This is a genomic window from Ralstonia sp. VS2407, from assembly GCF_052950655.1.
In genome coordinates, this window is the sequence record NZ_JBRFVG010000009.1 from 1 (window position 1) to 115,343 (window position 115,343).

Below are 115,343 nucleotides of genomic sequence, written 5' to 3' on the forward strand. Positions count from 1 at the left end.
CACTTGCAGCACTTCCCACCGGTACAGGTCAACTGTCACGCCATCGAGCGTGGTCAGCATGTAGGCCCCAATCGCGTCCATGAACCCGGCCTGGTAATCGAGGGCCTTGTCCTTGACGTGGAACTGAAGCTCAAAGCGCAGCGTATGCGGCTCGAACTGGCGGTGCATCTTCATGTGCATCTGCGTGCGCCGCAGATAATCCCGCGCGCTCAGGGCGCCTTGTGCATACAGGATGTTGGTCTCAAGGCTCATCGGGCACCTCCGGACGGAGGACGTTGCGTGATGCAGGTGGAGCAGCAATTTGCGGGGCGATGCCCGCGTGGGATGGGTACGGCTTGGGTCGGTTGATCCATTGTCTTGCCTCCGGTTGAGTGAGGAGCCACCCACCTGGGAGGGTGGGCGGGCACACGACAAGGTCTGCAATACCGACGAGATAACAAGACGGCAGGGCCGGAGCCCTCCCTGCCGAGGCCCGCCCGAAGGGCGAACGACAGCAGCGGAGGAAACTTGAGAAGTTTCTCCGGTTATCTCGATCGGGATTGCAGTCCCGGCTGCGGTTGTTTTCGCAGCGTCGTATAGTCTAACGGCGCCACCCCAATGGATCAAGCTGCATAACTCACGGAACTAAATTTTGATCGCCTTGAGCTTCTTCAGCTTCTTCCTGAGCCAAGAAAAATGCATACCATCGACTCAGTCTAAAAATCCTCAATGCCGCTCGAAGAGCCAACACAATGCTGTAAATGAATACAAAATACCCAAAACCTGATCCAACAACATCAATTACCCTAATGAACGGTTTGTAGCCGATGAGGATTTTCGGAGTTTCGAAGTGCATTGCATTCGCAACAAACGCAATGAGCAGAGCGGCTACTTGGAGCAGCGTAAAGTAGAGAAACGACGCACTCACACTTATATATGGAGAAGCATCAACATCGCTCCCTGCCGCTAGCATTCGCTTAAATGCCTCACTCCCAAAACCCAAGAAAATAGCGAAGCCACCAAGCGTAAACCCAAGAACGTTCGGCACAACACCAATGACCTGCTCCCACCATTTTCCATACAACCAAAAATGAAAGGAAAGTGAGCAGACCGTTATCGCAACATAAAAATCAAAAGATTTGAATACCCCCCTCCATCTCTCTGCGATTTTCCAGGAGAGAATAATCAACTCAACATTAGTTTTTATCTCTGATGATTCAGGCTGCCTAGCCATTTCTCAACCTCTTAAATCCCTCTCGCACAAATGCCTTGAAAGAATCCATTAGAGTCGTAGTGTTTTGATCATACTGAGTGCGCTCAAGACGAGGAATATCCTTTGAAGATATTTCAACAGGCTTTCCAGACGCCTCAATGCCTTTTGCTTGTACGGCACCGTTGTCTGCACCAACAGTAACAATTGCCTTCATTTGCTCATCGGGAACAATAGTATCCGCGTCAGGCGCCTTCTTGAATCCGAATTTCTCCTCCGACACACCGCGGGCCTTCATCCGCCTAAATACCTCCTGTTCGTCGTCGTAATCCGTCGGATTCGGCCGCTCGATCGAAACCTCAATTGTTTTTATAACCTGCCATTCATATAACTCCTCGAGCTTACTTTGATCCGTTAGAATTGTCGCATCCACCCTACCAAATCTATCGATCACGATTTGCGCCGCCCCCAAACGCTGAATTAGCTTTAACACCATCCAGGGCGAAACACCAGTCTCCATCTCCTTACGGATAAAGTATAGCTTATGCTTCTTTACATCAAAAAAATACGGAATCTCTTTTAGCGAAGCCTTAAGTTTTTCTGGAATTATTATTTGATTTACATCCCTCGGATCCGCCTGCTTATGCCTCTCAATATCAAACCACGGCTCGTCTTTTCCAATATCTAAAAATCTATAAAGGTAGCCATAGATTGGCGACTCCGGATCATCTTCGTTCTCGAACCTTATATCTCCGATCATTAGCGCCGTATTTGCGTGAGTAATTGACTGACGCTGATTCCAGAACGCGCGCCAGAGCTCAACATAGTTCTTTACGTCGTGTCCCGCCTTATGAACACGGATGTTGATGCCCGACACCGAATACATTCTTTTTCTGGCCATTTTTTCCCCTTTCCTATTTTGGACAATTATTCAATTTTTATAAACCGCGGCAGAAATGCGGACTTACAGCACACCTTGCTTAAGGACACTGTGGACAAGTTGAGGCGTCCGCCTCGGTTGAGATGAGGACTAGGAAGACCGCCCCATCTGCAACGTATACCGACACCCCGTCCGGTAATTGCTGCACCCCCAAAACGCCCCACTCCTCCCATTCCGCGCCACCAGCTTCACCCCACACGCCGGGCACGAAGGCGTCCGGTAATCCCCCTCAAACACCTTCGCCAGCAGCGCGGCCTGCTTGTCTTCCGCCAGCGCGCGGATGCGCTCAAGCACCGCCGGCCCGTCCAATAGCTGGATACCGGCAAGCTCGGAAAACTCCTGCACCGGGTTGCCGACATAACCGGACAAAGACCAGAACACGCCGCGCTTGACCTTGTGCGCCAGCATGGAGCCGCCCAGCGCCCGCACCTGTTCCACCTTCACGGGCTTGGACCACGCCTTGCACTGGACCACCGCCACGGGCGCATCCAGGCCGGCTTTGTACAGCGTGGCGTCAATGCCGCCGTCCGGGCCGTGCGGCACCGTCTTCACGGCAAACCCCATCTGCTCGTAGTACTGCACGCACAGCAGCTCGAACCGCTTCCACTCAAGCGACTGGATGGCCTCCAGCGTCCAGCTCTGGGGCGTGGCGGGTTCTGCCCGCGTGGGGGCTTGCGTGGGTGCAGTGGTGTTGCGTGTGGTGTTAGGCGGATTAGGCGGGTTGGGTGTGTTGCTGCCCGCGGCGTTCCGGGCGGGCTGGGGCGGTGCCTTCGGCGGGCGGGCTCGCCCAGTCGGTTCCGTGCGCGGGGGCCCGAGCCGGGCATCGGCCTGCCGGCTGCGCTCCCGCAGGTATGACAGCACGGCAAAGAAGCCGAGCAGCAGCGCGGGCATCCAGGCCAGCCCGCGCGCCAGCATGCCGATGGCGCTCAACAGCGGGTTGGCGCCAAACGCCGCTGGGAGGATGTTGTGAAGAATCAGGTAACTGGCCGCCGAGCCAATGGCCAGCATCCACCACGGCAGGGCCAACAGCATGTCGCTGGTGGATGCTTGTTTTCTCCTCCGCCCCATCTACCGCCCCCGGCCTAATGCTTTTTAGATATTTAGGACTAGGCGCTTTCTCTGATAATCCGATTCAAACCAGGGCGCCGGTTTTTAATTGGGAAATAGCATAGGCGATGCGTTGGGATTGCGCTGCCCCCGTTGGTGGGGTTCTGGGTGGTTTTTTGGGCGGGGGTTGATAAAGATCGAAACGGCGGGGCTGATTTATATCTGACGAAAATCTGAATTAAGAATTGGGCATGTCACAGGCCGCGCTGACAGGCGCCGCTTCGCTGCGTTAGCATCTCCGCCCAGCACCTTGCTTGACATACAAAGCGCCATGGAGCACTTGGCTCTGGCGACTTCGCAGACCACCGTTATGAGAACGCTCGCAGAGATTGAGGCCGAAGTCGCGCGCCTGGCTGAACGAGTCGCCGCGCCGGGTAACGCCCATCCGACGTTCGGATACACCGCCGATTTTGCCCATCCACATATCGAGGTTGGGGCCGGGCAATATCACTACGTTGCTGTTGAGCGGGGCACCGAGGTATTCCGCAAATCGACGTCCGATCTGGACGAACTGCTGTACTGGATATTCGAAGGTGTGACGTTTTCCATGGCGTGCGCCTATGAATTGGCGCACCGCATTCCCGGACAGGACTTCCGGCGATTGATGTTCAGCAAGCAAACAGAGTTGCTGACCAGCATCGATCCGGAAATGGGGCGGCGGCGCCAGGATGAAATCGCCAAGACATTGCGCAACGCGCCGTTCAATGACAACCGGCCATAGGCTCGACGCAGCAAGGAGCCACCGCAACTTCCTGCACACGCCACCCCAATCTCCAACGCCATGCCCGAGCACATGAACGTCGCGATCATGCTGGAGCGGCCAACATCGCCACCAGATCGGCTCATGACCATTTCCGCACTGGCAACTGCGTTTGCTCGGTTCTATGGCGAGCCCAAGGAGGTTTTCCGCATCAACTACGTGACCGGCGCGTCGGAATGCGAAGCGTGGTCCGCAGTCCCGCGCCTGCTTGAAGAACAGCCCGGCGAGCATGAACTGCTCTTCGTCTATGGCAACCGGGTGGCGCTGCTCGATGGCTCGCGCAGCAGCATCCATACGGAAAGCAATGGCATGCGGGCGAGATTTGTGGTGTCTTTGCCTGTGCCGCTGAGTGTGGCGCTCTCCAAACTGGAGCCCTACCTTCTAGATGCGGCACAAGCCGTCAGCCGTGTGGCCGATACGTTTGCGATTGCTGGAGGCTGGGAGCTTGAACTGGGCGCGGACTTGCAGTTGCAAGACGTGTTGCAAGGCAACTTCACAGACTTCCCGTTGTGCCGGTGGTTGGCAGGCCCCACGCCGTTGTTCTCAAGAGAGCCAACGGGTTTTGCAACGGTGAACAGCTCTGGCGACATCACGCTGCTCAGACGCGTCTGAGTTCGCAGCCACAGCATTGCGACCAGCGCAGACGAAAAAAAACCCGAAAGCCGGCAACCAGCTTTCGGGTGACGTAATGACTGATCGACGGATCGTTGATCGACCAGCCGCCCCACGCGCTTCGATAGCACCCAACTGCTCGTGGGATTCAGGGGTATGCCGGCAATACCCGTAACTCTGGAACCGGAAATCTGTCGGAGTACGCCTGGATGATGTTGCGCAAGCCATCCTTGAGTTCGGCGTGGCGAAGACGGTATTCACCGTGATTGGGGTCGAATACGTGAACATGGTTGCCCGATTGATGCGTGGCAATCGCATGGTTATCGCCGTTGATTCGCATGATGACGACCACGTGGGATGCGTTGGCTTGGGCGAACATGTTTGCCAAGGTCTGCATTGCCTGTTCTTCGTGACTGATCACATCGACAACGACATCCGCCCCAAGCCGCACCCCGTAGTGCTGGAACGCAGGCGCAAACCACTCGCGGTACGGCCGGCGTTGGCCCCGAATCGCCAATTCATGCTGACGGTAGCCTTGTTGTTGCGCGCTAATACCCTCAAGCGTTTGGACCTGACTGAAATGCTCCATTCTTCCGGTGCTTGTCAGCGAGTCATTGGCAATCGAATGAAGCCAAGCGGCGGAAAATACAACGCAAGCGGCTCTCGACTCCCCGACTTGCGCAAGTGCAGAGGCTTGTTCAAACGGGGCATGCCTTACGCGCTGGCTCCTGTCCGATGGGCAGAAGCGCAAGCACCGCCTACTGGAAGCTTCGCCCGCAAGCGAAGTCCTGGGCTGCTCACGTGGTGAACAGCCCTGCTGTCGCGAAATGGCGCCTTGGGTAGCGCACCACGCTGCAAATTCGGGGCGTGTGCAATCCGAGCGGACACCTCTGACGGCATGTTCGATTGCGGCTGGGGCTGTGGTGAATCTAGCGACGGCATCGGAGTGCCGTTGGCGGTGGACTGAATTTTCATTGCTTTGATGTCGTGCGTTACGCCAAACAAAGAATTTTCGCCACACGGCGGCCTGTTGCCCGGCCAGGTGTGAAGCGGCAAACCCCGATACGAATCAACGCATTGGGCGATTCAGGTTTAGCGCCGCTAACAAGACCGACCGACGAATTGACCGCAGACGTCGCCCCGATACGCCTCTGGCCTCTGAACACGATCCCTAGGCGTCAGTTCAGGATTCCGAACTGTTGCTTCTGGAATCATGCACGATGGCCTCCTGAATCTTGTGCATGCGGGAAGCTTCGATAGACATGCTGTACGCGAGCGCATCGCGTTGGATGCGAAACGCGTTGACTCGCTCTCTCAGTGTCTCGGTAGGACCGTTGTTGCTCGTGCTGACATTTTTATGCGCCAGGCCCGGCTGCGCCTTAACTACCGTGTCGACGGTGCCGCGTGATTCAGCGTGCTTGTAGAAGACCGCTGGCAGGATCTTTGTTCCGTCGATATATTCCGTGCCATTCACATGCGCAGATTTATTGCCGCTCTGGAAACATGCCCCTTGGTCATGCAAGCGTTGATGCAGATCATCGAAGAATTGAGAGTGATGAAATGCATGTAATGCGAAGTTGAAGCAAAAAGGTTGGCAACCAATTTTGGATTTTTGCGCTTTAACATCAATCACCGCCATCCTGGCGTTGGCGCCGAATTCATGATCTAGAGCGTCGATGAATTCGTGGTAGCCGTTTTGAAGCATTGGCTGCCCATGCGGGTCATGCTTGAGTGCTTGGGTCGTTTCCATGACAAGCAAGGATCGACGGCCATCGTCATGTGTGCGGACGTCAATTGCGATTCGGTGCGAGCCTCGCGGGTCCAGAATAGCAATGGAGCGCCAACTCGCTGCATGGGTGGTAGCCAGAGCAGCCCGGAATTCCGTCGGCGTTCTCGCACACTGCAGGTTCAGCCCCGGATACTTATCGTTATAGGTATCTGCCAGGATCGCTAGGTTCCGTGCGTCGAGGTTGCTGATTTCTCGGGTAGTTTGGCTAGTGGTAACCGTGTCCAATACCCGTTGTGCATAGTGCGCTAGCTGGGGGTTGACGTTGTTAGCAAGTCTGAGCGTGTTGGCCAAGCTCTCGGCTTTTCTGCGAGCTCGGCGCGGCAATTGCGAGAAGGGGGACGCATGCGTATTGACCTCCGCGCTAGTGGAAGGGCTGACGGCTGCATTCTCGCGTTGCGTGTTGTTGATCGAGTCGTGCCGGTCTACGTAGGTGGTGCTTTGTTTGGATATGCAGAGTCCCAAGGTTCGTTCTCTTTTGCGAGGGAGGGTAAGTCCCTAGCATAGTGCGGCTCGCGCGTGGCTCAGAAAGCGAGGCGAAGTCATTGTGCGTCTTGCGAAGTGACCCTATGCCCCTGGAGAGCCGAGTGAATCTCAACAATGGCGTTGGCTTTGCGGGCAGGGTGAAGCGCCTTCTTGATGCGCGGGACGGACACACCTGGCGGGGGTGACGTGTCACCGGACAAACTTATAATGTCGCCCGGCCACCCGCCTAAGCCCCCACCGCGTGCCGCGCACAAAACTTGCGCCGCACCTGCGGTGGCCACCGGGCCGCAACGTCACCCGGCCAAGCCCTTTTACCCAACGCCATGCCCTACCGCTTCCGTCCGTTGTCTGTTTTGTGCGCTGCTGCCAGCATGGCTGCCGCTCTGGCTGCGTGCAGCTCTGCGCCCACGCCGCTCTATCAGCAGGAGCAGTTCGATGCGGCGGCAAGCCCGTATGCGCGCACCTTCCACGCCAAGTCCGACGCGACGTGCGAGGCGGCACGCCGGGCGCTGTTGAGCCAGGGGTATGTGTCGAGTTCGCCGCGCGCTGACACGATCGACGGCAGCAAGAATTTCCAGCCGAGCAACGATTCGCACGTGGTGATCTCCTTCCACGTGGTGTGCGCGGAGGCCAATACCGAGGGCACGTCGAGCACGGCCTATGTGAACGCGGTGCAAGACCGCTACACGCTCAAGAAGACGAGCACGTCGGCAAGCGTGGGGTTGAGCATCCTGGGCTCGGTGTCGCTGCCCATTGGCTCGGGTGACGATTCGATGGTGAAGGTGGCAAGCGAGACGATTCCGGCCGGGGTGTTCTACGAGCGCTACTTCAACCTGGTCGACCACTTCCTGAAGATCGACCCGGCCCGCCATGACCGCAAGGTGGCCAAGGCGGCAGAGAAGGAACACGTGGCCCCGCTGCCCGAGCCCGCCCCCACGCCGCAGGGCGAGCCGATGAAGATGACGACGCCGGTGGTGCCCACGCCGGCCGCGCCGCCTGTGCCGGTGGCGGCGCCGGCTTCGGCTCCGGCTGCTGCGCCGGCGTCTGTGCCCGCTTCAACGCCAGCGGCGGCGCCTGTGGTTGCGCCGGCTTCTGCACCGGCATCGAAGGCGCCAGTTGATGCTGCACCGGCATCGGCTCCTGCGGTGACCACGCCGCCTGCACCCACGCCGGGCCCGGCCCCCGCATCCGCACCGGCTGGTGCAACAACGGGCGGCGCTAACTGAGCGCGACCGACCCGCCGCCCCTCCCTATATATAAAAGGGCCATCGAGGAATTCCGCAGAGCGCAGCGCGGTAGCCGGCCAACGGCGCTGCTGCAGAGCGCGTGGCGGCATCGGGCAGGCGTTTGCCTTCAGGCGGCCAGCTGTAGTGCAGACGCAATAGTCGTCGCCTGCCTCTCTTCCTCATGTACCGCCAGTTGGTAGCCACGCGCATAGACCGTCTTGAGCTCGACCCCCGTGGCCTTTCCGAAGCACAGCTTCTTGCGCAGCTTGTAGACGTGCTGTTCGATGGAGCGCTCTGCAACGCTGGCGTCCGTCCCCCACACTGCGGAAGCGATCTGCTGACGTGACAGGAACGCCCCCGAAGACGAAAACAACAGCCAGGCCGTGGCAAATTCGCGGGCGGTCAAACGGATGGGGGTGCCGTGCAACGTCACCGTCCGGGTAAGCCGGCACAAACGGTACGGCCCGACCACCGCACGCGTGGCGGACTCGGTTTGCTGCGTGCCGTGCTCGGCGCTGCGCAGGATGCGGCGTACACGCGCCTTCAACTCCTCGGCGGTGAAGTGGCCGGTGATGAAGTCATCGACAGCGCTGTCAAAAACGGCCCGCATTTCGGCGCGTTCGACAAAATTGCCGAACACCAGCGTTGGCCAGCACATATCGGCGTTGCACTCGCGCCAGGACAGCACGAGTTTGCCGGCCGTGCTGAATAGCTGTGCATCGATCATCAGCAGATCGAAGACCTCACTGCGCCGGGCGCGCAGCAACGCCAATGCATCGTCGAATCGCTCGCACGTCACGTCTTGCGCTGAGAGGCAAGCCGTCACGAACGCAAAGCTGGAGGGATTGCTGGTAAGGATGGCGAATTTCATGACGTACCCCGACTGATGCGGTGCCAATCAATGTGTCGGCCCCGCCTGTTTTCTTTTACCCCAGCATAACTTTCACAATTCCTTCACACATCCCTCCGAAGAGTGATATTCCGGTGTGGCAGCAATTCCTCTGCGATTCGACGCATTTGTCATCAAATTGACACCTATTTGAAATATTTAGGCGCGGATTGCGGTCACGGCCACCCCAGGCCCCGGATGCCGCGCGTGCCGTCGGACAGGACCCGGCCAGCGCCAGATCGGCGGCCTGGCTGCGTACTACGGCATCCTCCCGAAACTTCATCCGCAGCGCGTCGAAGAACACGACCGGATACGAAGTTTCGCCATACCGGATCGGAGAGTTTCGTCACGTTCCCCTGCCCTTCGCGTTATCCGTGACCTTTATCGACGCTCCAACGTACTGTGGAACGTTCACTTGCCATATGGCGCATACCTCGACGCCGTAGGCAGCGCTTGCCGCAGTCACGGTGTACGGAATTGGAGTCTCGAAACGATGAAAATCAATCCAACCGGTAACGTCGCCATGCCGACGGTTGCTGAGCAGAGTCACACTCCCGGGAATGAAGTTCACGTTGCATCAGCGGGTGCATCACGGTCTTCCGTGGCGGAAGGTAGCCCGTTGCATGGGCTTCGCCGCACGCGCAGCCTTCCGGCGCGGCTCGGTGCCGCTTTGTCCGACGACTCAACAGAGACGAAAACACGCCGAGCGTCCGGCCGAAGGCTGGCAACAGCCAGTCAACGTTCCGTCGCGACGGGACAGCACGCTCGTAGCCCCGGCGTAAGCGAAATCAGGACACCCACCTCTAGCGCCAGGAGCGAACACAGCGTCGACATCGGTGATGCGCACGGGCCAGTCCCGCCGGGCGGCACGCAAGACGCGTCGATGCCATTGGCGACATCTTCGCAAGCCGGCGTCATGCAACGGCTATGGAACATGGCCGACATACGCACACTGTTGAGCCAAGCCAACGATCATGAATTCATCGGGGCATTGCGGGCCCCCACGGACGAGGCCAATGCCGATGGCGATGGCGCCCGGCTGGATCGCTTGGTCAGCCACGTTTCGGCGTTGAAGACGCATCTGGATAGCGCTGGGCTCGATGGCGCGCTGGCAACGCGATTCAAAGCGCGCCTTGATGAGGTGGGGGTCACGCTTAAAGCTCTGCAAACGGATAAACCGCTCGGCGAACGTGCCGCAAAGGTTATTGGCCTGAACGCCCTGCTCGCGCCGTTGCCGTTGATGATCCCGCTCATGACGAAGCCACGGCAACAGAAGACTGAAGCGGAAATTGTGGCGCTGATGGCCAAAGCAATGGTCGAAGCCATCGGCATGATTCGCACGCCGACGACAGACAACAATCTCCTGAAAGACCGTGCGATGGCGCGCTACTACGCGAACACGGTGCAAGCGGTGGAGTTTGCCCTGCCTACGTTTGTCAGCGGCCTGCGATTCCTGAACGACAGCCCGGCGTTCAACATTGCGGCCGGCGCCGTATCGACCGGTGCCCTGTTTGGCGGCTTTCTGTCGAAAGAAATTCGGGACAAGTACAACGTCTGGCGCACCGGGTCGAAACATCCAGACTTGCGCAAGGCAGGCGTGGCGCTCTCTTCCGAAACGAAAGCCGCGCTGGACGCAGTCAGAAACGCGGTCGAGATGGACCAGCAGATGCTCAATGGCGCCAAGGATAGGTTCATTACGGAGCACGGCCGTGAGCTGAGCCCCCACTTGAGTAAGCAGGTGGCGATTGCGGTCAACGCCTATCAACGCATTGCAGACGAACTCGCCGAGTGCATCGGTCTTCCGGCCGCCGAGGGGCACGCACAGAATAGCGACCGCTCCGCAAAACTCGCGCTCGCTCTATTCTCGACCGCGGTTTGCACAGCAACGACGGTTTTGATGCTGCCTGACAAGATCGGAACTGTGGACCTCGCGTCCGACGCTGCCTTTACCTCCGCATTGATGTTCAGCTTGATGGCGGACAAGAACGTAAGCCGCAAAGACGCCTTGGAAGAGTTCAAGACGTTTGTTGGACTGAGCCTGGTCATGCTCGCGGTACTCGCGGCCAACAAAGCAGCGAATGACTTCATGGAGCGCGGGGTAAGTGGACTGCTGGTCGGCTCGATCGCGATGAGCGCACTGAACTTGACGATGCCGGGGCCAGTGGGGCATGCCGCTGCGCGTGGCATCGAGGCACTCATGAGCATGAGCCCGTCGGACATGTTGAACGGACTGAAAAGCATTGGCGATCGCGTGTTCCAGATGTTTGCTGGCGAGCAAGCCCGCCCCCTTCCTCGAAGCACTGTGAGGTTAGAGGAACTGGACCCCGACCTTGAGGGGGCGCTATCAGCCCGATAAAGGGCTCGTCGTTCCGTCCAGCGCGATGATCTCGTTGGAGCACCTCGCGCTGGAGCAAGTGGGCGAGGCGCCCTACCCCACGCTCACAGGCATTGGCATGACGTGGCTTTATGGTTTCCAGTTCGAGATCCAGGTGATCGCCAAGCTGCCCGAGCCGGCATGACGGATGCGTCAGTCCTACGAGAATCCGTACCCGCCTCTGCCGTAGGAATGTGCGAGAGTGCAAGCCACGGCAATGGCATCCACTTCACCTCACGGGCACGCGCACTCTGTGGAATGCCTCGACCGCACACGCCGATGCCCGCTCTTCAGGAGACACGCATGGTCAGCAAGAACACGATCTGTCTGTGGTACGACCGCGATGCGCTGGACGCAGCCAACTTCTACGCCAAGACCTTCCCTGACAGCAAAGTCACCGCTGTGCACCGCGCACCGGGCGAGTACCCGGCCGGCCAGGAGGGCGATGTGCTGACGGTGGAATTTACCGTGGCGGGCATTCCTTGCCTGGGGCTGAATGGCGGCCCGCAGTTCAAGCACAGCGAGGCGTTCTCGTTCCAGATTGCGACCGACGATCAGGCCGAGACGGATCGGCTGTGGGACGCCATCGTCAGCAACGGCGGTCAGGAAAGCGCGTGCGGCTGGTGCAAAGACAAGTGGGGGCTGTCGTGGCAGATCACGCCGCGCGCGCTCACGGCGGCCTTTACCGACCCGGACCGCGCAGCGGCCAAGCGCGCCTTCGACGCGATGATGACGATGCGCAAGATCGACATTGCGACGATTGAGGCGGCACGGCGGGGCTAGTTGATCGTTCATCGGTTGCCGCATCTGCATTGCCGGGCGCCAGCGGCTCGGCAAAGCAGACCGATGCCTGGATCAGACAGACCGCACTGGTTTGTGGCGCCACGCGGTCACTTCTTTGCCTGCGTCTCGGCCTCCTGGTTCTGACGCGGGTCATAGCCGGTGAAGTACCAATGCCCGTCTGCTCCCAGCTGGAAGCTCACCTTCTCGTAGATGACGCGGCCATCCGTCAGCCGCGTTGCGTAGTCGACGTTCGCATACAGGCCATCGGGAACATCCTTGACCTTCGTATAGGTGAGCCGCGTAACGGATGCCCAGCCGCGTTGGCTGACCGCCCCGACCGACTTGCGCGCTTGCGTGAGCCCACTGGCAAAGCGGTCTGGCGTGTAGAACCCCCGCACGAAAGGCGCGGTCTGCTGCCAGAGCCCGGTGTAGTCGCCCGCGTCGATGCGCTTGAGCGCGAGCGTGGCGTTGCCGAGCAACTCATCTGCGGAGTCGCCCGCTTCCGCACCGTGTGCCAACACAGAAGCGGCGGCAAGCGCGCACGCCGCAACCGTCTTGAATGGGCCGTTAAGACGTTTCATCAACCACTCTCCGTCTGATCTCGATCTGTCTGGTTACTTTGCGGGCTTTGCCGGTGCAAAGGTCTCGCACTGCGGGTCGGCCCATCGCGTCTTGGTCACGCGGTTGTCGTCGTCAAACTGGATCTGGTACTGACACGTGACAGGCTTGTCTGCGCTGCGGAAGTGGAACAGGTAGTTCCACACGCGCACGCGAAACACGCTCTCATGAAAGTGCGGCACGCCGATCAGCTCATAGACCTGGCCCTTGGTCATGCCGGGCTCGACCATGCGCAGATGGTCAACGTTGGGGAACGAACCCTCGGGCGTCATCGCCGTGTCCGGTTTGGGGAACGCGGTATCGGTGGGGCCGGGGCCCGCGCATGCCGCAAGGGCGAAGATGCACGAGAGCGTTGCGATGCAGGCTGGGAATGAGCGCTTGTTCATATCAGGAATCCGAAAGAGTCACGTTGCGGTTGTGCGGGGCGCCTTACCACTGATACCCGGCACCGACCACGGCGCCATAGGTGCCGCGCGTGTTGGTGGATACGGCGGCCTTGTAGATCCAGCGGTTGTTTTCCGACACCGTCGAGATACCGAGCGCCTGCCCCGATTGGCCGTTGTACACACTGCCTGCTACGGCCACCATGCTCTTGCCGGGGCCGGTCGGCTGCGGCAGGCCGGCCATTGCCATGGCCATGGCGGTGCCGCCTTCCGCATCGCGCCGGTACGAATCGATGCTGTTGCGCAGGCCCGCGACCTGGTTGTCGGTGTAGTTATTGGCTTGCGTCACCGCGTTGTTCAGCTGTGACACGTTGACGGCATCGGTGGGGGCCGTGCCGGCGGCCACGTTGATGACCTGACGCGACAAGGTGGACGAGCCCACCGACACGACATCCGTGCGGCCGCCGTCGTTGCTGCCGGCACCAATGGCCGTTGACCCGCTGCCCGTGGCGACTGCGCCGGTGCCGACGGCGGTGGTGTTGTTGCCGGTGGCTTGCGAGCTGTTGCCCAGCGCCGTGCTGTTGCTGCCCGACGCTACCGAACCCGTGCCGCCTGCCGAAGAGTTCGGACCCGGCGTGGCCGGTGGCGTGTTGTTGGTGGTGCCGTTGGGCGAGGTAGAGGTGAACGGGCCACCGTTGTTGCTGATGAGCGTTGAGAGCTGCTGCTGAACGGCCTGCAACTGCGACACGTTGACCGCATCCGAACCCAGGCGGCCGGCAGCCACGCCCGTGATCTGGCGGTTGCCGACGTTCAGCTCACCCGACGAGGTTTGCGGCGCCGTCAGCCCAAAGGCCATGTAGTTGGTCAACGCGCCCACCGAAGTGAGCGAGCCCGCGCCCAGCGCAACGCTGTTGGCAAACGTGGCGGTGGCGCCGGAGCCCAGGGCCATGGCATCCACCGCGTTGCTCTTCGCGCCCGAACCGATGGCGATGCCGCCCGCCAATGCCGCGTTTGCGTTGGCGCCTTGCGCGATGGACTGCGCGCCGTTTGCAGTCGACCCGCTGCCCAATGCAATTGCATCGGCCTGGCCGGAGGTCGATGCCTGGCCGATGGCAATGCCGCCCGGCGCGGTTTGCTGGACGATGGCGCCGTTGCCGACGCCGACGCCGTTGTCACCGTTCACCACCGTCGTTGGCCCAACGGCCACCGACTGCGAACCGACCGCGAGCGAATCGGCCGCCGTCGAGTTGGCGTGGAAGTACAGCGTGGGCGTGACCGCGAACGATTGCAGCGCGCCGGTCAACTGGCGGATCGTTGCCGCATCGTGCTGGCCCGTGCCATCAGCCACGTTGGTCAACTGGCGATACGTATTGCCCGCAGCACTGCCGAACGACACGGCGCCCAGCAGCGTCCCGTCAGACGTGTTGAACGGAACGGCCTGGCTGCCTGCGGGAATCGACCCGACACCGGAGGCAATGGCCCGATCGGAAATGGCACCCGAGCCGATCGCCACACCGCCTGCCACCGACACCGTCGACAGCGAACCGAGCGCAAGCGCGTTGGCCGTTTGCGCCTGCGCACCATTGCCGGCTGCAAGGCTGGTGGCGCCGGCAGCAACCGCAAGTGGCCCGATGGCCACGCTGTCCGTGCCAGTGGCCTGGCTGTCCGCCGCCGTGGAATTGGCGTGGAAATACTTGATGCCACCGCCGTTCTGGATGCTGGTGATCGTGTTGCCGAGGTTCGTGACGTTCTGGTTGGTCGCGAAGAGCTGCGAGCCATTCACCGCGTCTGTGCTCGTCGCATTCAACGCGCCCGGCGCAACGTTGGTGATGATGTTCGGCCCCGTGCCGCCGTGGTTCGCGCTGAAGGCGCCCGTGCCACCATTGGCGGTCGGATCCCACAGCAGCGCGTCGTTCTTGGTTTGCGTCAGCTCGGTTTGCACCGACTGCAACTGGCTCACGTTCACGGCATCGGTTGCGGCCGAGCCGGCTGCAACGTTGGTGACGCGGCGCTCGTTACCGGCGGAGCCCACCGAGACCTCGCCCACCGGCGAGGTGCCCGCAAGCGGTGCCGTGCCAGGGTTGTAGGCGGCGGCGCCCAGGTTGGCGGTGGTGGAGGAATTGGCGCCGAGTGCGACGGAGTTGGCTGCCGTGGCCTGCGCGCCATTACCCATGGCCACGCTGTTTGCGCCGCTTGCCACTGCCAGCGGCCCGACGGCCACGCTGTCCGTGCCGGTGGCCTGGCTATCCGCCGCCGTGGAGTTGGCATGGAAGTACTTGATGCCCGCGCCGCTCTGGATGTTGTTGACCGTGGTCGAGACACCATCAATGGCTTGGTTGGTCGCGAAGAGCTGCGAGCCGTTGACCGCATCGGTGCTCGAATTGCTCAAGCGCCCCGCGGCGACGTTCGTGATCTGGCGTTCGGTGCCGAGCGCGCCAACGCTGACGACACTGGTCGGGTTGGTGCCCGCGAAGGTGCGCGTGGTGCCGGCAATGACCGCATTCGCGGTCGGGTTGGCCGTGCCCGTTACCGAGCCCGAGCCCAGTGCGACGTCATTGGCATTGGTCGCGGAGGCGGAAGCCCCCAGCGCGACTGCGCCTGCGGCCGCCGCAGACGAAGTATTGCCAATCGCCAGCGAGCCCGTGCCCTGCGCGTTGTTGCTGTTGCCGATGGCAACTGCGCCATCGCCGTTTGCCGTGTTGTTGGCGCCCATGGCCACGGCGCCATTGCCGGTGGCGGTGTTCGGATCGCCGATGGCGACGGCACCGTTGCCGCTGGCGGTCTGGCCTTCACCCAGCGCGACGGCGCCGGTGCCGCTGCTGACGCGCGAGTTGTGGCCGCCGGCAATCGAGCCGGTGCCGGCGGCGGCGGCCACGACGTTGGTGTCACCCAGAGCAACCGTTGATGCGGCCAGCGCTTGCGAAGCGTTTCCGATGGAGGTGGCGTTTGCGGCCGACGCAGTAGCCGTCGCTCCGATCGCAATGGATTGTGTGCCGCTGGCGTTGGCGCCATTCATCATGGCCAGTGCAGTCGTGCCGCTTGCAGCGGCCCCGGCGCCCAATGCCACACCGTTCAGTGCCGTGGCAGACGCCAGGGTGCCGGCCGCCAGCGAAGACGGGCCGGAGGCTGTTACATCCGTACCAAGCGCGACAGCGCCATCAGCGGTCGCGCCCGTGCCGGCAACGGACCGCGCACCGAGGTATACGGCATTGAGGCCGGTGGCAACAGACTGGAAACCAACCGCAACCCCATGCGTTCCGGAGGAGGTAGCGCGATAGCCCATCGAAACGGCTGCATTTCCACTTCCCACCGCCTGGAAACCAATGGCAGCAGCGTAATCAGCGTTGGAGGTGACGTCGGTGCCAAGCGCAATCGACCCAGTGCCGCTGGAGCCGGTGCCCGCACCGGTGCGCGCACCCAAATACATGGCATTGACGCCGGTGGCCGACGCTCCCGAACCCACCGCTACAGCATTGGTTTGCGAGCCGACCGCCCCGCCGCCTACGGCCACCGCACCCGACGCAGATGCGTTGGAGGTTGTGCCCATTGCAACGGTGTTGTCTCCCGTTGCCCTGGCCTGCGAGCCGACGGCGGTCGACAAGTTGCCGCTGGCGACGCTTTGAAGGCCGACACCAACGCCCGCCGAGCCGCTGGCAGTGACGTCCGTGCCGATACCGATCGACGACTCGCCAGTCGCACCAGTACCGGGAGCGGTGCGCGCGCCCACATTGATGGAGTTGGTCCCGGAGGCAATGGACTGGAAGCCGACAGCCACTGCGTTAAGGCCCGTACTGCTTGCGCCGTAACCGACGGCCGTGGACCCGCCTTGCGTGGCAGTGGACATGAAACCGACGCACATCGTGGTGCCGCTGTAGAAGTTGTACGGCGCCGTAGAGCAGTTCACCTGCGCATATGCCTGCCCAGGGAGAACGGAACCGAGGAGCGCAACAGCGGCTGCAATCAAGGTCATTGCACCGCCGGCGGTGTTCCGGCAACCGCACCGCACGACCGTACCGCCCTTGCCTTTTGCCCGGTCCACCTCCGATGCGGCCACCCAAGCGCCCAGCGCCTCGTTCCAGATCGTTTTATATGATTTGTTCATATTGATTCCATCATGCTCGCCGTGAGCTCAAGAAAAGAAACAGAAAAACCGGGTGAGCCATCGCGCAGCGCAAACCATAAAGACGAACGCGCCCTTGGCACCCGCAAAGACAACGGGTTCCCGATTGATTGGAACTGCCAGCATTCAATGGCCGATGACTACACGGCTTTAAAAGGACGCAGAAACTCACCGCTCCGATAGGAGCGTCTTCAATACAGCGCGAGTTGGGTGCTGGTCCGCCGAGCCTAATGTTCAGTGGTCAACGGCTTGGCCCGTGAAGGCGCGGGGAATCAGGGCGGATCAAAGGGCCACTTGATAGCGACATGAATGGCGTGGGTTGGGCTTGGATCGACACTTGGTCGATGTCTTACGTTTATTACCCAAACGTTTGCCCTGACCGTGTAGCTCGTCGTATTCATTGCTACCGTACCCCCGGCAGTGCGGCTTTCTTATTGACGAAGGAGCGCTATCTCATGCACAGACGCGTCTTGGTGTGCAGGGGCTGAGATAGGCGCAGAGGGAAAATCTTCAAAGACTGAAGAAAAATAGTCGAGTTTGAATATTGTGTCTAGATATTTAGTACTAAGAAGAGCGGGGTTTTTACAATCGGAACAACCGATCATGCGTATTTCGGTGAATTCATTGGTTTAGACATACCCAGCCACGATCCATTGTTAACGTATTGAAATATTTTCCGGATATTGATTAATAAATCCATGCTCACGCAGTGGTTAATATCGCTAATTCTATTTCAAAGAAATTTTGCGCAAAGAACAAAAAAAGAGCGGCGCGCCTCATATTGGGGCGTGCCGCTCTTTAATCGCGCACACATTCGGGGATTTGGCCTGTCGCTGCGCCGAAAGCGTGCGTTCTGTGCATTTGCTCCGTTAAACGAGCGCGCTCACTGCGCGACAGGGTGTCGCGCCAACGCCCGGAACCGGTGCGCAAGCGTGTGATAGAACGACGGCGACAGCGCCTTGGAGACCTGGCTCGACAACAACGCCACGGCCATGAGCGGCAAGACCATCTCGTGGCCGTCGATCATCTCCATCACGATCACGAACGATGTGATGGGCGACTGCGTGACTGCTGCCAGGTAGCCGACCATGCAAAGCGCGGCAAGACTCGGCAACGGGATCGCCGATGTCACCAGCGACATGACGTTGCCCAGCCCCGCCCCAATAGCCAGAGACGGCGCAAAAATACCGCCCGGAATGCCGGACAGGTACGACGCGATCAGCGCACCGAACTTGAGCACCGCATAGAACGGCGAGAGCGCCTGATGGGTCTCCAGCAGGCCCCGCGCTTCTGCATAACCGCTGCCGAACGTGGTGCCGCCCGAAACGAGGCCGATCAGCGCGATGGCGATGCCGCACAAAAAGGCAAACCACACCGGTTGCCCTTGTTTGATATCAACCAGCCGTGCAGGCATCCAGCGCGGTATGTTGAGCAGCAGCCAGCAGAACGCGCCGCCCGCCACGCCCGAAATGATGCTCGCGGCAATCACCACGGGCACCAGCGCCAGATGAAACTGCCCAATGGCCTGGATGCGCCCGAAATACAGGTAGTTGCCTTGCAAGCCCAGCGCGACCACGCCAGAAAAAATGATGGCGGTAATGAGCGTGCCGCTGTTGCGGGCCACGAAACTGCGCGTGAGTTCTTCAATGGCAAACACGACGCCCGCCAGCGGCGTGTTGAACGCGGCCGCAAGCCCGGCCGCTGCGCCTGCAAGGGCAAGCTGTCGCTCGATGTGCTTGCTGCTTCGACGATAGCCCCGCCGCATGGCGTACATGAGCGATGCGCCAATCTGCACCGTGGGGCCCTCGCGGCCGATCGTAAAGCCACAGAGGATGCCCAGGAACGAAACCACAATCTTGCCGAACATGATGCGCAGGGAGAGCAGCGCACTGGACAGCCGCCCGTCCTCCAGCGTCGCAATGACCTGCGGAATGCCGCTGCCCTCGGCACCGCGAAAAAACTGGCGCGTCAGCCAGATGGCAAGCGCCGCGCCAAGCGGTGTAATGACGATCGGTAGCCAGAACGCGTGCGACACCATGCCGCGAAAAAGCTCGAAGCCCAAATCGATGAGCTTGGCGTAGGCGACGGATACCAGACCCACGAGAACGGCACCGAGCCAGAAGATGCCGTAGTTTGCCCAGAGTCTCCTGGCCCGACGCACTGATCGATCTGCGATGTGGAGAGGAGAAAACATGGGGCTGGGGTGTCGGGTCTGGGAAGCGGAGATTATAAGACCCGACATGAGTCGGCCTAGTCTTGCGGCCTAGTCGTGCGGCCTTGATCGCACGCGGCAGTCCAGGCAGCGATGCCGCGTGATAGAGTCGTCCGCCCCTCCCCGGATCGTGTAGCCTTATGTCGACATTCGCGCTTGTTCCCAAGCAAACGGCGTTGTTGGTCATGCACTACCAGACCGACATCATGGCGTTGTTTCCGGCCGTCGCACCCACGTTGCTCTCCAACACCCGCAAGCTATGCGACGCCGCGCGGGCCAAGGGTGTGAGCGTCTATTTTGCGAAGTTCCACTTCAGCCCCGGCTATCCGGAAGTCAGCCCGTTGAACAAGAACGGGCAAGGCGTGAAGCAACTGGGGCTGTTCGTTGAAGATCGCATCTCGCCGGAGCTCGGTCGGCAGCCTGATGAGCCGATCATCATCGCGCACCGCGCCAGCGTGTTCTATGGCACCGATCTGCAGGTGCGGTTATCCGCCAAGGGCATCGATACCTTGATCATGGTGGGGGTGGCGTCGACGGGCGTGATGCTGTCGACCATTGCCCACGCGAGCGATGCGGACTACCGGCTGTTCACCGTGAAGGACTGCTGCTACGACCCCGACCCGATCGTGCACGACCATCTTTTTGCGACGGCGTTCGAATCGCGCACGACGGTGCTGTCGCTGGCGGATGCGCTAACGATGCTGGAGTAAATGGCGAGAAGTTGTCGGCACGCTTCAGACGCTGACGACCTTGTTCTTGCCGGCGCGCTTGGCCTGATACATGCCGCGATCGGCGCGATGGATGGCCGCCATGGGCGGTTCGTCCTTGCCGACTTCGGCCACGCCGGCAGAGAAGGTGATGAACAGGCGGGTGTCGCCCGCTGCAAAGAAGCGCTGCGTGAGCGCCCGCTGCAGGCGGACGATGGTCTGCACACCTTCTTCCAACGGCGTATCCGGCATCAGGATCACGAATTCCTCGCCGCCAAAACGCGCGAGCGTGTCTTGCGGGCGCATCGATTCGCGGGCCACCTGGGCCAGGTGCGACAGCGCATCGTCGCCAAAGCTGTGGCCGTGCGTGTCGTTGATCGACTTGAAGTCGTCGATGTCCAGGAACGCGATGGAGAGCACGGTGTTCTGGCGCGCCGCACGGGCAACTTCGCGCTCCAGCGCTTCTTCCAAACCCTTGCGGTTGAGCGCGCCGGTCAGCAGATCGTGGCGCGCCGACGCCGATGCCATGTCGAGCGCCTTGCGCAGTTGCGCCACCTCGGCGGCGGCCTCTTCGGCCTTGACCTTCATCGCCGACAGCACGTCGCGATTGCGGGCCGACTCCAGCGACATCCAGCGGGTGGCCGACAACGCATCCTGAATGGCCGGCGCGATCTCTGCGATGCTGTTGGCCGATTCGATCTTCTTGGCACAGGCTTCCATCTGGCGATGATGCTCGCCGGAGGTTTCAGCAGCAACGGACAGGCGCTCCATGAAGGCAGCCAGCAGCCGCTTCATCTCTTCCTGGGCCTCGATCGACTTCGACTTCAACGAGCTTTGCTTCTGGATCACCTCCATGAGGCGACGCCGCAGGTCATCCAGCCGGCGCAGGCTCACGGGGGCTTCGCTGGCTTTCATCAGGGCGTCGATCTGGCCGCGCAGCCAGTGATCGTCCAACGACAGCTCGCCGATGTTCTCGAACACCAGCTGCAGCAGGCCCAGCAGCGCACGGCGGATCTCGTTCTGGTCTTCGGCCGCAAGCGACAACCGGTGGTTGAACGTCGAGAGCTTGGCGTTCAGATTGGCAAGGCTTTCAAATTCGGAGCGGCAGGCCCGGATCAGCGCCCAGGCGGCGGGGCCGATGCTGGCATCGTCTTCACCAAGCACCGGCAGGCAGCATTCCACCGTGCGCGCGAGTTGTTCGCACAACTCGCGTACCAAGGCCATCCGTTCGGCGTCCTGGGCGTCTCCGTTTGGCTTGCTGCCGGCGATTTCGTAATAGATCGAGGCGAAGTTGTCTGGCGTGGGCGCCAACCTGCGTGAGGCCAGCAGCTTGAGGGCGTGCCGGGCGGTCTCCGAGGGATTGTTTTCTGTCATTCCGAACTACAGGTTGGCGAGCAGGGTTGGAGCGCGATTCTCCACGGTTCCGGCCCCACCGAAAAGCCGTCCAAAGGGTTGTGTGGGCATCGCGCTGCATGGCTGCAGCTCGCCAAATTTGGTGTCGAGGCAAACATCTGCGCCAAGAGCGTGATCCCGTTTGGCATGACGGGCGCGCCCGGCGTTTCATCGCCCCGGCATGTGCCGCCAGCAATGACGTGCTGCGCCGCGCGCCGGTTATCCAAGCGTCTGGATATACCTCAAGAATGAAGGGGATTCGCCTCGCGCTCCGTAGAACCGGATGACGCCCGACACGTCGCCGTACTGCTGCACCAGGCTTTCTGCAGCAGCACGAGCGCGCCGAACCCCTGCCACGTTCTTCAGGAAGCATTCCGCCAGCGTCGGGTCAAAATATCGGCCGCTCTGGTGGGCCACCACATCGAGCGCGTCGTCTTCCGGCATCCCCTGGCGGTAGACGCGTGGCTCCAGCATGGCGTCGAACGCATCTGCGATGGCCACGACGCGCGCGGCAAGCGGAACATCGTCACCCGCAAGGCCGCCCGGATAGCCGCTGCCGTCAAAATGCTCGTGATGATGGCGCGCGACGCTGGCTGCCAACTGCAGGATCGGGTCGGGCGTTCCGGCCAGCAGGTCGGCACCGATATCCGAGTGCCGCTGCATGACCTCTTGCTCTGAGTCGCTCAGGGAGGCGGGCTTGAGCAGCACGTCATCCGGAATGCCCAGCTTGCCGATGTCGTGCACGGGCGCCACAAGGTAGATGTGCTGTTGTTCGGTATCGTCCAGCTCCAAAACGTTTGCCAGGTATGCCGCAACAGCAGCGGTCCGGATGAGGTGGCCCAGAGCCGACGGATAGCGCGACCCGCCAGCAAGCGTCAGGCTGGCGAGAATGATGTGGGGGCGGCTTTGTTGTGCCATGGTGTTGACCTTCTTGGTAGCGCGCCTGCCAGCACGCATTGAGGCTCGATGGAGGATTGCACGATAGTCATCGCGGCAGTCGACCGCAACCACCTACGCGGGGCATTTTTGATCTAACCCGCCTGCAACCGCCGCCACAACGTCGTCTTGCTGATGCCCAATGCCGCGCACACGGCATCCCGGTCGCCGTCGTGGGCTGCCAGCGCTGCGCGTATCTCTTCGGCTTCCACGCCCCGGCTGCGCTCGCGCAGCGTCAATACCGCCGCTTTGCCGGGCGTGGCGTGGGCAAACACTTCCGGTGCAATCAGCCGCAGCACATCTTGCGTGACGGCGCTGGCGTCTTCGGTGTAAGCCAGCTCCACGGCAATCCGTTCGATCACGCTCTGCAGTTCTCGCACGTTGCCGGCCCAAGCGTAGCGCCGCAGCGGCTCGGCAATGCCGGCCAGCACACGGGCGGCCTCTTCGGTATCGGCAATGCGCAGCAGCAGGCGCGGTTCGCGGCGCGCGGCTTGCACGAGCAGTTCAGCGGCCAGGGGCATCACGTCGTCGGGCCGTTCTCGCAGCGGGGGCAGCGCAATGCTCAGGATGTTGAGCCGGTAGTAAAGGTCGGCGCGGAAGGTGCCGGCTTCTACCGCGTCTGTGAGCGCGCGGTGTGTGGCGGCCACCACGCGGATGTCAACGCGTGTGGGCTCGGTGGAACCCAGCCGCACCACTTCGCGCTCCTGCAACACGCGCAGCAGGCGGCTTTGCAGCGGCAGCGGCATCTCGCCGATTTCATCGAGAAACAGCGTGCCGCGGTGCGCGGCTTCAATCAGCCCGGTCTTGCCGCCCTTGCGCGCGCCGGTGAAAGCGCCCTCTTCGTAGCCGAACAGTTCGCTTTCCAGCAGTGCCTCGGGAAATGCGCCGCAGTTGATGGCGACAAATGGAAAATCGCGCCGCGCGCTGAGCTGATGCATGCCCTGCGCGACCATCTCCTTGCCCGTGCCGGATTCGCCCAGCACGAGCACGGTGGCGTCGGATTTGGCATAGCGACGCACCAGCGTGCGCACGCGCTCCATCGGCATCGATTCGCCCACGAGGTCTTCGAGCCTGTAGCGCGCGCTGAACTGCTGCGGGCGCTGGCGTGAGCGCAATGTACGGTCCAGCCGCTCGACCGCACGGGATTCCTGGAAGGTGAAGACCGTGCCTTCAGAGGCACCGGCGCCGGTGCTCGTCAGCGGGCCACGGTGGATGACGTAATTCACGCCCCGCACGGTGCCCAGCGTGTCGCCGTCGGCATCGGGCAGCAAGCCGAACAGGCTGGGCGCAATACTCAGCAGCGGTTGCCCGATTGCCTGCTTGGCCTCGATGCCCAATGCAGTGGCCAGCCGCTGGTTGATGGCCTCCACGCGGCCCTGCGCATCCAGCGCGACCACACCGTCACGCAGATGCTGCAGGAGGTTGTCCAGCCGCTGGCGGCGCAAGGTTTCGCGGCGTGTGGCCTGTACGACTTCCAGCGCGGTATCGAAGGCCGCACGCACGGAGTCACGCGAATACAGGAACACGGCGTTCATGCCCGCCTGCGTTGCCAGGTCCGTCACCAAACCGGGGCCGACCACCACGCCCACGCCGCGGTCGCGCAGGTCCAGCACGCAGCTCTCTGCGCCCTGGCGCGAGGTGTACGAGGCAAACACCACGTCCATGCCATAGGCGGCGACAAAGCGGCGCACCTCTTCGGGCGTGTCGCCGTGGGTGACGAGCGCTACCGATTCCGCATCCCGCCGTGCGCGCGCCAGCGCGTGCATCACGTCAAAACCTGTCGGATTGATGACGACCACGGGCAGCGACAGACGCGGCTTCAAGTAGGCGCCATTGGAACCGCCCGCCACCACCACGTCGGGCCGCTCTGTGCCGGCGGCCTCGATCTCGCGCACGATGTCTTCAAAGCCGCGCGTGATGACGCGCAGCTCGGCGCGGTCGTTGTACTCGGCGGCAATGTCGAGAAAGAGATCGCTCAGTCGGCTGATACCGCAGGCCCAGATGCGGGGGCGGTCGGTCAGGTCGGTTCCAGTGGGGCTCATGGTGCGATGCGGCCGGAAAAACAGGGTTCACACATTATGCGCCGGGCTTTTCCATATTGAAATTGCGAATTTCATTTTTGAAATGGTGTGCGCCCGGGCGTCAACATCACATTCATACAAATCAAGGAGTTACAGCGGCTTGCGTGGGTGGCCCGCTTCCTGCTCTCTTAGGCCGATCTTTCTGGAGCCAGACATGAGCACAACGCAACGACACCCCACCAGCGCCGGCGCCAAATTCCGTGCCGCCGTGGCTGAATCCCAACCGCTGCAAGTGGTGGGCGCCATCACTGCCTACGCTGCCAAGATGGCCGAGCAGACCGGCTTCAAGGCCGTGTACCTGTCGGGCGGCGGCGTGGCTGCCAACTCGCTGGGCATTCCGGACCTGGGCATCAGCACGATGGAAGACGTGCTGATCGACGCCCGCCGCATCACCGACGCCGTGCAGATCCCGCTGATGGTCGATATCGACACGGGCTGGGGCGGCGCCTTCAACATCGCACGCACCATCCGTTCGTTCATCAAGGCCGGTGTGGCCGCCGTGCACCTGGAAGACCAGGTCGGCCAGAAGCGCTGCGGCCATCGCCCGGGCAAGGAAGTGGTTTCCACCGACGAGATGGTCGACCGCGTGAAGGCGGCCGTGGATGCCCGCACCGATGACGATTTCGTCATCATGGCCCGCACCGACGCAGCCGCCTCCGAAGGCATCGACGCGGCCATCGAGCGCGCCGTTGCCTACGTGGAAGCAGGCGCCGACATGATCTTTCCGGAAGCCATGAAGACGCTGGACGATTACCGCCGCTTCAAGGCTGCCGTGAAGGTGCCCATCCTCGCCAACCTGACCGAATTCGGCAGCACGCCGCTCTTTACCACCGACGAACTGCGCAGCGCCAACGTGGATATCGCGCTGTACTGCTGCGGCGCTTACCGTGCAATGAACGCAGCGGCACTCAACTTCTATCAAACGGTGATGCGCGACGGCACCCAGAAGGCCGCCGTGGAAACCATGCAGTCGCGCGCCGATCTGTACCAATATCTCGGCTACCACGCGTACGAAGACAAGCTCGACGCGCTGTTTGCCGCACAGAAATAACGCTACAAATCCAACGCATCCAAGGAGACCACACCATGAGCGAAGCCGATAACAGCACGCCGAACACCGGCGCCTTCAAGCCGAAGAAGTCCGTGGCCCTGTCGGGCGTGACGGCCGGCAACACCGCGCTGTGTACCGTTGGCCGTACCGGCAATGACCTGCACTACCGCGGCTACGACATCCTCGACCTGGCCGGCGCGTGCGAGTTTGAAGAAGTCGCCCACCTGCTGGTGCACGGCAAGCTGCCCAACAAGGCCGAACTGGCGGCCTACAAGGCCAAGCTGAAGGCGCTGCGCGGCCTGCCCGCCAACGTGAAGGCCACCCTGGAATGGGTGCCCGCCTCCGCCCACCCGATGGACGTGATGCGCACCGGCGTGTCGGTGCTCGGCACGGTGCTGCCCGAGAAGGACGACCACAACACCCCCGGCGCACGTGACATTGCCGACCGCCTGATGGCATCGCTCGGTTCGATGCTGCTGTACTGGTACCACTACAGCCACAACGGCAAGCGCATCGAAGTCGAAACGGACGACGACTCCATCGGCGGCCACTTCCTGCACCTGCTGCACGGCGTGGAGCCGCCGAAGTCGTGGGTTGACGCCATGCACGTGTCGCTCAACCTGTATGCCGAGCACGAGTTCAACGCATCGACGTTTACCGGCCGCGTGATTGCCGGCACGGGCTCGGACATCTACTCGGCCATCACCGGCGCCATCGGTGCACTGCGCGGCCCGAAGCACGGCGGCGCCAACGAAGTCGCCTTCGAGATCCAGAAGCGCTACGACTCCCCGGACGAGGCCGAAGCCGACATCCGCCGCCGCGTCGAAGCCAAGGAAGTCGTGATCGGTTTCGGCCACCCGGTGTACACCGTGTCCGACCCGCGCAACAAGGTCATCAAGGAAGTCGCGCGCAAGCTGTCGAAGGAAGCCAGCAACACCAAGATGTTCGACATTGCCGAGCGCCTGGAAACCGTGATGTGGGACATCAAGAAGATGTTCCCGAACCTGGACTGGTTCAGCGCCGTGTCGTACCACATGATGGGCGTGCCGACCGCGATGTTCACCCCGCTGTTCGTGATCGCGCGTACGTCGGGCTGGGCAGCGCACATCATCGAGCAACGCATCGACAACAAGATCATCCGCCCGAGCGCCAACTACACCGGCCCGGATGACCTGAAGTTCGTACCGATCGGCAAGCGCCCGTAAGAAGTAGGAAAGAAGAAAGGAACGTCAACGCAAACCCACCGCCGGTGTGGCCGTTGACGTTCCTGCCCTGGATGGCGCCTTGAATTTATGTTGCAGGGAGGAAAAAGAAGGGAGGCTTGTCTGAGCGCAGCGAGTTTGCCTCCCTTCCCTCCCTGCGACAGAAATTCAAGGGGTAGTCGCCATCCCGGGCGCGCCTTTCTTTTGCTTACTTTTCTTTGGCAAGACAAAGAAAAGTGAGTCGGCCCCGGCAGGGGACGATACCCGGGATGGACCACAACCGCCCGCCCCCGACAGGGGATGAAACAAGGGATGCACCCACACCATGAACACAGCACACCGCAAACCCCTCCCCGGCACAAACCTCGACTACTTCGACGCCAGAGAAGCCGTCGAAGCCATCCAAGCCGGCGCCTACGACAAGCTTCCCTACACCTCCCGCGTCCTCGCCGAGAATTTGGTACGCCGCTGCGACCCGACCACCCTCACCGACTCGCTCAAGCAACTCATCGAACGCAAGCGCGATCTGGATTTCCCCTGGTTCCCGGCGCGCGTGGTCTGCCACGACATCCTGGGCCAGACCGCGCTGGTGGATCTGGCCGGCCTGCGCGACGCCATTGCCGACCAGGGCGGCGACCCCGCCAAGGTCAATCCGGTAGTGCCGGTGCAGTTGATCGTCGACCACTCGCTGGCCGTGGAGTGCGGCGGCTTCGACCCCGATGCCTTCGCCAAGAACCGCGCCATTGAAGACCGCCGCAACGAAGACCGCTTCCACTTCATCGACTGGACCAAGCTCGCGTTCAAGAACGTCGACGTGATCCCGGCGGGCAACGGCATCATGCACCAGATCAACCTGGAGAAGATGTCGCCTGTCATCCAGGCGCATGACGGCGTGGCTTACCCCGACACCTGCGTCGGCACCGACAGCCACACGCCGCACGTGGATGCACTCGGCGTGATCGCCATCGGCGTGGGCGGCCTGGAAGCCGAGAACGTGATGCTCGGCCGTGCATCATGGATGCGCCTCCCGGACATCGTCGGCGTGGAGCTGACCGGCCAGCGCCAACCCGGCATCACCGCCACCGATATCGTGCTGGCGCTGACCGAATTCCTGCGCAAGCAGAAGGTGGTGGGCGCGTATCTTGAGTTCTACGGCGAAGGTGCATCCAAGCTGACGCTGGGCGACCGCGCCACCATCTCCAACATGGCCCCCGAGTATGGCGCCACCGCCGCGATGTTCTCGATTGACGACAACACGCTCGACTACCTGCGCCTGACCGGCCGCACCGACGAGCAGGTCAAGTTGGTCGAAACGTATGCCAAGACCGCGGGCCTGTGGTCCGACACGCTCAAGCATGCTGAATACGAACGCGTGCTGCGCTTCGACCTGTCGAGCGTGGTGCGCAACATGGCCGGCCCGTCCAACCCGCACGCGCGTGTGGCAACGACCGACCTGGCCGCCAAGGGCATCGCCGGCAAGTGGGAAGAAACGCCGGGCCAGATGCCCGATGGCGCAGTCATCATCGCGGCCATCACGAGCTGCACGAACACCAGCAACCCGCGCAACGTGATTGCCGCCGCGCTGCTGGCGCGCAACGCCAATCGCCTGGGCTTGACGCGTAAGCCGTGGGTGAAAAGTTCGCTGGCGCCGGGCTCCAAGGCCGTTGAGCTGTATCTGGAAGAAGCCGGCCTCAAGCACGAACTCGAAAAGCTCGGCTTCGGCATCGTCGCGTTTGCCTGCACCACCTGCAACGGCATGAGCGGCGCGCTGGACCCGAAGATCCAGCAAGAGATCATCGACCGCGACCTGTACGCCACGGCCGTGCTGTCGGGCAACCGCAACTTCGACGGCCGCATCCACCCGTATGCCAAGCAGGCGTTCCTCGCATCCCCGCCGCTGGTGGTGGCCTATGCGATTGCGGGCACGGTGCGTTTCGATATCGAGCGTGACAGCTTCGGCACCGATGCCAACGGCAAGCCGATCCTGCTGAAGGACCTGTGGCCGACCGACGAAGAGATCGACGCCATCGTGCGTGCGTCGGTCAAGCCGGAGCAGTTCCGCAAGGTGTACATCCCGATGTTCGAGCAGCGCAGCGAAAGCACCGCCAAGGTGAGCCCGCTGTACGACTGGCGCCCGCAGAGCACCTACATCCGCCGCCCGCCCTATTGGGAAGGTGCGCTGGCTGGTGAACGCACGCTCAAGGGCCTGCGCCCGCTGGCCGTGCTGGGCGACAACATCACGACCGACCACCTCTCGCCGTCCAACGCCATCCTGGCCAGCAGCGCCGCCGGTGAATACCTCGCCAAGATGGGCCTGCCGGAAGAGGACTTCAACTCGTACGCCACGCACCGCGGTGATCACCTGACCGCGCAACGCGCGACGTTTGCCAACCCGACCCTCATCAACGAGATGGCCGTGGTGGATGGCGCGGTGAAGAAGGGATCGCTGGCGCGCATCGAGCCGGAAGGCAAGGTCACGCGCATGTGGGAAGCCATCGAGACCTACATGGACCGCAAGCAGCCGCTGATCGTGATTGCCGGTGCCGACTACGGCCAGGGCAGCTCGCGTGACTGGGCCGCCAAGGGCGTGCGCCTGGCTGGCGTGGAAGCCATCGTGGCCGAGGGCTTCGAGCGCATCCACCGCACGAACCTGATCGGCATGGGCGTGCTGCCGCTGGAGTTCAAGCCGGGCACCACGCGCCTGACGCTCGGCATTGACGGCACCGAAACGTATGACGTGATCGGCGAACGCAAGCCGCGTGCAGACCTCACGCTCGTCATCCACCGCAAGAACGGCGAACGCGTGGAAGTGCCCGTCACGTGCCGCCTGGACAGCGACGAGGAAGTCTCGATCTACGAAGCGGGCGGTGTGCTGCAGCGTTTCGCACAGGACTTCCTTGAGTCTTCGAAGGAGGCAGCATGAGCCACCCCGCGCAAGTGAAGATTCCCGCCACGTACATGCGTGGCGGCACCAGCAAGGGCGTGTTCTTCCGGTTGCAGGACTTGCCGGCGGCCGCACAGCAGCCCGGCGCGGCGCGTGATGCGCTGCTCATGCGCGTGATCGGCAGCCCCGACCCATACGGCAAGCAGATCGACGGCATGGGCGGCGCCACGTCGAGCACCAGCAAGACGGTGATCCTCAGCAAGAGCACGCGTGCAGACCATGACGTGGACTATCTGTTCGGCCAGGTCTCCATCGACAAGCCGTTCGTGGACTGGTCGGGCAACTGCGGCAACCTCTCCGCAGCGGTCGGCCCCTTTGCCATCAGCAACGGCCTTGTCGATGCGAGCCGTGTACCGCAAAACGGCGTCGCCATCATCCGCATCTGGCAGGCCAACATCGGCAAGACCATCATTGCGCATGTGCCGATTACCAACGGCGCGGTGCAGGAAACGGGCGACTTTGAGCTGGACGGCGTGACCTTCCCGGCGGCGGAAGTGCAGCTCGAATTCCTCGACCCCGCAGCCGAGGAAGACGGCGACGGCGGCGGCGCGATGTTCCCCACCGGCAACCTCGTCGACGACCTGGACGTGCCCGGCGTGGGCACGCTCAAGGCGACGATGATCAACGCGGGCATCCCGACGATCTTCATCAACGCAGAGGCCATCGGCTACACCGGCACCGAGCTGCAGGACGCCATCAACGGCGATGCGAAGGCGCTGGCAATGTTCGAGACCATCCGCGCGTACGGCGCGGTGCGCATGGGGCTGATCAAGAGCATCGATGAAGCCGCCACGCGGCAGCACACGCCGAAGGTGGCGTTTGTCGCACCGCCAAAGGACTACGTGGCGTCGAGCGGCAAGCAGGTCGGCGCGGGCGATGTGGACTTGCTGGTGCGCGCGCTGTCGATGGGCAAGCTGCACCACGCGATGATGGGCACGGCGGCGGTGGCCATTGGTACGGCAGCGGCCATTCCTGGCACGCTGGTCAACCTGGCGGCCGGCGGCGGAGAACGTGGTGCGGTCCGCTTCGGGCATCCGTCGGGCACGCTGCGCGTGGGCGCGGAGGCCAAGCTGGTGGACGGCGAATGGACGGTCACCAAGGCCATCATGAGCCGCAGCGCACGTGTGCTGATGGAAGGCTGGGTGCGCGTGCCGGGCTGAACCCGCGAGCGGCGCACGTAAACAAGACCGCCGCATCCGGCTGATGGCTGGGTGCGGCGGTTTCTTTTTTTCTCTCGGAACTCAGCTTGCGCCGGTGTTCTTCATGCCGAGCACCTCGATGGGCGCGATCTCGGGCGGTGAGGCCAGCAGCTCGGCCGCATTCGCCATGAGCGCCTTGGCAATCGGGCCGTCGAGATGTGCCTGGCGATCCTGCTCGCTTGCAAACGCATCGAAGATGCCGAAGACGTTGGGCGCAATGCGCAGTGCAAACCAGATGGGTGTGGTTGCTTCCTGGTTGGCCATTTGCAGACCCGCCGACAGAAAATCGGCGACGGCCTGTTCGTTGCCCGGTTTGGCAGTCAGCCGGGCAAACAATGCGTACTGAATCATTGAAGTCTCCTGATACGCGCGCAGAGGGGGGGCGCGGTCAGGCCTACTCTATGCCGAAAACCGGCAGGCCGCGTCATACGAACACGCGTACGAGCCGTTCCGCACACGGCGGTAACGGCTCGATGACGGGCCAGACGCACAGACCGGCCCGCCGTGGCTGCATGCGCTCAGTGGAGCAGCGCGCCGCCCACGGTGGTCAGCGCGCCGCCGACGGCACCCGTGACGGGCGCAAGCGGCGTGGTCGCCCCGGTGGATGTGAGCGAAGTGCCGACGCTGGTGACCAGCGAGCCAACCGGCGCCGTCGTGCCGCCGCCGGCTGGACCGCCCAATGCGCCCGTCACACTCCCCAGCGGATTGCTGCCGCCTAGTGCGCCGGTAATCGGTGCCAGCGGGTTGGCCGACGTAGCACCCCCCGGTGTGGAGGTCACCCCGCCCAACGCGGCCACCGTGCTGCCCGTGGCCGTCACCACGCCACCAAGGCCCGACACGACCGGCGTGTTCGTCGCCGTGAGCGACGTGCCCACATTCGCCACCCCGTCGCCCACGGTCTGCAGCAGATTGGTTGCCGGCGCGCCCAAGCCTGTCGTGTTACCCAGCGTCTGCGTGGCCGTCGTCACCTGCGAGGTGAGCGGCACCACCGCGGAACTGACCTGTTGCGTGACCTGCTCCACCGGCCCGGTCGACAGGGCCGTGCCGAGCGTGCCACCCGCGCCGGCCACCGCCTGCCCCACCTGCGAAACCGCACCGCCCACCGGTGACGTGACCGGCGACAGCGGTTGCAGCGGTCCGGTGCCGAGACTGCTCACAAGAGCGCCCGTTGCATCGACGGTGTTCCCGGCCTGTGTCACCACATTGCCGGTGCTCGATACCGTGGTGCCGACCGGGTTCGGGTTGGTGCCGATGCTGCCCAGGCCGGACTGCACCCCCGTGCCGAGTGCCGACACCGTATTGCCCACGTTGTCGACCACGTTGCCCAGCGCCGACGCACCCGGCAGATTGCTGCCGCCGACAGTCGACCCCAGGCTGCTGATTGCGTCCCCCGTGGCCGTCACCACCCCGCCGCTCTTGTAGGCGATGTCGCCGGTGGGCGTGGTGGACGCCGTGGTCGTCGTGCCGCCAGATCCGTTGGAACCGGAGCCGCCGCCGTTGCTGGCGGAGCTGCCGTCGCTGCCGGAGGTACCGCTCATGTCGCCCGAGCCGGAGCTGGCGCAACCGCCCAGCACAAGCAGGCCCACCAAGGCCGCCGAAACCAGTGTCCCTCGTTGCAATGTCTTCATGTCTGCCTCCTGTTTTAAAAATGCGCTTGATAATGCGCACTTTTGCCTGATTCGATCTTTATCGGCGCGCTATCCGAATCACTGGATAGCGCTTTCAAATGCAGTCTATTAACCGAGTCGATGGCAATTGCAAACATTGTCAAACGCCGGCGATCCCTGCTCTGAAGCCATTTGCGGGCAGGAAATCGCCGCCAAGCGCAGTGCCACCGTGGCGCAAACGTTCGCTTGGCGGCAAGCGTTTCCGATTATGTTTGGAGGCAATGCTCCAAATTACTCAAATTGAGTTAAATCCAGGCCCACGTTATCGGGCAGCCGTTCGCACAAATGGCAGGCGCGGCATGCGAAGCCCAGGAGCACGCTGTGGCACGGTCGCATCAAAGTGATGGCGTTCGATCACGATGCCGCGCGCCGGTGCCGCCTCGATGAAGTGCTCGACCATCTCGCGCACGTCGGGGTCGATGTAATCCGCTCGGGCACCGTCGACGATGAGCGTGGCGTGATCCGGCACTTGCGCCAGATAGCGCTTGAGCGGCACCTTGCCCATGAAGGACACATCCTTGCGGAACGAGAGCAGGAAGTGGTCGTGATGGCGCGCCATGACAATCGTGCGGCGCAGGTTGGCGCGAATCGCCAGCGCGATGCTCAGCGCAATGCCGATCACGATGCCGATCAGCAAGTCCGTCAGCAGCACGCCGACGATGGTTGCAATGAACGGTGCAAAGCGGTCCCACCCCTGCCGCGCCACCGCCACGAACAGTGACGGCTTGGCCAGCTTGTAGCCGGTGAAGATCAGGATGGAGGCCAGGCACGCCAGCGGAATCAGATTGACGATGGCGGTGAGCGCAAACACGCTTGCCAGCAGCAGCGCGCCATGCACGACCGCCGACCAGCGGCTCTGCGCGCCGGCGTGCACGTTGGCCGAACTGCGCACGATGACGGACGTGATGGGCAGCCCGCCCAGCAGGCCTGCCACCATGTTGCCCACGCCTTGCGCCTTCAGCTCGCGATCCGGCGATGCGGCACGTTTCTTCGGGTCGATCTGCTCAACGGCCTCCAGGCATAGCAGCGTCTCGAGGCTGGCCACGATGGCCAATGCCATGGCTACGCGCCAGACATCGGGATTGCCCAGTGCACCGAGCGTGGGCGACTCAAGCGCATCGAGAAACGCTCCAAACGACGCCAGCGACGGTAGATCGACACGATGCTCGGCCGGTACTGCAATGCCCGGCGCCACCACCTCCAGGAGCAACGTCACGCCAATGCCGAGTGCCACCACAACCAGCGGTGAAGGCAGTGCGCGGACCAACGTGAAACGGCGCAGCATCGGCGTGTCCCAACCGATGAGCACGGCGGCTGACAACAGCGACACCAGCAACGCCGGCAACGAGACCGAGCCCCACGGCGTGGCGATCATGCCCGCGCCCACGACGCCTGCAGCGCCGTCCTCGCCTGCCAGCCCGAACGCCAGCGGCATCTGCTTGATGATCAGCAGCAGCCCGATCGCCGCGAGCATGCCCTTGATGACGGACGACGGCACATACGCCGCAAAGCGCCCGGCGCGCAGCATGCCGAACACAAACTGCAGCGCGCCCGCCAGCGCCACGGCCACCAGAAATGCCGAGAAACCGCCCAGCTTGGCAATGCCGTCCACGACAATCACGACGAGGCCCGCAGCCGGGCCGCTCACGCTCAGTTGCGAGCCGCTGAGCAGCGCGACCACCAGGCCACCGATCATGCCGGAGAGCAGCCCCGCAAGCGGGTCAACGCCCGATGCGTTGGCAATACCCAGGCACAGCGGCAGGGCGACAAAGAACACGATGACCCCGGCGAGCATGTCGCGCGGGAAGAAAGCCGGAGAGGTTGGTGTCTGCATGGTTGTTGGAGTTGTATGAACTGCGCACGCGCGAACGCCTGCCTGCGGGCGGGGGCACCGCCGGCATGCGTGAGGAGAGAAAGCGTCAGGAAACAACGGCAGCCACAAACGCCGCCGCCGATCGGGTTAAGCGATGGCCTCGGCGGGCATCAGGATGTCGCCGCGCGTGGCGTGTTCCGCATCGGGATCGCCCGACGCCAGCACGCGGATATGCCCATCGGCCAGGCCGAAGATCCAGCCATGTATGCGCGGCGGGCGTTCCGCCTCGCGCACGATGGGGCTCTCGCGCAGGCAGCGCACCTGTTCGAGTACGTTGAGTTCAGCCAAGCGATTGACGCGCGCGTCCAGATCGGGCACGCCATCGAGTTCTGCACGGTGGTGACCCGCCAGCGCACACAGCGGCGCAATGCGGCGCGCCACGTGCGGCAAACCGTCAGGCGGCGGCAGCAGCGATGCACGGACGCCGCCGCAGCCGTCATGCCCGCACACGATCACGTGCGCGACCTTGAGCACGCGCACCGCATATTCCAGCACGCTCATTGTGTTGTCGTCCGCCGGGCAAACAAGATTGGCGATATTGCGGTGGACGAATAAATCGCCCGGGTTGGAATGGGTAATGGTTTCAGCCGGCACACGGCTATCTGCACACCCAATCCATAACACCTGGGGTTGTTGGCCTTGGGCCAAACGCGAAAAGAATCCGGGGTCGCGCGCGGCTGTTTCGTGCGCCCACGCGACATTCTCGACAAGCATGCGTTTCGGTCGATGCATTGGTATGGCTCCTGCGGAATCTGCGAAACCGCTGCTGCCCGGAAACCCACCTGGGCGGGTGTTCTCTGCAAACGTTGCAGTGCAGCGGAAACGTTACGAAAACTATCGTATGAGAAAGGTTCCCGCTGTGCCAGTGAGGGTATCGACGTCTAATTCAATCGAATATGCACCGATAATGCGCATGCCCTGCGCGACTGTGTCGCACCGATTATCTGCAATCGGGAAACTGCGTGCAGTTATTGCACTGCCCGAGTTATCTATCCGAAATATTTAATCCCTGGATCGGAAAATATTCCATCACAGGTGAATGACCAGCGTGCTGGATCCACCGCGCGGGTGCCCGCATTTGGGGCACATCTTCTAAGCCGATCAACAGCTTGCGCGTTAGCCCAGGCGAACTTGCGCAACGGCTTCGCGCCATTGCGTGAACCGCCGGGCACGCGCTTGCGCATCGCCATCGTCACGCCCATAGCGTAGGGCGACATAGCCGGCGGCGGCATCGCGCAACGCCTGTGCCGCTTGTGGAAACTGCGTGGCAGCGCGCTCGGCATAGGCCATCGGGCCTTCGGCAACGCCACGCGTGCAACCATGCCGCGCCAGCCTGTCACACAAGCGCTGCCACTGGGCTTGCACCGGGTCAGGCTTGGGCTTGCGTTGCTGCCACAAAAGCGGCAGCGCCGCGAGCAGGAAGAGGCCCGACACGCCCCACAGCACCGCGCGGGGGTCCGCCGCATCGAGCCCCAGCCACGCAAACAGGCGCGCCTGGCGATTGCGGTCGTAGCCGAGCACCCAGCTGTTCCAGCCGCTGATGAGGCCATCGAGCCCCCAGCGCACGCTGCGCAGCCAGCCCGGTTCTTCCGCACGGCGCGAGCGGAATTCACTCGCCGGCACAGCGGCGGCCAAGCCGCGTTCAACGCGTTGCGGCGCGACGGCGGCGGTCGGGTCCACACGCACCCAGCCGCGTCCGTCGAGCCACACCTCAGCCCAAGCATGTGCATCGGACTGGCGCACGATGATGTCACCGCTCATGGCGTTCACCTCGCCTCCGAGGTAACCGACCACCACACGTGCTGGCACGCCCGCCGCGCGCATCAGAAAGACGAAGCTGCCCGCGTAGTGCTCGCAGAAACCACGGTGCGTGCGGAAGAGGAAATCGTCAATCTGCTGATCCTGCAGCGGCTCCGGTTCAAGCGTGTAGGCAAACGGTGCGCGGCCGAATAGCTTGAGGGCTGCCGATACGCGCTCGGCCGGCGGCAGCGGTGCCCATTGCGCTGCCAGTGCGCGCGCCTGCGGGTTGCCCGGCGGCAACGCAAGCGCCATCTGCTGCGTGAGCGGGTCGAGGGCACCCGCGTCATCCGTGCGATTGCGCCCGGGCAACCGAGACCGCGCGTGATAGCGCACGCGCTGGTCGAGCGGCTGTGTGCTGATGAATTCGCCGTCGATGCTGCGGCCGGTGCCGTCGCGCGCCTCGATCGACTGGCCACGATCGAGCGCAAACAGCCAGCGCTGGCGCGTCGGTTCCAGCGTGATGTTGTAGTCGAACACACCCGGCGCGCCGCTGATTGCGTCCGCAGAATTGGGTACGCTTTCCGGTGCGGGACGTTGCCGCATCGATGCAGCCGTCCATGTCTGGCCATCGAAACGCCACAGCACCATGCCGCGCCAGTAGAGCGTGTCGAGCGGTGGCGGCGCGCCGACAAAGTCAACGCGGAAGGCAAGATCGTCGGACAGGATCAACTGGCCGACAGAGCCGGGCGCCATGCGATCAGACAGGCCACTGACTGCGGTGTCGGCTGTTTGCGGCAGGCGCCACAGCGGATGATCCAGCCGCGGAAACAACAGGAACAGCACTGCCGCGCACGGCAAACCCATGAGCACCAGGCGCGCAAGCACACGCGCAGGCGACACGCGCGCGCGCGCCTGCGGATGCAGCAGCAACAGCCAGTTGCGCAACAGCAGCGCCACGGTCGCCAGCATGGTGGCGGCCAGCCAGGGCGGCTGGTCAAACAGCACCTGCGAGAGCAACAGGAAGCAGCACAGCTGCGTGACGAGCACGCCGTTGCGCACGGTGTGCGATTCCATCAGCTTGAGCACGAGAAACGCGCCAAGCAGCGCCACCGACAAGTCCCGGCCGATGTTTCCGCCGGTGCGCATGGCGAGTGCCAGCGTTACGACAAGCGTGGCCACGCCCGTCAGCCCCAGCACCCACTTGCCCGGCAATGGCGCGCCCCGCACCCACAGCAGCGCGCGCCAGAGCAGCAGCACGCCGAACACCGCACACGTGACGAGCGGCAGCGCACGCAGCAGCGGCGCGAGCACGACGGCAAGCTGCGCAATCAGCCAGCCATGTTCGCGATGGGTCAGCGCGCGGGCGGAGCCGAAGGCGGCCGCTTCGGTGCCGATGGTGGCGGTCGTCGTCATGCGGTTTCGCCTTCCGGCATCGCAGGCTTGCCCCACAACGCCAACGCACGCAGACACGCATCCCGATGCGCGGCACCTCTCGCCGGACCAATGACAACGCCCGGCAGGCTCAGCGTGTATTCGGGCTCATCACCGGCGGGCGCGTGCTCGGCGGCCAGCACCCAGGCGCACAGCCGCGACAGGCGTTGCTCCACGTTCATCGAGGGCGGCAATGCTTCCCACGCAAGCACGCATTGCGCGTGACGGACTTGCTGGCCGGTGCGGCTCATCCATGTGTCGAGCCGCGCGCTGTGTTTCCAGGCAATGCTGCGCAGTGCGTCGCCGGGGCGGTATGTGCGCAGTTGGTCTGCGGCTTCTTCGACATGGGTGCGGGCGGCGCGCGTGTCGTCTTCGTCGCCGGGATCGGGCGCAAAGCTGGCGGGCAGCGGCGGCGCGGAGGGTTCCGGTGCCGGATAGACGAGCACGGTCAGCGGCGCGTCGGCGTAGCTCCATGCGCGAAAGAGGCCGAGCGGAAAACGCGTCGACACCGTCAGGCGCGGCAACTTGAACCAGCCGCGCGGCTGATCGGCGAAAGACAACGCGGCCACCACGGCGTCCTGCGCGTCGAGCGACGTTTCCACCGCGGCGGCTTGCGCGGCGCTCACGTCCACCCCCACACGCGCCCATGGCGTGACATTGGCCAATGCCACGCCCACATTCAACGCATGCCCGGCAAACACGGCATCGCCCGCCGCGCCGCGCACTTCCAGATCAACGAGGTTGCGATGGGTCTGCCACATGGCCGACGCCGCCACGCCAGCCAGCACGAACGTCAGTAGGAAGCCCAGGCTCACGTTGTAGTTGAGCGAGGTGAGCAGCATCACGCCCAGCAGCAGCGCAAAGCCGCCGCCGGCCGCGGTGGGCAGGATGTAGACGTGATTGCGGTCCAGCCGGATGCGGCCTTCGCGCGGCTTGCGCGGTCGCTGCAGAAAGCGTTGCACGCGTGCCCGCACAAACCGTATGCCGGGCAGCATCGCCAGGCCCGTACCGAGCAGACGCAACGGCGCGAGCAGCAGGGATCGCAATCGCGCCATGGCGCTGCCTACTTAGGGAATGGCAACCGTATCGAGCAGCCGCTGCGCCAGTGCGGTTGCCGACAGCGTGCCGCCCGTGGGCAACAACCGGTGCGCCGCCACAGCCTTGAATACGGCTTGCACGTCTTCGGGCAGCACGGCATCGCGGTCATCAATGAGCGCCCAGGCACGCGCAGCCGCCAGCAACGCCAGCCCGGCGCGCGGCGACAGGCCCATCTGCACCTGTGCATCGGTGCGCGTGGCATTCACCAGTGCGAGCACGTAGTCGACCAGCGCCGGTGCCACGTGCACGGCATCGGCAGCCGTCTGCAAGGCGATGACCTGCGCGGCGCTCAACACCGGCTCGATGTCTTGCGGCGCACCGCCGCCGAGGTACAGCGCACGTTCGGAACTTTGATCGGGATAACCCAGCGACAGCCGCATCGTGAAGCGATCCAGTTGGGATTCCGGCAGCGGATGCGTACCGATCTGGTTCAGCGGGTTTTGCGTAGCAATCACGAAGAACGGCTCGGGCAACGGATACGTCGCCCCGTCATGCGTGACCTGCCCTTCGGCCATCGCTTCGAGTAGCGCGCTTTGCGCCTTGGGCGTGGCGCGGTTGATTTCATCGGCCAGCACCACCTGCGCGAACAGTGGCCCCGGGTGGAATTCGAATGCGCCCTTCTCTTTCACGTAGATCGACACGCCGATCAGGTCGGTGGGCAGCAGATCGCTCGTGAACTGCACGCGCTGATATTGCAGGCCAAGCGTGCGGGCCAGCGCATGCGCCAGCGTGGTCTTGCCCACACCGGGTAGGTCTTCCAGCAGCAGATGCCCGCGTGCGAGCAGACACGCCAGCGCCAGACGGATCTGCAGCGGCTTGCCGAGCACGATGCGATCGAGCGCACGTTGCGCCTGCGACAGCGCAGCCGGCAACGTGAGCGGCGTGGCGGGTGTCGTACGAACGGGAGACAGCGGGGCTTGGTTGGGCGTCATCAAGGTGCAGCCGAAGCAACAATGCCAGCGAGTGTAGCGGCATCCCACGACACCCGCGCGCCCATGTCTTGTCTGCGTGAGCGCGCTACAACATCAGTCCGGTTTGCGCGCGGGGATAGCCGCATCGAGCAACACGCGTGCCGTGCGCGGCAGGCTCTTGATCAGGCGCGGCGCATCGGTGCCGAAGGTCTGGCTGGCGGTATAGGCGCCTTCGATGAGGAAAGCCAGGTCATCGGCCAGCGCATCGGGATCGGCCGCCCCGGCGGCCTGGGCGCGATCACGCAGGCGAGCGAGCAGCAGCGCCTTGTTGCGCTGGACAAACTGCCGCGCCGGATGCGTCAGGTCCGGAAACTCTGCCGCCACATTCACGAACGGGCAGCCCCGGTAGCCGGGGCGTGAGGCGCGTTCGGAGACATCGATGAAGAACTGCAGCAGTTGCGCGCGGGCGTCGGCCGGGTGCTTGGCCATGCTGGCGTTGAAGTAGCCCCAGAAGCTCTCGTCGCTGCGCTCCAGGTAGGCGATGACGAGATCGTCCTTCGACTTGAACTGGCGGTACAGGCTCATCTTGTTGACGCCGGCCTTCTCCACCACGGCTTCGACACCAACGGCCCGCACACCTTCGTAGTAAAACAGTTGACGAGCCGCTTCAAGCAGGCTGGCGTGCGCGTCTTCGCCGCTGATGCGACGCGGCGTCGGCTTGGGCTGATCAACGGTGGTGGAAAGTGCGCGAGGTCCGCGACGATTGAGCGTGGCCATGGTGATGCTCCTGCAAGCGCGGTGGGAGGCAAACCCCCAGCCACGCCGGTGTCATTCGAATGCAGCTTGACATGTTACCGATCGGTACCTACTATCGCAACCACGTTGTTACCGACCGGTAACGAATGCGATATTGTCGCCCCAACAAGAATCGAAAAAGCATCGAACAATCGGACGCCCCATGCAGCGACTTGCCCGCCTCATCGCCCCCCGTTTCCACTACAGCTGGCTTGCGCTCGCGGTGGTGTTCCTGATCCTGCTGTGCGCGGCCGGCACACGCGCCACGCCCAGCGTGATGATGCTGCCGCTCGAACACGAATTCGGCTGGAGCCGCAGCACGATCTCACTGGCCATCTCGATCGGCATTGCGCTGTACGGCCTGACGGGGCCCTTTGCGGCGGCATCGATGCAGTATTTCGGCATCCGCCCGACGGTGCTGGGTGCGCTGGCGGTGCTGGTGTCGGGCACGGCACTCTCGGCGATGATGCATGAGCCGTGGCAGATGGTGCTGCTATGGGGCGTGATGGTGGGCGGCGGCACGGGCGTGGCGGCCATCACACTGGGCGCGACGGTGGTCAACCGCTGGTTCACTTCGCATCGCGGGCTGGCCATGGGCATCCTGACGGCCAGTTCGGCCACGGGCCAGCTCGTGTTCCTGCCGATGATGGCCGCAGTGGTCGAGAGCTACGGCTGGCGCCCGGTGGTGCTGATCGTGGCCGGCGCGCTGGCGCTGCTGTTGCCGGTCGTGTGGCTGCTGCTGCCGGAATCGCCCAAGAGCGTCGGGCTGCGCACCTATGGCGAACCCGCCGATGCGCCGGAAGCCGCGCAAGGCCCGCGCGCCAACCCGATCACCCTGGCCATGCAGACGCTCGTGCAGGCGGCACGCAAGCGCGATTTCTGGCTGCTGTTTGCCAGCTTCTTCATTTGCGGTGCGAGCACCAACGGCTACATCGGCACGCACTTTATCGCCATGTGCGCAGACCACGGTTTCTCTGAGGTGAAAGGGGCGAGCCTGCTCGCCGCAATGGGGATTTTCGACTTGGTGGGCACCACGCTGTCGGGCTGGCTGTCCGATCGCTACAACAGCCGCGTGCTGCTGTTCTGGTACTACGGCCTGCGCGGGCTGTCGCTGATCTATCTGCCGTATGCGTTCGGCTTCGAGTTCTTCGGCCTGCCGGTGTTCGCCGTCTTCTACGGCCTGGATTGGATTGCCACCGTGCCGCCCACCGTGCGCCTGACCAACGATGTGTTCGGCAAGGCCGCCGCGCCCATCGTGTTCGGCTGGATCGTCGCGGGGCATCAGTTGGGCGCGGCGTTTGCCACGCTGGGCGCGGGCATGATGCGCGCTTCGCTGGGCAACTACACGCTCGCTTCCATGATTTCGGGCGGGCTGTGCGTGGCGGGCGCCTTCCTGGTGCTGCGCATTCACCGCACGCCCAAGCAGGATGCCGAGCGCGCGGGTCAACCGGCTACCGCGTAATCAAGGTTTCAGAAAACCGTACCGGGCCAGCACCGACTGGCCCGCCGGCGACAGCACATACGCCACAAAGTCGGCCGCCGGCTGCGGCTGCTTCGTGCCGGATGTCACGGCGATCGGGTACGTGAGCGGCACATTCAGCGGCACGGGGCTCGCCACCTTCACCTTGTCGGCGGCGATGGCGGCATCGGTGGAGAACACCAGGCCGGCCTCGACCTCGCCGCGGGACACATAGTCCAGCGCCTGCCGCACGTTCTGCGCCAGCACCGCCTTGGCCTCCACCGGCTCCCACAGTTTGGCCGCTTCCAGCGCACGCTTGGCGTAGCGGCCCACCGGCACCGACGCCGGATTGCCGATCGCCACACGCTTCACGTCGGGCCTCGTGAGATCGGTCAGGGCATGCACGGGCACCGTGCCTGCGGCCGGCACGATCAGCACCAGCTGGTTGGCGACAAAGTCGTGGCGCGTCTCAGCCTTGATGACTTTCTCGGCCACGGCCTTGTTCATCGCTTCCTGATCGGCAGAGGCAAACACGTCAGCGGGGGCACCCTTCACGATCTGCTGCATCAGCACGTCAGACGCGCCAAAGTTGAGCACGACCTTGGTGTCCGGATGCAGCACTTCGTACTGCTGCGCAATCGTCTTGAAGGCGTTGGTCAGGCTGGCGGCTGCTGAAACAACGAGGTCCGCCGCATGCGCGGGCGCTGCCAAGCCCAGCGACAACGCAGCGACCAGACCAATGGTGCGCACGTGCGCGCGCGGCAAGAAACGTTGCATGACTGACCCGGGAGAGTGGATGGATGACCGGCCGTAATATACGAGCCGATATAACGCCCGGTCAATGAGCCGCGGCGTATGTCCGGTATCACCGATGCCGGGCCTGTGTCTCGTCACTTCGTTCCCCTCCCGGACTGCTCAGCGATTCACAAGCAAAACTCAAGATTCCTCAGGCCCGCCCAAAGGCGCCGATGACGATGCTAGCCTCTCGCTCACCGATTGACGGGCGCCAGAACGGCGCCGGAATCGAGACACAAACAACAGCAGGCAGCGCACCAGTGGCTTGATCAAGCCCCGGCATGCATGCCGCATCTCCACGCAGAAGTACCGCGCAATGCGCCGGCCGTTCTCGTGGTTCGGGATATCTGAATTGGGGGGAACAGGCATGGAGCCGCTCGCACCGAGCCACGCGCGCGTGGATCACCGACGTGGCCGCATCTCATTGCAGCATCTTGATGAAGGTCTGCAGCGCCGGCTGCGCTCAGGCATCGGCGCGCTTGTCGGCCGCTCGCTCTATCAATGGGATGAAGTCCTGCCCGGCCAGGCCGATGTGGTGGTACTCGCTCCCGGGTCGGCCGATGCGGTCGCTGTAGCTCCCATCAAGATCTGGCTCGACGAAACACCACAATCCAGCCACGGCGACGACGCGTTCCACTTGCCACTCGGGTTCAGCCTGCCGGACCTCTGGGTGACGCTGGATCGCATCGCGCTGCGTCTCATGGACAAACCCGCGCGTCCGAGCACCGCACCCGTCGAATCCCTCCCCACGCAAACAACTGAGGCCAGCCCCGAGCCGACCTACCGCCTGCTGCGCTGGGTCACGCTCGAGATGCATCTGCAGGCGCTGCGTTTCCGGCGGGCGATGGCAACCATGACCAATCGCGCGGTCAGCCTGCGTTGGCTGACGACGGACGGCGGACTTGAACAGGAAGAGGCCCGCCTGCTGCTGCGCACGCTCAATCGGCTTGGCGCCCTGCAGATCGACGTGCACCGCGATGCTCCCGTGGCGACCACGCCCGCCAACGCAAGTGTTTCGCACAACCGCTTCTTCGACGTCGTCGGGCGCTGGCTGCGGACGTCTCGCCATCAGCTACAAGGCCGACACTGAATGCATCGCATTGGTATTTTCGGCCCGATGGGCATCGGCAAGACAACAGCCATTCGCACGCTATGCGGTGAGGTGACCATCGATTGCGATGTGCCCAATCTTGATCGCCACGCGTCCGCCAAGGCCACCACAACCGTTGGCGTCGACTTCGGCGAGGTGGACCTGGGCAACGGCGAACTGCTGCAGGTCTACGGCAGCCCCGGGCAGGACCGTTTCGATTTCCTGCGGGATTGGCTCATCTCCGTCATCGCCGGCGCGATCGTCATGGTTGACGTCAACGCTCCCGACGTCGGCGAGCGTTGCATCCCGCTGCTGCGTCGCATCGCCTCGGAACCCACGCAGCCATCCACGCTGGTGCTCGTGGCGCGGCCGGCCACGCCCGCCCAGGTCGATGCGTTTTCCGCCCGGCTCAGCCAGGTGCTCGGGCGGGCCATTCCGGTGGTCATGGCCGATGTCCGAGAGCCGGCACAGATGCTCGATATCGTCGAAATCATGCTCTACACCCTGCAAACATGAACGCAGCAGCATCCCCCGTTCCAACCGAACTCACGCACGCCGCCACGGCGGTGCTGACGAGGTACGCCGATGCGCTACCCGACCTGTCCGCCGCGACGCTCTGTACGCTCGACGGCTTCACGATTGCCTCTGCGCTGGACCCAACGCGCTATAGCGCGGCACGCCTCTCGGCCATGACCAGCACGGTCATGTCGGTGGTGCGTGCGCTGGGGCGCGAGATGCAATTCAACACCTGCCACCGCATGGTGCTCGAAACCGACATGGGGACCATGGTGTTCCAGCCCGTGCGCCAGTCCGCGATCGTGCAGGTGTGCATGGCGAACCGGCACGATGCCGTGCTCGGACGCGCCCTGTGGGAGGCCAAGCGCATCGCAGAAGAACTCGCTGCGCTGCCCGCCATGTCTTTGCTGCACCGACCCGCCTAGCCGCATTGGCCGTGGTCGCACTGATTTCATCGCCACAACCTACTCACACCATCGGGGGGAGTCCAATCATGAGCAATCTCAACAGTTCCATTACCCATCTCGCAACCTTCGACGGTGCGATGTGCGCCATGCTGGTCGACAGCGCCAGCGGCATGATCCTCGCATCGGCAGGCGATGGGATCGACCTCGAACTCGCCGCAGCGGGCAATACCGAGGTGGTACGCGCCAAGCTCAAGACCATGCAGGCGCTCAAGCTCGACGACGTCATTGACGACATCCTGATTACGCTCAGCAAGCAGTACCACATCATTCGCCCCGTCGCGAGCAAGCCCGGGTTGTTCCTCTACGTCGTGCTCGACAAGAACAAATCGAACCTGGCGCTGGCGCGGCGCAAGGTTCAGGAAATCGAACAGAGCCTGAGCTTTTGATCGGTTGAGTGCCCGCGGCACACCGCATCACTGATGCGGACGCGCGGCTTCGTCAATGCAATCGGCAAGCCGCCCCGCAATGGGCTGGCGACTGTGGCGGGGGCGCTCGATCAGGCCGATCTCGCGGTAGAAGGTGGCGTCGCCCAGGCTGATGGCACGTGTGCCGGACGGCCACCCGTCTTGCGCGGCGGTCTGCGGGGCGAGTGCGACGCCCTGCCCGCGCGCCACGAGCTGCGTCATGCCTTGCAGCTCGTCGAGTTCGATCACGTCGTGCGTGGTGATGCGCTGGTCGCGCAGGAACTGGTCGACGCGGCGGCCGCCGAACGAGCGGCGGTCGTAGCGGATGAACGGTTCACGCGTGAGCAGCGCGCGCCAGTCATCGCCGGGCACGCTGGCCGGCACCAGCAGCACAAACGGTTCGGCCACCAGCGTGCGCCATTCCAGATCGGCCGGCACCGCAAACGGGGGCCGGATCAGCACGGCGAGGTCGATCTCGCCGGCATCCACCAAGCCAAGCAGATCAAGCGAGACGCCCGGCACGATGCGCGCACGGCAATGCGGAAACTCGCCGCGGAACTGCACCAGCGCATCCACCAGGAACGACGTCTGCACCGAGGCAATCGCGCCGATGCGCACCAGGCCGCGCTGCTCGTTGCCGCCGGCCTGGTCGCCCAGACGGTCGTACAGCGTGACGATGTGCTCGGCCAGCGCCAGCGCATCGCGCCCGGCGGCATTGAGCGTGGCCGAGCGCCCCGTGCGATCGAACAATTGAAAGCCGAGCGATTCTTCCAGCCGCTGGATCTGCGCGCTCACTGCCGACTGGGTCAGGCCGATGCGCTCGCCCGCGCCCGCAAAGGTGCCGTGCCGAGCGACGGCGATGAAGGTCTTGAGTTCTCGAAGCATGAGGCGCGCGGATCAGAAGAGAAGCGCAAGGATACGCGCGCGCCGCGCCGCCTTACTTGGCAAACAGCGATGCCATGTTGGCAAACGCCTTCATCTCCATCGCATTGCCCGACGGGTCGAGGAAGAACATCGTGGCCTGCTCGCCCACTTCGCCCTTGAAGCGGATGTGCGGCTCGATGATGAACGCGATGCCGGCGGCGCGCAGCTTATCGGCGGCGGCTTCCCACTCGGACATGGAAAGCACCACGCCGAAGTGGCGCACGGGCACGTTGTCGCCATCGACGGCGCTGGTCTTGCGGTGGCCGATTTCGTCGGGCGCGAGATGGGCGACGATCTGGTGGCCGTAGAAATTGAAATCCACCCAGTCCGGCGAGCTGCGGCCCTCCGGGCAACCGAGGATGCCGCCATAAAAGGCGCGCGCCGCGGCAATGTCGTGGACAGGAAAAGCCAGGTGAAACGGTGCAAGCACGGGGGTGACGTCGCTCATGGTCGGGGCAAAGGCGGCAGGGATTGAACAAGGCGGCACCGGCACGCAGGTGGGGGGCACCCACGCACCGGGCCACGCGGGATGAGTCTATGCGCATCCATTCATCCGCAAAAGCGATGATTTTTTGCTGTGAGCACCATCAATATCGATGAATCAGCCAAAAAAGAAGCCGCCCAACGGCGGCGAAAGAGACACACGGTCAGCGCGCCTGCATGGGCGCAGGCACGCGAAACTGGGACGGTTCAGGCGAAAACGAATGGCGTCATGACGGCTTCGGCCGCCGCCAGCGGCAGGCGCACGGTGCAGACGGTGGCGTCGCCCGGCACATTGGCCACGCGGAAACCCGCATCGCGTGCGAGGCTGATCATGCGGCGGTTGATGGACAGCACTTCACCGAAGACCTCACGCGCACCGGACACCCGCGCAGCGCGGACCAGCGTGGCAAACAGGCGCCGGCCGACGCCCTTGCCCTGCCACGCATCGGCCACCAGCATGGCGAACTCGGCCACGCCGTCTTCCACCACGAAGCGGCCGTCGGCGATGAGGTCTTCGCCGGTGCCGTCGGGGCGCGCCACGCTCACGACCAGCGCCATGTGGTTCACGTAGTCGATTTGTGTATAGGCGGCGAGCATCTCGTCGGTCAGGCGGCCACCGCCCACTAGAAAGCGCGCGTAGCGGGACTCGGACGACAGGCCCTCGACCAGAGCGGCCTCAAGCGGGGCGTCTTGCGGCAGAATCGGGCGCACGGTGGCGATGGAGCCGTCGTGCATGGTCCAGCGGTCGATCCATTCGGCGGGGTAACGGTGGATGGTGTAAAGCATGGGGATCTCCTCACGCGATGGATCGTTGTTATTGACCGCCAGCACGGGATCACCGCCTGACTTTCTAATTTGAAGCCAGATTAGCAGAAACCCTGGCTTTTGCAAGTAAAGTCAGAATTGACTATGCTTTTGCCATGAGAATTCCGGAACCCTTCCCCGTCCCAGCGGCGTCCGAGCTTGTGACGTCGATGGAAGAGCCTTGCTCCATCGCGGCCGCCGTGTCGATCGTCGGCGAGAAATGGACGCTGCTTGTGCTGCGCGAGGCTTTTTCGGGCGTGACGCGGTTTGATGAATTTTTGCGCCGCACCGGGTGCTCGTCGGCGATCCTGTCGTCGCGGCTCAAGGCACTGGTGACGTACGGCATCCTGCGGCGCGTGCCATACCAGGAGCCGGGTGACCGCGTGCGCGACGCCTATCGGCTCACGCGGGCGGGCGTGGACCTGCTGCCCGCCATCGTCGCGCTGATGCAATGGGGCGACCGCTACCTCACGCCCGACGGCGAAGGCCCGATCCTGTTGCGTGACCGCGAAAGCGGCACACCGATCCACGTGGCGCTGGTCAATGCGCTGGGCGAGCCGGTTGCGCCCAAGAACTCGATACGCGAGCGCAATCCCCGTTATGGGCAGGGGGAAAATCCCGCTGCAACGGCTGCGGATACGCCGCCGGCCAACGGGTAACACACAACTTTACAGGCCCGGAAAAACGCCCTATCGTCGCGAATGAAAGGGCAAACGGCCGCGTTCAACCCGGCTTTCCAACGCATCCCGCGCCTTCCCACCATCGGCTGATGGTTGCCCCTCCTGACTTCGCCCTCGACCTCGCTGCTCACGCCCGGAACCACGACTGCCATGCCTGATGCCGTGGTACCGCTCTACCACCAGATCTACGTCGTCCTGCGCCAACAGATTCTTGAGGGCCGGTTCAGTGACGGCCCGATGCCGGGCGAAATCGAGCTGGCCCGCCAGTTCGGGGCCTCGCGCGTCACGATGCGGCGCGTGTTCGACTACCTCGTCAAGGAAGGCCTGGTGCGCCGCCATCGCGGCATGGGCACGTTTGTCGTCAAACCCGACGACCCGGTGACGATGGCCGGCGGCGCCCAGACGCTGCTGCAGAACATCATCGACGTGGGTGAGCGCACCTCCGCCGTCGTCGTCGAATTTGAAGACGTGCTGGCCCCGCCCGACGAGGCCAAGTGCCTGGAAATCCCGCCCGGCACGCCGATCAAGAAACTCGTGCGCGTGCGCCATTTGGAAGACACGCCCATGGCGCTCATCACCACGTGGCTGCCGCTGGACGTGACGAGCAAGCTCACGCTGGACCGCCTGGCGAACCAGTCGCTGCTGCGGCTGATTGAGGGCTCGGGCGTGCGGATCGACCGGGCGTCGCAGGTGGTTTCCGCGCGATTGGCCGATGTGGCGACGGCGCAGTATCTGGATGTGTCGGTGGGCGCGCCGCTGCTTTCCGTCCAGCGCATCGTGCGCGAAATGAGCGGGCGACCCGTGCAACTGCTGCAGGGCCTGTACCGACCCGACCGCTACGAATACCGCATGGAGCTGTCGCGCGTGGGCGAAGACCGCGCTCGTCTGTGGATCGACAACGCTGGCCACGACGTGCAAGGCGGCCATAGCGAAGACGTGGAAGAGACCCCCGCCTCAGCGCCCGCCCCCGCCGGACAGCGCGCCTGACACCACCATCAGCAAGGTTATTGGCCGTCAGCAGGCCCAGAGGAAAGTTGTTAGGATCGCCGCTTCGCTGCGATGCAGCAATCTCCTCCATGAGGTTCCCATGTCGACCTCGCCTGCGTCCACAACGCCTGCCAATACCACCACCGCACCTGCCGCACCTGACACCCAAGGGCTGATCCGCCTGCTCACCGCCGGCGCGGGGATCAGCGTGGCGTGCATTTACCTGAACCACCCACTACTGGGCCTGATCGGCCGCGACCTCGCCATCGCGCCGCAGGCCTTGGGCGTGCTGCCAACGCTTACGGCGGCGGGCTACGCCAGCGGCATCTTTTTCTTCGGCCCGCTGGGCGACCGCTACGATCGCCGCATCGTCATCCTGTGGAAGGCGGTGCTGCTCACGCTGGCGCTCATCGCCAGTTGCCTTGCGCCCAACCTGCCCCTGCTGGCAGCGGCAGGCTTTGCGGTGGGGCTGTCAGCCACCATGGCGCAGGACTTCGTGCCCAGCGCCGCCGCCATCAGCACAGACCACAACCGCAATCGCAACATCGGCACGGTGATGACGGGGCTGTTGATCGGCATCGTCAGCTCACGCGTGTTCAGCGGCATCGTGGCGGACCATTTCGGCTGGCGCGCGGCATTCGGCGTCTCAGCGGTGGCGATTGTCGGACTGGCGATTGCCGTACGCGCCGCGCACTTTGGTGTGGCGCCGCCCTCCGCCACCACGAGGCAGCCTTACCTCGTGTTGCTGCGCTCGCTCGGTACGCTGTTCGCGCAGCATCCGCGGCTGCGCGCGTCGGCCATCACGCAAGCGTTCATCGGCATTGCGTTCTCGGGCTTCTGGTCGACTGTGGCGTTACACCTGACGGGTACGCTCGGGCTCTCGACCGGGCAAGCGGGGCTGCTTGGCTTTGCCGGTGCCGCGGGCGCGCTGGGCGCGAGCATTGCCGGGCGATTGTCGGGCCGCGTTGCGCCCGGCCACATCGCAGCGGGTGGCGCGTTGCTCATGGCAGTGACGTTTGCCGCGATGGCGCTGTTCCCGCAATCGCTGATCGCCATCGTGATCGGCACGCTCATCTTTGACGTGGGCGTGCAGGCGGCACTGGTCTCGCACCAGACCATCATTTATGCATTGGCACCCGAAGCGCGCAGCCGCATCAACGCGGTGTTCATGACGGCGCTGTTCATCGGCATGTCGGTGGGCGCGTATGGCGCGAGCCTGGCGTGGACGAGCGCGCGCTGGACGGGACTGATGACGTTCTGCACGGCGGCGGCCCTGGTGGCGCTCGGGCTGCGTGCAGTGTTCAACGTGCGGCAGGGGGCCCGTTGACAAGCCCGCTCGGCATTGTGGTTGTGACCATTTGTGAACTATAGTTTACAGGTTGAAGTGCGATCCTTAGCATCCCCGCATGCTGACGATCCGCACCACCACCGCTTTCGACACCTGGTTTTCGAGGCTGCGTGACAAGACTGCGCAGCGCCGTATCCAGGTGCGCATCGACCGCTTACAACTGGGTCATCCAGGTGATGTGAAGCCTGTCCGAGCTGGTGTCAGTGAACTACGCATCAATCACGGCCCCGGCTACCGGGTGTATTTCGTCCAGCGTGGCGCAGTACTGATCATCCTGTTATGTGGCGGTGACAAGTCGACACAGGAAGCCGACATCCGACGCGCGATTGAGTTGTCGCGCCATCTCGACGTGGAGTGACCATGCCTAACGACAAACCCGTCAAAACCCGCCCGTGGGACTCCGCCGAGCATCTCAAGACCGAGGCCGACATGGCCGCATATCTGGACGCGTGCCTGGAGGAAGCGGCCGACGACCCCGCATTCATCACCCACGCGCTGGGCGTGGTGGCCCGAGCGCGCGGCATGACGCAGCTCGCACGTGACACCGGCATGACGCGCGAAGGGCTGTACAAGGCCTTGTCCGAAGAAGGCAACCCGAGCTTTGCCACTGTGCTCAAAGTCATGCGGGCGTTGGGTATTCGCCTGCATGCGGTCGCGGTGTAAGAGGCCGAGCGTACCCGTTTCTGCGTAACCTCCGCAGGCCTCCCGCAACACACCATCTCATCCATCGGGGCAATTCCGGGGCGCGACAATCTGCGACATGTCGCTACAATTCTGAGGGTCAGCTTAGGCTGCCCACAGAACAACCACACCGAGACGCCCTCATGGATAGCACTGCCACCCCGCATGCGGTTGACCCGCACGACACACGCCGCCGCATCTTTGCCATCGTCGGCGCGTCGTCGGGCAACCTCGTCGAATGGTTCGACTTTTACGTCTACGCATTTAGCGCGCTGTACTTTGCGCCGGCGTTCTTCCCCAGCGGTGACCGCACGACGCAACTGCTGAACACGGCGGGTGTGTTCGCGGCGGGCTTCCTGATGCGGCCGATTGGCGGCTGGCTGTTCGGCCGCATTGCCGACAGGCACGGCCGGCGCACGGCAATGATGATCTCCGTGCTGATGATGTGCGGCGGCTCGCTGCTCATTGCTGTACTGCCGACCTACGCGCAGATCGGTGCTCTGGCCCCGTTCCTGCTACTCGTCGCGCGGCTGTTCCAGGGCCTGTCAGTGGGTGGCGAATATGGCACCAGCGCGACCTACATGAGCGAGGTGGCGCTGCAGGGGCGGCGCGGCTTCTTTGCCTCGTTCCAGTATGTGACGCTGATCGGCGGCCAGCTGTGCGCGGTGCTCGTGCTGGTGATCCTGCAGCAGCTGCTCACGACGGCCGAGCTGAAAGCGTGGGGCTGGCGCATTCCGTTTGTGGTGGGTGCGCTGACGGCGCTGATCGCCCTGTATCTGCGCAAGTCACTGCACGAAACCCAGACCGCCTCTGCGCGCAAGGCAGAGCACGCCGGCACGATCCGCGGCGCGTGGCAGCACAAGGGCGCGTTCCTGCGCGTGATCGGCTTTACCGCCGGCGGCTCGCTGATCTTCTACACGTTCACGACGTACATGCAGAAGTACCTCGTCAACACGGCGCACATGGAGACCAAGACCGCCTCCAACGTGATGACAGGCGCCTTGTTCGTCTACATGGTGTTGCAGCCGGTGTTTGGCGCGCTGTCCGACCGCATCGGCCGCCGCAATTCGATGCTGCTGTTCGGCGCGCTTTCGGTGCTGGGCACAGTGCCGCTCATGAAGGCGCTGGCCACGGTGTCGAGCCCGCTCGCGGCCTTCGGCCTCATCACGCTGGCGCTGGCTATCGTCAGCTTCTATACGTCGATCAGCGGTCTGATCAAGGCCGAGATGTTCCCGCCCGAGGTGCGCGCGATGGGCGTTGGCCTGTCGTATGCGATCGCCAACGCAGTGTTCGGGGGCTCGGCGGAATACGTGGCGCTGTGGTTCAAGCAGGCCGGCACCGAATCGACGTTCTACTGGTATGTGACAGCGCTGTGCGCGGTGTCTCTCGTTGTGACGTACTTCATGCCCGACCCGAGCAAGGAAGGGTATCTGCGCCACGAGCCGTGATGGCTCGTCACTGATCGATGCACGCTGGGGCGCTCTGATTTGGTAGAGCGCCCTTTTTCATGTCCATTTCAATGAGCGGTCTTGCCATTCGCCTGGGGTGATTTGGCACGCAGCGCCTGGACAGGATGTCGGCAAGCGCATTGGTGAAACCGACGCCGCTGACGCTGCGATGGATTCGGCGTCCTACCCTTAGACTGCAGCGTACGCGCCAAACCGCTGGCGAATCAGCTCCGGCGAATAGCGATAGTTCCAGCGCAACTCAACACCGGCGGCCACGCGCTGTGTGGCAAAGAAGGCGCGGATGGCAAAGCGTCGTCCGCAACGTGAAGTCGCCTCAAACACCGCAGCCTCCATGTTGTAGCCCGACTCCGCCTGCCGATCCGCCTTGCCGCGTTCGTAGGTAAAGATGGTGTTGGCCATCGCCAGGATGTTTTCCCCGTCGACCCAGGAATCGACGCCGCCAGCGGTGGTGCTCAGCACGAAGGAATCGTCGAGACAGGTGTAATAAGTGGCGGGCGTCAGGAGCCTGCCGCCGTAGACGCCGAGGCATTCGCCAACGTCGATGTCCCGCACCGCAAATACACCAAGCTCGCCGGTGAGTGCCTCCTCGCGCGCGTCGCGTAGGTCAGCGCGCTGCATCCGCCGGCACACAAGCGTGCGTTGGTACAGCGCGCCACGCAGGCGGGGCGCCACATCGGCCTGCAGATACGGCCATACGGCGTCTGCCGGGTAACGCTCGAAGCGGTCTCTGGATCGACCGGTCGGCTCCAGCGTGGCGATAAGAATGGGCTGCTCCATTTCGTCGCGAAACGGATAGCCCTGGTCCACCTCGGGCGAATACGCGAGTCGCGCAATGGCGTGCGACTGCTTGAATGCTTGCGTCTCTTCTCGAAAGGCCTGAACGCACTTCAGCACGGCGAGGTCGTCCGGCTCTTCGGACACCAATTCCAGAATTTCGGAGCGCAGCGCCTGAGCGGTGGCATAGAAGCGCTCGTGCCGCGCGGCAAGTCCACGCGTTTCAGCAGCCCTTCGAAGCGACGAACGAATGCGCTCGGCCAGCGCATCGGCAAGGCAAGACGTTGATGACAGCATAAACACCACGGCAGCAGGACGAGTCACGGACGGCCACAACCATAGCGGCCGCCCGGCGCACGGCAGCGCCACAGCGCGAAAGGAACTGTTGCGGCGCGAAACAAGATCGCGCCCATCATCCAATGACGTGTGTCCAAAGGAAGCGCTCAACAGATCAGAGACTGCGTTACGGTGCGCCGAGAGACTGCGTCAAGCGGCTCGAGAAAAACCGCCCCCCTCTTCGGAGGGGAAACGTGGCATGGATCGTGCGTTATTGGCGCCCGTTTCACGCCAATAAAAATACGGGTGGGGTATGAACAAGAAGCGGATCCCGGCGATCGCGCTGGCGAAAGGCAGGCGCCAGTTCGGCATGTGTGGACTGGACCATCGCGCCAGTCTGGACCGGGGGTGCCCCTAGCAGGCAGATCCGCCTGTTTCTTCGACGCGGCAGAGCGCCTCGGAAGTTTCAGGCGCAAGGGGGCGCGAACGTCCTGCGTTCTCCGTCCTTTCCAGACCTTCACCGCACGGTGACAGCGCTGCCCCTCATGACGCCCTTGCCTCTTACCTGGTTCCGCCTCCCTGGCCTGGCTGCCGTGCTGATCGGACTGTCGATGGCACAGCAGGCGCATGCCACGGCGGCTGACGAGCCGCTGCAACTGCATATCGAGCACTCGACGCTCGAGCATGTCCTGATGGAAATCACGCGGTTGAGCGGTCAACCGGTGTCGTTCGCATCCAGCCTTGTGAAGGAGCGCTGGGCAGGCCCGATCGACGGCAAGATGACGGCCGCAGACGCGGCCCGGTTGGCACTGCAAAACAGCGGGCTGGCGCTCTCCGTGCTGCCTGACGGCACGCTCACCGTTGTGGCGGCCGACAACGCCGGCGCGCCCGACTCACCGCGTGACATCGGCTCACTACCGCCGTCGGAAGTCCATGGCGCGGGCGACATAGGATTCGCGGTAGGCTCCAGCAGCGCCATCACCCGCGTTGAAATGCCGATGACGAGCATGCCGCACGCCGTCAATACGGTCACACGCGGTCTCTTGGCCAGCCAACAGCCGACCTCATTGAATGCCGCATTGGCGCAGGCCGGCGTGGCATCGGTATTGGCTGACCCCACAGCACCGCCCCTCTATGCCATCCGCGGCTACCTGACCAACACAATTTCGGTGGATGGCTTGCCCGACAAGCTCGGCTCCTTGCGGCCCGTGGATGCACTTGAAGAGATCGACGTCATCAAAGGACCGAACGCCGACGTGGCGAGCGTCACCATGGCTGGCGGCGCCATCAATGCCAGCCTGAAAGCGCCGACCGCCGTCGCGCAGCGCAGCATCGCCATGGAGATCAGCTCGCACACCGGGCGTAAGGTGGTAGCCGACCTGGCCGGCGGCTTCGGGGGCAACGGGTTGTCGTACCGCTTCGTTGGGCTCAATGACACGACGACCGACAGCGACGCCGGATACGCGGGCCACCGCGTCAGCTACGTCCACGCCGCGCTGGGCTGGAACGACAGCACAACAAGCATTACCGCCGGAATCGAATCGCTCACCAGCCGGCAGCCCGTGCCGCCCGCCACCTTCGCACTGGGCGGCGCACCTGCCCGCGTGCCCGTGCAGCTTCCCTTCGGCAACGTAGACGACCGCGTGGAAGGCAGCGGCACGCGCGTCTACTACACGGCCTCGCGCAACCTGACCGATGACTGGGCCATCCACTCGCGGGCGAGCTATGAATCCGTGAGAGAGGAATCGGCCCAGTGGGACCTCGGTTCGGCCTCGTCGTATCGCGTCATGCCCAACAACACGATCTGCGGCCTGCGCCACACAGAAAGCCACTTGTGGGCCATGTCGAACGAGTTGACGGGCACCTTGTCGCACAACGCCGTGCGCCATGCATTCACGCTCGGCTGGGAAGAGATCCAGGAACGGCAGAACCTGATCAAACCGGGGTCCATCGCCCAGGTCACGCAAGACCCGTTTGCACCCGTACCGCTGCCGGAGGCAACGTTCGTTCCGGGCAACGGGTTGTCGCAAACGTTGCGGCAATCGATCTTTCGGCTGCGCGACCACGTCTCCATTGGCGACAGATGGGAGATGTCCGGTTCCATCCGCGCGAACAACTACGTCGCCCTGCTGCCCCATACGCAATTGCGGGGCGTGGCCTGGACGCCCGCAGTCGGCGTGCTCTACAAGCTCACCCCCAGCACGGCGTGGTTTGCCGACTACATGCGCGGCTTCCAGATCAACACCGGCTACTTCTATGACGGCACCGGCACGCAACCCGAGCGCAGCCGCCAGGTGGAAACCGGCCTGCGATGGGAAAACGCCCACCACACGCTGACGGCACAAGCAGCGCTCTACCGCATCGATGCCAAGAACGTGAGCCTGGCCGACGTGTCGCACCCGGGCTATTACACGCAACTGGCCGAACAAACCAACCAGGGCGTGGAACTGTCAATGCAGGGCACGGTGGCGCGCGGCTGGGAGGCCTCGTTGTGGTTGTCGGCCTCTCGCATGTCGGCAAGGCTGCCGGGCGGCTACGCACCCGGCGTGCCAGCCCGAAACGCCGCGCTCTGGACGACGTACACCATACAAAGCGGCGTGCTCGCAGGCGCCGGCATGGGGCTTGGCATCAGCGCGCAGGGCCGAGCCGATGCCCATGGTGACGCCCCTTTTCGAGTACCCGGCGCCGTGCGCGTCGACAGCAGCCTCTTCTGGCACCAAAAGCGTTGGCGCATCGATGTCTTTGCACGCAACCTCTTCAACGTGCGCACATACGGCAACACGCTCAGCAGCAGCTACATCCCGATCCTGCCCGGCCGCACGCTGGCGCTGCGCGTCACGCACAACTTCTGAAACCCACTCCCGATGGGTCCGCCGCATGCCCTGACACGGCGGCGCGCGCGTGAGCCTGCCTCCTCTCACATCTCGCTGGCCTGCGATTTCGTCTCGGTGATCAGGGCTTCGGCCTCGCAGCATGGCCTGATGGCCGACATTCCCTAACGTTCCACCAAAGTCGCCCGACATGCCATTTCGCTCTGCGATCGGCGTGCCGGCACGCGGCTGCCCAGGGCTGCGCGGCCCGGCACGGGCAGAACGCGCAGGGCCATACCGGCCCCGCGACCCGAACCGGAATCGGAATCGGAAGCGATTGCCGTGCCGCCGTTTCTCTGCAGAGGCCGGTCGCGCGGCGTCTCTCTCCTCTCTGTATCGGCATGCGCCCAGTCAGCGGCCTGGGCGGTGCCATGCATCACGCCTGCCCACTGAGGTGACACATGAATATGAAGGTCCAAGACAACGCTTCACTAAATATCTCGACCCAGCTCCAACTGGATCAGCCCGGCAAACAGAACCAGGCCGACAGCCCGCTGCAGCATCTCGTGCAAGACATCCTGAAGGTGCTTGAAGCCATGCTGCGCAACGCCACCGCACAAGGCGGCGCCAATGCAGGTGGCGGCGGTGGCTCGGGTGGCCCAGCCGGCGGTGGCGCCCCGGGCGCGGGTGCTGCGCATGGCCCGTCGGCCAGCCAAGGCGCACAAGGCGCCCAGGGTTCGCAAGGCGCGCAAGGTGCCAGCAAAGGCCAGCAAGTTGGCGATGACAACGGCGGCGACTCCAGCAGCCAAGACCCGATGCAAGCGCTCATGAAGCTGCTGGAAGACCTGCTGAAGTTCATGACGCTCAGCGAGCAGATGCAGCACAAGCTCGACACGGGCGAAGGCGCCAAGGGCGTCGATGGAGCAGGCGGTGCCAACGGCGGCAAGGGCCTCAACATGGACGACATGCTCCAGATGCTCGACGACGCGCTGCAACTGATGCAGCAGCAGATGATGACAAACGCCTTCGGTGGTGCGGGCGGCGCAGGTGGCGCTGACGGTGGTGCCGGTGCAGGTGGCGCTGATGGTGGCGCTGGCACTGGCGACGCTGGCGGTGCTGACAACGCAGGCGGCGCAAACGGTGCTGACGGCACGGGCGACACCGGCGGCGCAGACGGCACCGACAACTCGGGCGACACCAGCGGCGCAAACGGCACCGACAACTCGGGCGACGCCGGCGGCGCAAACGGTGCTGACGCCACAGGCGATGCCAGTGCCGCATCGGGCGCGGACAATGCCAACGGTGCCGAGGCCAGCGGCCAGAAGAGCAACGACTCCATGATCGAACAACTGCTGAAGGTGTTGGACGACCTGGTGAAGATGCTGGCGCAACAACAGCAACAGGCGCTTGGCGGCGACCAGACGCAAGGTGGCAGCGCTGGCGCGGGTGGCGCAGGCAACGCGGGCGCGGCAGGTGGTGCGCAAGGCGCGGGTGGCGCAGCGGGCGGCACGGCAGCCGGTGGCGCAAACGGCCCGTCCGGTGCCTCCGGCACGCCGAACACCACCACGGCCGATGGCGCGAACGGCGCAGACGGCACCGGAAACGGAGCGAACAGCCCCATGGCGCAGCTCGAAACGCTACTCAAAGACATGATCAAGGTGCTCGAGCAACTGCAAGCCCAAAAGGCCGGCGGCACGCAACAGCAGCACTCCCAGGTGCAGGGCGCGTAACGCCAGGCCACTTAACCTGACGGCCGGCAACGGTCGTCATTTTTGCTATCTCAAGCACGGAGACTCACCATGAGTATCTTCAGCAAAATCAAGCACGCCTTTCAGCACTTGGGCAATGACATCGCCAAGGTCGGCAAGGGCATTGCCCACGCCGCCGAGAGCGTCGGCAAGAACCTCGTCCACGATGTGGAGGCCGTTGCCAAGCAGACGGCAGCCATGACCAACGACCTGGTGCACCTGCGTATTCAAAAAGCGCTGCACGATGCCGTGGGCGTTGGCGAAGCCACCTTCAAGGGCATGCGGGATCTGAATACCGCCGCCTTTGACGTGGCCGAAAAATCGCTGGAAAACGCCCACCTGAGCAAGGGCCTGGACAAGGCTCTGAGCAAGGTCGACAAGGCCCGGGGCTTCGTCAACGATATCGCCGACCGCACGGTCAAGAGCATCGGCGATAGCGTCAACGGTTTCGCAGACAGCGCCATTGCAGCCGGCAAAGCCGCCGCGCATGGTCACTTCGGTGAAGCGCTGGGCGACATCGGCTCAGCCGCTGGTAACGCCGCACAGTTGGCCTCGGACCTCACGCCGGAAGGTCTGGCCGCCAGCGCTGCCGTGGCAACACTGCAGAAGACCCACCTGGGCGGTACGGTGGTCGACTCCGTGGTGGAAGGTGCGCTCACGGGCGGCCGCAGCGGCCTGAAGGACGCAGTCAAGCTTGCCGCCAAGGAAGGCACCAAGGCGGAGGCCGGCGTGCAGGCGCAGAACCTGTTCGACAAGGTGAGCGGTAATGGCAACGGCAACGGCGACATGCTGCTCGGCGCTGCTGCCGCGGGCGCTGGCGTGGCAGGAGACTTCCATGCCTCGCGCAAGAACCGTCACGCCACGCCGCCTGAAGCCCACCACACCGGCACGCAACATCAAGCCGTCGCGGACGACCACGAAGGCGCAAGCCGCAAGGGCAAGAAGAAGCACGAGGCCGAAGTCGACTCCGGCAACGGCAACGGCAACGGCAACGGTAATGGCACCAGCAAGACGGGCAACGGCAACAACAACGCTCAACCCAACGGCGCGGACCCCACCGGGCAGGATGCGCTCCTGCAGCTGCAACTCCTGCAACTCCTGCAACAGCAGTCTGCGCATCAACGCATGCTGAACGCCATCAAGTCGAACGGCGATGACGACGACGATGACGACGGCGACGACGTCACCTCCAAGGCACCCGCTTCGGCACCGCAGTCCTCCGGCTCGAGCCAAGTGAGCGCTAGCGCCAACGTCAGCACGTCGACGCATAAGAAGGCCGCGTAAGCCAGCGCCTTCGTGTGCTTCACGTCGGCCCCACGCGATGTTTGCGTGGGGCTGATGCTTTCCATCATCGGTGCGACGCCACCGCGGTGCACCTCTCGACGCGAACTTCAATGCATTCGATCAACCCATTCCGCCGCACTTCGCAGGCTCAGGCCGCCGATTCCACTCCAGCGCGCAGCAACGTCCCCGCCTACGCCACGCCCCCGCGGCAGGAGCCTGCACGGCAGCCACGGCGCAGCGGCATTGCCGGATTGTTCGGGCTGCGCCGCTCGCCCGCCAATGCCGGCGGGCCTGCCGCTGCACGCCCCAACATCCGTGCCGGCACGTCCACTGGCCCATCGCGCACGGCGCCAAACAGCCCACTCCATGTACACGCCCCCGCGCTGGAAAGCCCACTGCACGGCGCCGCCGCCGTGAATGCGCGCATCGCCGGTTCCGGTGTCCGCCTGGCCCTGGAAGCGTGGCACGCGCAGATGCTTACCCGGATTGCCGACTACCGCCCGGCAAACCCGCCTGCCCAGTTCAATGCGGAACGACAGCTCAACGTTGCACTGACGCACATCGAAGACGTAGCGCGAGGGCGTCGAGAGCCCGCAGACAAGATCGAACTGAAAGCGACGCCCGTGCTCCATCTGCCGGATCTCGTCTCCGAAATCGCACACCTCAAGACGCTCCACTTGTCGGATTGCGACTTGCGCGAGTTGCCGCATGATCTGGGTAACCTTGGCCTGCTGGAGACGCTCAAGCTGCACGACAACCAGCGCTTGCATGCGGTGCCCGACACGCTGGGGCAATTGTCGAGCCTGAAACATCTGGAAATCGTGGGAAGTGGCGTGCGCGAGTTGCCGGCCATGCACGGTCTGGCGAACCTGGAGCACCTTGCCATCCAGCATTCACCGCTCACCTGGCTGCCGCGCGACATCGGCAACGCACGCAAGCTGAAAACACTGTCTCTGGCGCATACCTATCTGCGCGAAATACCTGCCAGCATCGGCAATCTGTCGAAGCTCACCGAACTGAACCTCCACAACAACGTAGGCCTGACTTCGGTGCCTGATTCCATTGGGCAACTGCGTCATCTGAAAACGCTCGATCTCTCCGACTGTCCGCAGCTCCGTGCCGTGCCGGCGTCGGTCGGAAAACTACACCAGCTCAAGACCCTCGATCTGCGTGGCTGCACGGGCCTCACCATGCAGGGTCTGCCGAAATCGCTCATCACCCCGATGCCCGGCCGCAAGGTGCACTTCCCGGAACATCTGCGCACCGAAATCGGCAAGGTGCGTGAAGAATGGGCGATGAAGAATGCGCCGCGCCTTCAACTGCTGCAGGCCGACATCGAGCGCAAGAACGAAGAGATGGAAAACGCCGTCTTCGGTTCGGCAAGCGACATGAATGACGGCCAGTTGTTCTCGGTCGCGTTTCGACTGAAGCATGCCCATGACAAGTTGCCCGAAGTGAGGAATCAGGCCCTGCGCAATCCGGCAGCCCCGCAGGCCGATGCGTCTGCCGCCATGCGGCAGGCGTTGGCCAACGCGTTCAACGTTGAGCCCGATCGCGAGGTGTTCGCACGTTTGGATACCGCTGCACGTGCATTGCCGCGCGCCCTGCAGCATGAACTGGCCGATCTGGTGGCCTCCAGCTCGGGGCGTCAACTGGTGATCGCCATTGGCGAAGGTGCATTTGGCGTGCGAGGCTCCAGCCGGCTGCAGCAGATGCTTCCCGCGTTCGCGCAGAAGATTGCCAACCACGCGCAGATCCAGAGTCTGCGCGAACAGGCAAGGCGTCCTCTGTCAACCAGCCCTGCGCACCAGGTGGCTGCACAGCTGGTACCGATTGTTCAGCAGTTGTGGACCGCCACGCAGGCCCAGGCCGCACTCGCGGCGCTTGCACAACCATTGCAGACTGAACTGAAATCGCTGCTGGCCTCAGAAGCTGGCCGCCAGTTCGTGTTGGACCTCAGCAAGGTGGCCGAGGGTGCCAAGGGAACGAGCACGCTCAGGCGGCTTCTGCCGCAATTGGCCACGCGGATTGCGCACGACCCGAAGGCGCAGGCCCTTCACCGGCTGGCACGGCAGGATCAACACGGCACTGCAGACGAACGCCGGGAAGGCCTTGCGCTGGCACTGCTTCCCATCGCCCAGCACCACTGGAATGCGCTTGCGCAGCAAGGCGTCGCCGAGCCGTCAAACCGCCGTTGACCGCGTTGCCGGCGAGCACAAACAGAAAAGCCTCCCGACGGGAGGCTTTTTTTCTGCTGCATTGGCAAGTGGCCTTACAGCGCCACCACTCGCGGGGTTAGCAAAAACAAGCGCTGGAACCGCTGGCCAGTCGTCTGGTCGTGCCGGAACAGTGCACCCAGCAACGGGATCTTCGAAAGCCCGGGCACAGCATCCACACCCTTGGTCTGCTGGTCAACCGAGTAACCGGCGATCAGCAGGCTTTCGCCTTCGTTGATGAGTGCCTGGGTGTCGATCTCGCTCTTGTTCACCACCGGCAGGTTGCCGACCATCTGACTGGTGATCTGGCCATCCTCAATATGGATGTTCATCCGAATGCGCGACGTGCCTCCATCGGTCACCACCATCGGCAACACGCGCAGCGACACGCCCGCCGAAATACTGTACAGATCCGCCGACTGATACCCCGCCACCGGCACGTAGAAATTCTGCTTGCTGTCCATGATGGCCTCGGTGTTGTCGAGCGTGGCCACCTTAGGGCTCGCGGTAATGTGCGCCTGGTTGGTCTGCTGCAACGCGCTGATACGCGCCATCAGGTAACGCGATGCCCCACCGATCACGGCGGTCAACACACCCCCCGTTGGCGTAGCGGCAATGGCCGCAGCGGCATTGGCCGTGGTGGTGACCGCATCGAGCGAGCCCGGATTGGACAATTGCGTGTTCGTGCCAGAACCGGTCTGCATGTCGACGTGGCTGTTGTGCAGACGCCAGTCAACGCCGAGGTCTTCCAATGCGCTCTCGCTGATCTCGATGATATTGGCGCTGATCTCCAGCACAGCCGGGCGTGTGTCCAGCGATTCAATCAACGATTGGTGGGCCGCCATGCGGTCTGCGCGGTCTCGTACGAGCACCGAGTTGCTGCGCGGGTCTGCATGGATGATCGGGGCGCTGCCGCCGTCTTCCTGGAATGCATCCGTACGGCTGCGGCCTTCGCCGCTGGGCAGCGGTGCCACAGCGCCACCACCGGCATATTGGCCGATACCGCCAGGCGGCAGAGGCGCCTTGCCGCCACTGCGATCATTGCCGCCCAGGCCAGAAAGCGCACGCGTGCCACCACGGCCTGCGTTTGCCTCGCCGGGGGCGACGCTGTCGACGCGACGGTCACTGCCGCGCTGCGGGGTGTTCTCCGTGCTCGGTGCGTTGTTGCCGTACATGCTGTTCAGGATGGACGCGACACCGCGGATGGTGATGGACTGGCCGTCCACCATCATGGTGTGGTCCGTGGCCCAGGCATAGCGCAGCGGGAAGGAACGTACGACCGTGCGGTTGGCGTCCTCGCGGCCGCGATCGATCAGGCGTGCGATGTCCTGCACGAGTTCGACCAGACGCGGCGGCCCGGATACGACCACACTGCCGGTTTCGTCGTCGTACAGCACGGGAAAACGTGGGTCGGTCACGCCCAGGCGCGTCAGCGCACGCTTGACTTGCGCGGTGGACGCGCGTTGCAGCGCAATGGTCGCGCTCTGCGCCTCGTTGGCGCCCGTCACACGCAGCACGGCGCCGTCGTAGTACCACGCAAAGCCGAATGTGGCCGCCATGCGATCGAGAAAGCGCTGCGGTGTTTCATTGAAGTTGCCCGTCACGCTGCCCTCGACCTGCGGCGAAATCCACGTCATGACGTGCTGGCTGGCGCCGAGGTCTCGCAAGACATCCTTCACGTCTTTGCGGTCGGCCACGTATTCAAATTTTTGCGACTGCCAGGGGATCACCGCCGCAGCGGCACTTCCGGCCAGCGACAGCACTGCGATGGCCGCGGCCATCAGGCACCGGCACGCGGCCAGCACGCGACCCTTCCGGCCCGCAATTCGAGTCAGATGCATGGTTGCACTCGTGAGAATGAAGAAGACAGACCGCACCAGCGCGCGGCCACGCGACACAGCGCCCGCGAATTAACGCCAGATGGTTTCCGACGGCGCTTCGTTGAACTGCTTGCGATACCCCTTGACCAGCGCCGAGCGGCTGCGGATGCCCCAGCGCGATGCCGTATCGATGATGTTCGACGGCCCGCGCCCCTCGTCCAGCAGGTCGGAGCGGATGCCCTCCAGACGCAGGCGCCGGATGACCGAACTGGGCGACATGCCCACCGCGCTCTTGAACGCAAGTTGCAGCGCACGCTCAGTCACGTTGATATGCGCGGCCACCTCACGCGTGGTCAGGTCGCTGCGCTCAATGTTGTCCAGGATGTAGTGATACGCACGCCGGTACTTGGCAGACAGCCGCGCGCTCACATCATCGGACGCACGTGACGCGGCGGGCGTGGTCTGGCTGACACGGCGCACGCCGGGCGATTCGGTGCGCAGGCAGCGCAGGGCGTCTTGCATGTAGGCGGTGTAGTACTTGAGCGCACCGGCTGCGTCGCCGCGCTGCGCGGCCATCTTGGCGCGGCAGTAGAGGTAGTCGAAGTTCCAGCGTCGCGCGCCGAAAGACGTATCGCGATTGCAGATCTGGTCATAGACCTTGCCGGCCACGTCGTGCTGCTCGCCGCTGAGCGCTGCCAGCACAACCTCCACCTTCGTCTGCATCAACAGGCGGCTACCCATGCGGCGCGACTGCCCGATGATCGCCATGAGCGGGTCGATTGCCGTGCGATCGCCATCGGCCATGCGGCGCAGCAGGCTCAAATACTCGGCGCGGCGATGGACCATCGCGGGCACACTCGCATCGTGCTTGCCGTTGGGGGCCCATCCGTCGCGGCCGCCATGGTGGTGCAGCATCGCAGCACCCACTTCGGCCGACTGCCAGAACGCGTGTTCGAGCAAGCGGTTGGAGCACCGGATGCCAGCCTGCACCGCAAACTCGTACACGACGAGATCGAGCGTGGCGAGCCAGCCGGCGTCGTTGCGCTCCGTTGCAATGGCGCGCGCCGATTGCAGCGCCTCGTCTGCTGCGTCCTGCTGACCAAGCTGGTGATGCACGAGGGCCAGGCCCATCATGCCTTCGATGCGCTGCAGCCACGTCGCGCCATCGTCTTCGGCCATGCGGGAAAAGCAGCCCGCCGCGGCCGAATAGCGATCGCGCAGCAGCGATTGCCAGCCCATGTTGCGGCACGAGACCACGCGCAGTTGATCATCCGAATGGCGAATCAGACGCTGCGCGGTGCGGAACGCTTCTTCGGCGTCTTCATCGCACTCCAGCAGCATCGATGCATCGGCCATGGCCAGCACCCCGGCGTAGTCGCCAGCGTCCTTGCCGTGCAAGCCGCCATGATCATCGACCAGTTGATACGCGCGGTCGAAATCCTCCGCGAAGACGGCCTTCGCATAGTCAGGCAGGCGCTCACGCGCTGCCAATCCGGAGGCCAAGGCAAAGTAGATGTTTCCCAGCATGTCGACGCTCCCGTGTCAGAGATTGCGGCTCGCGAAGCGCGGGCCGCTTGGTGTTGGATTTCGTAAGGACATCCTAAGAAATCGCCGCACCCACAATCTCAACAAAGCTTCGTCAGGCGCTGAACAATCCTCACCGCATATTCTTCGGTTTTGACGACGTGTCATCGCCCACCAGTCCGCTCTTGACCCGCTGCAGCAACTGGCTATAGGTGAGCGTATCCCGCACCTGGCTGGACATGGCCACGACCAGCGCCGTGACCATGAGGATGGCCACCGCACCCTTGATGGGCTGGCCAAGCGAAGCGGGTTCGAGCTTGTCTGCCGCACGCGATAGCAGGCCGATGCCGGCATCGATGAGGAACAGCGTCATCATCACCGGCGCTGCGAGCTTGACGGCGGTGGAGAAGATGGAATCGGTTTGCTGCAGCAGAAAACTCTCGGCAACAGCGCTCATGTCGGGCAGCGTGGCGCCCAGCGGCCACCAGTGGAACGACTCGAACACCACGCCCAGCAGGAACAGCATGCCGCCCGCTGCATAGAACAAGGTGACGGCCAGATTCAATAACGTGTTGCCGATCGGCGTGTTCTGGTCGCCCTGCAACGGGTTGCTCATCTGCACGTTGTTGAAACCCGCCATGTTGTCGACGATCGTGCCCGCCGTCTGCGCCACCCAAAACACCGTGGACGCCGCGTAGCCGAGGCACGCGCCCAGAAAGATCTCCTTGCCGGCCAGCAGGAACCACCGGGCCGCGCTCAGGTGTTCCGCCACGGCGGGCGGCTGCGCCGCTGCAACGATGATGGCGAGCGTGTAGACCACGCCATTGCGCGCGGTGCCGGGCACGGACTGGTCACTCGTGGCTGGCAGGATCGCGAAAATGGTCATGATGCGCACGCACGACAGCGCGAGCAGCGCAAGGATGACCTCCGCGCTTTCATCAAGATCAAACCAGGCGTGCAGAACGGTATCGATCGCTTCCATATGAGGGCGTGAATGTCGTCAGAATGTTTCGCCATCAAGCCGCTGCGCGTGGGCGCGGACGCGCCAGGATGGCCTCCACGGCCTCTTCCTCGGTGGCAAGCTCGCGCTCGGTGGCTTCCTGCTGGTCGATCCGCTCCGCAGTCTTGCGGCATTGATCGAGCATGGCATCGAGCCGCGCCAGTGCCTGGCGGCGCGCCTTGAGTTCTGCCTCGCGTTCGGCCACGGCGGCGTGCGCGGCCGCCACGTCGTGCTCGGCCTGCACGACCGCATCATCCAGCTCGCCGCGAAACGCGTCGTAGCGCAAGTACGCATCGGCCAGCAGCACGGGGGCGGCAATCAGTTGATCCATGCGGCCGATATGCCCGCGCAGCCGCTCATGCGCGCGCTCGCACGCGTCTTCGCTGTCTTGCGCGGTGGCCTGTGCTTCCGCCACGGCTTGCTGTGCGGCAGCAATCTCCGCTTCGACACGACGGCGCTGGCGCGTTTTGGCTTCGATCAGCGTGTGCCAGACAGCGGAGCGCTTGCGCTTCATGTCTGACCCACCTCGCTCAGCAGCCGATACGTCTCGTCTGGGCTGCACCACTCGTCGGTGCGCTGGCGCAGGAAGTCTTCCATCCAGCCGTTCCATTGCACGGCGGTGTCGGCCACGGCATCGCTGCCTTCCTTGTATTCGCCCATCTGCAGCAGCGTCTCGACCTCGTTGTACTTGGCAAGCAATTGGCGCATGCGGCCGGCTGCTGCGCAGTGGTCAGCCGGCGCGACTTGCGTCATCACACGGCTCAAGCTATTCAGGATGTCGATGGCCGGATAGCGATTGCGCGCGGCAATGTCGCGCGACAGGATCAGGTGGCCGTCCAGAATGCCGCGCACTTCTTCGGCCACGGGGTCGTTGCCGGATTCGTCTTCGGCCAGCACGGTGTACAGCGCGGTGATGGAGCCCGTGGCGCTCATGCCTGCCCGCTCGAGCAGGCGCGGCAGCTCAGCAAACACTGACGGCGGAAAGCCACGCCGCGTGGGCGGCTCGCCCGCTGCAAGGCCGATCTCGCGCTGCGCACGGGCAAAGCGCGTGAGCGAATCCATCATCAGCAGCACGCGCAGCCCTTGGTCGCGGAAATACTCGGCGATGGCCGTACCCACGTGCGCAGCCTTGGCGCGCTCCACGGACGAACGATCGGACGTTGCACACACCAGCACGGAGCGGCGCATGCCTTCCTCACCCAGAATCTGTTCGATGAACTCGCGTACCTCGCGGCCGCGCTCGCCAATCAGCACGATCACGTTGACGTCGCATTCGGTGCCGCGCGCCAGCATGCCGAGCAGCGTGCTCTTGCCCACACCGGCCGGCGCGAAGATGCCCATGCGTTGCCCCTCTGCCAGCGTCGCCAATCCGTCGATCACGCGCACACCGGTGGCTAGCGGCTGCTCCACCAAGCGGCGCGACATCGGGTCAGGCGCCTGCGCAAACACCGGCACGTAGTCGTACACATCCAGCGGCGGTCCACCATCGGCGGGTCTGCCCAGACCATCCAACACGCGGCCGAGCAACCCGGGCCCGATCCCGACCGAAAGCGTGCGCCCACTCGGCACCACGCGGGTCGATCGCGATAAGCCCACCACGCCGCCAAAGGGCGCCAGCAATGCAAAGTGCTCGCTAAAGCCGACCACCTCGCCTTGCTGAAGCTCCGTGCCGTCGGGCATGGCCAGCGTGCAAAGTTCGCCAAGCTTGACGTCCACGCCGCCCACCCGCAACAGAGTGCCCGTCACTTCCACGACCTTGCCCAGCCGCTGGACGGGTGCCACGCTACGAATTGCCTCGTCCATGGCGTCGATCAGCGCGGCTTTGGTCATGCCGCATCCTCGTCGAAGCCGCCCTCGTCATCTGCGAAGTCTTCGTGCGGATCGGCATGTTCAACCGGCTTGCGCTTGCGACCGGAAAGCGCCTGTCGAAGCGCGGCCAATTGCACACGCAGGCTCGCATCGGCCACGCCGTGGTCCCAGTCGCACTGGCAATGTCCGGGCTCTGCGCGGTCGTCTGCCAGCACCTCGAAGGCGGCGTTGAGGGACCCCGTCTGCACGGCCTTGGCGAAGGCGGCGCGGGCCGGTTCGATCTCGTCTGCGCACACACGCACTGTCAGCCGAGCCTGGCTTTGCAGCACGCGGCCGAGCGTGGCGGCCACACGCGCAAACAGTGCCTGGCGGTCGGATTCCAGCACCACATGTTCGACCGCCTGCATGACCGTGGCGATCAGGCGGTCCTCCTCGCGGCGCGTGGCTTCGTCATCGTCGTACGCGCGCGCAGCCATGGACGCGTGAAAATCCTCCAACGCACGTCGCTGACCAGCAGCATAGCCAAGCTTGGCGCTGCGCTGCGCGCGCTGCTCGGCTTGCCTGAGCAACTCGTCGGCATTGGCCTGGGCTTGCGCCACGATGGCTTCAGCCTCGGTGTGCGCCTGCGCCAATGCAGCTTCGCGCGCCTCGTCCACGGCTTGCCATGCGGCATCCAGTTCGACCACGTGCCCGTAGTCTTCAGCACGGATCACGTCCGAGCCAATGCCAAGCGGAGCATCGCGCCTCAACCAAATAACCATGCCAACTCCGGAAAGAGAACAGGCAACGCAGCCATGAAGGATTCGGCTGGCGTTTCATCTGAGGGAGTGCCGGCACACTGCGGCAACGGCGCTTGCATGCCGATCGTCAGGCGCATCAATTGCGCGAGCGACGGATCCGACACCGTACCGTCGGCAATCAGGGCATGCAGGCCGGCCTCGGCAAGCTGCGCCAAGTCGAGCGCGGGCAGCGGCCCACTGGCGCCTGGCGCCCAGTGCTCGCGTTGCGTCAACGCCGTGAGCGCTGCCTCCCCCAACAGACCGGCAAGACCGGCGAGGTAAGCACCGTCGATGCATCGCGCCAGCGAGGCACGCCTGCCGATCAGCATGCGGGCGGCCAGCACGCGCTGGAGGTCGTCTTTATCGAGCACGGCGAGGCGATGCCCGCGCGAAAGCAATGTCGGCAAGCCCACCTGACCCACGCCAAGCGCGATACAGACCTGGCGCCAGTCTTTGGCCGCGCCTGCCGGTACACCGTTAGCCTGCGCGGCGCATGCGGATGCATCGAACACATGCACTAGCCCACGCATCCGCTCTTGATACGCGTGCAACATGCGCAGGATCATGGCGGCGGCCGGATCGGGTGCGGCGCTCGTGTCGATCATGCTGTTACGCGCTTCTTCCAGCGTGCCGGCAACTTGTCTTCCAGCCGCGCACGCGCTGCGTCAAGCCGTGTCCGTACAGCAGACAGCCGAATGGCGGCACGCCACAGCAGGACGATCACGCCCAGCGCACCCACCACGGCCCCGAGCGTGACCCACGACACACCAGCCGGCGCGCGGCTGGCGACATCGGCGGTGGGCGCATCCACGGTGCCGGGCACCAGCGTGACGCTGACGTTCTCGTAGGTAAGCCCTTCCACGCTATGCACAACCAGGTTCTTGATGCTCGGAACCAGCGAAGACACATTGGCGCTCGGGCGGTATTTGATGAACACCGATGCGCTGGATGGCTTGACCACGGTGGCCAGCGGATCGTTGTTGGGCAGCACGATCTGCACATTGGCTACGGACACGCCGTCGATGCGCGAAAGCGTTTGCGAAAGCTGCTGCGATACGCCGTAAATGAAGCGCACCCGCTCTTCCGTGGGCGTAGAGATGAGCCCGTCCTTCTTGAAGATGTCGCCCAGGCTCGCGTACTTTTCATGCGGCAAGCCGTGGCTGTGCAGGACTTCCATCGCGCGGGCAAAGGCATCCTGGTCGACCATCACCGACCAGGTCTTGCCGTCGTCGGGCGAATTCTTCTGCGCGTCGATGCCGGCCTGCAGCAGCACGGTGAGCATGTCGTTGGCGTCGGCCTCGCTCAGCTGGGCAAAGAGCTGCTTGTTGCAGCCAGCCAGCAGCGCAGTCAGCACGAACAGCAGTGCGAGTGCGCCGCGCCGCATGCGGCAGGATGGAAGCGCGGTCCGCATCATTGGTTCCGCATCAGGGTCTGCACGGCGTTCTTGCCGGAATGCGCAATGGTGCTGCCCAGGTGGATCTTCGTCATGGTGGCCGCGCACTCCATTTGTACGCGCACGCCTTCGGCCACCACTTCCTGCACCGACATACCGCGTTCGGCCTCGGTCATGGCCTCCACACGCGCCATCGACGCCTGCACGGCGGCATCCTCTTTCTTGACCAGTTCGCCAACGGCTGACGGCCCCTTGCTGTGATGCTGGCTGTGCTTGGCGTTCTGCAGCATCGATTCGAAGCGTGCAACAAGCTCGGGCGCGGGCGCGGCAGTTTCAGCCGGGGCAATGCCGGCGCCCGGCGTGCCGGCAGTGACCGGCGGAATGGCAGTCGGACCTTGGATCATGATGGACTCCCGGGAGGATGGTTAAGCGCGGGTGAAGTAGTGCGCGCTGTGGTAAGCGCTCAGATCCACGCTTTCTGCGGCCGGCGCGGCAGCGGCGGTGGTGCCGAACGTGCCGGCATCCATTTCTTCCTGCACGCCGATCAGCGTGCGCACCAGCGCGACGGAATCGGCGTCTTCGTTGCGGGCGAGCACCTCATTGGCATACACATGCCACTCCTGATCGCCCAGGGCGTTCAGGCACAGCGCCATCATGGCCGAGGCAAACGGCACCACGCTCTCGGCACGCTCGCCGTTGTGCAGCTCGCGCAGGATGCGCGCGGCATCGGCGTATTGATGGCGGCCCACCAGCAGCCAGCCTTCCACCAGGTCGAGTTCGCGAAAATTCGGGCGCAGCGTGCGCAATGCAGTCAGCAGCGATTGCGCGTTGTCGAACTGGCCGCTGCGCGTTGCGTACATCAAGACTTCGAGCAGCCCGCCCAGCAGGCGGTTGCTACATTGAATCGGTTCCATATCGCAGGGTTCTCCGTGTCGGGTCATGTCGATGCCGGCGTGGGTGCTCCGGCCAAGCTCTGGTGGAACCATAGACGCCCGCATGCCGCGCGCCGGCCAGTTGCCCCGAAAAAGAGCGCCCTGCCCCGAAGTCCGTTCGCCCTGTGCGCCAGTACGCACAACGCAAAAGCGACCGCTCTCGCTTCGCTCACACCCCAGCTTCGGAACCGTGCATCCGCCTTCGCCCAAAGGGCACGCGGAAGGCGCCCGCGTCCGCACAATGCCTCCCATCGCTACGGCACCGTACGCCGCGGCCTCCTCCGTCGACACCCCAGGGCACCGCCATGTCGGACGAAAAAACCGAAGAGCCCACAGACAAGAAACTCAGAGACGCGCACAGAGACGGCGAAACCGCCAAGAGTGCCGACCTGATTGCCGCCGTCGTGCTGCTCACGGGCTGCCTGCTGCTTGCCATGACGGCATCGCTGCTGGGCGATCGCTGGCGGGCGCTGGTCGACCTCGCGCTCGATGTGAACAACAGCCGGCACCCGGCCATGACGCTCAAGCAGACGCTCGGCCACGTCGCACTTCAGCTGGCCCTGATGACGCTGCCGCTGAGCCTCGCGTTTGCGCTGGTCGCCTGGATTGCCACGTGGGGCCAGACGGGCATCGTGCTCTCAACCAAGCCGCTCGAACTGAAGATGAGCGCCATCAACCCCGCATCGGGTCTGAAGCGCATCTTCTCCATGCGCTCGATGATTGACCTGCTCAAGATGGTGGTGAAAGCGCTCGCCGTTGGGGCCGCGCTGTGGAAGCTCGTCCTGATGTTGCTGCCGACCATTGTGGGCACGCCGTATCAGCCCGTCATGGATATCGCGCAGATCGGCATGTCGATGCTGGTGAAGCTGCTGGGCGCGGGCGGCCTGCTGTTTCTGTTGCTCGGCGCGGTGGACTTTGGCATCCAGCGCTGGCTCTTCATCCGCGACCACCGCATGAGCAAGGACGAAGTCAAGCGCGAACACAAGAACAGCGAGGGCGATCCGCACATCAAGGGCCAGCGCAAGCAGCTGGCGCGCCAGATGGTGGACGAAGCCAAGCCTAAACAGACCGTGGCCGGCGCGCAGGCCGTGATCGTCAACCCCACGCACTACGCCGTGGCGATCCGTTACGCACCCGAACAATGCGGCTTGCCGTGCATCACCGCCAAGGGCGTCGACGACGAAGCCCTGAGGTTGCGCGAAGAAGCGCAGGCGCTCGGCATTCCGATCATCGGCAACCCGCCGCTGGCACGCGCGCTGTACCTCGTGAAGCTGAATGATCCCGTGCCCGAAGCCCTGTTTGAAACCGTGGCCGAAGTGCTGGCCTGGGTGGGCGAGATCGGCGCGAAAGACCCCGGCGCCAAACACTCGGGCGCAGGCCCTTCCATCTTGAACTGAGGCATCCGATATGGCCAAGAAGACCGCCTTCTCTGAATTCAGCGGCGAAATCGGCATCGCCGCGTTGGTGGTTGCCGTCATTGCGTTGATGGTGCTGCCGCTGCCCACCGTCCTGATCGATTCGCTGCTGGGGCTGAACATCACGCTATCGGTCGTGCTGCTGATGGTGACGATGTACATCCCGGCGGCAACGTCGCTGTCGGCATTCCCGTCGTTGCTGTTGTTCACCACGCTGCTGCGGCTCTCGCTGAACATCGCATCGACCAAATCCATCCTGCTGCACGCAGACGCCGGCCACATCATCGAGAGCTTCGGCAAGCTCGTGGTGGGCGGCAACCTCGTGGTGGGTCTGGTGGTGTTCCTGATCATCACCACCGTGCAGTTCATCGTGATTGCCAAGGGCTCTGAACGTGTGGCCGAAGTTGGCGCGCGCTTCACGCTCGACGCCATGCCCGGCAAGCAGATGAGCATTGACGCCGACCTGCGCGCCGGGCACCTGAGCGCAGACGAGGCCCGCAAGCGCCGCGCGCTGCTGGCCATGGAAAGCCAATTGCACGGCGGCATGGACGGCGCCATGAAGTTCGTCAAGGGCGATGCGATTGCCGGCCTGGTCATCACGCTGGTCAACATCCTCGCAGGCATCGTGATCGGGATCACGTACCACGGCATGACGGCCGGTGAAGCTGCCAACCGCTTTGCCGTGCTGTCGATCGGCGACGCCATGGTGTCGCAAATTCCCTCGCTGCTGATCTCGGTGGCGGCCGGGGTGATGATCACGCGCGTGTCAGACGACGACCACGGCGCCAAGCCAAGCTCGCTCGGCAAGGAGATCGTGCGGCAGCTCTCGACCAGCGCACGGGCCATGTTCACCGCCAGCGCGCTACTGGCCGGCTTTGCGCTGGTGCCGGGCTTTCCGTCGTTTCTGTTTGTCGCGCTGGCAGGTGTTGTCTTCACTTTTGGCTACACGCTGCGCAAGCGCCTGAACACGGGTAGCACGACCGACACCGACACCCTGCCTGCGCTGCTGCGCGAAGGGTCCAAGGATAAAGCGCCGACCATTGCCGACAAGGCCCCGTCGTTCACCGCGCCTCTCGGGGTAAGGCTCGGCACGCGGCTGGCAGAGGGGCTCGACATTCCCAAACTCGATGCCGCGTTCCAAAGCGGGCGGCACGCCTTGGCTGAAGAGCTGGGCCTGCCCTTCCCCGGCATTGCGGTCTGGAAGAGCGCCGCGCAACCTGAAGAGGCGTACGAAGTGCTGGTGCACGACATCCCTGGCCAGCCGGTCGCGGTGTCTGAGGGCAAAGTATCGGTATCCGATCTGCCTGAACCATTGCGTGCGCAACTGGACGCAGCGCCCGATTCAGCAACCCACGCCGAGCAGGTGATTGCCGACCACGTCGTGCATGTGCTGCGCAAGCACGCACATCTGTTCATCGGCCTGCAGGAAACGCAATGGATCATGGAACGCGTGACCACCGAGTACCCGGGTCTGGTCACCGAGGCGCAGAAGGCCGTGCCCGCACAGCGCATGGCCGACGTGCTGCGCCGCCTGCTGGAAGAGCAGGTGCCCATCCGCAACATGCGCGCCATCCTCGAAAGCCTTGTCATCTGGGGCCCGAAAGAAAAAGACACGCTGATGCTGGTGGAGTACGTGCGCGGCGATCTGGGGCGACAGATCGCGCACCAGGCCACCTGTGGCTCACGCAAGATGCCCGCCATTCTGCTGGACCCGACGGTGGAGCAGACGGTGCGCCAGGCGATCAAACCCACGCCGGCCGGCAACTTCCTGACGCTGGACCCGCAACAGGTTGACACCATCGTCACGCGGCTCGAACACATGAGCCGCAGCGCACCGCAATCGGGCGCGACACCGGTCGGTGCGCTTGCCATCGTCACGTCCATGGACATCCGACGCTATGTCCGCCGCATGATCGAGCCGCGCTTGCAGGCGCTGAACGTGTATTCCTTCCAGGAGCTGGGCGCGTACGTTGATCTGCAGCCCGTGGGCAAGCTCACGCTGTAAGCCGCCATGACCACGCCCGTACGCCTGTGGCGAGCCCCGCCCATCGTCCATCCGGCCACGCCCGTCCGGCGGCCCGTCGCGCAACGCAGCGCAGACGCGCGAGCCGGCATGCAGGCCGAGCCCTGCGCGGATGAAGCTACCGCCTGGATACCGCTCGATGCGTACAGCGACGCCGCATGCGAGGACACCCCAGAGCACGAACCACCCACGCAAGATCACGCCGATGCGCAGCCCAATGAAGCGCCGCCCGACGCCCCGCCGCTTCACACGTCGGCCATGGCCAGCCGCCTGGTGCGCACGTGCTCAGAGATCAGCGTGGGGAGCACCGTGACGGAACATCTCGCGCAGCTGCTTTCCAGGTTCTGCGGCTCCCGTGTTGTGAAAGCCAACAGCGAATGCTGGGAAGTGACGCTGGACCTCGACCCGCGCGTGCTGCCCGACACCCGCCTCACTCTGCGCCTTTCGCCCCACACGCTATGGCTTCGCTTCCTGGCGGCACACCCGCGGGCGCGCGACTTACTCTCCGAGCATGGCGATGCACTGCGCCAACGCGTTCACGTTTTGCTGGAGCAGCGCATCGATATCGAACTCGAAGTGTGGTGATCGTTCCCACGCCTCACCCGACACCTTCCGCCGACTCGCCATGGACACCGGGCTCACGCCATCCCCGCTCGATGCGCATCTGCGTGCGTTCACGCCGGCCCAGGCCGCGTTGACACGGCTGACCGGAACGCCGTTCCCGGATGACCACGGACGCCGCTGGCAACTGCACGCCGTAGACCACGCCGCGCCCATGCAGGCGCCTATGCGACTTGGCATTCGCTCATCGCTGTGTGCGGTCGACGTTGTTGTTGAAGGCGCCAACCACCCCGCGCTCCACGCCATCGCACACGAAGCCGATGCGCAACGCCGCACGGCGCTTGCCGGGCTTTGGCTCGCGCCAATGCTCGACACGCTGTCTGCGGCAGGGCTGGGAGACGCCACCTTGGCGACATTCACGCCCGAACACAACGATGCGCAACGTAGCGATCAGCCGGAATTGCCGATGCGGCTGGATGGGCCACACGGTGAAACGCCATGCCGCATCGCCACGCTCGATTGGCATGCCGCGCCGCCCGCGCCACCCGTGGCCGATCGCAACGCTGTGCTTGCACAACTCGGCGTGGTGGGACTGCCGGTGGGCGTTCGTATCGCCAGCCGTCGATGCCCAACGCACACGCTTTCTTCGCTCGCGGCCGGCGACGTTCTGCTCGGCTGGGGCATACACGCCTATCGCCCCGACACCGATGAAGGCGCCGTACGCCTCACATGCGGTGATAGCCGACGCGCCCACTTCACTGCCCATGCTCACTACAAGGAAGGCACCGTGACGATTCTCGATGTTCCCGCGCTCGCAGACGACGACACCGCCGCCACGCACGACACCGCACCCGACAGCACTGACGGCATCGCAGTAGAAGCACTGGAGGTGCCCGTCCACCTTGAGGTTGCGGTGATGAGCCTGCCGCTGGCCGAGTTGGCAGCGCTGGCGCCAAGCCATGTCCTGCAATTGCCCGTCGTGCTGCGCGACGCCACGGTGCGCCTGGTCTGCCACGGCCAGACTCTTGGCCAGGGCCAGCTCGTGGCAGTGGGCGAGCATCTGGGCCTGCAGATCACCGCCATGAGCGCGCGCCATGCAGAACATTGAATTCGCCTCGCTCATCATTGCGGCGGTTGCCATTGCGCTGCTGCCGTTTGCCGCCATGGTGGTCACGTCGTACACCAAGATCGTGGTCGTGCTCGGCCTGCTGCGCAATGCGTTGGGCGTGCAGCAGGTGCCGCCCAGCATGGTGCTCAACGGCATTGCAATGATCGTGTCGTGCTTCGTGATGGCGCCGGTCGGCATGGAGGCCATGCAGCGCGCCCACATGCAACTCAATGATTCCAGCGCGAACGTCAGCCAGGTCATGCCGCTGCTCGATGCCGCGCGCGAGCCGTTCCGGCAGTTCCTGGACAAGCACACCAACGCACGCGAGAAAGCGTTCTTCATGCGCTCGGCTCAGCAACTATGGCCACCGGCCAAAGCCGCACAGCTCAAGGAAGACGATCTCATCATCCTCGCGCCCGCCTTCACGCTGACGGAGCTGACGGCGGCGTTCCGCATCGGCTTCCTGCTGTATCTCGTCTTCATCGTGATCGACCTGGTGATCGCCAACCTGTTGATGGCGCTGGGGCTATCGCAGGTGACACCCAGCAACGTTGCCATCCCGTTCAAGCTGCTGCTCTTCGTGGTGATGGACGGCTGGTCTGTGCTGATTCACGGCCTGGTCAACACCTATCGTTAAAGGGGCCGCCATGGACTACGACAACATCACGCGCCTGACCAGCACGGCGCTCATGCTGTGCCTGCTGGTGTCCTTGCCCGCTGTGGCGGTGTCCGCCATTGCCGGGCTGCTGATCTCGTTCGTGCAGGCCGTGACCTCGCTTCAGGACAGCAGCATCTCGCATGGGCTGAAACTCATCATCGTGTCCGTGGTGATTGTGGTGGCTGCACCGTGGGGCGCGGCATCGATCCTGCAGTTCGGCAACACGATCCTGCAATCGCTCTTCCAATAGGAGGGTGCCATGACACGCATCTCCGCCTCGACGCCCAACGTTCTCTCGTTGCCCGATCCGGTACAGGCACCGCAGAACACGGCCGCGCCGCACCATCGCAAGCATCATCGGCATAGTGCGCACGGACACCACCACTGGGCCGACCAGTTGGTCGAAGACCAACTGCACCGCCACAAGCACGTCGCACAGGTTGCGAAGCGCGTGCGCCGCCCGCGCACGGGCAAGCGCAGCGCAGCGGGCTCGCCCGAAGAGCCCATCACCGACAGCACGTTCGAAGAATTGCTCCTCATGCTGGAGGAGCATGCGCGCAAGGTCGAGCCGATGGTGATTGGCCTGTCGTCCCGGCAAGACCAAAGCGACGGCGACGACGACCAGGCAAGAGACCGCCGCAGCGCCCAGGGCCGCCGCGCCCTGCTGCTGCAGTACTTGCAGGAACAAGCCGCAGAGACCGCTGCCGCCGCACCACAGAAGACAGCAGCCACAGAGGCCGGCGCGTTGCCGGCCGACACGCTACTGGCCGAAGTGGAATCGCCCAGCTACCAGCGCCTTGAACAGGAGCTGCTTGCCGTGCGGCACGCCATGCACACGGGCCACCCGATGCCGCTGCGCATGGCGTTCGACATCCTGCGCAGCTATTTGAAGCAGACGCCCATTGAAGGCACGCCCGGCACGCTGGCCGCCGTAAAAGACCGGCTCCTGGCGACCACCACGCCGCAACACGCCGCCAGCGCGCTGACCGACCGAGAAAAGACGTTCAACCTGCTGTTTCCCCTCTTGCTGCTCAGTCCTTCGCGGCCGCGCATTGGCCGCGAGCGCGGCGAGAGCATCGCACGCAGCAGCGCCGTCGCGCGCCGCTGGACAACCGAACTCTGGTCTTACCGGGCGGGGCTGGGTCTGGCCCTGCCTCCGCTATCTGATCCTTCCCCGCAATCACCATGAACAAGCACATCCGCGTGTTGGCAGGCGCGCATGCCGGCGCCTGCCTCGACCTGACACCGGGCCGCTGGACGGTCGGCCCCGACGCACAAGCCAGCATCCGCATCTCTGATTGGGCGGGCGATCCGATCGCGCTGCTTGTCGATACGGAACACGGCGTCCTGATTGAATCCGACGATGGCGGCAGCACCTGGGACGACCTGACCCCTCGCCGCTTTGGCGAGGTCATTCTCTGTGTCGGGCCAGCCGGCGAGGCATGGCCATCCGACCTTGCACTGCTGGAGCAGGTGCTATCGCCCGCAGCCACGGACACCGGAAGCCACAGCGTTGCCGCTGCGCAAGCCCCCGCTTCCGAAACGCACGCGCCCACCCGGCCTCGCGCACGCAAAGGCTGGATGGGCGTGACAGCAGTCGCGCTGCTCACGCCGTGCGCGCTGCTGCTGGCATCGACACGCGAGCCATCCTCCGCCGCGCATTCCGCAGCCACGGCACAAGTACCGCTAATCGAACGTGTGCGCACATGCCTGGCACTGCACCGCATCGACGGCTTGCAGATCGAACAGCACGACAACGAGATCATCGTGCACGGCATCGTGACGTCAGCCAACGAAGAGCTTGCCACGCTGCGCGATCTGCGAGCGGTGTCAGCGTCTGTCCGCACCGATCTTTCCATCGCGCAGGAGGTCATTGAAAACCTGCGTGAATCGCTGCAGGAACCGGGGCTGCGCATCAGCTATCTGGGCAGCAACCGGTTCTCCATTGCGGGCCCAGCCGTGCACCCCGAGCGGGTTCGCGCAACGGCAGACCACGTGCGCAGCGACCTGGGCGGCAACATCAAGGACATCGCCCTGGACATCACGCAGGCACGCGTGCGTGACCCCAAGGCCGATGCCACATCCGCGCTTTCCGTGGATGAACTGAGCTACATCGAAAGCTCCGACGGCACCAAGGATTTTCTCGCTGCGCAGCGTTAAGGCGCAGATCGTTCTTGCCATTCCCCTTCTTCTGGAGACTCACATGTTTGACCATTTCACGCTCGACATCATCGAAACGTTTGACGACATTCAGGCTTTTGCCAAGCAGGAAGGCCCGAAGGATTTCGGCCCGCTCAACAAGGCTATCGAAGCGCTCAAGCACACCGCCATGGACATGGAACAGCGCGCCATTCGTGCGACGGACGTCAACAACCGCGAGCAGCTTCGCGTGCTGTCGCACGGCTTTTCCAGCGCGGCACAAGTGTGCTCGGGGTTGATCCCGGCATAACGCGCGCAGTGCACATACGGGCTTCGCGAGACGACATCACATTTCGCCTCTTCGCCGGTCCAGCGCAATGAAATCCACGATGATGACTTCACGGCGAACACAACAGCAGCACGTTCGCTGAACCGAATCAGCGGCATCCCATTCCGGGGTGTTGTTGAAAAACCCGGCTCTCACCCGAGACCACTTATCCACCGAAAAGGAGTTTTCCATGACCGTGCAAACCACCACCGCTGCCCTGCGTGACACCGGTAGCCGCCTGTCGTTCGATGCTCAAAACGAAGCCATCACGAAAGAAGGCGAGCAAGACATGCTGAACGCAGCCCGTCTGCAAAACGAACTGAACCGCACCAACATGTTCGCCAAGCTGATGGAAGCGGGCCCGAAGGCCGCCAAGGACCTGATCTCGTAATGGTCGGTTCCGGACGGCACATTCTGTGCCGCCAACGTTCGGGAACGGGGCCGCGCCGTTCCCGAGCGGCTTTTTAGATGTATTGCCCGCGCGCCTCTGCTGTTCCTCCCCCCCCCCGGCCCATCGCGCCGCAGCCCGATTCACCGAATCCGACCCGCTACCGCGATCCCGACATGACCCCCATCCACCGCAACGTTTCTGCAACTGCCGCAACCCCTGCGCAGGATCCGTCTGCATCGCACCCTGCGCACGGCCACACAGGTGCGCACGCATCCGGCACGCTGCATGCCGTGGTATCCGCCGGCGCGGACGACATGCTGAACACAGCCCATCTCGAGGATGAGCTGAACCGCACACAGGCATTCGCCAAGCTGATGGAAGCCGGCCCGAAAGCGGCCAAAGATCTGCTGGTGTAAAGCATGAGCATCGAACGGCGCGACAGCCTCATCCGCGACATGTGCATGCATCTGCAGATTCCGGATGCCGATGCCATCATCGCCGCCGGCCGGCTCACGGTGGAGGGGTTCGAAGTCATCATCGATGCAGTCGAGGAAGACATCGACGCGTTCTACCTGAACTTCGACTACGGCATCGTCACAGGCGGCCGCACGCTGCGCGTGTTCCGCCTCATGCTTGAAGCCAACGTCACCATCTATGCGCAAGACCATGCACAACTCGGGTTGGATGGCGATACGGGCGGCATCATCCTGATCGTGCGTGTGGCCTACGACCCCGACATCGACGGCGAGCAACTGGCCGAACTGCTGGGCCACTATGCCGAGCACGGCCGCTACTGGCGCGACAACATCCTGCAGACGACAGACGACATGTTCGAGAACCTGGCGAACGGCACCTACGTGTGGATTCGGGCGTAATGCGCATGCATGGGGCGCACGGCAGCGCCCCTACGGGCGTGCCTTCGCAGCGCCCGTGATGACTTCGTGAACGCGTACGCCGGCTGTCATATAACGCCGTACGCTCGCGGCATTACATGCGAAGGTGCTCGTTGAAGCTGACGCATCGGCTCGGCGGCATCGCCAATCCAAGTTCATGTCCGCCTCACGCACACCGTATCTGCCAACCATAGACATTCCGCTTCTGCGCGCCGGCGAGTTCTTCCCCTTCGCTGCGCACCCCATCCTCATCGGCGCATACCAGCTCTGGTTCACCTGTGATGCAGATGCAAATGCCGACCATGAGTCGGTCACCGTTTGTATCGACCTAGGCAAGCCGCTTGAGATCAACGTTGACGAAGCACTGCACGTGATCCTCGGGCTGTGCCTCGGCCTGCCTGCTTCGTCGCGGGGCGTGGTGGCGCAGCAGGCGCACACCGGCACGCTGGTCTATCGCTTCCCTTACACGCTTCACGACGACCCGACGGGCGCTTTGCTCATTGATGCAATGACCGGGATTGCGGCGTCAGCCACATCGGTCTCGAAGTGGTCGGTGCACTAGCCGATTGCGCCTGGGCCGGTGGCATGCAACTTCGCCATCGTCACGGCGGATTCGCATTGCGCGCGTGTTTGTCATTCGGCCGCATCAAAGTGGTATGCCGATTGACCAGGCCAGTGCCTGAACATCTCGCGCCATGCCACCTTCACGCCTATTGCCCGTCAACGTGCCGACATCGCCGTCGGAGTACGAGACACTCCACGACTTCGCCGCGCGCACGCCATCGCCCTCGGCCGATGGCGGCGATGCTCTGCAGCCCCGCAAGAAGGGTGGCTGGCTCAGCAACCTGAAATCGCGCGTGCGCGAAAAGCTGCCCAAGAGTGACGAGACAGAACTGGCCACGCTGTTAAGCGACCGCAAGCGCTCCGGCACGTCGTTCAATACGGTGGACAACTACAAGGCACCCACGCGCGGCACGTTGACGACCACGCCCGAGGCAACGCCGCAGGCCACCGAAGGCACCCCGCACCCTGCCACAGCGCAGGTGCAGGAACGTCAAGAAACACGCCGCGCGGCACGTTCGCAGCGCAAAACGTCGTCCATGATGCAGCGTGCTGAACAGGGTGCGCAGCGCTTGCGCCAACGCGGAAAACCGCCGACACCCCAAGCGGCATCGCCCGCCGCAGCGTTGACGGTTCCGGCTACGGCCGAAGCGTTCCGCCAGAGCATTGCGCAGTTGTTCCGCATGGCGGGCAGCGCAAGCGAACGTGAGCTGCTGGCCGATCGGCTCGGCGTCTTGGCGGCTCCAGCGCAGGGCGCCTCGTCGGCCGCAGGCAGCTACATCCGCCCGATGTTGGCGGCACGCGCGCTGGCGGCCACCAGTGGCGGCAATGCAGGCGATGCGCTGCGGGTGCTGCAGCACGTCACGCATGCGGTGCACTTTGATGCTGCCGCCTTTGCGGCACCTGTTTCGACGCCGAGTAATGAGGGGTCAACACATTCCACGAGCAGCTCCTCCTTGGGCATGGGCCGCCTGTTCAATGAGACGGCATCGGCAACGGCGTCGCACCGTTCCAGCACGTCGGACCTGGGCTTGGCTCATCTGTTTGGCGAGGGCGAAACGTCGCCACAGCGCAGCGAAACCGGCGCCAGCCGGACCAGTGACGAGCAAAGCCCGCGTTCGTTTTCCCGGCAATCCAGCCTGTTGGCCCACTACGGATCAAGCAGTTCAGACGGGTCGGGTGGCTCCGGTCGCTCCGGTCGCTCCGGTCGCTCTTCAAGCAGCCTGGCGGTCCCGCCAATGCCGCAGGGCATGAGCGATGCGGGCGTGGCAAGCGCGGCCTGGCGCACGGCGCAGTTGCTCTCGCGCAGCCATCACGGCTTTGAAGCGCTGACCGGCCTGATGCAGACTCCGCCCACACCGGAGCAGGCGCACACCGCGCGCGCCTTCCTGCAGGCGGCCGACCACGTGCATACGGCCGCCGCCACCGCGGCCGACCCCACCGCCCTGCTGCACGCGCGTCCGGCGGGCAGCGGCACGCAAGCCGAGTCACTCGCCGTCAACGTCATGCACGCCGCTGCGCTCAAGCTGCGCGGCGAGCCCGTCAGCGCGCAACAGGCGGGGGTCCTCTTTGCGTGGCACCAGGGCTTTCGTGAAGATGGTCCGGGCTCGGATCTGGCCAACACCAAGGCACGCCTGGCCAAGTTTGTCGGGCGCACCATTCCGCGCGTAGAGAAGCAAACCACGGGCAGCCATTTCTGGCAGATGATCGGCAAGAAGAAATCGCCGCTGTCATCGGCTGCGCTTGGCATGCACGGCGCACAGCGGCCGGGTCTCGTCAAGGAAATGGACGCCTATACGGCGGCGCTACGGACGATGATCGACACGCTCGCGCAGGCAGGCAATGCACCGCCGCTGCACACCATCGCCCACCCGGGCGATCTTTGGCGCGGCGCAATCCTTGCACACTGGGCCGGGCTGACAGCTGCCAACGCGCCGTTGAGCGACTACGCGCTCACGGCAGAGAAGCTGCGTGCGCTGCAACCGGAAGTCGGCGCAGCGGTCAGCCGCATGCAGCGCGAAAGCGCCGAGCCGACTGCCGTCGCACGCACACCGGGCAGTTCGCCGGCCCATCAGGAATTCGCGCAGCTCGTGGCCGCGGCCGGACTGACCGACGATGCAGACACCCGGGCGTGGGCGCAAACCCGCCTGGACACGCTGACCCTGCCGCAAGTCAACACCGCGCAGGCTCACGTGACGCAGCTCATCGACCACGCCGGCCTGGTGGGCGAGCCGCCGGAATACCTCGTGGGGCTCCAGCCGTCTGCCACGCTGTTGCGCTACTGGAGTGCCCACGCGGGCGAGGCCGCCGAGGCGCCCGCATTCCGAAGCGCGCTCGAGCGTGCCGACAAGCTCGAGCACCCGGAAGACCTCAAGATGCAGGCGCCCACCATCGAAGACGCGCGCAAGACCATCGAGACGCTGCTCACGTCCATGGAATCGGGCAACAAGGTGCGCCTGTCCAACGGTGGCTGGATTGGCGGCAGCACGGCCGGCGTATCGACAGGCTTGTCGCACGTCGGCAAGGCGCTGCCGGTGCCCGTATCCGTGCAACTGGACGCCAATTACGGCAGAGGCCGCCAGGCCGTGGTGGAAATCGGACGCAGTTCTCATGGGCGCGACGTGTTCGTCGGCACTGACCGCACGATGCGCGCCTCGGTTGGCGTGGGGGCCTCCGTTGGCTACGACCTCAAAACGTGGGGCAAGCGCCTGCGCGCCAATCTGCTCGCCGTCAAGGTCACGCCATTCGATCTGGAGACAGGTGAGCCGCGCGGCGTGGTCATCCGGGCCACGCGGCCCACGCAGCGCCCCGTGGAGGGCCACGACGACTGGGAACCCATCAAGTACGACGACAAAGCCGCTGCGGACGCCATCGTCAAGGCCACCAACCTGCTGTTCGAGCACGCGTGCGCCGCGCCCGAGCAGCGGCCCGATGCCGATACGCTGTGGAATGCGCTGGCACAGCACTGTGGCGAAAGCGGCGGCAGCGGCGGCATTTCGATCAGTTGGGTCGACCAGACCAAGAAGCGCTGGCGCGCCTCGATGGACGCAAGCGTCGGCATGAATGTACGCGTGAGCAGCCCGCACACGCCGGTGCGGATCGGCCCGTCAGCCCGGCTGCGCGGCGAAAAGACGCTCAGCAACACGGCGACCTTGCAGGAGAAGACCGGCACGATGCGCGTCGAGCAGTTCAGCGTCGCGACGGGACACAAGGTGACGGCCCGGGGTGGACTGGCGTTCTCGGTGGGCCGCACCTTCTACACGGCGGCTCCTGACGACAACGCCTCGGCCAAAGCCGGCGAGAGCGGCAAGTTCACACAGTCGTTTACCGGCGGCATGCCGCTCGGGTTCAACTGGAAACTCTCGGAAGGCGGCCATACGACGAAGGTGAAGATGGGCTACCAGAACGGCAAGATTGCCGATCGCGTCAGCTACTTCGACACCGAATACCGCAGCGTGCGCGAATATCTGGTCGTCGTGCGCAGCGAACGCGATGCATGGATCAACATGCTTGCGCACAAGCCAGGCGGCACACCGGAACAGGCCGCGCGCGAGTTCGAGGCCTACTGCGAGACCGTTGAAAAGCACGCCCGCCCCAACCAGCGCTACCTGAACCGGCATCGGCTCCGGCCGTCCGCTGCTCGCGAGATCGAGGGCCACCTCGCCCTGGCGGACCTGCACCGGAGCATCGACCCGAATTCTGCCGACGCGCAAGCTTCAGAAGCGCTTGCGCAGGCGCTGCTCGAAGCGCCCACATCCCGCGTGCCGGAGAAGCTCGCTATCGTCGAACAAGTGTCCACCAGCCGCAGCCGTGGCCTGACGAGTGCGCTGCAGCTGCGTGCCAGCAAGGAAGCAGAAGGCACCCGTGAACTCGCCGCCATCAAGTTCGGCTAGAGATCTTTTCATCAGATTGTCATATCAGCCGCCGAATTAATGTTCTCGGCGGTTTTTTAATTGGCATATGCGCATAATCGTTCACTCATAATGCGGCATGTGCATGCTCAACTCACTCTTGCAGAGTCAACAAAAAAAACTTAATCAGATCTAAACGCGATTTCACTCTTTATAGGGATGTGTGAGCAAATTGTGAACGTTATGCTTGGCCTCAGTTTGAAGCGCCATCTGCAACGATTCGATACTGTAGTGCAGTGGCTTGAAAGGGGAGCGCCATGAAGTTCGCCGTATTGACCTCGAACCCATCCAGCTTTGCCTACGTGGCGAGCTGTCTATCCACCCAGGAGGCGGAGTGCGTCCGCTTTGACGACGCCCTGTCGCTGCTGCGCGCGCGCCGTACGGAAACGTTTGATCTGTTGATGATCGATGCCCAGCATTTCCGTACGGCCGGTCAGCTCGTGCTGTCGTGGCGGGAGTGCAATGCCGACATGTGCTGGCCCACCCTGGTGTTCGGGCAGTTTGTCGACCGGGGGGACATGGCGTCGGCCTTCGATGCCGGCGTGGACGACGTGCTGACCGGACATTTCACCGCTGAAGAGCTGCAGGCCCGCGTGCAACGAGCACTGCGCCGTGCCGAGCCAGTGCGCCAGAATGCCGGCATCCACGTCGTGGTGGGGCCATATCGCCTTTGCCGCCTGACCCGCACGGCCACCGTCAACAGCATCCCCATTCGCATGACCGCGCGGGAGTTTGCGACGGCATGGCTGCTGTTCTCGTCGCCGGGGTCGTTTCTCTCGCGCCAGCAGATCGCATCCGCCGTGTGGGGCGCAGACGCCAGCATCGTCGAGCGCTCGATCGAGCAGCACATCTACAAGCTGCGCAAGAAACTGCAGTTCGGCCCCGAGACCGGCGTGGAACTCAAGACCGTCTATGCACGCGGCTATCAGCTCGCCGTGCAGGCCGCCAGCAACGAGCCCGCAGGCCCCGAGGCGCGCACCATCCTGGCCGCCTAAGCGGCCTTTTTGCGCAAACGATTGCGCGCTGCAGGGCCCACCGCACCCACGGCAGATTGTTTTAGCATTTCTTAATAAAACGCTTCAAGGCAGATAATTTCAGTATCGGCTTAATAAATTCAGTGCCGGTTTAAAAAATATTGCCTTGTTAATGGTTATCGCGTTAGTGATTTTCGTGCGAGCGGTTTTCACCCGCACATTGCTGATATAGCGCTGCCAATTCGGTCCGATTGCGTGCTTGTAAGCGCATCAGGATTTGGCGCACGTGCGATTTCACGGTTTCTACGCCGATATGCAGCGCCTGCGCGATTTCCACATTGGATTTTCCCGATGCCGCCTCTCGCAGGATGTCGCGTTGGCGTGGCGTCAGCGCGGAGAGCAACGCCCCCTTGCCGGACGAACGGGCAGGCGCCCGCCGCCTGGATTCCAACATCCGCCCAAGCATCGCATGCGCCTGCTCCAGCGTAACGGGCTGGGCGGGCGGCTCTTCACCGGCGGCCTCGGCCAGTTCGGTCAAGTCGACCAGGATCCCGCCGTTTGGGGCGGGCGAAACCTGCCGAACCGCGATCGTGAGAGGCACCACCGCCTGCGCCCGCCAAGCGGCAGCTGCAGGGAAAGGGGAGAAATACCGGCTTTCTGCCGTGCTGTCGGCTGCGTGTAGCAGCACGTCGTTCTGGACCCGGGCGTTCATGTCGTCCTTCGCTCTCGTGAAAGCTATGCATCTGGATGCAGTGGCGCTCGCGGATGGGTACCGCGGCAGCCTCTTACTCTCTCTGTGCATCGAGAAAGAAAAACCGGAACCCCGATCGCAAAAAAAATTTTTGCGGCAGACCAGCGCTCAGCGTGGGCCGATGCGCACCCACACGCCGGCAAGCTCCTTCACCTGGATGGGGAGTGTCTCGGCCAGCATGTGCAGGGCACGATGGCCGTCGAGCGGGAACCGCCCGGTCACGCGCAGATCGGCCACGTCAGGGAGCAGCTCGATCAGGCTACGGTGGTAAGGGCGCAATGCGTCAATCACGTCGGACAAGGGCTGGTGTTCGACCTCGACCATGCCGCGTGTCCAGGCCGCCACGTTGCGGGCCATCAGCGTCAGTTTTTCGATGCCGCCGTCACCAAGGCGCCGTACCTCGCCCGTACGCGCCGTGGAAACGGCACCGGCCGGCGTCGACAACGCCGCGGTGCCTTCGAGCACGGCAACCTTCATCGCGCCATCGGGCTCCAGCGTTGCGCAGATCATGCCGCCCGTGCATTCCACCGCGCCCGCGGCAGACCACAACCGCAACTGACCCGACGGCGACCCGGCGACGGCCAGCACGCTGCCACTGCGCAGACGCACGTCGTAACCGCGCGCAACCGCAGAGGCATCGACCGCGCTGCGCGCATTCAGGCGTAGTTGATAGCCGCCAGCCAGCGTGAAGTCGCGACGCTCCGAGGTCGCCGTGCGCATGTCGGCAGCCAGGTCGGTCAGCGGAATCTCTCTGTCAACGAGGGCGGCAACGCCCAAACCCAGCCCGCTGAAGATCAGCGCGCGGCGCACATGCCGTGCTGTCGACGAAGGCGCATCGAGAAGCCGTCGCGCGGCGCGCCGATGCGGTTCTGCCACGGACGGCAGTGCCATCGAGCCCAACGCGCCTTGCAAACGTTGCACGGCGGCGGCGTGCGCGGGATCGGCCTCCTGCCAGGCGGCAAAGCGCTGGCGCTCCATCTCGGACGCCGTACCCGAACGCAGTACGACAAGCCACTGGATCGCCTGCTCGGCAATCCGATCGTCCAGCACGTGCTTCACGATGATTCGGCCAAATAGCACAGGCGCAAGGCCTGCGTCATGTATTTCTGCACCATGCGAACAGACACCTGCAAGCGTTCGGCGATCTCCGGGTACGTGAGGCCATCGAGTTGGCTATAGAGAAAGGCGCTGCGCGCCTTGGGCGGCAACCCATCGAGCACGCGATCGATGGAGGTGAGGGTCTCGAGGATCAACGCGCGCTCTTCCGGCGATGGCAGCGTCGCTTGCGGTTGCGTGGCGGCCCAGGCCATATAGGCCTCTTCCAGATCACGACGACGCCAGACGTCATAGAGCAGGCGCTGCGCAATCGTTGTCAGCAAGGCGCGCGGCTCACGGGTGTCTTGCCACCCTGGCCTCTGCAGCAATTGCGCAAAGGCTTCCGCCGCAATGTCTTCGGCGCCAAAGCGGCAGCCTGTCTTGCAGCCCATACGGCGGGCGAGCCAAGCATAGTGTTGTCGGAACCAGTCAGAGGCCAGTTCGGTAACTGGCTGGCAGGTTTGCGTCACGGTACCCTCCGCGAAAATCTGTGCTGGCCGTCCGTCGGCAAACGGCCCGATCTGTTGGCGAGAAAGCCCACACCCAGATGTCGAGATTTTACCTACCGCTGATATTTCAGGGGCGCATTTTTTCGGCTTTTATCGCAGTTTTTCGGCACACCCACGACATCTGGAAGGCCCCTGCTGGCATCGTTGAGCGGTGCAACCCGGTTGCTGCAATTCGTTGCAGCAACAACCGCCACGGCGCCCGCCCATGCCCCCCGAAGAATTGCCCCAACCCCCGTTTGACAACGACGCACTGCCCGCGCATGCCCTGCGCATTGGCAGCCGCAACGTCTGGCTGGCTTATGACAGCTACGCCGAGCCCGACATGCTGACGGCGTATGTCGAGCTTGGCCCGCGCGACACATTGGACGTGGCGTTGACGCTCAATTTACTGCTTAGTCTCTGCCTGGAAGTGGACGGCGCGGCACGCGGCAGCGTCGTGCGACACCCGCAGACCGGCCAGATGATCTATCGCTTCCGCTATGCGCTGGATGACGATCCCGAAGCGACGGATTTGCTTGACGCCATCGCTGCGCTCACGGCTGAACTGGACGACGGCGGCGCGCCCACACGATATTGAGCCGCCGAGGCGGTCGCTTCGGATGCCGACGCAGCACTTCGGCGCCCGCAACATTGGCCGGCGGGGGCTGGCTACGCTTGCAAGGTTCAATTGTGCTCGGGCGAAACCGCGTTGCCCCGGCATACCAACCTTCGGAGCCCTCGCCCGTCATGAAGATATTCTCCCGCCACTCCAGTGCGACGCCTCCGGCACAGACGTCGTCCAGTACGTCGGCATCGCAGTCCTCGCTGCCAAGCGTGCGCAAGACTTCGCAGTTGCCTGGCGGCCTGCGTGACCTTGCTGACATGGTGACGGCGAGCCGCCAAAAGAAAAGCGCCGCATCGCTGACGAACGAGCAGCTCAAGGTTGCGCTGTCGAGCACCACGTTGAGCGGACGCGGAACGCGCGCCGCGCACCGGGAAGCCCAGAAGCGTATTCGCAACGGCAAGCTGCAGTGGCCGCCCCAACAGCCGGCGCAACCGCCGTTGAATCCCTTGTCCAGCGAGCGCGAGCACGGCCGTCACACGCCGCCGGATGCGCCCGTATTCGATCCCGATACCGGCGTGCTGAACAAGCCACAGTTACGCCAGATGGCGCTGGCGCTCAAGGATGCGCTGCCTAGGGTGCCGGTGGAGCTCATGCACTCGCACCCGCAAAGCGACGGGCTGCTCGCCAAGCTCCAGCATCAGTTGGGCTCCATCCAGACGATTGCCGCAGACAACACCCGCAAGGCCCCGCACGAGGTCGGCATGGCCGTGCGTGATGCATTTGCGTCGGCGGCCAAGACCGCGCGCCAGCTTGCCAAATCGTTGGGCAATCATGATCCGGCTGATGCATACAAGGGTATCGCGGCGCTCCTCACCGAGCTCAAGCGCACGCACCTGAGCGGCAGCGCGCACGAGGTCATGAGCCACTATGCCGAGAAGGAAACCGCCAACCTCGAAGCCAAGGCGCCCGGCATCAGCACGGCAAAGCCCGGCTCCAACGTGAGCACCGGCACGTCTGCCAGCGTGTCAATTTCGGCCTTCCCCACCAACCGCTATGCCGGTGCACACGTGTCGGTGGAAGCGGGTGGCGGCAAAGGCCGGCTGTACTTTGCCGATGACGACGGCGACGTCGACTACTGGCCCTCGGCACAAGCCTTCGCCAAGGTCGCGCTTGGCGGCAAGCTGGGCGAGTGGGCCGCCAAGCTGACGGGCCGGTTGGATCTGTCCGGCGGCAATGTCTACCTCGAACACGATGACTTGCGTCAACTCGTCAAGCTCGTTGCCAACCACGATGCCAACCATGCCTGGGTCAAGTCTGCCGGGCCACATGCGCGCCAGGCGATGCAGCAGCTGGAAGCGTTGGCCAATCTCGTGTCTCACGCCATCGGGCGCAACTACACGGAAGCCGCAGGCAAGCCCTACTTCCTGAACGACGCCAAGATCGCCAAGGGCTTCAACACCTTGAAGATGACCCTGCTGGCCGGTGCCATCGACCAGAAAGTGGGCGGAGACCACTTCAGCACGTTGATGAAGGCCGCGTACCCGCCCATCGTCGACGTACTGACGGATCGCATCGGCAGCGGGCAACCCATGCCGGCGCAACCGCGACGCGACGTGCCCGATTCCGTGGCCTATGGCGACCGCTTCCTGGCCTATCGCCAGGTGACCGGCAGCCTGGATGCCACCGTCGGCAACGAGACCCAAGGCGGCACAAACCTGGAAGCCGGCGGCAGCTTTGATGTGAATCTGCGCGGCAACGTGGCGCAGTTCTTCACGGAAAGCGCAGCCGCACCGCACACGCTGCTGGACCCGGGCTATCACAAGGATTACCAGTCCACCTTCAAGCTCCATCAGCAACTCGATGCCGCTTGTGCCGAGCCGCCGCCCGCGCAGCTCCACCTGTACAACGAGACACGCAAGGCACTGACGCACGAACTGCACGCCGGCCCCGCGCAGCCCTTTACCGAAACCGAACGGCTGCACTACGGCGAGGAAGCCGACATTCCCGCGCAGTTCCGCAACGCCATCACCCACGCAAGCCCCGACCAGCTCAATCATGCGACGGATCAGCTGGAGCAGCTCATGGGCTCCTATCTGCAATTTGCCAATCATGCCGGCGCCGTGCTCGCCAGGAACGATCGCTTCATGCCCGCAAAAGAACGCGATACGTTGATCCAGCACCGCGAAGCCGCCTTCGCACAGATCAACCAGACCGTATGGCATGGCCGGTACCCGCAGAAGGATGCGCTGGCCCACCCCGAGGCATTCGTCGCCAAGAGCCACGCTGCGATCAGCTTGGCGCTCGGCTGTGTGGGTGCGCATATCTCTGTCGTGAAGCAGCAGATGGCGTTGCGCGAGGAGCACGGCACGGCCGCCGCCGAAGCCATCCTCACGGCGGATTCGATGTACAAGACCGCGCGTGAAATGCTGGACAAGACGTACCTGCCGCTCAAGAACTACGACGTGCAGAAGAACGGCCCGCTGAAAGACAAATCGCTGTGGCAGCGCTGGGATACGGCACTCAAGGCGACGGTGTCCGGCGGTGCGCAAAGCAGTGCGCTCAACGCGATCCTTAACCGCTTCGGCCGGTCCAGCGGCAAGGTGCAACTTGGGCCTTTCACGGGTTCCATCTCGGTTGGCAATAGCGCGGGGCAGGTTTCGCTCAGCGCCGAGGCGCGCCTGATGAATGCCAATCATCAAGTCAACCCGAGCCGTACCGGCAAGTTCTTGCAGTTGACGTTCACGGCGCAGGGCGGTGCACCCATTACCGGCGCGATACTGAACAAGGCCATCGAAGCGGCCATCGAGAAATTCGCGCCGAACATGCGGCTGCAGGACGACAAGTTCGATCCGCAGGAAGTGATCCGACAGACGCAGGGCCTGCTGCTCAATGTGACCGACGGCACCAGCCTGGTCGTCAAGTTGCGTCAGGCCCCCGACGTGCAGAACGCGCCGATGGAGCTGCAATACGCGCGCGTCCTGCGCAACAAGAACAGCGGCATGAGCCTGGCGGTAACGGTACCGACACCGCACGGCACGTTCACGCCGTCGGTCTCGCATACGGACAGCACGCAGAGCTACGCTGGCGAGGTGATGGGCTCCGACACGAGCTACCTCATCATGCAGCACCCGTTCCTGGCCAAGATCGTCGACGCAGAAGCCCACCAGGAAGATGCCGCGCTACGGCAGGCGTTCGATGCGAATCCGGTACACCGCGATCGCTACCTCGCCAACCCGAACCTGATGGTCGACGTGGTGGCCAAGTACGCAGCAGCCACGCAGGAGATCAACGCCGCGGCTGCCGAAAACCGCCCCGTCCAGATCAAGAACGAGTTCGTGCGCTACCACGCCGCAACACCGTTTGCACGTGCGGCCCAGGTGTCAACGCAGGTGGCTGCGCACGCTCCAGGCTCGACCGCCAACGGCGAACCGCTGTTCAAGCTTGCCGAACCGCTGGCCAAGCCGATCGACGTGAGCCACATCGACGTGAACGCGATGCGTGCGCGCCTGCAAGCCATGACCACCATCGAGGAACGCGCCGACTATTTGTGCGACTCCAACCGGGGGCGTCCGCTGCTCGATGCGTTCTCGAAGATCATCGGCAATACGCGGGCCATCAACTCGGCCGCGCTGTTCCATACCGAGGAGCGCAATACCGGTATCCAGTCGCTGGTGCGCAACCCCAAGGCGCTGCAACGCGAGAACAACCGAACCCAAGCGGCCCTGCACGGCAAACCCCAACCCACGGGCACCATCGGCCAACTGCGCACGCGCCTGGAGCCGACCAGGGCATCGGTCAAGCAGGCCAACCTGGCAGATCTGCAGCGGCTCGCCGCCATGAACCTGCCGATCAGCCAACAGGCGCAGCAGGAGCTGCAGCGCCGCAAAGCGGTGCTCGGCAACGCATTCCCGACCAACGAGGGCGAATCGCAGACGTAAAGGCTGCTGACTTCACGTTCCACCGCCAGCTCGCGATGCGCCCGGGCTGGCTTTTTTTTTGGCTGCCCGCAAGCATTCTGGTTTCGTTGCCAGGCTCAAGAAGACAAAGGCCGGCATCGAGCCGGCCCATGGAATACACGATTGAACGGCCGTATTAGCCAGCGTGCAGCCAGTCGCGCGCGACGGCAACGTGCCGCTGTGCCACGCCCTCGCCGGCCCTGACGTAGCGTGCAACGTAGCTCTGCAGCGGCGGCCAAGCCGCGAGCTTCTGGACCGCCTCGTCGATCGATCCGCCAGCAGCGCCATATTCGAGCAACGCTGCGAAAGCCTCGGCGCGCACCATTCGCGCGGCAGCGTCTTCGGGCAACCCGGGCTCGCGCAGGCGCTCACTCACCAACAGCGCCATCAGCGCGTCAAGCGGCAGGGCCTCATCGTCAAGGCAACCCAGCGCATAGCGCTCTTGGGCTCGCTGAAAGACGGCGCTGCGCAGCGCCGGCAGATCGCACAGGCCATCCACCAGTTGGCCGAGACGGCGGCTGTCGCGGTATGCACGCATGGCGTCGGGCGCGATGGCGTTGATATAGCGCTCCATCCAGATGCACAAGGCGTCGCTGCCATATTCGGCGTCATAGGGCTGCAGGCGCGCGCGCCAGCCCTGGCGCAGCGCCATCCAATCTGGCGCAATGCTGGAACCTGCCGTCGAGACGGCACCGGCTGCGGGGCGCAATTCGTCCAACCGAGCGGACAAGTGCGCCGGCACATCGACGCGGCACGCTGGCGGCAGATCGCGCAGCGTATCGGGCAAGCCCGACAAGGCGTAACAGCCACGCAAATCGAGGTGCGTCAGCGCCTTCAGGTCGCCCACGGACGCAGGCAAGCTGCGCAGCGATCCGCAATCGCGCAGCCGCAGCGTACGCAGTTGCGTGCAATGACCAATGCCTTCCGGCACGGCCACGAGGCTCGCCATGCCGGAGACATCCAGATGACGCAGCTTGTGCAGTCGCCCCAAGGACTCCGGCAGCATGGTCATGGCGCTGTTCTCGCGCAGGTCCAGCCGCTCCAGTTCGGCCAGGTTGCCCAGGGTATCGGGCAGCACGGCGAGCAGCGGATTGCCGCGCAAGTGAAGCTCTCGCAGTTGCGCAAGCTGGCCCAGGCTGATGGGCAGTTGCACGAGCAGCTTGTTGGAGGCCAGCGTCAGTGTTTGCAATGCGGCCAGCGAGCCAAGCTCGACTGGCACGATGCGCAGATCCGTGCCCTGCAGAACCAGTCGCTCCAGCTTCGGCAACTGCGACAACGACGACGGCAGCGCGCGCAGCGGCGAATCGAGCACGACAACCTCCTGCAGCTGCAACAGCTTGCCGATCCGTCCGGGCAACGCTGACAGCCGTGGGTTGCGCGCGAAATGCAGCGCGCTCAGGTTGACCGGCAAACCACCAGATGCCGGCCACTCGAAGAGATCGCAATCGTGCACGGTCAGCCGCTCCAGCTCTTCGGCCAGGCACAGGGCCGCTGGCAGGCGCATCACCGGAATACCGTCGAGCACGAGGTGCCGGCTCTTCTGCTGCATGGCCAGCAGCATGCGCGTGGCCGCCAGGGCCAGGCCTTGCTCCGTGGGCCGTGCGGTGTCGGTCAGCAACGGGCCGCTGTAGCGGTGCAGGCGACGCGCCATCTCCTGCTGCCAACCCGCCACCGCCTCGCATACGGCCAGCCAGCGGCTGGCATCAGTAGGAGGAACGGGGGCACGCAGGCTGTGGCCTTGTGGCATGGCCTGCTGGATGCGCAACGCATCGCGCGCCGCGCCTGCGCGCTGTTGATGCTGTGTGCGCGAAGCAGTCGCCGCGACCTGTCGATCATGATGCGGTGTCGGCACGTGAAATCGGCTGGCGGCTGGCGACGGCTCGGCGTGCCCGGTCCGCACACGTTGCAGCACGCGCCGCAATGCGCGCGACAGCTTGTTGGTCACCGACACACCTGCATCCGCCTCACCGTGGTCGGCACGGGTCTGCGCGAGGGTATCGGGCGGCATGGGGGCACTACCGTAATGTGATTGCATGATGGGCCCAAGAAAAGATGAAGTGGCAATCGGCGGCGGGCCACACGCCCTTTCCGCCTGTTTGCTGATCGTATGGACCACCGCGCAACACGACCTGTGGCAGGACGAACCCGTTGCGCCCGCGGCGAACCATCGTGCCCATGCACGCTCTCGATCCGGTTTCGCTGCAAGCCCGGCAAATTCGCACGGCGCGTGCGCATCGCCCGGCACGCGTTTCTATGATGCGCGCATGCTCGTTACCGGAGATCCGCAATGCATGCCCCATCGTCTCGCATCATGGCTGCGCGGGAGCGTCGCGCAACTACCCATGCAGCCCCGCCCACACGTCGCGAAACACGTCACAACTGGCAGCAGCAACGCCTGCAACAACGCCACCCCGTGACGCGCGCCTGCACTGGCAGGCAAGACCATGCGCGGGCGTGACCGGCTTGCCGCGGTGCTGCGGCGGGGGCTGGTTTTCGCCATTGCGCTGCTGGGCTGCCTGCCTGCCGCAGCCCTGGCAGATTGCATCGACGATGCCGCCGCGTACCACGGCGTCAACGCCCAAGTCTTGCGTGCCATCGGCTATCAGGAATCGCACCTGAATCCGCAAGCGCACAACCGAAACCGCAACGGCAGTGAAGACCTGGGCATGTTCCAGATCAACACCATCCACCTGCCGGAACTGTCGCGCTACGGCATCGGCCGCCAGATGCTCTATGACCCGTGCGTCAGCGCCTATGTGGCCGCCTGGCATCTGGCGCGCAAGGTGCAATTGCACGGCAACAGCTGGCATGCCATCGGCGCCTATCACTCAGAGTCTCCAGGGGAAAACGGCATCTATGCCCGGGCCGTGGAAGGCATCCTGAACCGCAAGCTCGCAGCACGCACGCCGCTGCCGGTTGCCGGGCAAACGCGTGCCCAAGAGCCGGCGCTGCAACCCATGCAGGATGCCGCCAAACCCATGCACGCCGTCGTTCTCAAGCACGCGACAGATGCGCCACCCGAGCACAGCAGGCATGTGTTGAACGCCCCGACGGCAGGTGAAGATGAACATTGGCTCGATGCCATGCTGACCAGCCTGAACCAGAGTGCAAGCTTGCGAGACCGGTTCAGCCGGTAAGCCCGGGCGCCATCGCTTGCTTGCGTGGCCCGACCGGCCCTGCATGCCGCGTTGCGTTTGCCGCCCCAGGGTCCGAACAGGCACGACGCTCGAACTCTGAATTTTTCTCAACTGCCCCGTCGTCCATGGCGGTCCGCAGACGAAACGCTCTATCCTTCCCGGCCACCCCCCAAACCAATAAATCGGGTGTCAGTAATACAAGGGGAGCATTCAAAATGAACAAGCGATTTCGTGGAGGAATTGCGCATGGGCCTGTCCGTCGGTCGCTAGCTGCAGGGGCGGCTGCCGCCCTTTGGGCCTTCTTGCCGGCTGCGCACGCAGTCGAGCTGGGCGTGCTGCATCTGCATTCGAACATTGGCCAGCCGCTTGAGGCTGAAATCGACTTGACGGGGTTGCAGCCGCACGACGCACAAGCGCTGGTGCTGCAGCCCGGCACCCGCGAAAGCTACCTCGCCGCCGGCGTGCCTTACGGCGCAAGCGCAACTTCGCTGCATACGACATTGGTACAGCGGCAAGACGGCAGCTATGTCGTTCGCGTGTACTCGACCGTTCCGCAGGCAGACGCCATTGCGGATATCGTCGTGCGCCTTGCGGGGCCAGGTGGAAACACGCTGGCGACCTATACGGTGTTGCTCAGTCCGCCGGGCGCGGCAAGCGCCCCCACCACGTTCCTGCAGACGCAACGCAAATCGGCGCCCGTTTCGGGAGTGTCGCCGCCCAGCAGTGCACCGGCACACCGCCCGCAGACGCAAGCAGTGGCAGTCGCATCGGCTCCCGCCGTCAACACGGCAGACGGCGCGCATCCATCGGCTGCCGCCACGGTGCCGTCTGCAGGTGAAGACGACAGGCACGCCGAAGCCGTCTACACCGTCAAAGCGGGCGACAGCCTCTCACAGATCGCGCTCGGCACCGTGCAGAATCGGGCGGACGTGTCCGCCGGACAAGCCGCGCTGGCGCTTTACCGGAGCAATCCGCACGCCTTCATTGGTGGAAACATCAACCAACTGCGCGTCGGCGCCACGCTACGTGTGCCCACGGCAGAGGAAGCAACGGCGGTGGCAAGCGTTGAAGCCAAACGCCAGCTCCGCTTGCTGACGCAGACTGCGGCTACCGACCGCGCACCGCCTGTGCCCGAGGCAAATGCCAACGCCATCGCCGGCAGTCGGCCACCTTCGGTGCCAGCCAATGCAGCGGACAAAAACACGCTGCGCATTTCCGCTACAGGCACGCAAGAGCAGGCGAAGGTGGAACAGCTCAACGAGGAGTTGGTTGCAGCCCGGCAGGCGATCCATGAGCTCGAATCGCGCCTTGCGCAAGTTGAGCAGAACCTGGCCGATATGCGGCGGCTCGCGGCCTTGAAGAATGCCTCGGCACAGCCTGCCGCAGCATCGGCGACGGCCGGGGAAGAGAGCCACACGCCAGACGGTGGGCTTGCAAGCCGCAGTCCGATTACGACCGATGACCCGGCACCCTGGAAGCGTGCCCACATCATCGGCCCAGTCTTGGGAGTGTTGCTGGCTTTGCTGATGGCCGCCTTGATGCTCTACCGAATGCGCATGCGCAAGGTTCAATCTGCGCTGGCTGCGATCTACACCCAACTCCACGATAACGGCGATCCGCTGACCGAGCGCGGCCCGCGCGCCCGACACAATAACGAGACGGTGTCATCACGGTAGATCGCAGAGGACGTGGAACTTGGGGGCAACAGGAAGCGCATGCACCGCGAGCCCGCCGCATCACGCATGCCGCTGCATGTGCAGCGTCGTATGTATACGGCGCCCTCACATTGGACGCCCAGGCAGTGGAAACCCCCACGCAAACGTTTTTTCTAGAAAGAGCCGCTTCAGATCGTCTGATCCGCGTCGATCTAAAACGAGCCCTGATACTTCCAGCCAAGCGTCAAAGCGAGGGGGGCACGCAAATGCTCAATCGTTTGCGTCACATTGCCGAGTCTGGCGTCATATCGGAGATGGGTCTATATGGCGGCGCAAAAGGCACATGCCGCGCCCCTGATCGCTGGGGTCGATGGCCCAATCCAACCTGATCGACGTCTAGCCAGCACCAAGCCATGCCCTCCGCGTGCCCTCCGCTTCTGAAAGCCATCCCGATTTGCCTGATCCTGGCCGCATGCGGCGGTGGCGGCGATGCGGCCACCACGCCACCCCCCAGCGCAACGCAGCCGGGCGCGCCAATTGGAGCACCGGTCGGCCCGGTGGCCCCAACGGCCCCGGCCACTTACTCCATTGCGGGAACGGTCACAGGCTTGCTCGATTACGGCAGCCTCACGTTGCTTAACAACGGTGCGGATCCGATTGTCCAAGCCACCGACGGCGGCTTCAGCTTTTCCGTTTCCGTAGCGGCAGGCGGCGCCTACGCTGTCTCCGTCAACGCCGAACCGCTTTGGCAGTCCTGCGCCGTTGCAAACGGCAGCGGGCTGGCCAACGGTAATGTCAATAACGTGAGCGTGAACTGTGCTGTCGCACAATCGATGGTGTCCACCATCGCCGGTTCGACGACTGCGGGGTATGCAAACGGCACGGGTTCGGCTGCGTCGTTCCGACAGCCGAGCGGTGTTGCACGGGACGCCTCTGGCAACCTGTATGTAGCGGATTACGCCAACCACGTCATTCGCAAAATCGCACCGGGCGGCGTCGTCACGACCCTGGCGGGCACGGGCAGCCCGGGCCACGTCGATGGCATGGCGGGCAGCGCCAAGTTCGCGACGCCTGTCGGCATTGCCGTGGCGGCCAGCGGCAACATCTATGTGACGGAGTTCTACGGCAACGATATTCGAATGATCACGCCGGGCGGCATCGTGACGACGCTTGCCGGGTCGGCAACGGCGGGGAGCGCCGACGGCATCGGCGCAAGCGCCTCATTCAACAACCCGCTGGGCATCGCGGTGGATGCCAACGAAAACGTCTACGTGGCGGATTACAGCAACAACATGATCCGCAAGATCACGCCAGCCGGCGTGGTGACCACACTGGCCGGCACGACAACAGCGGGCAGCAACAATGGCGCGGCCGCGCTCGCCACCTTCAACGGCCCGTCGGGCATCGCGCTCTCTCCGTCTGGCACGCTGTATGTGGCGGAGTGGTTCAACAGCGATATCCGGCAGATATCGCCGGCAGGTGTCGTCTCGACATTGGCGGGCTCCGGCGCGGCCGGCAGTGATGACGGCGTGGGTACCGCGGCAACGTTCTCGCTCCCGGTGGGCCTCGCGATCGGCACCAACGGCGTGCTTTATGTCGCCGACGACGGCAACAACCTGATCCGCATGGTGACCCCGGCGGGCGTGGTTGCTACCCTGGCGGGCTCCATCAACGCGGGCAGCACCGACGGCCCTGGGAGCACCGCGATGTTCAATCAACCCTCCGGGATCGCGGTCGACACAAACGGCAACCTGTACGTTGCCGACCTGGCAAACAACATGATCCGCTACGTCGCACCCACCCCATAGCGAAGCTCGGCGTACCGCTGCGCACGCCCGCCGCGACTTGGAACGTGTCATGCCCGGCGTCGCTTGGCCACGCCGGGCGTGCTGAACCGCACTTGAGACAAAGGATGTCTCTGGCGGGCACCTCACTTACTGCACGCCAACACCACCGTACGACAGGTACTGGCCGAACAGGCGCGCAAACTGGCCGCCATCGGTGTTGATATTTGTCGAATACGTGCCGCCACCGCCGAAGACGATCGCGAACGTATGCAGGCCGCCGTATTCCCACGGGTTGCGCAACATGTAGTCGACGTGATTGTCACGGTAGTGGTTGGGGGTGCCACCCGGCGTGTCGGACGGCACACCCAACGGCGTCTGCCACCACAGGATCGGCAGCCCATTGCCCAGCGCATCGCGGTAGGCTGCGACCTTGTTCTGCTCCTGGTGGAAGTTCGGCGTCTGCACGTTGTTCTCGTCCAGATAGAACGGGCCGGTGCGGCCCATGCATTCGCCAACTGCGGCGGCCTCGAGGCAGCCGGCATCACGGTCGCCAGCCTGGGCGACGATGAAGTCAGCCTGGTTCGCGCCGACTGCCTGCATTTCCTTGCCGATCACGTCGGGCGTGCCAGTCCAGAACGAGGGCGGGAACCCGAGCAACGCCTTGGGTGCGTGCCAGCGGCCCATCGACACCAGGCACATGCCGATGCCAGCTGCGGTATTGGGCAGCCAGCTGCATTCCTGCTGGTTGTTCACAGAGGCAGCAAGCTGCGCCGGATCATGATTGGGCGCCTTCGACCACACGTAGCCCCAGAAATCCGGCTCCAGATTGACCAGCACCGGCGTACCCAGTGCGTTGATGCGGTCATACATCATGCGCACTTGCGACCAGTAGCTGTTCATGAACGTCGCGTCGTTGATGCCGCTGATGTTGCCGTCGCCATTGGAGGCCATCTGGTAAAGCGTGAACATCGGCGTTGCGCCCATGCCCTGGACGCGCTGCGCGGTGTAGGTCACGTAGGCGCCGTCCGTGTTCCAGTTAGGCCAGGCGTTTTGTCCGACGCCAACCAGGTAGGTATCGACGATGTCGGGGCGAATATTCTGCGCTTTCATGTCATCGGTGGACTGACCGGAACCCAAGCCGACCTGCAGGCGCGGCACGCGACCCATCTTGTTGAGGATGGCGGTTGCGGGGGCGCTCTCGGTGCCCTGCGTGTGTTTGAGCCCCCCCTGGCTGGCACCCGGCTGGGTCGTTGCCGACGCACTGCTCGTCGCCTGCGTGCCCGCGCTACCACCGCTCGTGCCGTCGCCTTCGCCCCCGCAACCGAACAGCGCAAGCGAAATCAAAGCGGCCGCCGCATACCGATGAGAATATCCGCGCCCCTTCCTGCCCGAATCTGCCGCATAGCGCGCTTCTCGCGCATTGCCTGCACCACCCTCTTTTTTCATGATCCCGACCTCGCCAAATTTGTTTAATATTTGAATCCAGCGGCGCATACATCCGCCCTTCAATTACTTACAAAATACGCAAGCATAACAAACATCAAAACTTTTAAATAAAGTTGATGTTCCATATAAACATGATCAGAACGTATGCCAACCACCATGGCGAGACTACCATCGCTTGGTGCGCATGAATGACGGGTGAGGTTAATTGAAGTTTTTTTTGAAGGAACCAATGCGATACGAAAGTATTGATTGGTATTTTTTTCAAAACTCGGTTCATCGCGATTGCTGCGGCAATATGCAGAACGAGGGCGAACGTTCTTCGCGTGATCGACGTGGTGCTGAAGGCCGGAGCGTTGGAGCTGCGCCATCCAAAGAAAGAAAGCCCCAGGCAGCTTGTAACCGCCCGGGGCTTCTTGACCGCTCTTCACGGAGGCACGTGAATCATGGCTACCGGCTAGTTTATCGGAGCATTGCCTGCGAACGAACATCGATGAGATTAATTGAACAATGTGAGCATCACCGTCATGAAGCTTTCATCATTTAATTCACCAAGCGATTTAACAACGCGATCGTAATGTTGAATGACCGTTGACCGGACAAGAAGAGCGCATACCAAGGCCGGTTCAATACGGAGGGCGCCCAGCAGCATTCGATGTGTTATTCCAGTCAGGTGGACGATGTCTCGGATGCCTGTGGTTTGGCGGTCGAAGTCGTCGCCGCAGTCACTTCCGGCAACACCACCGCCTTTTGACGGCTTGAGCCGGAGCCCGTGCTGACCGGCCGCTCCTGCACACGGGACCCGACCGATTGCGGCTTGGGCTTGCGCTGCCCAAACAGCTTGCTGGACAGACTGCCGGACTTCTTGGGAGCGGAAGCAATGCCGGCCTTCGCATCCATTTGCTGTTTCAACCGCTCCAGATGCGCGCGTGTGTCGTCGGGTCGCGAACGCGGCGGAGACATGGCCAACATGTCGGCAAGCGACGAAGACCGCTGCCCGCGCGGCGGGACGGAAGCCGATTCGCGGTCGACCTCTTCGTCCGCTCGTTCGATTTCGGAACGCGCACCTTGCACGCTCTGATACAGCGGTATGTCCGAAGAACCCTGGCGCTGCAGCGGGCGAGTCGATGGCGGCACGCGGGGCGGGTCTTGTGTTGCCGCTGAATGAGGCGGCGTGTTCTGACCTTCTTTCAACTGCGCTTCGTACTCTTTCAGCAGCTTGGCATCGATCGTATCGAACACGATCTGCCGCTCAACCTTGAGCCCGGTGTTCTGCGTCAGGCGCAGCCCCGCATTGACGTTGAACCCGTCGGCCTCGCTGTATTTTTCGTAAGCACGCAAGCCGATCGGCATCCAGGAATTGGGGGCGTTGATGGTCTTCGTGTAGGACGCAGCAAGCTGCTCGTGCAGCTTGGTCTCGCTTTGCGGCGTCACCAGCGAAAGCTGCTGCAGATCGTTGAGCGTTTTCGCAGCATCCGCGGTGAGGGCGCGCCGCACAAAGAAGGCGTTGTAAGGGCTGTCGAGCAGCCGCGCCGTATCGAGGTTGTCGTTGACCGCCTTGAGACCCTTCGCCAGGCCGCCATCCGGATCGTTCCGGTGCGGATAGGCAAAGAATTTCACCCACTCCTGCTTGGTGGCTTCAACATACCGGGCGTAGTCGTGGAAGCTGTCGAACTCGAAATCGGCCACCGACTTTGTCGGCAGCACGTTGTCTCGATCGATCGCCAGGCGCAGCTTCACGTTCGTGCCACGCTCCTTGACCACCGCGCCCCCACCGAAGAGATCGGCCGACGTATTACCAGTCGTGCCAGTCACTGCCGATGTGGTGAGCCCGAGGTTGACCTTGTGCCGACTCAGCTTCTGCTCGCGCAGGTTGGCAATCCGGTAGGTGCCGGTGGCGTCGAGCTGCTTGAATGTCGACAGCCATTGCTTCTCGAACGAGTAGCCCAGGCTCGTGCCAAGAGCGCCAGTCTCTTGCTGGCTTTTACGGTGCTGGCCGGGGTTGAGCAGCTTGGTGACGGACACACCGATCCCGACCGACATCTCGCTGCGATGCGCGCGCGTCTTCTGGTTGATCCAGCTGAGCGAGAGATCGTGCTCGGCATAGAACTCGCTGGCAAAGGCGTGGAAAAGCGCGTCTGCGTCGGGCATGCCCTCAGGCGAGCGGCGCCGGGCATCCGCGGCCGAGAACATGAAGTCGGTGACGCGCGAGAACAGCGCGCGGACTTCCGCATCTTTGGCCGCCGTCCGGCGCGGGATGCGGACCATGATGCCGGTGGCATCCGTGCGCTCGTGCTCGTACGGGTTCACGTCGACGTTGGCACCCGTGCGGCAGCATTTGAACAGCTTGGCACCAAAGAAGCAGCCCGCGCCGATGCGGCCACGGTGGCGCTTTTCCGTGCCGATAAACAACTCGGCGGCGTGGACGGGGTACGACATGGAGACCGCCGCTTCGCGCCCTTTCTCATAACGCAGATCGACACGGGCATTGCCGGCCACCGGCACGCCCAGCAGCCGCTTCTTGGCGTTGACGAGCGCCTTGGTAATGCCCTTGGTACTGAACCCGCCGGTGGTGCCGCGACTGAACCGCACCGTGTTGCCACCCGGAATCGTTTTGAGGTAATCCACCAGCATGGCACGCACGCTGTGCTGGGATCTGTCTGCGGGGGCCAGCGGCGGCGCCGTGGCAATTTTTCGGGCCGCCTCCATTGCCTTTTGGAAGGGCTCGGGCTGCTCGACATTGAGGAAATTTGCAAGCGCATGCACATCTTCAAAGCCAAGGCGCACATTGCCAAGATGCTGCCGGACGTTTGCAATCGCCTGTTCAAGGGCCTCGGGCGAGCCCGATGTCACCTTGTGAGCAGCATCCTCCGTGAACTTGCGAATACGCTGCTCAACCGCTTCCGGCAACGCTGCTGGCGAAAATTCGCGGCCGAGCACGAGCTGATGCCCTTGGCGGGCGGCCTGGTGCTCGGGCATCCAGTCTTCAAGCGCGACCCGCAGCGCGATCCACTGGCAATGGGTATCGCTCAACGTTTCCGGGCGAGTGGGCGCCCCCTCTCCGGAGGCAGCCTCAGCGGGCGGGGTGCTACCGCAAAGGCGTTCCATCTCGACAGCCACCGCCTGCACCACTTCATTGACCGCCGGCTTCGCCAGCTCGGCCATCAACGCTTTCTGCTCGTTCGCCAGGACGGCGCGATCGCCCTGCGCCATACCAGAGCGCGCCGCAGAGAGCGGCGATTTGTGGTGGCTTGGCAATGTCGCGCGCCGGTCGTCGTCCATCCGGTCAACCCAGGCAAGCGACTTGAACATACGCGCCTTGAACTGGCTCAGGTCGGAACCTGGTCCGTCGTCAGTGAAGCCGTTGCGCCATGCGACCAGATCACTCTTGTCGGCGGCGCTCAACGTCGACGGTCCTACACCGTGGATGAGCTTAGCGCTTGCGTCGCTGACGCGCTGGGCGAAATTCGTCGCGCTCGACACGGCCTCGTGTGGGGCAAGCCGCGCCGCAATCAGTGCCTCCGGGGTCGGCTTGGCCTTCAGCGCTGCGGCAATCACAGCGCCCGCCTGCAGATGGACGCGCAGGTTTCCTTGAGCGGTTGCGTCAAGATTGCGGTTGCCGGTGGCGGCGACCATTGCCTCGAAATTGCCGGTGGTCGCGGCATGCTGTAGGGCGCCCCACGCAACGGCTCGCCCCGTTTCGGCATGCTTGAGCTGCTGGTCGTGTGCGTGCAGGTGCGCCGGCGTCGAAACCACCGAGATCATCGCCTCCTGCGCCTCGCGTATTTTCTCGGCGGTGTGGGCGGAAACTTCAACCGCACCCTTTTGCGCGTGCGCAGGCGGTTGCGAGCCGATTTCATCGGCCACCGCTTCGAGCGTCGCCAAGCATGCGGCAGCCGCCTCGGCGTTGCGCGCATCGAACTGCGCGTGGCTGTCGCGCACACCCGGCCAATCGGCAAGGGCCTGCGGCGCCTGTCGTGCCGCCCCGCGCATGGCGATGGGGAAATCGCGCACCGTCTGGATGAAGGTCTGCAGCGCCTTCACGTCGATCGCGTGTGACGGCGCCGAAGACTCGCCGCCCGAACCCGCGCCCGTGGTGCACCGGCTTGCCATCAAGGCATCGCGCGTCTGCTCCATCGCGCCACGCAGGGCAAGGATATGGGAGTCGCGCGATGTCTCGGAATGCGTTTTCGCATGTCCGATTTCGGCGCCCAGGTCCGCATGCTTCAGATAAGAGAAGACGTCGCCATTGAGCTTTGTGGCGTTCTCCGGGTCGAGACGTTCCTTGGCCGACACAAGCGCCAGCGATACCGCCATGGCGACGGCGGGCGAATGCGCCGCAGCCATCTCCTGCACCCCAGCCACGAATGCCTCCGGTTCGCTGCTGATTTTTGCAGCCAGGGCTTGCCCTTGCGCAGAATCCCAGTAGGCAATGACATCATCAACGTGCTGCAGCGCTTGCGCCCCCTGCATCTGGCCACCGTGGAGACTGGCGCTGGCATTGGTGATCGCCGAAATCTGGGTGCGCAGCCCCGTCATTGCCTGATTGAGCGCCTGCTCCGTTCTACGTGCCGAACCCGAAGGGCTGCCGGGCTGCGGCGCATCCTCGCGCGCGGCGGCGATCCGCGCCGCAGCTTGCTTGACGTGCGCGAAATCACGCAACGTAGTGGGCCTGCCGGCCCGCGAGTGGGCGCTAAACGGCGTGTTCCAGTCGAGCCGGCTCGCGCCGTCCTTCGTCACGCCACTGAATGTGCTTTTGACTTGCGCACGCATTGCCTTGCCTATCCGTTTCGCTATGCCGACGTTGGCCTGCGGTGCGCCCGGCAGCGCTGGCGGCGCTGGCGGTGCCTTCTTCAACCCGTCAAGTTCGCCGCGCCGGCGAGACGCCTGTCTGGCAGATGTGGATGGCGTATTCGTCTCGCCGCCAGTCGCTTGGGACGACGAGGGATGGGCGGCAGGCGCACTGGACGAGATGCAGGGCAGTTTGAGTGGCATGGGGCGGCAGAACACATTGAACCAGGTTGGAACGCGTTCAAGTCTGCTTGCACCAAGGTGAGGCCGACGTGCACCGTCCGAACCCGCGGCATCTAAAGCGAAGCTTGGTGGGCCGCGCGATTTCATCTGCACAGGCCACGTGATCTTCGACCATGCACCGCGCACCTTCAATCATCCGCTTCAGCAAGTCAGGAGATTCCTCGCCTCGAATCTGTCTTCCGGATGGCGCAAAAAGCCGAGTCAGGCGTGGGGGTGGGATACCAGGGAATGAACCTGGCCGGGCGCCGCAAATGTGCGAAGTCCAACGCGTGCGGCCACCAGGAAGCAAACGCCCGACAGGATGGCCAGCACGTCGGTGCCCAATAGCACGAAGGTCAGGGGCGCTGGGGCTCCCGATCGGGCGAGCCGATCGCTGATCAGGCCGACCGCGAGGTTGCCGAGCGTGATGGCAAACACATTGATCAGCAGCATGCTCAAACCGGAGATCGTCCCACGCATGTGCACAGGCACCTGGTTCAGGATGACCGTGTTGGTCGGGCCATACAGTGCCAACGGCAGGAAAAAGCCAGCGCACATACCCATGTAGAACAACGCCGAGCCGGGGGGCGCGAAGCGATACGCAATCATCAGCGGGCCGCAGATGGCGACAAGCAACACCATGAAACCCACATGTCCGCCCCGCATGCGCTTGGCGAGGCGATCACCCATGACACCGCCCGCGACCGATCCAATGGTGCCGACAATCAGTTGCAGCGTGCCGATGGTCCGCGCGATGGCGGCGGCATCGAATCCACGCTCACGCACGAGCCACAACTGCGCAAATGACAAGCCGGCAAACACCATGTGCACCAGCACAAAGCCAATCGTCACCGCCAGCAAGGCCGGATTGCCAGCCAGCACGCGCAACGCGCCGCGCATTTGCGTAAAGAAAGGTGCGCCCCGCTGTTGCGGGCCGGCACTCTTGGGCGCCTCTTTCATGCAGGCGAGCGATACAGCGATCACCACGCCGACAACCCCGAGCACCTGAAATGTGGAGCGCTCGAGCGCCAATGCGCGGAGATCTCGGGCTTGCTGGGCTTCTCGGAACCCAGTGCTTTCACCCGCTGGTTCAAGGCGACGTTCGGCTGCAGCCCGACGCAGTACCGCGTGTCTGCAGCCAGCGCGCCCGGTAAAGAAGGATCGTCCGAAGCAAACCGGACGATCAGAGAGAAGGAACGAAGCGGGCGCTTAGTGACCGACTATCTCGGTTGAGCGAATCCCTGTTGGCTCCGACTTCTGCGGAAGCGCGCGCTGTTTGATGAAGAGAGCGACACACGCGATCAAGCCCGCAATGGCAATGATTGAGAAGATGCCGCTGAACCCGACTTGTTGACGAGTGAGCTCTGCCACAAGATAGGAACCGGCTATGCCACCAAACCGCCCAATTCCAAGCATCCAAGCAACGCCTGTAGCCCGACCTTGCGTCGGGTAAAAAGCGGCGGCCAGCGCGGGCATAGACGACTGTGCTGTGTTCATCAGAACGCCGGCAGCAAAAACAACAACAACGAGCAGTCCGACGTTGCCAACGGCCTGGCCAATGCCATACACGGTCAGGGCAGTCAGCGCATAGCAAGTTGCAATCACCCGATTGGCGTTGAATCTGTCCATTAGGGCGCCGCACAGAACGGCCCCAATGCCGCCCAGCGGGAAGAGCGCAGAAATCAACGTTGCAGCCTTTGGCGTGAGCCCGGCCTCCTTCAAGAGAATGGGCATCCAATTGATAGAGGCATAAAAGATCACCAGCCCCATAAAGTACGCCAACCAAAGCATGATCGATCCGACAACATAGGATCGGGACAGAACCAACGCAATACCGCCTTGGCCCGATGGAGCCTGGGTCTGCTCGGTCATGAAGAACGATGACGCGTCGTGCGCGGCCACATTGATCTTCGCCAACGTACGGCGAATCTTCTCCACGGATTGGCTCTTCGCAATCATGTAGCGAACTGACTCCGGCAAATGCGACACCAGCAGCAGGAGCAACACTAGCGGCGCAACACCGCCCAGCATGAGAACGCTACGCCAGCCGAAATGCGGAATCATCCAGGCGGCCAAGAACCCTCCGAACGCGGCACCTAGAGGGAAGCCGCAAAACATCAGGTTCACAATGACCGCGCGGCGTTTGTCAGGACAGAATTCGCTCATCAGGGTCACTGCGTTCGGCATTGCGGCACCAAGCCCGATACCGGTTACGAAGCGCAACGCTGTCAGGTTCGTGATGCTGCTCGCATACGCAGATGCGAGGCAAGCGACACCGAAGACCAGCACAGAGACGATCAACATAAGGCGGCGCCCGATCCGGTCTGACAGTGGGCCGGCGACGAGAGCACCCACTGCCAAGCCAAAGAGCGCGGCACTCAAAACGGGGGCTAGAGCTGGGCGCGAAATGCCCCACTCCGACACAAGCGATGGCGCAATGAAGCCTATGGCCGCTGTGTCAAAGCCATCCAACAGGACGATAAAGAAACACATCCCAAAGATAAGCCACTGGAACGGGCCGAACCGGCTGCCATTGATGATGCTCTGTGCGTCGACGTTAGATTGACTCATGGTGTTTCCAAGAGATAAGCCGCAACAATCCGTGCCGGCTTTCAACAGGCTCCAAGGAGCGCTATGGCTTGAACGGACGGTCAATGCTTCATAGGAATGGACCAAGGCATACCGCCTCTACCAGCACCATCCCTTCGCTTCACTGACAAGCGAGAAGTTCTAATTACGAACACTTGTTCTCAAAATGAACTTCATGCTAGGGTAGGCATGCGTCCATCGAAACTCGGGATAACCCGCACAGGAAACGCTCCCCATTGGAATGGGCACTGCCTGGACGGGGATATGTCCGGTGCCGTTGATTCGTCCGTTGAGGCGTTTTCATTGCTCGACGTGCGAACTCGACGGATGTCACCCAGCGTCGGACTGCAGATGATCGCCCTCTGAGCAGTCACACCGGCGCGGACGAAAGGCCGGCACAACGTTCCTGTTTAGGGAAAAGCCTGCTTAAGCCTGCCCGGCTACCGGACGCCTCCTGCATCTCATCTTTGATTAGCCCTAGCAGGGAAGAAAAAGCCGGTCGAAGATGACCGGCCATCGCGATCCGCGGCGGCAAAGCGCGCGCCACGGCTTCCAGGGGGCACCAAAAACGGCTAATCCGGCACCACCGCCGTCACCTCAATTTCCACCTTCGCCCGGTCTTCCACCAGCGCGGCCACTTCCACTGCCGTCATCGCAATGCTGAAGCTGCCGATCAGTTCGCGGAACGCCTTGCCGATCTCGGGGTAGGCCGCCACGTAGGCCTTCTTGTCGGTCACGTACCACGTCATGCGCACGATGTGCTCGGGCTTGGCGTCGCCAGCGGCGAGGACTTCGACGATGTTCTGCAGCGCCTGGCGGACCTGACCGGCCAGGTCATCCGTGTGGAACACGCCCTGCGCATCCCAGCCGATCATGCCGGCCACGAACACCATGCGCCCGCGCGCGGACACACCGTTGGCATAGCCCTTCGGACGCGGCCAGTTGGGAGGGAGGAGTACTTCCATGATGCAATTCCTTCTAGTTCGATTGCGACTGTTGAACGCTCGCCTCGATCGCCTGCCGCACATCGGGCGGCATCGGCATCGCGCGATGCGTATTGAGATCGGTAAACACCAGCACCTGCTGCGAGCGCACGCGCTGTTCGTCGCCGGCCCAGCAATCCAGGTCTAAGGTGAGCGACGCATTGCCCAGCCGCTCCAGTTTCAACTTGAACTGCACATCGTCGCCCATGCGGCTGATGGCGCTGAACTCGCAGTGCAGCTTGACGATGGGCAGGCCGATGCGGCGCGGGCCCAGCATCTGCGCATACGAAACGCCCAGGCCGTCGGTAAACCAGTCTTCGACCAGGCCGTTGAACAGCACGAGGTACTGCGGAAAGTAGACGATGCCGGCCGGGTCGCAGTGTGCAAAGCGGATGCGCGCGGCGCGCTCGAAGTGGTAGTCACTCATGATTTGTCGTGTTCGCGCAGGCGGTAACGCAGCAGTTTGCCGACTTCACTGCGCGGCAGGCTCGCGCGAAACTCGATGGCGCGCGGATACTTGTACGGGGCCACGGTCTGCTTCACGAAGTCCTGCAGCGTCTTGACCATGTCCGGCCCCGCCGTGTGGCCCGGGTGCAATACAACGAACGCCTTGACGATCTGCCCGCGCTCTTCATCGGGCTCCCCGATCACGCCGCACTCGGCCACGGCCGGATGCTGCATCAGCGCGTCTTCCACCTCGGGCGCGGCGATGTTGTAGCCGGAAGAGATGATCATGTCATCGGTGCGCGAGTGGTAGTGGAAGTAGCCTTCCTCGTCCATCACATAGGCATCGCCCGTCAGGTTCCAGCCGTTGCGCACGTAGGCGCGCTGGCGGTCGTCGGCCAAGTAGCGGCAGCCGGTCGGGCCTTGCACCGCCAGGCGGCCCACCGTGCCCGGCGGCACGGGGTTGCCGGCGTCATCCACAACGCGCGCGACATAGCCCGGGACGGCCTTGCCCGTGGCGCCGGGGCGCACGTCGGCATCGGCGGCGGAGATGAAGATATGCAGCATCTCGGTTGCGCCAATGCCGTCAATCAATTCGATGCCGGTGGCGTTCTTCCACAGCGTGCGCGTGGCCACCGGCAGCGCTTCGCCCGCCGACACGCAGCGGCGCAGCGGCGTGGCGCGCAACTCGTCTCCGCGCGCCGCGATGTTGCGGTACGTGGTGGGCGCCGTGAACAGCACCGTCGCGCCAAACGTGCGGATGCCATCGACCAGATCGTTCGGCGATGCCTTCTCCAGCAGCACGGTCGATGCACCCACGCTCATCGGAAACAGCAGCAGGCCGCCGAGGCCAAACGTAAACGCCATCGGCGGGCTGCCGATGAAGATGTCGTCCGCGCGCGGCTTGAGCACATGCGGCGGCCAGCACGCGCAAATGGCCAGGATGTCCCGATGAAAATGCATCGTCGCTTTCGGTACGCCCGTCGTGCCCGACGTGAAGGCGAGCAGGCACGTGTCATCTGCCGCCGTATCCACGTTGGTGAAGGTGTCCGGCTGGCGGGCCATGGCGGCCTCCAGCCCTTCCGGCGTGTCATCGTGAAAGCACAGCATCTGCACAGGCTTGGCCGCTTGCGCCACGGCATCGCGTAGCTCATCGACGAGCCGCGCATCGCACAGTGCGAAGCCGATCTCGCCCTTGCCCAGGATTTGGCCCAGCTCTTTGGCGCGCAGCAGCGGCATGGTCGTCACCGCAATGGCGCCCACTTTCATCACGGCAAACCAGCACGCGGCCAGCATCGGGCTGTTGGGCGAGCGCAGCAGCACGCGGTTGCCCGGCACAACGCCCATCTCATTGACCAGCACGTTCGCGATGCGGTTGGCGTGCGCCTGCAGATCCGCATACGTCCAGCGGATGCCGGGCGCCTGGATGCAGAGGCGGCCGCCCTCGCCTGCAGCAACGCGGCGGTCGAGCAATTCGGTTGCGCAGTTGAGCTGCGGCGGAAACTGCAGCGCCGGCAGGTCGAAGCGATACACCGGTTGCAGCTCCGCTGGCGGCAGCCGGTCGCGGGCGAAGGTGTCGATATGGGCGCTGGGCATGGAGGACTCTCCGTCTCTGGCGTGGGCGTGTTCAGGACTTGGCGGGCGCCGCCGCACGCAGCAGTTCGCGCGCGATGATGAGTTGCTGCACTTCCGTCGCACCTTCGTAGATCCGCAGCGAGCGGATCTCGCGGTACAGGCGCTCGACCGGCTGCTCGCTCACCACGCCCAGGCCGCCCCACATCTGCACGGCGGCGTCGATCACCTGCTGCGCATTCTCGGTGGCGGTCAACTTCGCCATGGCGGCTTCGCGCGTCACGGTGCGGCCCTGGTCGCGCTGCCACGCGGCGCGGTACGTCAGCAGCGCGGCACTGTCGATGGCGGTGGCCATTTGTGCGAGCTTGGCCTGCGTGAGCTGGAAATCGGCCAGCACGCCGCTGAACATCTTGCGCGTGGTGGCGCGCGCCAGCGCTTCGTCCAGCGCGCGGCGCGCAAAGCCCAGCGCGGCTGCGGCCACCGAGGTGCGGAACACATCGAGCGTGCGCATTGCCACCTTGAAGCCCTCGCCTGCCGCGCCCACGCGCTGGCCGGCCGGAATGCGGCAGTTGGTAAAGCGCAGGCGCGCGAGCGGGTGCGGCGCAATGACGTTGATGCGCTCTGCAATCTCAAAGCCCGGCGTACCTGCCTCGACGATGAACGCGCTGATGCCGCGCGAGCCCGGCGCTTCGCCGGTGCGGGCAAACACGACGTAGAAGTCTGCGATGCCGCCGTTGGAAATCCACGTCTTCTCGCCGTCGAGCACATAGTCGGTGCCCTCTTCCCGCGCGGCGCAAGCCATGGCGGCCACATCGGAGCCAGCATCGGGTTCGGACAGCGCAAATGCAGAGATGGCCTCGCCGTGCGCGACCTTCGTCAGATAGCGTTCGCGCTGCTCCGGCGTGCCGTGCAACGAGATGGCGCCCGACCCCAGCCCCTGCATCGCAAAGGCAAAGTCGGCCAGGCCGGAATGCCGCGCCAACGTTTCGCGGATCAGGCAGATGGCGCGCGTGTCGATGGTCTCGGCCGCGCCGCCATGCGCCGTGCCGCCCACGGCGTGGCGCAGCCAGCCACCCTGGCCGAGCAGCTTCACCAGCGCGCGGCATTCGGCATCCACATCGGGACCGTGGTCGTGCGGGATGTGCTTCGTGGCCCAGGCGTCGAGTTCGGCTTCGAGCTGGCGGTGCTTGTCGTCAAAGAAGGGCCACTGCAAATACTCTTTGTCGCTCATCTCAGTTCCCCTCGAAAACCGGTTTCTGCTTGGCGACAAACGCGTGATACGCCCGCGAGAAGTCTTCGGTCAGCATGCAGATGGCCTGCGCCTGGGCCTCGGCCTCGATGGCCTGCTCGATCGTCATCGTCCATTCCTGGTGCAGCATCGTCTTGGTGATGCCGTTGGCGAAGGTCGGGCCGGCGGCCAGGTCGGCGGCCAGGGCTTGCGCTTGGCTCAGCACCTCGGCCGGATCGCACAGGCGATTGAAGAAGCCCCAGCGCTCGCCCTCTTCGCCGCTCATCGAGCGCCCGGTGTAGAGCAGTTCGCTCGCGCGGCCCTGACCGATGATGCGCGGCAGGATCGCGCAGGCGCCCATGTCGCAGCCGGCCAGGCCGACGCGGTTGAAGAGGAACGCCGTCTTGCTGCGCGCCGTGCCCAGGCGCAGGTCGGAAGACATCGCCAGGATGGCGCCCGCGCCCGCGCACACGCCGTCAACCGCAGCGACGATCGGCTGCGGGCACGCGCGCATCGTCTTCACCAGCTCGCCCGTCATGCGCGTGAACATCAGCAGCTCGGGCGCCTTCAATTGCACCAGCGGGCCGATGATCTCGTGCACGTCGCCACCGGAGCAGAAGTTGTCGCCCGCACCGGCCAGCACGATGGCCTTGACGTCATCCGCCCACTTGAGCTGATGAAACAGGTCGCGCAGCTCGGCGTACGAATCGAACGTGAGCGGGTTCTTGCGCTCGGGCCGGTTGAGCGTGATGGTGGCAACGCCGCCTTCCACGCTCCACAGAAAGTGCTTGGCTTGATAGCCCGCCAGCGGTCGGCGGTTGCCGGCCAGCAGGGCCGGGTCCACATGGTGATTCGGGTCGGTCATGGTTGGGTCGGATTCGTTCAAGGTTGATCTTCGCGGGCGTCCAGCTCTTGCTCGCGCTGCGCGAGGTGCACGCGCAGGTGGCCGAGCTGCGCATACAGCGCGTCTTTTTTGGCGATGCCCAGGCCGTCGAACATCTCGATCAGCCAGCGTTCGTGTTCGGCAGCCATCTCGGCAAAGTGTTGGCGGCCGGCGTCGGTCAGCAGCACGCGAAAGGACCGGCGATCATCCGGATCCGGCTCGCGTTTGACAAGCCCTTCCTTCTCCAGCTGGTCGGTCAGGCCGGTGACGTTGCCGCCGGTCACCATCAGGTAGCGCGACAGCACGTTCATGCGCAGCCCGTCCGGGTGGCGATCGAGTTGGGCCAGATAGTCGAAGCGCGGCAGCGTGGTGTTGAAGCGCGTGCGCAGGCGCTGGCGGATCTGCTGTTCGATCTGCGTGCTGCACGCCAGGAGGCGCAGCCAGATCTTGACGTCCATGTGGTCGTCCACATGGGCGCGCGCTTCCAGGCCGATACGTTCATCGCCCAGCGCATGCACGACGGCGTGGTGGCCAGAGGCGCGCGTGGCGAGTGCGGTTTTGCGCCGGGTGCGTTCGGTGCTCACATCACCTCCCCGCCGGATACCGAGATGGCCTGCCCCGTGATTGACGAGGCGCCTTCGGAGCACAGCCACACCACGGCGTTCGCCACTTCGTCGGGCGCGATCAACCGACCCTGCGGGTTGCCCTTCACCAGCTCGGCCCGCGCTTCTTCCGCGCTGCGGCCGGTACGGGCAACGATGCGGTCGATGCTCTCGCGCACGATGTCGGTTTCCGTATAGCCGGGGCAGACTGCGTTGACGGTGACGCCGCGCGCCGCAAGCTCCAGCGCCAGCGAGCGCGTGAGCCCGATCACCCCATGCTTGGCCGCCACATACGCCGACACATACGCATAACCGCGCTGCCCCGCCGTGCTGGCAATGTTCACGATGCGGCCGCGGCCCGAGGCTTGCACATCGGCCAGCGCCGCCTGTGTGCACAGGAACGTGCCCGTCAGGTTGACGGCCAGCATGCGCTGCCATTGGTCGAGCGTGGTCTTGGCAAACGGCGCACTCTCAGCCTGGCCCGCGTTGTTGACGAGGATGGAGATGGGGCCAAGCCCCGCGCGTGCAGATTCGAACGCCGCCGACACGCTCGCCTCGTCGGTCACATCGCACGTCACGACCTGCGCGCGGGCGCTGTCGGGCAACGTCTTTGCGGTGGCTTCCAGCACGTCGGCGTTGCGGCCCATCAGCGTGAGCGTGGCGCCTTGCGCCGCGAGTTGCTTGGCAATCGCAGCGCCAATCCCGCGCCCAGCGCCGGTAACGACAGCGTGGTGCCCGCTGAGCATCGCAGGTGTCGCCATCTCAAACCCCCTGCATGCGGTTGGCCTGCTCCAGCGGAGACAACCCCACCGCCTGCGCCGCCATCGCGCGCTCGCGCTCCAGGTTGCGCTCCAGCTGCAGCTTGCCTGCGCGGTACTGCTTGGGCCACGGCATATCGAGATAGCCGATGCGCGCGGCTTCGTTCAGCGTCCAGGCCGGGTTGGCGAGGTGCGGGCGCGCCACGGCGCACAGGTCGGCACGGCCGGCCGCGATGATGCTGTTGACGTGGTCCGCCTCGGAGATGGCGCCCACCGCAATCGTGGCGATGCCCGCCTCGTTGCGCACGCGGTCGGCAAACGGCGTCTGGAACATGCGGCCATACACGGGCTGCTCCTTCTTGCTGACCTGGCCCGATGAGCAGTCGATCATGTCCGCGCCCGCGGCCTTGAAGACGCGGGCAATTTCCACCGCATCGTCTGGCGTAAT

Annotated in this window: 100 protein-coding genes and 2 pseudogenes (1 of these 102 running past the window's edge); 47 read left to right on the forward strand and 55 right to left on the reverse strand. The window is 63.9% G+C overall.

Going from position 1 to position 115,343, the window contains the following annotated elements; genetic code table 11:
• The 4 genes from ACU8YE_RS15675 to ACU8YE_RS15690 form a co-directional block, all read right to left on the reverse strand.
• Positions 1-252 (reverse strand): hypothetical protein (locus tag ACU8YE_RS15675; RefSeq protein WP_446929109.1); only part of this gene is annotated, 252 nt, incomplete at its 3' end.
• 364 nt (positions 253-616) lie between these two features.
• Positions 617-1,213, reverse strand: coding sequence for a hypothetical protein (locus ACU8YE_RS15680; protein ID WP_446929110.1), 597 nt, complete (start codon positions 1,211-1,213; stop codon positions 617-619).
• Positions 1,206-2,066, reverse strand: a complete 861-nt coding sequence (locus tag ACU8YE_RS15685) for a DUF4747 family protein (protein ID WP_446929111.1) — start codon at positions 2,064-2,066, stop codon at positions 1,206-1,208. Before ACU8YE_RS15685 ends, ACU8YE_RS15680 begins: the two co-directional genes overlap by 8 nt.
• Positions 2,067-2,219: 153 nt before the next feature.
• Complete coding sequence (locus ACU8YE_RS15690) at positions 2,220-3,197, reverse strand: restriction endonuclease (protein ID WP_446929112.1); 978 nt, start codon at positions 3,195-3,197, stop codon at positions 2,220-2,222.
• A gap of 349 nt (positions 3,198-3,546) precedes the next feature.
• Here ACU8YE_RS15690 and ACU8YE_RS15695 point away from each other — a divergent pair, with 349 nt between their 5' ends.
• Together ACU8YE_RS15695 and ACU8YE_RS15700 are read left to right on the forward strand one after the other, a co-directional pair.
• Positions 3,547-3,957, forward strand: a complete 411-nt coding sequence (locus tag ACU8YE_RS15695; protein WP_446929113.1) for an Imm63 family immunity protein — start codon at positions 3,547-3,549, stop codon at positions 3,955-3,957.
• A gap of 72 nt (positions 3,958-4,029) precedes the next feature.
• On the forward strand, positions 4,030-4,608 hold the full coding sequence (locus tag ACU8YE_RS15700; protein WP_446929114.1) for a hypothetical protein: 579 nt from the start codon (positions 4,030-4,032) through the stop codon (positions 4,606-4,608).
• A gap of 148 nt (positions 4,609-4,756) precedes the next feature.
• On the opposite strand, the gene ACU8YE_RS15705 is transcribed toward ACU8YE_RS15700, so the two are convergent.
• Together ACU8YE_RS15705 and xopJ are read right to left on the reverse strand one after the other, a co-directional pair.
• Positions 4,757-5,629 (reverse strand): YopT-type cysteine protease domain-containing protein, encoded by an 873-nt coding sequence (locus ACU8YE_RS15705; RefSeq protein WP_446929115.1) that lies wholly within the window; start codon positions 5,627-5,629, stop codon positions 4,757-4,759.
• Between the two features lie 162 nt (positions 5,630-5,791).
• Positions 5,792-6,859 (reverse strand): YopJ family type III secretion system effector XopJ, encoded by a 1,068-nt coding sequence (xopJ, locus tag ACU8YE_RS15710; RefSeq protein WP_446929116.1) that lies wholly within the window; start codon positions 6,857-6,859, stop codon positions 5,792-5,794.
• Positions 6,860-7,203: 344 nt separating this feature from the next.
• On the opposite strand from xopJ, the gene ACU8YE_RS15715 reads away from it, so the two are divergent.
• On the forward strand, positions 7,204-8,106 hold the full coding sequence (locus tag ACU8YE_RS15715) for a DUF2242 domain-containing protein (protein ID WP_446929117.1): 903 nt from the start codon (positions 7,204-7,206) through the stop codon (positions 8,104-8,106).
• A 127-nt stretch (positions 8,107-8,233) separates the two neighbouring features.
• Here the strand turns inward: ACU8YE_RS15715 and ACU8YE_RS15720 are convergent, their stop codons facing one another.
• Positions 8,234-8,977 (reverse strand): response regulator transcription factor, encoded by a 744-nt coding sequence (locus tag ACU8YE_RS15720; protein WP_316869411.1) that lies wholly within the window; start codon positions 8,975-8,977, stop codon positions 8,234-8,236.
• A gap of 206 nt (positions 8,978-9,183) precedes the next feature.
• A pseudogene (locus tag ACU8YE_RS15725) lies at positions 9,184-9,317 on the reverse strand (transposase); the annotation flags it as partial.
• A gap of 612 nt (positions 9,318-9,929) precedes the next feature.
• Between ACU8YE_RS15725 and ACU8YE_RS15730 the strand changes: the two are divergent.
• The 3 genes and pseudogenes from ACU8YE_RS15730 to ACU8YE_RS15740 all read left to right on the forward strand — a co-directional run bounded on the left by ACU8YE_RS15730 (position 9,930) and on the right by ACU8YE_RS15740 (position 12,152).
• Positions 9,930-11,351 carry a hypothetical protein gene (locus tag ACU8YE_RS15730; RefSeq protein ID WP_446929118.1) on the forward strand — a complete coding sequence of 474 codons (1,422 nt, stop codon included), beginning with the start codon at positions 9,930-9,932 and terminating at the stop codon, positions 11,349-11,351.
• A gap of 58 nt (positions 11,352-11,409) precedes the next feature.
• Positions 11,410-11,514 (forward strand): annotated as a pseudogene (locus ACU8YE_RS15735) (Rid family hydrolase); the annotation flags it as partial.
• A gap of 158 nt (positions 11,515-11,672) precedes the next feature.
• A complete protein-coding gene (locus ACU8YE_RS15740; protein ID WP_446929119.1) occupies positions 11,673-12,152 on the forward strand; it encodes a VOC family protein in 480 nt (159 codons plus the stop codon).
• Positions 12,153-12,259: 107 nt separating this feature from the next.
• On the opposite strand, the gene ACU8YE_RS15745 is transcribed toward ACU8YE_RS15740, so the two are convergent.
• The 4 genes from ACU8YE_RS15745 to ACU8YE_RS15760 all read right to left on the reverse strand — a co-directional run bounded on the left by ACU8YE_RS15745 (position 12,260) and on the right by ACU8YE_RS15760 (position 19,467).
• Positions 12,260-12,733 carry a DUF4019 domain-containing protein gene (locus ACU8YE_RS15745; protein ID WP_446929120.1) on the reverse strand — a complete coding sequence of 158 codons (474 nt, stop codon included), beginning with the start codon at positions 12,731-12,733 and terminating at the stop codon, positions 12,260-12,262.
• A gap of 33 nt (positions 12,734-12,766) precedes the next feature.
• Positions 12,767-13,156 carry an outer membrane protein assembly factor BamE gene (locus ACU8YE_RS15750; protein WP_232038698.1) on the reverse strand — a complete coding sequence of 130 codons (390 nt, stop codon included), beginning with the start codon at positions 13,154-13,156 and terminating at the stop codon, positions 12,767-12,769.
• A gap of 43 nt (positions 13,157-13,199) precedes the next feature.
• The gene (locus ACU8YE_RS15755) at positions 13,200-17,255 is read right to left on the reverse strand and encodes a YadA-like family protein (RefSeq protein WP_446929121.1); all 4,056 of its coding nucleotides are present in this window, start codon (positions 17,253-17,255) and stop codon (positions 13,200-13,202) included.
• Between the two features lie 901 nt (positions 17,256-18,156).
• On the reverse strand, positions 18,157-19,467 hold the full coding sequence (locus ACU8YE_RS15760; protein WP_260801213.1) for a chloride channel protein: 1,311 nt from the start codon (positions 19,465-19,467) through the stop codon (positions 18,157-18,159).
• 158 nt (positions 19,468-19,625) lie between these two features.
• On the opposite strand from ACU8YE_RS15760, the gene ACU8YE_RS15765 reads away from it, so the two are divergent.
• Positions 19,626-20,195, forward strand: coding sequence for an isochorismatase family cysteine hydrolase (locus tag ACU8YE_RS15765; RefSeq protein WP_322018094.1), 570 nt, complete (start codon positions 19,626-19,628; stop codon positions 20,193-20,195).
• Between the two features lie 24 nt (positions 20,196-20,219).
• Here the strand turns inward: ACU8YE_RS15765 and ACU8YE_RS15770 are convergent, their stop codons facing one another.
• The 3 genes from ACU8YE_RS15770 to prpR all read right to left on the reverse strand — a co-directional run bounded on the left by ACU8YE_RS15770 (position 20,220) and on the right by prpR (position 24,562).
• A complete protein-coding gene (locus ACU8YE_RS15770; protein WP_343620451.1) occupies positions 20,220-21,566 on the reverse strand; it encodes a GGDEF domain-containing protein in 1,347 nt (448 codons plus the stop codon).
• Between the two features lie 237 nt (positions 21,567-21,803).
• Complete coding sequence (locus ACU8YE_RS15775; RefSeq protein WP_446929122.1) at positions 21,804-22,502, reverse strand: HD-GYP domain-containing protein; 699 nt, start codon at positions 22,500-22,502, stop codon at positions 21,804-21,806.
• Positions 22,503-22,615: 113 nt separating this feature from the next.
• The gene (prpR, locus tag ACU8YE_RS15780) at positions 22,616-24,562 is read right to left on the reverse strand and encodes a propionate catabolism operon regulatory protein PrpR (RefSeq protein WP_343620454.1); all 1,947 of its coding nucleotides are present in this window, start codon (positions 24,560-24,562) and stop codon (positions 22,616-22,618) included.
• 193 nt (positions 24,563-24,755) lie between these two features.
• On the opposite strand from prpR, the gene prpB reads away from it, so the two are divergent.
• From prpB to prpF, 4 genes are all read left to right on the forward strand, one after another.
• The gene (prpB, locus tag ACU8YE_RS15785) at positions 24,756-25,652 is read left to right on the forward strand and encodes a methylisocitrate lyase (RefSeq protein WP_027679535.1); all 897 of its coding nucleotides are present in this window, start codon (positions 24,756-24,758) and stop codon (positions 25,650-25,652) included.
• 35 nt (positions 25,653-25,687) lie between these two features.
• Complete coding sequence (gene prpC / locus ACU8YE_RS15790; protein ID WP_446929123.1) at positions 25,688-26,857, forward strand: bifunctional 2-methylcitrate synthase/citrate synthase; 1,170 nt, start codon at positions 25,688-25,690, stop codon at positions 26,855-26,857.
• Positions 26,858-27,179: 322 nt separating this feature from the next.
• Positions 27,180-29,777, forward strand: a complete 2,598-nt coding sequence (gene acnD, locus ACU8YE_RS15795) for a Fe/S-dependent 2-methylisocitrate dehydratase AcnD (protein WP_446929124.1) — start codon at positions 27,180-27,182, stop codon at positions 29,775-29,777.
• A complete protein-coding gene (prpF, locus tag ACU8YE_RS15800) occupies positions 29,774-30,958 on the forward strand; it encodes a 2-methylaconitate cis-trans isomerase PrpF (protein ID WP_446929125.1) in 1,185 nt (394 codons plus the stop codon). The genes acnD and prpF overlap by 4 nt, the downstream gene beginning before the upstream one ends.
• 81 nt (positions 30,959-31,039) lie before the next feature.
• Here prpF and ACU8YE_RS15805 read toward each other — a convergent pair whose 3' ends face one another.
• The 8 genes from ACU8YE_RS15805 to ACU8YE_RS15840 form a co-directional block, all read right to left on the reverse strand.
• Complete coding sequence (locus tag ACU8YE_RS15805) at positions 31,040-31,348, reverse strand: putative quinol monooxygenase (protein WP_446929126.1); 309 nt, start codon at positions 31,346-31,348, stop codon at positions 31,040-31,042.
• A 167-nt stretch (positions 31,349-31,515) separates the two neighbouring features.
• Positions 31,516-32,625 (reverse strand): collagen-like triple helix repeat-containing protein, encoded by a 1,110-nt coding sequence (locus ACU8YE_RS15810; RefSeq protein WP_446929127.1) that lies wholly within the window; start codon positions 32,623-32,625, stop codon positions 31,516-31,518.
• 301 nt (positions 32,626-32,926) lie between these two features.
• Complete coding sequence (locus ACU8YE_RS15815; protein ID WP_414561515.1) at positions 32,927-34,498, reverse strand: SulP family inorganic anion transporter; 1,572 nt, start codon at positions 34,496-34,498, stop codon at positions 32,927-32,929.
• Positions 34,499-34,624: 126 nt separating this feature from the next.
• A complete protein-coding gene (locus ACU8YE_RS15820) occupies positions 34,625-35,269 on the reverse strand; it encodes a carbonic anhydrase (RefSeq protein ID WP_316869385.1) in 645 nt (214 codons plus the stop codon).
• A 384-nt stretch (positions 35,270-35,653) separates the two neighbouring features.
• The gene (locus ACU8YE_RS15825) at positions 35,654-37,690 is read right to left on the reverse strand and encodes a transglutaminase TgpA family protein (RefSeq protein WP_446929128.1); all 2,037 of its coding nucleotides are present in this window, start codon (positions 37,688-37,690) and stop codon (positions 35,654-35,656) included.
• On the reverse strand, positions 37,687-38,763 hold the full coding sequence (locus ACU8YE_RS15830; RefSeq protein ID WP_446929129.1) for a DUF58 domain-containing protein: 1,077 nt from the start codon (positions 38,761-38,763) through the stop codon (positions 37,687-37,689). The genes ACU8YE_RS15825 and ACU8YE_RS15830 overlap by 4 nt, the downstream gene beginning before the upstream one ends.
• Before the next feature lie 12 nt (positions 38,764-38,775).
• Positions 38,776-39,738 (reverse strand): AAA family ATPase, encoded by a 963-nt coding sequence (locus tag ACU8YE_RS15835; RefSeq protein WP_232038714.1) that lies wholly within the window; start codon positions 39,736-39,738, stop codon positions 38,776-38,778.
• A gap of 93 nt (positions 39,739-39,831) precedes the next feature.
• The gene (locus tag ACU8YE_RS15840) at positions 39,832-40,494 is read right to left on the reverse strand and encodes a TetR/AcrR family transcriptional regulator (protein ID WP_232038715.1); all 663 of its coding nucleotides are present in this window, start codon (positions 40,492-40,494) and stop codon (positions 39,832-39,834) included.
• A 181-nt stretch (positions 40,495-40,675) separates the two neighbouring features.
• On the opposite strand from ACU8YE_RS15840, the gene ACU8YE_RS15845 reads away from it, so the two are divergent.
• Positions 40,676-41,974, forward strand: a complete 1,299-nt coding sequence (locus tag ACU8YE_RS15845; protein ID WP_260801199.1) for an MFS transporter — start codon at positions 40,676-40,678, stop codon at positions 41,972-41,974.
• On the opposite strand, the gene modA is transcribed toward ACU8YE_RS15845, so the two are convergent.
• On the reverse strand, positions 41,975-42,748 hold the full coding sequence (gene modA, locus ACU8YE_RS15850; RefSeq protein WP_440077598.1) for a molybdate ABC transporter substrate-binding protein: 774 nt from the start codon (positions 42,746-42,748) through the stop codon (positions 41,975-41,977).
• A 385-nt stretch (positions 42,749-43,133) separates the two neighbouring features.
• On the opposite strand from modA, the gene ACU8YE_RS15855 reads away from it, so the two are divergent.
• The 4 genes from ACU8YE_RS15855 to ACU8YE_RS15870 all read left to right on the forward strand — a co-directional run bounded on the left by ACU8YE_RS15855 (position 43,134) and on the right by ACU8YE_RS15870 (position 45,225).
• Positions 43,134-43,856 (forward strand): hypothetical protein, encoded by a 723-nt coding sequence (locus ACU8YE_RS15855; protein WP_446929130.1) that lies wholly within the window; start codon positions 43,134-43,136, stop codon positions 43,854-43,856.
• Entirely contained in the window at positions 43,857-44,372 is a 516-nt protein-coding gene (locus ACU8YE_RS15860) for a GTP-binding protein (protein WP_232038719.1), read from the forward strand.
• The gene (locus ACU8YE_RS15865) at positions 44,369-44,797 is read left to right on the forward strand and encodes a roadblock/LC7 domain-containing protein (RefSeq protein WP_322018109.1); all 429 of its coding nucleotides are present in this window, start codon (positions 44,369-44,371) and stop codon (positions 44,795-44,797) included. The genes ACU8YE_RS15860 and ACU8YE_RS15865 overlap by 4 nt, the downstream gene beginning before the upstream one ends.
• 68 nt (positions 44,798-44,865) lie before the next feature.
• Positions 44,866-45,225 (forward strand): hypothetical protein, encoded by a 360-nt coding sequence (locus tag ACU8YE_RS15870; protein WP_232038721.1) that lies wholly within the window; start codon positions 44,866-44,868, stop codon positions 45,223-45,225.
• A gap of 27 nt (positions 45,226-45,252) precedes the next feature.
• On the opposite strand, the gene ACU8YE_RS15875 is transcribed toward ACU8YE_RS15870, so the two are convergent.
• From ACU8YE_RS15875 to ACU8YE_RS15885, 3 genes are all read right to left on the reverse strand, one after another.
• Positions 45,253-46,128, reverse strand: coding sequence for a LysR substrate-binding domain-containing protein (locus tag ACU8YE_RS15875; protein ID WP_433867666.1), 876 nt, complete (start codon positions 46,126-46,128; stop codon positions 45,253-45,255).
• A 52-nt stretch (positions 46,129-46,180) separates the two neighbouring features.
• Positions 46,181-46,615: a VOC family protein gene (locus ACU8YE_RS15880; protein WP_260801193.1), complete on the reverse strand. Its 435-nt coding sequence runs from the start codon at positions 46,613-46,615 to the stop codon at positions 46,181-46,183.
• Between the two features lie 242 nt (positions 46,616-46,857).
• Entirely contained in the window at positions 46,858-47,436 is a 579-nt protein-coding gene (locus ACU8YE_RS15885) for a GNAT family N-acetyltransferase (protein ID WP_232038724.1), read from the reverse strand.
• A gap of 134 nt (positions 47,437-47,570) precedes the next feature.
• Here ACU8YE_RS15885 and ACU8YE_RS15890 point away from each other — a divergent pair, with 134 nt between their 5' ends.
• The 6 genes from ACU8YE_RS15890 to ACU8YE_RS15915 all read left to right on the forward strand — a co-directional run bounded on the left by ACU8YE_RS15890 (position 47,571) and on the right by ACU8YE_RS15915 (position 52,598).
• On the forward strand, positions 47,571-48,113 hold the full coding sequence (locus tag ACU8YE_RS15890; RefSeq protein ID WP_232038725.1) for a winged helix-turn-helix transcriptional regulator: 543 nt from the start codon (positions 47,571-47,573) through the stop codon (positions 48,111-48,113).
• Between the two features lie 171 nt (positions 48,114-48,284).
• On the forward strand, positions 48,285-49,121 hold the full coding sequence (locus ACU8YE_RS15895; protein WP_446929131.1) for a GntR family transcriptional regulator: 837 nt from the start codon (positions 48,285-48,287) through the stop codon (positions 49,119-49,121).
• A gap of 100 nt (positions 49,122-49,221) precedes the next feature.
• Positions 49,222-50,448 (forward strand): MFS transporter, encoded by a 1,227-nt coding sequence (locus tag ACU8YE_RS15900; RefSeq protein ID WP_414561507.1) that lies wholly within the window; start codon positions 49,222-49,224, stop codon positions 50,446-50,448.
• Positions 50,449-50,527: 79 nt separating this feature from the next.
• Positions 50,528-50,827: a type II toxin-antitoxin system RelE/ParE family toxin gene (locus tag ACU8YE_RS15905; RefSeq protein WP_446929132.1), complete on the forward strand. Its 300-nt coding sequence runs from the start codon at positions 50,528-50,530 to the stop codon at positions 50,825-50,827.
• A gap of 2 nt (positions 50,828-50,829) precedes the next feature.
• Entirely contained in the window at positions 50,830-51,132 is a 303-nt protein-coding gene (locus tag ACU8YE_RS15910) for an addiction module antidote protein (protein ID WP_232038729.1), read from the forward strand.
• A gap of 161 nt (positions 51,133-51,293) precedes the next feature.
• The gene (locus ACU8YE_RS15915) at positions 51,294-52,598 is read left to right on the forward strand and encodes an MFS family transporter (protein WP_232038730.1); all 1,305 of its coding nucleotides are present in this window, start codon (positions 51,294-51,296) and stop codon (positions 52,596-52,598) included.
• Between the two features lie 189 nt (positions 52,599-52,787).
• Here the strand turns inward: ACU8YE_RS15915 and ACU8YE_RS15920 are convergent, their stop codons facing one another.
• Positions 52,788-53,717 (reverse strand): type III effector protein, encoded by a 930-nt coding sequence (locus ACU8YE_RS15920; protein WP_322018115.1) that lies wholly within the window; start codon positions 53,715-53,717, stop codon positions 52,788-52,790.
• Between the two features lie 497 nt (positions 53,718-54,214).
• Between ACU8YE_RS15920 and ACU8YE_RS15925 the strand changes: the two genes are divergently transcribed.
• The 4 genes from ACU8YE_RS15925 to ACU8YE_RS15940 all read left to right on the forward strand — a co-directional run bounded on the left by ACU8YE_RS15925 (position 54,215) and on the right by ACU8YE_RS15940 (position 61,709).
• The gene (locus ACU8YE_RS15925; RefSeq protein WP_446929133.1) at positions 54,215-56,521 is read left to right on the forward strand and encodes a TonB-dependent siderophore receptor; all 2,307 of its coding nucleotides are present in this window, start codon (positions 54,215-54,217) and stop codon (positions 56,519-56,521) included.
• A 419-nt stretch (positions 56,522-56,940) separates the two neighbouring features.
• Positions 56,941-58,209 carry a hypothetical protein gene (locus tag ACU8YE_RS15930; protein ID WP_446929134.1) on the forward strand — a complete coding sequence of 423 codons (1,269 nt, stop codon included), beginning with the start codon at positions 56,941-56,943 and terminating at the stop codon, positions 58,207-58,209.
• Between the two features lie 69 nt (positions 58,210-58,278).
• Positions 58,279-59,511, forward strand: a complete 1,233-nt coding sequence (locus tag ACU8YE_RS15935; protein ID WP_446929135.1) for a hypothetical protein — start codon at positions 58,279-58,281, stop codon at positions 59,509-59,511.
• 110 nt (positions 59,512-59,621) lie between these two features.
• Positions 59,622-61,709, forward strand: coding sequence for a leucine-rich repeat domain-containing protein (locus ACU8YE_RS15940; RefSeq protein ID WP_446929136.1), 2,088 nt, complete (start codon positions 59,622-59,624; stop codon positions 61,707-61,709).
• Positions 61,710-61,783: 74 nt separating this feature from the next.
• Here ACU8YE_RS15940 and sctC read toward each other — a convergent pair whose 3' ends face one another.
• The 10 genes from sctC to ACU8YE_RS15990 all read right to left on the reverse strand — a co-directional run bounded on the left by sctC (position 61,784) and on the right by ACU8YE_RS15990 (position 70,966).
• Positions 61,784-63,568, reverse strand: coding sequence for a type III secretion system outer membrane ring subunit SctC (gene sctC, locus ACU8YE_RS15945; protein WP_260801183.1), 1,785 nt, complete (start codon positions 63,566-63,568; stop codon positions 61,784-61,786).
• A gap of 69 nt (positions 63,569-63,637) precedes the next feature.
• Positions 63,638-65,074 (reverse strand): helix-turn-helix transcriptional regulator, encoded by a 1,437-nt coding sequence (locus ACU8YE_RS15950; RefSeq protein ID WP_260801182.1) that lies wholly within the window; start codon positions 65,072-65,074, stop codon positions 63,638-63,640.
• Between the two features lie 130 nt (positions 65,075-65,204).
• On the reverse strand, positions 65,205-66,053 hold the full coding sequence (gene sctT, locus ACU8YE_RS15955; RefSeq protein WP_232038738.1) for a type III secretion system export apparatus subunit SctT: 849 nt from the start codon (positions 66,051-66,053) through the stop codon (positions 65,205-65,207).
• Between the two features lie 34 nt (positions 66,054-66,087).
• The gene (locus ACU8YE_RS15960; RefSeq protein ID WP_446929137.1) at positions 66,088-66,585 is read right to left on the reverse strand and encodes a type III secretion protein HrpB7; all 498 of its coding nucleotides are present in this window, start codon (positions 66,583-66,585) and stop codon (positions 66,088-66,090) included.
• A complete protein-coding gene (sctN, locus tag ACU8YE_RS15965) occupies positions 66,582-67,874 on the reverse strand; it encodes a type III secretion system ATPase SctN (protein ID WP_446929200.1) in 1,293 nt (430 codons plus the stop codon). Before sctN ends, ACU8YE_RS15960 begins: the two co-directional genes overlap by 4 nt.
• 23 nt (positions 67,875-67,897) lie before the next feature.
• Entirely contained in the window at positions 67,898-68,641 is a 744-nt protein-coding gene (gene sctL / locus ACU8YE_RS15970; RefSeq protein ID WP_446929138.1) for a type III secretion system stator protein SctL, read from the reverse strand.
• Positions 68,626-69,264 (reverse strand): type III secretion protein HrpB4, encoded by a 639-nt coding sequence (locus ACU8YE_RS15975; RefSeq protein WP_433867657.1) that lies wholly within the window; start codon positions 69,262-69,264, stop codon positions 68,626-68,628. Before ACU8YE_RS15975 ends, sctL begins: the two co-directional genes overlap by 16 nt.
• Complete coding sequence (gene sctJ, locus ACU8YE_RS15980) at positions 69,261-70,043, reverse strand: type III secretion system inner membrane ring lipoprotein SctJ (protein WP_332395173.1); 783 nt, start codon at positions 70,041-70,043, stop codon at positions 69,261-69,263. The genes ACU8YE_RS15975 and sctJ overlap by 4 nt, the downstream gene beginning before the upstream one ends.
• Before the next feature lie 26 nt (positions 70,044-70,069).
• Positions 70,070-70,456, reverse strand: coding sequence for a type III secretion protein HrpB2 (locus ACU8YE_RS15985; RefSeq protein ID WP_260801178.1), 387 nt, complete (start codon positions 70,454-70,456; stop codon positions 70,070-70,072).
• Between the two features lie 21 nt (positions 70,457-70,477).
• The gene (locus tag ACU8YE_RS15990) at positions 70,478-70,966 is read right to left on the reverse strand and encodes an HrpB1 family type III secretion system apparatus protein (protein ID WP_232038743.1); all 489 of its coding nucleotides are present in this window, start codon (positions 70,964-70,966) and stop codon (positions 70,478-70,480) included.
• Positions 70,967-71,289: 323 nt separating this feature from the next.
• Between ACU8YE_RS15990 and sctU the strand changes: the two genes are divergently transcribed.
• The 15 genes from sctU (at position 71,290) to ACU8YE_RS16065 (ending at position 85,967) form a co-directional block, all read left to right on the forward strand.
• Entirely contained in the window at positions 71,290-72,381 is a 1,092-nt protein-coding gene (sctU, locus tag ACU8YE_RS15995) for a type III secretion system export apparatus subunit SctU (RefSeq protein ID WP_433867655.1), read from the forward strand.
• A 10-nt stretch (positions 72,382-72,391) separates the two neighbouring features.
• Positions 72,392-74,404: an FHIPEP family type III secretion protein gene (locus ACU8YE_RS16000; RefSeq protein ID WP_440475748.1), complete on the forward strand. Its 2,013-nt coding sequence runs from the start codon at positions 72,392-72,394 to the stop codon at positions 74,402-74,404.
• Positions 74,405-74,410: 6 nt separating this feature from the next.
• Positions 74,411-75,007 (forward strand): type III secretion system protein SctP, encoded by a 597-nt coding sequence (sctP, locus tag ACU8YE_RS16005; protein WP_446929139.1) that lies wholly within the window; start codon positions 74,411-74,413, stop codon positions 75,005-75,007.
• Positions 75,008-75,047: 40 nt separating this feature from the next.
• Positions 75,048-76,091: a type III secretion system cytoplasmic ring protein SctQ gene (sctQ, locus tag ACU8YE_RS16010; RefSeq protein WP_446929140.1), complete on the forward strand. Its 1,044-nt coding sequence runs from the start codon at positions 75,048-75,050 to the stop codon at positions 76,089-76,091.
• A complete protein-coding gene (gene sctR / locus ACU8YE_RS16015; RefSeq protein ID WP_045205537.1) occupies positions 76,078-76,728 on the forward strand; it encodes a type III secretion system export apparatus subunit SctR in 651 nt (216 codons plus the stop codon). The genes sctQ and sctR overlap by 14 nt, the downstream gene beginning before the upstream one ends.
• 10 nt (positions 76,729-76,738) lie before the next feature.
• The gene (gene sctS, locus ACU8YE_RS16020; RefSeq protein WP_024978147.1) at positions 76,739-76,999 is read left to right on the forward strand and encodes a type III secretion system export apparatus subunit SctS; all 261 of its coding nucleotides are present in this window, start codon (positions 76,739-76,741) and stop codon (positions 76,997-76,999) included.
• A 9-nt stretch (positions 77,000-77,008) separates the two neighbouring features.
• On the forward strand, positions 77,009-77,938 hold the full coding sequence (locus ACU8YE_RS16025) for a type III secretion protein HrpV (protein ID WP_322018126.1): 930 nt from the start codon (positions 77,009-77,011) through the stop codon (positions 77,936-77,938).
• Positions 77,935-78,909 (forward strand): HrpD5 family protein, encoded by a 975-nt coding sequence (locus tag ACU8YE_RS16030; RefSeq protein ID WP_446929141.1) that lies wholly within the window; start codon positions 77,935-77,937, stop codon positions 78,907-78,909. Before ACU8YE_RS16025 ends, ACU8YE_RS16030 begins: the two co-directional genes overlap by 4 nt.
• Before the next feature lie 43 nt (positions 78,910-78,952).
• Positions 78,953-79,198 (forward strand): type III secretion protein HrpX, encoded by a 246-nt coding sequence (locus tag ACU8YE_RS16035; protein ID WP_440818794.1) that lies wholly within the window; start codon positions 78,953-78,955, stop codon positions 79,196-79,198.
• A gap of 208 nt (positions 79,199-79,406) precedes the next feature.
• Complete coding sequence (locus tag ACU8YE_RS16040) at positions 79,407-79,607, forward strand: serine kinase/phosphatase (protein WP_414561497.1); 201 nt, start codon at positions 79,407-79,409, stop codon at positions 79,605-79,607.
• Positions 79,608-79,780: 173 nt separating this feature from the next.
• On the forward strand, positions 79,781-80,023 hold the full coding sequence (locus tag ACU8YE_RS16045) for a serine kinase/phosphatase (protein WP_433867648.1): 243 nt from the start codon (positions 79,781-79,783) through the stop codon (positions 80,021-80,023).
• Between the two features lie 3 nt (positions 80,024-80,026).
• Positions 80,027-80,482: a molecular chaperone Tir gene (locus ACU8YE_RS16050; protein WP_232038753.1), complete on the forward strand. Its 456-nt coding sequence runs from the start codon at positions 80,027-80,029 to the stop codon at positions 80,480-80,482.
• Positions 80,483-80,657: 175 nt separating this feature from the next.
• The gene (locus ACU8YE_RS16055; protein ID WP_232038754.1) at positions 80,658-81,062 is read left to right on the forward strand and encodes a hypothetical protein; all 405 of its coding nucleotides are present in this window, start codon (positions 80,658-80,660) and stop codon (positions 81,060-81,062) included.
• A 133-nt stretch (positions 81,063-81,195) separates the two neighbouring features.
• A complete protein-coding gene (locus ACU8YE_RS16060; protein ID WP_446929142.1) occupies positions 81,196-84,954 on the forward strand; it encodes a hypothetical protein in 3,759 nt (1,252 codons plus the stop codon).
• 275 nt (positions 84,955-85,229) lie between these two features.
• Positions 85,230-85,967: a response regulator transcription factor gene (locus tag ACU8YE_RS16065; protein ID WP_232038756.1), complete on the forward strand. Its 738-nt coding sequence runs from the start codon at positions 85,230-85,232 to the stop codon at positions 85,965-85,967.
• A gap of 163 nt (positions 85,968-86,130) precedes the next feature.
• Here ACU8YE_RS16065 and ACU8YE_RS16070 read toward each other — a convergent pair whose 3' ends face one another.
• From ACU8YE_RS16070 to ACU8YE_RS16080, 3 genes are all read right to left on the reverse strand, one after another.
• Positions 86,131-86,484, reverse strand: coding sequence for a response regulator transcription factor (locus tag ACU8YE_RS16070; protein WP_373407704.1), 354 nt, complete (start codon positions 86,482-86,484; stop codon positions 86,131-86,133).
• A gap of 321 nt (positions 86,485-86,805) precedes the next feature.
• A complete protein-coding gene (locus ACU8YE_RS16075; RefSeq protein WP_446929143.1) occupies positions 86,806-87,756 on the reverse strand; it encodes a DUF4880 domain-containing protein in 951 nt (316 codons plus the stop codon).
• Positions 87,753-88,262, reverse strand: a complete 510-nt coding sequence (locus ACU8YE_RS16080; RefSeq protein ID WP_322018133.1) for a sigma-70 family RNA polymerase sigma factor — start codon at positions 88,260-88,262, stop codon at positions 87,753-87,755. Before ACU8YE_RS16080 ends, ACU8YE_RS16075 begins: the two co-directional genes overlap by 4 nt.
• Positions 88,263-88,506: 244 nt before the next feature.
• Between ACU8YE_RS16080 and ACU8YE_RS16085 the strand changes: the two genes are divergently transcribed.
• Entirely contained in the window at positions 88,507-88,878 is a 372-nt protein-coding gene (locus ACU8YE_RS16085; RefSeq protein ID WP_260801164.1) for a hypothetical protein, read from the forward strand.
• Positions 88,879-89,027: 149 nt separating this feature from the next.
• Complete coding sequence (locus ACU8YE_RS16090; RefSeq protein WP_446929144.1) at positions 89,028-92,783, forward strand: type III effector protein; 3,756 nt, start codon at positions 89,028-89,030, stop codon at positions 92,781-92,783.
• A gap of 154 nt (positions 92,784-92,937) precedes the next feature.
• Here the strand turns inward: ACU8YE_RS16090 and ACU8YE_RS16095 are convergent, their stop codons facing one another.
• Positions 92,938-94,809: a leucine-rich repeat domain-containing protein gene (locus tag ACU8YE_RS16095; RefSeq protein WP_446929145.1), complete on the reverse strand. Its 1,872-nt coding sequence runs from the start codon at positions 94,807-94,809 to the stop codon at positions 92,938-92,940.
• A 436-nt stretch (positions 94,810-95,245) separates the two neighbouring features.
• Between ACU8YE_RS16095 and ACU8YE_RS16100 the strand changes: the two genes are divergently transcribed.
• The 3 genes from ACU8YE_RS16100 (at position 95,246) to ACU8YE_RS16110 (ending at position 99,401) form a co-directional block, all read left to right on the forward strand.
• A complete protein-coding gene (locus ACU8YE_RS16100; RefSeq protein ID WP_446929146.1) occupies positions 95,246-95,938 on the forward strand; it encodes a lytic transglycosylase domain-containing protein in 693 nt (230 codons plus the stop codon).
• Positions 95,939-96,270: 332 nt separating this feature from the next.
• On the forward strand, positions 96,271-97,614 hold the full coding sequence (locus tag ACU8YE_RS16105) for a type IV pilus assembly protein FimV (RefSeq protein ID WP_446929147.1): 1,344 nt from the start codon (positions 96,271-96,273) through the stop codon (positions 97,612-97,614).
• Between the two features lie 392 nt (positions 97,615-98,006).
• A complete protein-coding gene (locus ACU8YE_RS16110; RefSeq protein ID WP_260801159.1) occupies positions 98,007-99,401 on the forward strand; it encodes an NHL repeat-containing protein in 1,395 nt (464 codons plus the stop codon).
• Positions 99,402-99,527: 126 nt separating this feature from the next.
• On the opposite strand, the gene ACU8YE_RS16115 is transcribed toward ACU8YE_RS16110, so the two are convergent.
• From ACU8YE_RS16115 to ACU8YE_RS16130, 4 genes are all read right to left on the reverse strand, one after another.
• Entirely contained in the window at positions 99,528-100,724 is a 1,197-nt protein-coding gene (locus ACU8YE_RS16115; protein WP_260801158.1) for a hypothetical protein, read from the reverse strand.
• 161 nt (positions 100,725-100,885) lie between these two features.
• Complete coding sequence (locus ACU8YE_RS16120) at positions 100,886-101,254, reverse strand: hypothetical protein (protein WP_446929148.1); 369 nt, start codon at positions 101,252-101,254, stop codon at positions 100,886-100,888.
• A gap of 238 nt (positions 101,255-101,492) precedes the next feature.
• Entirely contained in the window at positions 101,493-105,596 is a 4,104-nt protein-coding gene (locus ACU8YE_RS16125; protein ID WP_446929149.1) for a hypothetical protein, read from the reverse strand.
• A gap of 462 nt (positions 105,597-106,058) precedes the next feature.
• The gene (locus tag ACU8YE_RS16130) at positions 106,059-106,868 is read right to left on the reverse strand and encodes an MFS transporter (RefSeq protein WP_446929150.1); all 810 of its coding nucleotides are present in this window, start codon (positions 106,866-106,868) and stop codon (positions 106,059-106,061) included.
• A gap of 18 nt (positions 106,869-106,886) precedes the next feature.
• Here ACU8YE_RS16130 and ACU8YE_RS16135 point away from each other — a divergent pair, with 18 nt between their 5' ends.
• The gene (locus ACU8YE_RS16135) at positions 106,887-107,069 is read left to right on the forward strand and encodes a helix-turn-helix domain-containing protein (RefSeq protein ID WP_446929151.1); all 183 of its coding nucleotides are present in this window, start codon (positions 106,887-106,889) and stop codon (positions 107,067-107,069) included.
• Here the strand turns inward: ACU8YE_RS16135 and ACU8YE_RS16140 are convergent.
• The 9 genes from ACU8YE_RS16140 to ACU8YE_RS16180 form a co-directional block, all read right to left on the reverse strand.
• The gene (locus ACU8YE_RS16140; RefSeq protein WP_232038770.1) at positions 107,046-108,407 is read right to left on the reverse strand and encodes an MFS transporter; all 1,362 of its coding nucleotides are present in this window, start codon (positions 108,405-108,407) and stop codon (positions 107,046-107,048) included. The two genes, ACU8YE_RS16135 and ACU8YE_RS16140, sit on opposite strands and share 24 nt — an antisense overlap.
• A gap of 590 nt (positions 108,408-108,997) precedes the next feature.
• Positions 108,998-109,390, reverse strand: coding sequence for a RidA family protein (locus ACU8YE_RS16145; RefSeq protein ID WP_027679568.1), 393 nt, complete (start codon positions 109,388-109,390; stop codon positions 108,998-109,000).
• A 13-nt stretch (positions 109,391-109,403) separates the two neighbouring features.
• Entirely contained in the window at positions 109,404-109,835 is a 432-nt protein-coding gene (locus ACU8YE_RS16150; RefSeq protein ID WP_260801154.1) for an acyl-CoA thioesterase, read from the reverse strand.
• Complete coding sequence (locus ACU8YE_RS16155; protein ID WP_446929152.1) at positions 109,832-111,448, reverse strand: AMP-binding protein; 1,617 nt, start codon at positions 111,446-111,448, stop codon at positions 109,832-109,834. The genes ACU8YE_RS16150 and ACU8YE_RS16155 overlap by 4 nt, the downstream gene beginning before the upstream one ends.
• Positions 111,449-111,479: 31 nt before the next feature.
• A complete protein-coding gene (locus tag ACU8YE_RS16160) occupies positions 111,480-112,655 on the reverse strand; it encodes an acyl-CoA dehydrogenase family protein (protein WP_446929153.1) in 1,176 nt (391 codons plus the stop codon).
• A 1-nt stretch (position 112,656) separates the two neighbouring features.
• Positions 112,657-113,517 (reverse strand): enoyl-CoA hydratase family protein, encoded by an 861-nt coding sequence (locus ACU8YE_RS16165; RefSeq protein WP_414561480.1) that lies wholly within the window; start codon positions 113,515-113,517, stop codon positions 112,657-112,659.
• Positions 113,518-113,534: 17 nt separating this feature from the next.
• Entirely contained in the window at positions 113,535-114,119 is a 585-nt protein-coding gene (locus ACU8YE_RS16170) for a MarR family winged helix-turn-helix transcriptional regulator (RefSeq protein WP_446929154.1), read from the reverse strand.
• On the reverse strand, positions 114,116-114,898 hold the full coding sequence (locus tag ACU8YE_RS16175) for an SDR family NAD(P)-dependent oxidoreductase (RefSeq protein WP_446929155.1): 783 nt from the start codon (positions 114,896-114,898) through the stop codon (positions 114,116-114,118). Before ACU8YE_RS16175 ends, ACU8YE_RS16170 begins: the two co-directional genes overlap by 4 nt.
• A gap of 1 nt (position 114,899) precedes the next feature.
• Positions 114,900-115,343: the end of a bifunctional salicylyl-CoA 5-hydroxylase/oxidoreductase gene (locus ACU8YE_RS16180; protein ID WP_446929156.1), read on the reverse strand. It continues 1,920 nt past the right edge of the window; 444 of the gene's 2,364 nt are visible here — the last part of the coding sequence; its start codon lies beyond the right edge, outside the window — the gene reads right to left on this strand; the stop codon is at positions 114,900-114,902.

Excerpts from the sequence above, each read along its gene's own strand:
- ACU8YE_RS15680 (WP_446929110.1), bottom strand. The coding sequence starts at position 1,213 with ATGGCTAGGCAGCCTGAATCATCAGAGATAAAAACTAATGTTGAGTTG.
- ACU8YE_RS15690 (WP_446929112.1), bottom strand. The coding sequence starts at position 3,197 with ATGGGGCGGAGGAGAAAACAAGCATCCACCAGCGACATGCTGTTGGCC.
- ACU8YE_RS15695 (WP_446929113.1), top strand. The coding sequence starts at position 3,547 with ATGAGAACGCTCGCAGAGATTGAGGCCGAAGTCGCGCGCCTGGCTGAA.
- ACU8YE_RS15700 (WP_446929114.1), top strand. The coding sequence starts at position 4,030 with ATGAACGTCGCGATCATGCTGGAGCGGCCAACATCGCCACCAGATCGG.
- ACU8YE_RS15715 (WP_446929117.1), top strand. The coding sequence starts at position 7,204 with ATGCCCTACCGCTTCCGTCCGTTGTCTGTTTTGTGCGCTGCTGCCAGC.
- ACU8YE_RS15720 (WP_316869411.1), bottom strand. The coding sequence starts at position 8,977 with ATGAAATTCGCCATCCTTACCAGCAATCCCTCCAGCTTTGCGTTCGTG.
- ACU8YE_RS15730 (WP_446929118.1), top strand. The coding sequence starts at position 9,930 with ATGGCCGACATACGCACACTGTTGAGCCAAGCCAACGATCATGAATTC.
- ACU8YE_RS15740 (WP_446929119.1), top strand. The coding sequence starts at position 11,673 with ATGGTCAGCAAGAACACGATCTGTCTGTGGTACGACCGCGATGCGCTG.
- ACU8YE_RS15745 (WP_446929120.1), bottom strand. The coding sequence starts at position 12,733 with ATGAAACGTCTTAACGGCCCATTCAAGACGGTTGCGGCGTGCGCGCTT.
- ACU8YE_RS15750 (WP_232038698.1), bottom strand. The coding sequence starts at position 13,156 with ATGAACAAGCGCTCATTCCCAGCCTGCATCGCAACGCTCTCGTGCATC.
- ACU8YE_RS15755 (WP_446929121.1), bottom strand. The coding sequence starts at position 17,255 with ATGAACAAATCATATAAAACGATCTGGAACGAGGCGCTGGGCGCTTGG.
- ACU8YE_RS15760 (WP_260801213.1), bottom strand. The coding sequence starts at position 19,467 with ATGTTTTCTCCTCTCCACATCGCAGATCGATCAGTGCGTCGGGCCAGG.
- ACU8YE_RS15765 (WP_322018094.1), top strand. The coding sequence starts at position 19,626 with ATGTCGACATTCGCGCTTGTTCCCAAGCAAACGGCGTTGTTGGTCATG.
- ACU8YE_RS15770 (WP_343620451.1), bottom strand. The coding sequence starts at position 21,566 with ATGACAGAAAACAATCCCTCGGAGACCGCCCGGCACGCCCTCAAGCTG.
- ACU8YE_RS15775 (WP_446929122.1), bottom strand. The coding sequence starts at position 22,502 with ATGGCACAACAAAGCCGCCCCCACATCATTCTCGCCAGCCTGACGCTT.
- prpR (WP_343620454.1), bottom strand. The coding sequence starts at position 24,562 with ATGAGCCCCACTGGAACCGACCTGACCGACCGCCCCCGCATCTGGGCC.
- prpB (WP_027679535.1), top strand. The coding sequence starts at position 24,756 with ATGAGCACAACGCAACGACACCCCACCAGCGCCGGCGCCAAATTCCGT.
- prpC (WP_446929123.1), top strand. The coding sequence starts at position 25,688 with ATGAGCGAAGCCGATAACAGCACGCCGAACACCGGCGCCTTCAAGCCG.
- acnD (WP_446929124.1), top strand. The coding sequence starts at position 27,180 with ATGAACACAGCACACCGCAAACCCCTCCCCGGCACAAACCTCGACTAC.
- prpF (WP_446929125.1), top strand. The coding sequence starts at position 29,774 with ATGAGCCACCCCGCGCAAGTGAAGATTCCCGCCACGTACATGCGTGGC.
- ACU8YE_RS15805 (WP_446929126.1), bottom strand. The coding sequence starts at position 31,348 with ATGATTCAGTACGCATTGTTTGCCCGGCTGACTGCCAAACCGGGCAAC.
- ACU8YE_RS15810 (WP_446929127.1), bottom strand. The coding sequence starts at position 32,625 with ATGAAGACATTGCAACGAGGGACACTGGTTTCGGCGGCCTTGGTGGGC.
- ACU8YE_RS15815 (WP_414561515.1), bottom strand. The coding sequence starts at position 34,498 with ATGCAGACACCAACCTCTCCGGCTTTCTTCCCGCGCGACATGCTCGCC.
- ACU8YE_RS15820 (WP_316869385.1), bottom strand. The coding sequence starts at position 35,269 with ATGCATCGACCGAAACGCATGCTTGTCGAGAATGTCGCGTGGGCGCAC.
- ACU8YE_RS15825 (WP_446929128.1), bottom strand. The coding sequence starts at position 37,690 with ATGACGACGACCGCCACCATCGGCACCGAAGCGGCCGCCTTCGGCTCC.
- ACU8YE_RS15830 (WP_446929129.1), bottom strand. The coding sequence starts at position 38,763 with ATGGCGCGATTGCGATCCCTGCTGCTCGCGCCGTTGCGTCTGCTCGGT.
- ACU8YE_RS15835 (WP_232038714.1), bottom strand. The coding sequence starts at position 39,738 with ATGACGCCCAACCAAGCCCCGCTGTCTCCCGTTCGTACGACACCCGCC.
- ACU8YE_RS15840 (WP_232038715.1), bottom strand. The coding sequence starts at position 40,494 with ATGGCCACGCTCAATCGTCGCGGACCTCGCGCACTTTCCACCACCGTT.
- ACU8YE_RS15845 (WP_260801199.1), top strand. The coding sequence starts at position 40,676 with ATGCAGCGACTTGCCCGCCTCATCGCCCCCCGTTTCCACTACAGCTGG.
- modA (WP_440077598.1), bottom strand. The coding sequence starts at position 42,748 with ATGCAACGTTTCTTGCCGCGCGCGCACGTGCGCACCATTGGTCTGGTC.
- ACU8YE_RS15855 (WP_446929130.1), top strand. The coding sequence starts at position 43,134 with ATGGAGCCGCTCGCACCGAGCCACGCGCGCGTGGATCACCGACGTGGC.
- ACU8YE_RS15860 (WP_232038719.1), top strand. The coding sequence starts at position 43,857 with ATGCATCGCATTGGTATTTTCGGCCCGATGGGCATCGGCAAGACAACA.
- ACU8YE_RS15865 (WP_322018109.1), top strand. The coding sequence starts at position 44,369 with ATGAACGCAGCAGCATCCCCCGTTCCAACCGAACTCACGCACGCCGCC.
- ACU8YE_RS15870 (WP_232038721.1), top strand. The coding sequence starts at position 44,866 with ATGAGCAATCTCAACAGTTCCATTACCCATCTCGCAACCTTCGACGGT.
- ACU8YE_RS15875 (WP_433867666.1), bottom strand. The coding sequence starts at position 46,128 with ATGCTTCGAGAACTCAAGACCTTCATCGCCGTCGCTCGGCACGGCACC.
- ACU8YE_RS15880 (WP_260801193.1), bottom strand. The coding sequence starts at position 46,615 with ATGAGCGACGTCACCCCCGTGCTTGCACCGTTTCACCTGGCTTTTCCT.
- ACU8YE_RS15885 (WP_232038724.1), bottom strand. The coding sequence starts at position 47,436 with ATGCTTTACACCATCCACCGTTACCCCGCCGAATGGATCGACCGCTGG.
- ACU8YE_RS15890 (WP_232038725.1), top strand. The coding sequence starts at position 47,571 with ATGAGAATTCCGGAACCCTTCCCCGTCCCAGCGGCGTCCGAGCTTGTG.
- ACU8YE_RS15895 (WP_446929131.1), top strand. The coding sequence starts at position 48,285 with ATGCCTGATGCCGTGGTACCGCTCTACCACCAGATCTACGTCGTCCTG.
- ACU8YE_RS15900 (WP_414561507.1), top strand. The coding sequence starts at position 49,222 with ATGTCGACCTCGCCTGCGTCCACAACGCCTGCCAATACCACCACCGCA.
- ACU8YE_RS15905 (WP_446929132.1), top strand. The coding sequence starts at position 50,528 with ATGCTGACGATCCGCACCACCACCGCTTTCGACACCTGGTTTTCGAGG.
- ACU8YE_RS15910 (WP_232038729.1), top strand. The coding sequence starts at position 50,830 with ATGCCTAACGACAAACCCGTCAAAACCCGCCCGTGGGACTCCGCCGAG.
- ACU8YE_RS15915 (WP_232038730.1), top strand. The coding sequence starts at position 51,294 with ATGGATAGCACTGCCACCCCGCATGCGGTTGACCCGCACGACACACGC.
- ACU8YE_RS15925 (WP_446929133.1), top strand. The coding sequence starts at position 54,215 with ATGACGCCCTTGCCTCTTACCTGGTTCCGCCTCCCTGGCCTGGCTGCC.
- ACU8YE_RS15930 (WP_446929134.1), top strand. The coding sequence starts at position 56,941 with ATGAATATGAAGGTCCAAGACAACGCTTCACTAAATATCTCGACCCAG.
- ACU8YE_RS15935 (WP_446929135.1), top strand. The coding sequence starts at position 58,279 with ATGAGTATCTTCAGCAAAATCAAGCACGCCTTTCAGCACTTGGGCAAT.
- ACU8YE_RS15940 (WP_446929136.1), top strand. The coding sequence starts at position 59,622 with ATGCATTCGATCAACCCATTCCGCCGCACTTCGCAGGCTCAGGCCGCC.
- sctC (WP_260801183.1), bottom strand. The coding sequence starts at position 63,568 with ATGCATCTGACTCGAATTGCGGGCCGGAAGGGTCGCGTGCTGGCCGCG.
- ACU8YE_RS15950 (WP_260801182.1), bottom strand. The coding sequence starts at position 65,074 with ATGCTGGGAAACATCTACTTTGCCTTGGCCTCCGGATTGGCAGCGCGT.
- sctT (WP_232038738.1), bottom strand. The coding sequence starts at position 66,053 with ATGGAAGCGATCGATACCGTTCTGCACGCCTGGTTTGATCTTGATGAA.
- ACU8YE_RS15960 (WP_446929137.1), bottom strand. The coding sequence starts at position 66,585 with ATGAAGCGCAAGCGCTCCGCTGTCTGGCACACGCTGATCGAAGCCAAA.
- sctN (WP_446929200.1), bottom strand. The coding sequence starts at position 67,874 with ATGGACGAGGCAATTCGTAGCGTGGCACCCGTCCAGCGGCTGGGCAAG.
- sctL (WP_446929138.1), bottom strand. The coding sequence starts at position 68,641 with ATGGTTATTTGGTTGAGGCGCGATGCTCCGCTTGGCATTGGCTCGGAC.
- ACU8YE_RS15975 (WP_433867657.1), bottom strand. The coding sequence starts at position 69,264 with ATGATCGACACGAGCGCCGCACCCGATCCGGCCGCCGCCATGATCCTG.
- sctJ (WP_332395173.1), bottom strand. The coding sequence starts at position 70,043 with ATGCGGCGCGGCGCACTCGCACTGCTGTTCGTGCTGACTGCGCTGCTG.
- ACU8YE_RS15985 (WP_260801178.1), bottom strand. The coding sequence starts at position 70,456 with ATGATCCAAGGTCCGACTGCCATTCCGCCGGTCACTGCCGGCACGCCG.
- ACU8YE_RS15990 (WP_232038743.1), bottom strand. The coding sequence starts at position 70,966 with ATGGAACCGATTCAATGTAGCAACCGCCTGCTGGGCGGGCTGCTCGAA.
- sctU (WP_433867655.1), top strand. The coding sequence starts at position 71,290 with ATGTCGGACGAAAAAACCGAAGAGCCCACAGACAAGAAACTCAGAGAC.
- ACU8YE_RS16000 (WP_440475748.1), top strand. The coding sequence starts at position 72,392 with ATGGCCAAGAAGACCGCCTTCTCTGAATTCAGCGGCGAAATCGGCATC.
- sctP (WP_446929139.1), top strand. The coding sequence starts at position 74,411 with ATGACCACGCCCGTACGCCTGTGGCGAGCCCCGCCCATCGTCCATCCG.
- sctQ (WP_446929140.1), top strand. The coding sequence starts at position 75,048 with ATGGACACCGGGCTCACGCCATCCCCGCTCGATGCGCATCTGCGTGCG.
- sctR (WP_045205537.1), top strand. The coding sequence starts at position 76,078 with ATGCAGAACATTGAATTCGCCTCGCTCATCATTGCGGCGGTTGCCATT.
- sctS (WP_024978147.1), top strand. The coding sequence starts at position 76,739 with ATGGACTACGACAACATCACGCGCCTGACCAGCACGGCGCTCATGCTG.
- ACU8YE_RS16025 (WP_322018126.1), top strand. The coding sequence starts at position 77,009 with ATGACACGCATCTCCGCCTCGACGCCCAACGTTCTCTCGTTGCCCGAT.
- ACU8YE_RS16030 (WP_446929141.1), top strand. The coding sequence starts at position 77,935 with ATGAACAAGCACATCCGCGTGTTGGCAGGCGCGCATGCCGGCGCCTGC.
- ACU8YE_RS16035 (WP_440818794.1), top strand. The coding sequence starts at position 78,953 with ATGTTTGACCATTTCACGCTCGACATCATCGAAACGTTTGACGACATT.
- ACU8YE_RS16040 (WP_414561497.1), top strand. The coding sequence starts at position 79,407 with ATGACCGTGCAAACCACCACCGCTGCCCTGCGTGACACCGGTAGCCGC.
- ACU8YE_RS16045 (WP_433867648.1), top strand. The coding sequence starts at position 79,781 with ATGACCCCCATCCACCGCAACGTTTCTGCAACTGCCGCAACCCCTGCG.
- ACU8YE_RS16050 (WP_232038753.1), top strand. The coding sequence starts at position 80,027 with ATGAGCATCGAACGGCGCGACAGCCTCATCCGCGACATGTGCATGCAT.
- ACU8YE_RS16055 (WP_232038754.1), top strand. The coding sequence starts at position 80,658 with ATGTCCGCCTCACGCACACCGTATCTGCCAACCATAGACATTCCGCTT.
- ACU8YE_RS16060 (WP_446929142.1), top strand. The coding sequence starts at position 81,196 with ATGCCACCTTCACGCCTATTGCCCGTCAACGTGCCGACATCGCCGTCG.
- ACU8YE_RS16065 (WP_232038756.1), top strand. The coding sequence starts at position 85,230 with ATGAAGTTCGCCGTATTGACCTCGAACCCATCCAGCTTTGCCTACGTG.
- ACU8YE_RS16085 (WP_260801164.1), top strand. The coding sequence starts at position 88,507 with ATGCCCCCCGAAGAATTGCCCCAACCCCCGTTTGACAACGACGCACTG.
- ACU8YE_RS16090 (WP_446929144.1), top strand. The coding sequence starts at position 89,028 with ATGAAGATATTCTCCCGCCACTCCAGTGCGACGCCTCCGGCACAGACG.
- ACU8YE_RS16095 (WP_446929145.1), bottom strand. The coding sequence starts at position 94,809 with ATGCCGCCCGATACCCTCGCGCAGACCCGTGCCGACCACGGTGAGGCG.
- ACU8YE_RS16100 (WP_446929146.1), top strand. The coding sequence starts at position 95,246 with ATGCGCGGGCGTGACCGGCTTGCCGCGGTGCTGCGGCGGGGGCTGGTT.
- ACU8YE_RS16110 (WP_260801159.1), top strand. The coding sequence starts at position 98,007 with ATGCCCTCCGCGTGCCCTCCGCTTCTGAAAGCCATCCCGATTTGCCTG.
- ACU8YE_RS16125 (WP_446929149.1), bottom strand. The coding sequence starts at position 105,596 with ATGCGTGCGCAAGTCAAAAGCACATTCAGTGGCGTGACGAAGGACGGC.
- ACU8YE_RS16140 (WP_232038770.1), bottom strand. The coding sequence starts at position 108,407 with ATGAGTCAATCTAACGTCGACGCACAGAGCATCATCAATGGCAGCCGG.
- ACU8YE_RS16145 (WP_027679568.1), bottom strand. The coding sequence starts at position 109,390 with ATGGAAGTACTCCTCCCTCCCAACTGGCCGCGTCCGAAGGGCTATGCC.
- ACU8YE_RS16150 (WP_260801154.1), bottom strand. The coding sequence starts at position 109,835 with ATGAGTGACTACCACTTCGAGCGCGCCGCGCGCATCCGCTTTGCACAC.
- ACU8YE_RS16155 (WP_446929152.1), bottom strand. The coding sequence starts at position 111,448 with ATGCCCAGCGCCCATATCGACACCTTCGCCCGCGACCGGCTGCCGCCA.
- ACU8YE_RS16160 (WP_446929153.1), bottom strand. The coding sequence starts at position 112,655 with ATGAGCGACAAAGAGTATTTGCAGTGGCCCTTCTTTGACGACAAGCAC.
- ACU8YE_RS16165 (WP_414561480.1), bottom strand. The coding sequence starts at position 113,517 with ATGACCGACCCGAATCACCATGTGGACCCGGCCCTGCTGGCCGGCAAC.
- ACU8YE_RS16175 (WP_446929155.1), bottom strand. The coding sequence starts at position 114,898 with ATGGCGACACCTGCGATGCTCAGCGGGCACCACGCTGTCGTTACCGGC.